This window comes from Streptomyces sp. NPDC001903, from assembly GCF_042891345.1.
In the GTDB taxonomy this organism is placed as follows: domain Bacteria; phylum Actinomycetota; class Actinomycetes; order Streptomycetales; family Streptomycetaceae; genus Streptomyces.
On the sequence record NZ_JBIASZ010000001.1, the window covers coordinates 1 to 111,883 of the forward strand.

The 111,883-nt window shown below is 71.9% G+C and carries 108 protein-coding genes (1 of these 108 cut by a window edge); 61 read left to right on the forward strand and 47 right to left on the reverse strand.

Annotated elements, in window-relative coordinates:
* Positions 1 to 260: 260 nt before the first annotated feature.
* A complete protein-coding gene (locus ACFYZS_RS00005) occupies positions 261 to 971 on the reverse strand; it encodes a SigE family RNA polymerase sigma factor (RefSeq protein ID WP_099889800.1) in 711 nt (236 codons plus the stop codon).
* Between the two features lie 189 nt (positions 972 to 1,160).
* Between ACFYZS_RS00005 and afsQ1 the strand changes: the two genes are divergently transcribed.
* Genes afsQ1 through ACFYZS_RS00020 form a run of 3 tightly spaced genes read left to right on the forward strand, consistent with a single transcriptional unit; the run spans position 1,161 to position 3,914 of the window.
* Positions 1,161 to 1,838, forward strand: coding sequence for a two-component system response regulator AfsQ1 (afsQ1, locus tag ACFYZS_RS00010; protein ID WP_180291024.1), 678 nt, complete (start codon positions 1,161 to 1,163; stop codon positions 1,836 to 1,838).
* Positions 1,839 to 1,891: 53 nt separating this feature from the next.
* Positions 1,892 to 3,322 (forward strand): ATP-binding protein, encoded by a 1,431-nt coding sequence (locus tag ACFYZS_RS00015; RefSeq protein ID WP_389006243.1) that lies wholly within the window; start codon positions 1,892 to 1,894, stop codon positions 3,320 to 3,322.
* Complete coding sequence (locus tag ACFYZS_RS00020) at positions 3,306 to 3,914, forward strand: hypothetical protein (RefSeq protein ID WP_389005151.1); 609 nt, start codon at positions 3,306 to 3,308, stop codon at positions 3,912 to 3,914. Before ACFYZS_RS00015 ends, ACFYZS_RS00020 begins: the two co-directional genes overlap by 17 nt.
* A gap of 651 nt (positions 3,915 to 4,565) precedes the next feature.
* Here the strand turns inward: ACFYZS_RS00020 and ACFYZS_RS00025 are convergent.
* The 3 genes from ACFYZS_RS00025 to ACFYZS_RS00035 form a co-directional block, all read right to left on the reverse strand.
* On the reverse strand, positions 4,566 to 6,218 hold the full coding sequence (locus ACFYZS_RS00025; protein WP_389005153.1) for a phospho-sugar mutase: 1,653 nt from the start codon (positions 6,216 to 6,218) through the stop codon (positions 4,566 to 4,568).
* A 56-nt stretch (positions 6,219 to 6,274) separates the two neighbouring features.
* Positions 6,275 to 7,081: a purine-nucleoside phosphorylase gene (locus tag ACFYZS_RS00030; protein ID WP_030865390.1), complete on the reverse strand. Its 807-nt coding sequence runs from the start codon at positions 7,079 to 7,081 to the stop codon at positions 6,275 to 6,277.
* A gap of 110 nt (positions 7,082 to 7,191) precedes the next feature.
* A complete protein-coding gene (locus ACFYZS_RS00035) occupies positions 7,192 to 7,629 on the reverse strand; it encodes a gamma-glutamylcyclotransferase (RefSeq protein ID WP_389005155.1) in 438 nt (145 codons plus the stop codon).
* 185 nt (positions 7,630 to 7,814) lie between these two features.
* Here ACFYZS_RS00035 and ACFYZS_RS00040 point away from each other — a divergent pair, with 185 nt between their 5' ends.
* Both ACFYZS_RS00040 and ACFYZS_RS00045 read left to right on the forward strand, forming a co-directional pair.
* Entirely contained in the window at positions 7,815 to 9,254 is a 1,440-nt protein-coding gene (locus ACFYZS_RS00040) for an NAD(P)H-quinone dehydrogenase (protein WP_053690030.1), read from the forward strand.
* 210 nt (positions 9,255 to 9,464) lie between these two features.
* Entirely contained in the window at positions 9,465 to 10,382 is a 918-nt protein-coding gene (locus tag ACFYZS_RS00045; RefSeq protein ID WP_389006245.1) for a DeoR/GlpR family DNA-binding transcription regulator, read from the forward strand.
* Between the two features lie 96 nt (positions 10,383 to 10,478).
* Here the strand turns inward: ACFYZS_RS00045 and ACFYZS_RS00050 are convergent, their stop codons facing one another.
* The gene (locus tag ACFYZS_RS00050) at positions 10,479 to 12,242 is read right to left on the reverse strand and encodes an acetyl/propionyl/methylcrotonyl-CoA carboxylase subunit alpha (RefSeq protein ID WP_389005157.1); all 1,764 of its coding nucleotides are present in this window, start codon (positions 12,240 to 12,242) and stop codon (positions 10,479 to 10,481) included.
* A 389-nt stretch (positions 12,243 to 12,631) separates the two neighbouring features.
* Here ACFYZS_RS00050 and ACFYZS_RS00055 point away from each other — a divergent pair, with 389 nt between their 5' ends.
* Positions 12,632 to 13,129: a hypothetical protein gene (locus ACFYZS_RS00055; RefSeq protein WP_389005159.1), complete on the forward strand. Its 498-nt coding sequence runs from the start codon at positions 12,632 to 12,634 to the stop codon at positions 13,127 to 13,129.
* Here ACFYZS_RS00055 and ACFYZS_RS00060 read toward each other — a convergent pair.
* The 4 genes from ACFYZS_RS00060 to ACFYZS_RS00075 form a co-directional block, all read right to left on the reverse strand.
* On the reverse strand, positions 13,110 to 13,724 hold the full coding sequence (locus ACFYZS_RS00060) for a Maf family protein (protein ID WP_389005161.1): 615 nt from the start codon (positions 13,722 to 13,724) through the stop codon (positions 13,110 to 13,112). The genes ACFYZS_RS00055 and ACFYZS_RS00060 overlap by 20 nt on opposite strands.
* A gap of 41 nt (positions 13,725 to 13,765) precedes the next feature.
* Positions 13,766 to 13,897: a morphogenic membrane protein MmpB gene (gene mmpB, locus ACFYZS_RS00065; protein WP_099889787.1), complete on the reverse strand. Its 132-nt coding sequence runs from the start codon at positions 13,895 to 13,897 to the stop codon at positions 13,766 to 13,768.
* A 110-nt stretch (positions 13,898 to 14,007) separates the two neighbouring features.
* Positions 14,008 to 14,214, reverse strand: a complete 207-nt coding sequence (locus tag ACFYZS_RS00070; protein WP_134074421.1) for an acyl-CoA carboxylase epsilon subunit — start codon at positions 14,212 to 14,214, stop codon at positions 14,008 to 14,010.
* 30 nt (positions 14,215 to 14,244) lie between these two features.
* Positions 14,245 to 15,840, reverse strand: a complete 1,596-nt coding sequence (locus ACFYZS_RS00075; protein WP_389005164.1) for an acyl-CoA carboxylase subunit beta — start codon at positions 15,838 to 15,840, stop codon at positions 14,245 to 14,247.
* A 131-nt stretch (positions 15,841 to 15,971) separates the two neighbouring features.
* Here ACFYZS_RS00075 and ACFYZS_RS00080 point away from each other — a divergent pair, with 131 nt between their 5' ends.
* The 5 genes from ACFYZS_RS00080 (at position 15,972) to hutH (ending at position 21,844) form a co-directional block, all read left to right on the forward strand.
* Positions 15,972 to 16,838, forward strand: a complete 867-nt coding sequence (locus ACFYZS_RS00080; protein WP_389005166.1) for a biotin--[acetyl-CoA-carboxylase] ligase — start codon at positions 15,972 to 15,974, stop codon at positions 16,836 to 16,838.
* Positions 16,839 to 16,980: 142 nt separating this feature from the next.
* Positions 16,981 to 18,165, forward strand: coding sequence for an adenylate/guanylate cyclase domain-containing protein (locus tag ACFYZS_RS00085; RefSeq protein ID WP_389005168.1), 1,185 nt, complete (start codon positions 16,981 to 16,983; stop codon positions 18,163 to 18,165).
* 25 nt (positions 18,166 to 18,190) lie between these two features.
* Positions 18,191 to 18,973 carry an enoyl-CoA hydratase/isomerase family protein gene (locus ACFYZS_RS00090; RefSeq protein WP_389005170.1) on the forward strand — a complete coding sequence of 261 codons (783 nt, stop codon included), beginning with the start codon at positions 18,191 to 18,193 and terminating at the stop codon, positions 18,971 to 18,973.
* Between the two features lie 129 nt (positions 18,974 to 19,102).
* Positions 19,103 to 20,218, forward strand: a complete 1,116-nt coding sequence (locus ACFYZS_RS00095) for a diguanylate cyclase domain-containing protein (protein ID WP_389005172.1) — start codon at positions 19,103 to 19,105, stop codon at positions 20,216 to 20,218.
* Between the two features lie 84 nt (positions 20,219 to 20,302).
* Complete coding sequence (gene hutH / locus ACFYZS_RS00100) at positions 20,303 to 21,844, forward strand: histidine ammonia-lyase (protein ID WP_389006247.1); 1,542 nt, start codon at positions 20,303 to 20,305, stop codon at positions 21,842 to 21,844.
* Between the two features lie 104 nt (positions 21,845 to 21,948).
* Here hutH and ACFYZS_RS00105 read toward each other — a convergent pair whose 3' ends face one another.
* The gene (locus tag ACFYZS_RS00105; RefSeq protein ID WP_389005174.1) at positions 21,949 to 22,323 is read right to left on the reverse strand and encodes a hypothetical protein; all 375 of its coding nucleotides are present in this window, start codon (positions 22,321 to 22,323) and stop codon (positions 21,949 to 21,951) included.
* A gap of 155 nt (positions 22,324 to 22,478) precedes the next feature.
* Between ACFYZS_RS00105 and ACFYZS_RS00110 the strand changes: the two genes are divergently transcribed.
* On the forward strand, positions 22,479 to 22,775 hold the full coding sequence (locus ACFYZS_RS00110) for a hypothetical protein (RefSeq protein ID WP_389005176.1): 297 nt from the start codon (positions 22,479 to 22,481) through the stop codon (positions 22,773 to 22,775).
* Between the two features lie 147 nt (positions 22,776 to 22,922).
* A complete protein-coding gene (locus ACFYZS_RS00115) occupies positions 22,923 to 24,197 on the forward strand; it encodes an Ig-like domain-containing protein (protein ID WP_389005178.1) in 1,275 nt (424 codons plus the stop codon).
* A gap of 94 nt (positions 24,198 to 24,291) precedes the next feature.
* On the opposite strand, the gene ACFYZS_RS00120 is transcribed toward ACFYZS_RS00115, so the two are convergent.
* Positions 24,292 to 25,236 carry a helix-turn-helix transcriptional regulator gene (locus ACFYZS_RS00120; RefSeq protein WP_389005180.1) on the reverse strand — a complete coding sequence of 315 codons (945 nt, stop codon included), beginning with the start codon at positions 25,234 to 25,236 and terminating at the stop codon, positions 24,292 to 24,294.
* A gap of 166 nt (positions 25,237 to 25,402) precedes the next feature.
* On the opposite strand from ACFYZS_RS00120, the gene ACFYZS_RS00125 reads away from it, so the two are divergent.
* On the forward strand, positions 25,403 to 26,476 hold the full coding sequence (locus ACFYZS_RS00125) for an NAD(P)-dependent alcohol dehydrogenase (protein WP_389005182.1): 1,074 nt from the start codon (positions 25,403 to 25,405) through the stop codon (positions 26,474 to 26,476).
* A 35-nt stretch (positions 26,477 to 26,511) separates the two neighbouring features.
* Here the strand turns inward: ACFYZS_RS00125 and ACFYZS_RS00130 are convergent, their stop codons facing one another.
* The gene (locus tag ACFYZS_RS00130; RefSeq protein WP_389005184.1) at positions 26,512 to 29,700 is read right to left on the reverse strand and encodes a tetratricopeptide repeat protein; all 3,189 of its coding nucleotides are present in this window, start codon (positions 29,698 to 29,700) and stop codon (positions 26,512 to 26,514) included.
* A 124-nt stretch (positions 29,701 to 29,824) separates the two neighbouring features.
* Here ACFYZS_RS00130 and ACFYZS_RS00135 point away from each other — a divergent pair, with 124 nt between their 5' ends.
* The gene (locus ACFYZS_RS00135; RefSeq protein WP_389005186.1) at positions 29,825 to 30,217 is read left to right on the forward strand and encodes a hypothetical protein; all 393 of its coding nucleotides are present in this window, start codon (positions 29,825 to 29,827) and stop codon (positions 30,215 to 30,217) included.
* Between the two features lie 92 nt (positions 30,218 to 30,309).
* Here the strand turns inward: ACFYZS_RS00135 and msrA are convergent, their stop codons facing one another.
* Positions 30,310 to 30,975 (reverse strand): peptide-methionine (S)-S-oxide reductase MsrA, encoded by a 666-nt coding sequence (gene msrA, locus ACFYZS_RS00140; protein WP_389005188.1) that lies wholly within the window; start codon positions 30,973 to 30,975, stop codon positions 30,310 to 30,312.
* Between the two features lie 103 nt (positions 30,976 to 31,078).
* Positions 31,079 to 32,185, reverse strand: a complete 1,107-nt coding sequence (locus tag ACFYZS_RS00145; protein WP_389005190.1) for a hypothetical protein — start codon at positions 32,183 to 32,185, stop codon at positions 31,079 to 31,081.
* 82 nt (positions 32,186 to 32,267) lie between these two features.
* Between ACFYZS_RS00145 and ACFYZS_RS00150 the strand changes: the two genes are divergently transcribed.
* Positions 32,268 to 33,425: a cystathionine gamma-synthase gene (locus tag ACFYZS_RS00150; protein WP_389005192.1), complete on the forward strand. Its 1,158-nt coding sequence runs from the start codon at positions 32,268 to 32,270 to the stop codon at positions 33,423 to 33,425.
* Between the two features lie 43 nt (positions 33,426 to 33,468).
* Here the strand turns inward: ACFYZS_RS00150 and ACFYZS_RS00155 are convergent, their stop codons facing one another.
* From ACFYZS_RS00155 to ACFYZS_RS00165, 3 genes are all read right to left on the reverse strand, one after another.
* On the reverse strand, positions 33,469 to 33,720 hold the full coding sequence (locus tag ACFYZS_RS00155) for a hypothetical protein (RefSeq protein WP_389005194.1): 252 nt from the start codon (positions 33,718 to 33,720) through the stop codon (positions 33,469 to 33,471).
* Positions 33,717 to 34,145, reverse strand: coding sequence for a sigma factor-like helix-turn-helix DNA-binding protein (locus tag ACFYZS_RS00160; protein WP_389005196.1), 429 nt, complete (start codon positions 34,143 to 34,145; stop codon positions 33,717 to 33,719). The genes ACFYZS_RS00155 and ACFYZS_RS00160 overlap by 4 nt, the downstream gene beginning before the upstream one ends.
* Positions 34,146 to 34,227: 82 nt before the next feature.
* On the reverse strand, positions 34,228 to 34,749 hold the full coding sequence (locus tag ACFYZS_RS00165; RefSeq protein ID WP_389005198.1) for a MarR family winged helix-turn-helix transcriptional regulator: 522 nt from the start codon (positions 34,747 to 34,749) through the stop codon (positions 34,228 to 34,230).
* Between the two features lie 262 nt (positions 34,750 to 35,011).
* Here ACFYZS_RS00165 and ilvA point away from each other — a divergent pair, with 262 nt between their 5' ends.
* From ilvA to ACFYZS_RS00185, 4 genes are all read left to right on the forward strand, one after another.
* A complete protein-coding gene (gene ilvA / locus ACFYZS_RS00170; RefSeq protein WP_389005200.1) occupies positions 35,012 to 36,247 on the forward strand; it encodes a threonine ammonia-lyase in 1,236 nt (411 codons plus the stop codon).
* A gap of 92 nt (positions 36,248 to 36,339) precedes the next feature.
* Entirely contained in the window at positions 36,340 to 36,849 is a 510-nt protein-coding gene (locus ACFYZS_RS00175) for a hypothetical protein (protein WP_389005202.1), read from the forward strand.
* Between the two features lie 121 nt (positions 36,850 to 36,970).
* Positions 36,971 to 37,936, forward strand: coding sequence for an ATP-binding cassette domain-containing protein (locus ACFYZS_RS00180; RefSeq protein WP_389005204.1), 966 nt, complete (start codon positions 36,971 to 36,973; stop codon positions 37,934 to 37,936).
* Positions 37,933 to 38,790, forward strand: coding sequence for an ABC transporter permease (locus ACFYZS_RS00185; protein WP_389005206.1), 858 nt, complete (start codon positions 37,933 to 37,935; stop codon positions 38,788 to 38,790). The genes ACFYZS_RS00180 and ACFYZS_RS00185 overlap by 4 nt, the downstream gene beginning before the upstream one ends.
* An 89-nt stretch (positions 38,791 to 38,879) precedes the next feature.
* Here the strand turns inward: ACFYZS_RS00185 and greA are convergent, their stop codons facing one another.
* A complete protein-coding gene (greA, locus tag ACFYZS_RS00190) occupies positions 38,880 to 39,377 on the reverse strand; it encodes a transcription elongation factor GreA (RefSeq protein ID WP_389005208.1) in 498 nt (165 codons plus the stop codon).
* Between the two features lie 136 nt (positions 39,378 to 39,513).
* Positions 39,514 to 39,942, reverse strand: coding sequence for a DUF4307 domain-containing protein (locus ACFYZS_RS00195; RefSeq protein WP_389005210.1), 429 nt, complete (start codon positions 39,940 to 39,942; stop codon positions 39,514 to 39,516).
* Positions 39,943 to 40,063: 121 nt separating this feature from the next.
* Between ACFYZS_RS00195 and mca the strand changes: the two genes are divergently transcribed.
* On the forward strand, positions 40,064 to 40,945 hold the full coding sequence (gene mca / locus ACFYZS_RS00200) for a mycothiol conjugate amidase Mca (protein ID WP_389005212.1): 882 nt from the start codon (positions 40,064 to 40,066) through the stop codon (positions 40,943 to 40,945).
* Between the two features lie 2 nt (positions 40,946 to 40,947).
* Complete coding sequence (locus ACFYZS_RS00205) at positions 40,948 to 41,181, forward strand: hypothetical protein (RefSeq protein WP_366100094.1); 234 nt, start codon at positions 40,948 to 40,950, stop codon at positions 41,179 to 41,181.
* 73 nt (positions 41,182 to 41,254) lie between these two features.
* Here ACFYZS_RS00205 and ACFYZS_RS00210 read toward each other — a convergent pair whose 3' ends face one another.
* Positions 41,255 to 44,539 (reverse strand): tetratricopeptide repeat protein, encoded by a 3,285-nt coding sequence (locus tag ACFYZS_RS00210; protein WP_389005214.1) that lies wholly within the window; start codon positions 44,537 to 44,539, stop codon positions 41,255 to 41,257.
* Positions 44,540 to 44,804: 265 nt separating this feature from the next.
* Here ACFYZS_RS00210 and ACFYZS_RS00215 point away from each other — a divergent pair, with 265 nt between their 5' ends.
* From ACFYZS_RS00215 to ACFYZS_RS00235, 5 genes are all read left to right on the forward strand, one after another.
* A complete protein-coding gene (locus ACFYZS_RS00215; protein WP_389005216.1) occupies positions 44,805 to 46,859 on the forward strand; it encodes a thioredoxin domain-containing protein in 2,055 nt (684 codons plus the stop codon).
* 255 nt (positions 46,860 to 47,114) lie between these two features.
* The gene (locus ACFYZS_RS00220; protein ID WP_389005218.1) at positions 47,115 to 48,440 is read left to right on the forward strand and encodes a glycosyltransferase; all 1,326 of its coding nucleotides are present in this window, start codon (positions 47,115 to 47,117) and stop codon (positions 48,438 to 48,440) included.
* The gene (locus ACFYZS_RS00225) at positions 48,437 to 50,146 is read left to right on the forward strand and encodes an ArnT family glycosyltransferase (protein WP_389005220.1); all 1,710 of its coding nucleotides are present in this window, start codon (positions 48,437 to 48,439) and stop codon (positions 50,144 to 50,146) included. The genes ACFYZS_RS00220 and ACFYZS_RS00225 overlap by 4 nt, the downstream gene beginning before the upstream one ends.
* Positions 50,147 to 50,152: 6 nt before the next feature.
* Positions 50,153 to 51,355 carry a glycosyltransferase gene (locus ACFYZS_RS00230; RefSeq protein ID WP_389005222.1) on the forward strand — a complete coding sequence of 401 codons (1,203 nt, stop codon included), beginning with the start codon at positions 50,153 to 50,155 and terminating at the stop codon, positions 51,353 to 51,355.
* A 39-nt stretch (positions 51,356 to 51,394) separates the two neighbouring features.
* A complete protein-coding gene (locus tag ACFYZS_RS00235) occupies positions 51,395 to 53,818 on the forward strand; it encodes a galactose oxidase-like domain-containing protein (RefSeq protein WP_389005224.1) in 2,424 nt (807 codons plus the stop codon).
* A 66-nt stretch (positions 53,819 to 53,884) separates the two neighbouring features.
* Here the strand turns inward: ACFYZS_RS00235 and ACFYZS_RS00240 are convergent, their stop codons facing one another.
* Positions 53,885 to 54,562: a hemolysin III family protein gene (locus ACFYZS_RS00240; protein ID WP_351770162.1), complete on the reverse strand. Its 678-nt coding sequence runs from the start codon at positions 54,560 to 54,562 to the stop codon at positions 53,885 to 53,887.
* Positions 54,563 to 54,772: 210 nt separating this feature from the next.
* On the opposite strand from ACFYZS_RS00240, the gene ACFYZS_RS00245 reads away from it, so the two are divergent.
* Entirely contained in the window at positions 54,773 to 56,617 is a 1,845-nt protein-coding gene (locus ACFYZS_RS00245) for a phosphoenolpyruvate carboxykinase (GTP) (RefSeq protein WP_389005226.1), read from the forward strand.
* Between the two features lie 86 nt (positions 56,618 to 56,703).
* Here the strand turns inward: ACFYZS_RS00245 and ACFYZS_RS00250 are convergent, their stop codons facing one another.
* From ACFYZS_RS00250 to ACFYZS_RS00265, 4 genes are read right to left on the reverse strand one after another with little or no spacing between them, the layout of a single operon-like run.
* Entirely contained in the window at positions 56,704 to 57,324 is a 621-nt protein-coding gene (locus tag ACFYZS_RS00250) for a hypothetical protein (protein WP_389005228.1), read from the reverse strand.
* On the reverse strand, positions 57,311 to 58,927 hold the full coding sequence (locus ACFYZS_RS00255; protein WP_389005230.1) for a substrate-binding domain-containing protein: 1,617 nt from the start codon (positions 58,925 to 58,927) through the stop codon (positions 57,311 to 57,313). The genes ACFYZS_RS00250 and ACFYZS_RS00255 overlap by 14 nt, the downstream gene beginning before the upstream one ends.
* Positions 58,924 to 60,111 carry a toxic anion resistance protein gene (locus ACFYZS_RS00260; RefSeq protein ID WP_389005232.1) on the reverse strand — a complete coding sequence of 396 codons (1,188 nt, stop codon included), beginning with the start codon at positions 60,109 to 60,111 and terminating at the stop codon, positions 58,924 to 58,926. Before ACFYZS_RS00260 ends, ACFYZS_RS00255 begins: the two co-directional genes overlap by 4 nt.
* 14 nt (positions 60,112 to 60,125) lie before the next feature.
* On the reverse strand, positions 60,126 to 61,211 hold the full coding sequence (locus tag ACFYZS_RS00265) for a hypothetical protein (protein WP_389005234.1): 1,086 nt from the start codon (positions 61,209 to 61,211) through the stop codon (positions 60,126 to 60,128).
* Positions 61,212 to 61,354: 143 nt separating this feature from the next.
* On the opposite strand from ACFYZS_RS00265, the gene ACFYZS_RS00270 reads away from it, so the two are divergent.
* Positions 61,355 to 61,798 carry a hypothetical protein gene (locus ACFYZS_RS00270; RefSeq protein WP_389005236.1) on the forward strand — a complete coding sequence of 148 codons (444 nt, stop codon included), beginning with the start codon at positions 61,355 to 61,357 and terminating at the stop codon, positions 61,796 to 61,798.
* A gap of 46 nt (positions 61,799 to 61,844) precedes the next feature.
* Here the strand turns inward: ACFYZS_RS00270 and ACFYZS_RS00275 are convergent, their stop codons facing one another.
* Together ACFYZS_RS00275 and ACFYZS_RS00280 are read right to left on the reverse strand one after the other, a co-directional pair.
* A complete protein-coding gene (locus ACFYZS_RS00275; protein ID WP_389005238.1) occupies positions 61,845 to 62,258 on the reverse strand; it encodes a hypothetical protein in 414 nt (137 codons plus the stop codon).
* A 90-nt stretch (positions 62,259 to 62,348) separates the two neighbouring features.
* Entirely contained in the window at positions 62,349 to 63,560 is a 1,212-nt protein-coding gene (locus ACFYZS_RS00280) for a pyridoxal phosphate-dependent aminotransferase (protein ID WP_389005240.1), read from the reverse strand.
* A gap of 317 nt (positions 63,561 to 63,877) precedes the next feature.
* On the opposite strand from ACFYZS_RS00280, the gene ACFYZS_RS00285 reads away from it, so the two are divergent.
* Complete coding sequence (locus ACFYZS_RS00285) at positions 63,878 to 64,159, forward strand: hypothetical protein (RefSeq protein ID WP_389005242.1); 282 nt, start codon at positions 63,878 to 63,880, stop codon at positions 64,157 to 64,159.
* Between the two features lie 71 nt (positions 64,160 to 64,230).
* Entirely contained in the window at positions 64,231 to 64,707 is a 477-nt protein-coding gene (locus ACFYZS_RS00290) for a macro domain-containing protein (RefSeq protein WP_389005244.1), read from the forward strand.
* Between the two features lie 18 nt (positions 64,708 to 64,725).
* On the opposite strand, the gene ACFYZS_RS00295 is transcribed toward ACFYZS_RS00290, so the two are convergent.
* The 5 genes from ACFYZS_RS00295 to ACFYZS_RS00315 form a co-directional block, all read right to left on the reverse strand.
* Positions 64,726 to 65,172 carry a nitroreductase family deazaflavin-dependent oxidoreductase gene (locus ACFYZS_RS00295; RefSeq protein WP_389005246.1) on the reverse strand — a complete coding sequence of 149 codons (447 nt, stop codon included), beginning with the start codon at positions 65,170 to 65,172 and terminating at the stop codon, positions 64,726 to 64,728.
* A gap of 174 nt (positions 65,173 to 65,346) precedes the next feature.
* Entirely contained in the window at positions 65,347 to 65,532 is a 186-nt protein-coding gene (locus ACFYZS_RS00300; RefSeq protein ID WP_030159484.1) for a hypothetical protein, read from the reverse strand.
* 201 nt (positions 65,533 to 65,733) lie between these two features.
* Positions 65,734 to 66,744, reverse strand: coding sequence for a YdcF family protein (locus ACFYZS_RS00305; RefSeq protein WP_389005248.1), 1,011 nt, complete (start codon positions 66,742 to 66,744; stop codon positions 65,734 to 65,736).
* Positions 66,745 to 66,768: 24 nt separating this feature from the next.
* Positions 66,769 to 68,340 (reverse strand): amidohydrolase family protein, encoded by a 1,572-nt coding sequence (locus tag ACFYZS_RS00310; RefSeq protein ID WP_389005250.1) that lies wholly within the window; start codon positions 68,338 to 68,340, stop codon positions 66,769 to 66,771.
* 13 nt (positions 68,341 to 68,353) lie between these two features.
* Complete coding sequence (locus ACFYZS_RS00315; protein ID WP_389005252.1) at positions 68,354 to 69,634, reverse strand: amino acid deaminase; 1,281 nt, start codon at positions 69,632 to 69,634, stop codon at positions 68,354 to 68,356.
* 157 nt (positions 69,635 to 69,791) lie between these two features.
* On the opposite strand from ACFYZS_RS00315, the gene ACFYZS_RS00320 reads away from it, so the two are divergent.
* Together ACFYZS_RS00320 and ACFYZS_RS00325 are read left to right on the forward strand one after the other, a co-directional pair.
* Positions 69,792 to 70,583, forward strand: a complete 792-nt coding sequence (locus ACFYZS_RS00320; RefSeq protein WP_389005254.1) for an IclR family transcriptional regulator — start codon at positions 69,792 to 69,794, stop codon at positions 70,581 to 70,583.
* Positions 70,580 to 70,990: a RidA family protein gene (locus ACFYZS_RS00325; RefSeq protein ID WP_229336741.1), complete on the forward strand. Its 411-nt coding sequence runs from the start codon at positions 70,580 to 70,582 to the stop codon at positions 70,988 to 70,990. Before ACFYZS_RS00320 ends, ACFYZS_RS00325 begins: the two co-directional genes overlap by 4 nt.
* 60 nt (positions 70,991 to 71,050) lie before the next feature.
* Here the strand turns inward: ACFYZS_RS00325 and ACFYZS_RS00330 are convergent, their stop codons facing one another.
* Positions 71,051 to 72,388: a M14 family metallopeptidase gene (locus ACFYZS_RS00330; protein ID WP_389005257.1), complete on the reverse strand. Its 1,338-nt coding sequence runs from the start codon at positions 72,386 to 72,388 to the stop codon at positions 71,051 to 71,053.
* 154 nt (positions 72,389 to 72,542) lie between these two features.
* Entirely contained in the window at positions 72,543 to 74,237 is a 1,695-nt protein-coding gene (locus ACFYZS_RS00335) for a chitinase (RefSeq protein ID WP_389005259.1), read from the reverse strand.
* Between the two features lie 382 nt (positions 74,238 to 74,619).
* Between ACFYZS_RS00335 and ACFYZS_RS00340 the strand changes: the two genes are divergently transcribed.
* From ACFYZS_RS00340 to ACFYZS_RS00405, 14 genes are all read left to right on the forward strand, one after another.
* A complete protein-coding gene (locus tag ACFYZS_RS00340; RefSeq protein ID WP_389005261.1) occupies positions 74,620 to 75,540 on the forward strand; it encodes a hypothetical protein in 921 nt (306 codons plus the stop codon).
* Between the two features lie 39 nt (positions 75,541 to 75,579).
* Complete coding sequence (gene cpaB, locus ACFYZS_RS00345; RefSeq protein WP_389005263.1) at positions 75,580 to 76,281, forward strand: Flp pilus assembly protein CpaB; 702 nt, start codon at positions 75,580 to 75,582, stop codon at positions 76,279 to 76,281.
* Between the two features lie 7 nt (positions 76,282 to 76,288).
* Positions 76,289 to 77,566, forward strand: coding sequence for a CpaE family protein (locus ACFYZS_RS00350; protein WP_389005265.1), 1,278 nt, complete (start codon positions 76,289 to 76,291; stop codon positions 77,564 to 77,566).
* Between the two features lie 3 nt (positions 77,567 to 77,569).
* Positions 77,570 to 77,947 carry a TadE/TadG family type IV pilus assembly protein gene (locus ACFYZS_RS00355; RefSeq protein ID WP_389005267.1) on the forward strand — a complete coding sequence of 126 codons (378 nt, stop codon included), beginning with the start codon at positions 77,570 to 77,572 and terminating at the stop codon, positions 77,945 to 77,947.
* Position 77,948: 1 nt separating this feature from the next.
* Positions 77,949 to 78,308 carry a TadE/TadG family type IV pilus assembly protein gene (locus tag ACFYZS_RS00360; protein WP_389005269.1) on the forward strand — a complete coding sequence of 120 codons (360 nt, stop codon included), beginning with the start codon at positions 77,949 to 77,951 and terminating at the stop codon, positions 78,306 to 78,308.
* Positions 78,309 to 78,315: 7 nt separating this feature from the next.
* Positions 78,316 to 79,662, forward strand: coding sequence for a CpaF family protein (locus tag ACFYZS_RS00365; RefSeq protein WP_389005271.1), 1,347 nt, complete (start codon positions 78,316 to 78,318; stop codon positions 79,660 to 79,662).
* A complete protein-coding gene (locus tag ACFYZS_RS00370) occupies positions 79,659 to 80,597 on the forward strand; it encodes a type II secretion system F family protein (protein WP_389005273.1) in 939 nt (312 codons plus the stop codon). Before ACFYZS_RS00365 ends, ACFYZS_RS00370 begins: the two co-directional genes overlap by 4 nt.
* A 13-nt stretch (positions 80,598 to 80,610) precedes the next feature.
* Positions 80,611 to 81,504, forward strand: a complete 894-nt coding sequence (locus ACFYZS_RS00375; protein WP_389005275.1) for a DUF5936 domain-containing protein — start codon at positions 80,611 to 80,613, stop codon at positions 81,502 to 81,504.
* A gap of 3 nt (positions 81,505 to 81,507) precedes the next feature.
* Entirely contained in the window at positions 81,508 to 82,710 is a 1,203-nt protein-coding gene (locus ACFYZS_RS00380) for a sensor histidine kinase (RefSeq protein ID WP_389005277.1), read from the forward strand.
* Positions 82,707 to 83,393, forward strand: a complete 687-nt coding sequence (locus ACFYZS_RS00385; RefSeq protein WP_389005279.1) for a response regulator — start codon at positions 82,707 to 82,709, stop codon at positions 83,391 to 83,393. Before ACFYZS_RS00380 ends, ACFYZS_RS00385 begins: the two co-directional genes overlap by 4 nt.
* A gap of 110 nt (positions 83,394 to 83,503) precedes the next feature.
* The gene (locus ACFYZS_RS00390) at positions 83,504 to 83,704 is read left to right on the forward strand and encodes a hypothetical protein (RefSeq protein ID WP_389005281.1); all 201 of its coding nucleotides are present in this window, start codon (positions 83,504 to 83,506) and stop codon (positions 83,702 to 83,704) included.
* Complete coding sequence (locus ACFYZS_RS00395; RefSeq protein ID WP_389005283.1) at positions 83,701 to 84,336, forward strand: pilus assembly protein TadG-related protein; 636 nt, start codon at positions 83,701 to 83,703, stop codon at positions 84,334 to 84,336. The genes ACFYZS_RS00390 and ACFYZS_RS00395 overlap by 4 nt, the downstream gene beginning before the upstream one ends.
* Before the next feature lie 30 nt (positions 84,337 to 84,366).
* A complete protein-coding gene (locus ACFYZS_RS00400) occupies positions 84,367 to 84,951 on the forward strand; it encodes a hypothetical protein (protein ID WP_389005285.1) in 585 nt (194 codons plus the stop codon).
* Between the two features lie 5 nt (positions 84,952 to 84,956).
* Positions 84,957 to 85,604, forward strand: a complete 648-nt coding sequence (locus ACFYZS_RS00405; protein WP_389006249.1) for an OmpA family protein — start codon at positions 84,957 to 84,959, stop codon at positions 85,602 to 85,604.
* 73 nt (positions 85,605 to 85,677) lie between these two features.
* On the opposite strand, the gene ACFYZS_RS00410 is transcribed toward ACFYZS_RS00405, so the two are convergent.
* The gene (locus tag ACFYZS_RS00410) at positions 85,678 to 86,238 is read right to left on the reverse strand and encodes a TetR/AcrR family transcriptional regulator (RefSeq protein WP_389005287.1); all 561 of its coding nucleotides are present in this window, start codon (positions 86,236 to 86,238) and stop codon (positions 85,678 to 85,680) included.
* A gap of 100 nt (positions 86,239 to 86,338) precedes the next feature.
* Here ACFYZS_RS00410 and ACFYZS_RS00415 point away from each other — a divergent pair, with 100 nt between their 5' ends.
* On the forward strand, positions 86,339 to 86,764 hold the full coding sequence (locus ACFYZS_RS00415) for a nuclear transport factor 2 family protein (protein ID WP_389005289.1): 426 nt from the start codon (positions 86,339 to 86,341) through the stop codon (positions 86,762 to 86,764).
* Between the two features lie 115 nt (positions 86,765 to 86,879).
* Positions 86,880 to 87,701, forward strand: coding sequence for an alpha/beta fold hydrolase (locus ACFYZS_RS00420; protein WP_389005291.1), 822 nt, complete (start codon positions 86,880 to 86,882; stop codon positions 87,699 to 87,701).
* Between the two features lie 97 nt (positions 87,702 to 87,798).
* On the opposite strand, the gene ACFYZS_RS00425 is transcribed toward ACFYZS_RS00420, so the two are convergent.
* Positions 87,799 to 88,377, reverse strand: a complete 579-nt coding sequence (locus ACFYZS_RS00425) for a TetR/AcrR family transcriptional regulator (protein WP_389005293.1) — start codon at positions 88,375 to 88,377, stop codon at positions 87,799 to 87,801.
* A 118-nt stretch (positions 88,378 to 88,495) separates the two neighbouring features.
* Here ACFYZS_RS00425 and ACFYZS_RS00430 point away from each other — a divergent pair, with 118 nt between their 5' ends.
* A complete protein-coding gene (locus ACFYZS_RS00430) occupies positions 88,496 to 90,085 on the forward strand; it encodes an MDR family MFS transporter (protein WP_389005295.1) in 1,590 nt (529 codons plus the stop codon).
* 151 nt (positions 90,086 to 90,236) lie between these two features.
* On the opposite strand, the gene pip is transcribed toward ACFYZS_RS00430, so the two are convergent.
* Positions 90,237 to 91,199 (reverse strand): prolyl aminopeptidase, encoded by a 963-nt coding sequence (gene pip / locus ACFYZS_RS00435; RefSeq protein ID WP_389005297.1) that lies wholly within the window; start codon positions 91,197 to 91,199, stop codon positions 90,237 to 90,239.
* A gap of 286 nt (positions 91,200 to 91,485) precedes the next feature.
* Between pip and ACFYZS_RS00440 the strand changes: the two genes are divergently transcribed.
* Positions 91,486 to 92,340 carry a polysaccharide deacetylase family protein gene (locus ACFYZS_RS00440; RefSeq protein ID WP_389005299.1) on the forward strand — a complete coding sequence of 285 codons (855 nt, stop codon included), beginning with the start codon at positions 91,486 to 91,488 and terminating at the stop codon, positions 92,338 to 92,340.
* 102 nt (positions 92,341 to 92,442) lie between these two features.
* The gene (locus tag ACFYZS_RS00445; protein WP_389005301.1) at positions 92,443 to 92,763 is read left to right on the forward strand and encodes a nuclear transport factor 2 family protein; all 321 of its coding nucleotides are present in this window, start codon (positions 92,443 to 92,445) and stop codon (positions 92,761 to 92,763) included.
* On the opposite strand, the gene ACFYZS_RS00450 is transcribed toward ACFYZS_RS00445, so the two are convergent.
* Positions 92,754 to 93,767, reverse strand: coding sequence for a serine hydrolase domain-containing protein (locus ACFYZS_RS00450; RefSeq protein ID WP_389005303.1), 1,014 nt, complete (start codon positions 93,765 to 93,767; stop codon positions 92,754 to 92,756). The two genes, ACFYZS_RS00445 and ACFYZS_RS00450, sit on opposite strands and share 10 nt — an antisense overlap.
* Between ACFYZS_RS00450 and ACFYZS_RS00455 the strand changes: the two genes are divergently transcribed.
* Positions 93,766 to 94,392: a hypothetical protein gene (locus ACFYZS_RS00455; protein WP_389005305.1), complete on the forward strand. Its 627-nt coding sequence runs from the start codon at positions 93,766 to 93,768 to the stop codon at positions 94,390 to 94,392. The genes ACFYZS_RS00450 and ACFYZS_RS00455 overlap by 2 nt on opposite strands.
* A gap of 206 nt (positions 94,393 to 94,598) precedes the next feature.
* Here the strand turns inward: ACFYZS_RS00455 and ACFYZS_RS00460 are convergent, their stop codons facing one another.
* From ACFYZS_RS00460 to ACFYZS_RS00470, 3 genes are all read right to left on the reverse strand, one after another.
* Positions 94,599 to 95,885, reverse strand: a complete 1,287-nt coding sequence (locus ACFYZS_RS00460; protein ID WP_389005307.1) for an ABC transporter substrate-binding protein — start codon at positions 95,883 to 95,885, stop codon at positions 94,599 to 94,601.
* 295 nt (positions 95,886 to 96,180) lie between these two features.
* Positions 96,181 to 96,798, reverse strand: a complete 618-nt coding sequence (locus tag ACFYZS_RS00465; RefSeq protein WP_389005309.1) for an SMI1/KNR4 family protein — start codon at positions 96,796 to 96,798, stop codon at positions 96,181 to 96,183.
* A gap of 113 nt (positions 96,799 to 96,911) precedes the next feature.
* A complete protein-coding gene (locus ACFYZS_RS00470; RefSeq protein ID WP_389005311.1) occupies positions 96,912 to 97,289 on the reverse strand; it encodes a DUF192 domain-containing protein in 378 nt (125 codons plus the stop codon).
* Between the two features lie 70 nt (positions 97,290 to 97,359).
* Here ACFYZS_RS00470 and ACFYZS_RS00475 point away from each other — a divergent pair, with 70 nt between their 5' ends.
* The gene (locus ACFYZS_RS00475) at positions 97,360 to 98,088 is read left to right on the forward strand and encodes a prepilin peptidase (protein ID WP_389005313.1); all 729 of its coding nucleotides are present in this window, start codon (positions 97,360 to 97,362) and stop codon (positions 98,086 to 98,088) included.
* A 131-nt stretch (positions 98,089 to 98,219) separates the two neighbouring features.
* Here the strand turns inward: ACFYZS_RS00475 and mgrA are convergent, their stop codons facing one another.
* The gene (mgrA, locus tag ACFYZS_RS00480; RefSeq protein WP_389005315.1) at positions 98,220 to 99,257 is read right to left on the reverse strand and encodes an L-glyceraldehyde 3-phosphate reductase; all 1,038 of its coding nucleotides are present in this window, start codon (positions 99,255 to 99,257) and stop codon (positions 98,220 to 98,222) included.
* Positions 99,258 to 99,386: 129 nt separating this feature from the next.
* On the opposite strand from mgrA, the gene ACFYZS_RS00485 reads away from it, so the two are divergent.
* From ACFYZS_RS00485 to ACFYZS_RS00505, 5 genes are all read left to right on the forward strand, one after another.
* The gene (locus ACFYZS_RS00485) at positions 99,387 to 100,148 is read left to right on the forward strand and encodes an isoprenyl transferase (protein ID WP_030159549.1); all 762 of its coding nucleotides are present in this window, start codon (positions 99,387 to 99,389) and stop codon (positions 100,146 to 100,148) included.
* Positions 100,149 to 100,466: 318 nt separating this feature from the next.
* Entirely contained in the window at positions 100,467 to 101,783 is a 1,317-nt protein-coding gene (locus tag ACFYZS_RS00490; protein ID WP_376018851.1) for a PhoH family protein, read from the forward strand.
* Between the two features lie 408 nt (positions 101,784 to 102,191).
* Positions 102,192 to 102,908 (forward strand): transglycosylase SLT domain-containing protein, encoded by a 717-nt coding sequence (locus tag ACFYZS_RS00495; RefSeq protein WP_389006251.1) that lies wholly within the window; start codon positions 102,192 to 102,194, stop codon positions 102,906 to 102,908.
* Between the two features lie 107 nt (positions 102,909 to 103,015).
* Positions 103,016 to 104,434: an AI-2E family transporter gene (locus ACFYZS_RS00500; RefSeq protein ID WP_389005318.1), complete on the forward strand. Its 1,419-nt coding sequence runs from the start codon at positions 103,016 to 103,018 to the stop codon at positions 104,432 to 104,434.
* Entirely contained in the window at positions 104,418 to 105,101 is a 684-nt protein-coding gene (locus ACFYZS_RS00505; protein WP_389005320.1) for a hypothetical protein, read from the forward strand. The genes ACFYZS_RS00500 and ACFYZS_RS00505 overlap by 17 nt, the downstream gene beginning before the upstream one ends.
* A 92-nt stretch (positions 105,102 to 105,193) precedes the next feature.
* On the opposite strand, the gene ACFYZS_RS00510 is transcribed toward ACFYZS_RS00505, so the two are convergent.
* The 3 genes from ACFYZS_RS00510 to ACFYZS_RS00520 form a co-directional block, all read right to left on the reverse strand.
* A complete protein-coding gene (locus tag ACFYZS_RS00510; protein WP_389005322.1) occupies positions 105,194 to 105,733 on the reverse strand; it encodes an alkyl hydroperoxide reductase in 540 nt (179 codons plus the stop codon).
* A 3-nt stretch (positions 105,734 to 105,736) separates the two neighbouring features.
* Positions 105,737 to 106,291 (reverse strand): peroxiredoxin, encoded by a 555-nt coding sequence (locus tag ACFYZS_RS00515; RefSeq protein ID WP_030159560.1) that lies wholly within the window; start codon positions 106,289 to 106,291, stop codon positions 105,737 to 105,739.
* 197 nt (positions 106,292 to 106,488) lie between these two features.
* Positions 106,489 to 107,187 carry a hypothetical protein gene (locus ACFYZS_RS00520; RefSeq protein ID WP_389005324.1) on the reverse strand — a complete coding sequence of 233 codons (699 nt, stop codon included), beginning with the start codon at positions 107,185 to 107,187 and terminating at the stop codon, positions 106,489 to 106,491.
* Positions 107,188 to 107,329: 142 nt separating this feature from the next.
* On the opposite strand from ACFYZS_RS00520, the gene ACFYZS_RS00525 reads away from it, so the two are divergent.
* Positions 107,330 to 108,277 carry a hydrogen peroxide-inducible genes activator gene (locus tag ACFYZS_RS00525; RefSeq protein WP_389005326.1) on the forward strand — a complete coding sequence of 316 codons (948 nt, stop codon included), beginning with the start codon at positions 107,330 to 107,332 and terminating at the stop codon, positions 108,275 to 108,277.
* Positions 108,278 to 108,299: 22 nt separating this feature from the next.
* Here ACFYZS_RS00525 and ACFYZS_RS00530 read toward each other — a convergent pair whose 3' ends face one another.
* A complete protein-coding gene (locus tag ACFYZS_RS00530) occupies positions 108,300 to 108,575 on the reverse strand; it encodes a hypothetical protein (protein WP_389005328.1) in 276 nt (91 codons plus the stop codon).
* On the reverse strand, positions 108,572 to 109,480 hold the full coding sequence (locus ACFYZS_RS00535) for an SPFH domain-containing protein (RefSeq protein WP_389005330.1): 909 nt from the start codon (positions 109,478 to 109,480) through the stop codon (positions 108,572 to 108,574). Before ACFYZS_RS00535 ends, ACFYZS_RS00530 begins: the two co-directional genes overlap by 4 nt.
* A 233-nt stretch (positions 109,481 to 109,713) precedes the next feature.
* Between ACFYZS_RS00535 and ACFYZS_RS00540 the strand changes: the two genes are divergently transcribed.
* Positions 109,714 to 111,883, forward strand: the 5' portion of a protein-coding gene (locus tag ACFYZS_RS00540; protein WP_389005332.1) for a transglycosylase domain-containing protein. The gene runs 68 nt beyond the window's last position; 2,170 of the gene's 2,238 nt are visible here — the first part of the coding sequence; its start codon is at positions 109,714 to 109,716; its stop codon lies beyond the right edge, outside the window.

The window sequence follows — 111,883 nt, forward strand, 5'->3', positions numbered from 1 at the left end:
TCCAGTACACGGGCTTCCGCCCGGCACACCGAGAGCACGCACCGGACGCCGCGGGAGCGCCCTGCGGGCGCACGGCGCTACTTTGCGGACACCCCGTAGCACCGGACACCCCGTGGCACCGGACACCCCGTAGCGCCGGACGTACGAGAAGGCGGGACCACGCGGACCCCCGGCCGCCTGATCCCGCCTTCTCCCCCCGCAGGCCCCCGTCCCACCCCCGTAGGACGGGCCCCCTGGCCCATGGTCTGTGGTGTGCCGCGTTACGCGACGAGCTCCTCGAAGGACTCCGCCTCGTCGCGGCCGAAGCTCAGCGCCTCGTCGTCCCGCAGCCGTCGCAGCGACCGCCAGATGCTCGACTTCACGGTGCCGACGCTGATGCCGAGGATCTCCGCGATCTCCGGGTCCGTACGGCCCTCGTAGTAGCGCAGCACCAGCATCGTGCGCTGCGGCTCCGGGATCCGGGCCAGTGCCTGCCACAGCACCGCGCGCAGCTCCGTACCCCGCATCGCGTCGGTGTCGGAGGCCGTCTCCGGCAGCTCCTCCGTCGGGTACTCGTTCAGCTTCCGCCGGCGCCAGGCGCTGATGTGCAGGTTCGTCATCGTGCGCCGCAGGTATCCGCCGACCGCGGCCTTGTCGCTGATGCGGTCCCAGGCGCGGTAGGTGGAGAACAGGGCGCTCTGGAGCAGGTCCTCGGCCTCGTAACGGTCACCGGTCAGGTGGAAGGCCGTCGCGTAGAGGGCGGCCCGCCGCTCCTGGACGTACGCCGTGAACTCGGCCTCCGAGGTGGCGGAGAGTTCGGGCGTGCGCTGCACCGGGAGGGCGGAGGCGGTCTGGTACGTGTTCGCGTCGATGGCCACCGTGTGCGCCGGCCGCGGACGGGCGACCGTCACCGAACGGGCACCTGCCCGGCGGTTCACATCGTGCAGCCGCGTGACAACCGCGCTGGTGGTGGTGCTGTGCAGCGTGTTCATCTCGCGCCCCCCGTCGTGGAGTCTGCTTCGGATCCTGCTCGGTTTCGTTGGTAGAAGACTGCCCGGCCGACTTAACCGGGGTGTCCGCCGACTGTCACAGGCCTGTCACAGCGACTCCGGCGGGCCCCCCGCGCGATCCCCCGCGCCCGACGGTCGAACTCCGAACGGTCGATGGGACAGAATGAGCCCGTGCCTTTCCTGTTGCTGATCGAGGACGACGACGCCATCCGCACGGCCCTCGAACTCTCCCTGTCTCGCCAGGGCCACCGTGTGGCCACCGCGGCGACGGGCGAGGACGGCCTGAAGCTGCTGCGCGAGCAGCGGCCGGACCTGATCGTGCTCGACGTCATGCTGCCCGGGATCGACGGCTTCGAGGTGTGCCGGCGGATCCGCCGCACCGATCAGCTGCCGATCATCCTGCTGACCGCCCGAAGCGACGACATCGATGTCGTCGTGGGCCTGGAGTCGGGAGCCGACGACTACGTCGTCAAGCCCGTCCAGGGCCGGGTGCTCGACGCCCGGATCCGGGCCGTCCTGCGCCGCGGGGAACGGGAGGCCAGCGACTCCGCGGTGTTCGGTTCCCTGGTCATCGACCGGGCCGCGATGACGGTCACCAAGAACGGCGAGGACCTCCAGCTCACGCCCACCGAGCTGCGGCTGCTCCTTGAGCTCAGCCGCCGGCCCGGGCAGGCGCTCTCCCGCCAGCAGCTGCTGCGCCTGGTCTGGGAGCACGACTACCTCGGCGACTCCCGCCTCGTGGACGCCTGCGTGCAGCGGCTGCGCGCCAAGGTCGAGGAAGTGCCCTCCTCGCCCACCCTCATCCGGACCGTCCGGGGAGTCGGCTACAGGCTGGACTCGCCACAGTGATCAAAGCCCTGTTCGCGGGCCGGCGCTGGACCAGCCTGCGGCTGCGGCTCCTGATGGTGTTCTCCCTGGTCGCGCTGGTGGCCGCGGTCTCCGCGTCCGGGATCGCGTACTGGCTCAACCGCGAGGCCGTGCTCACCCGTACCCAGGACGCGGCCCTCGGCGACTTCCGCCAGGAGATGCAGAACCGGGCCGCGGCGCTGCCCGCCGACCCGACGCCCGAGGAGATGCAGCGCACCGCCGAGCTGATGGCGGGCAGCAGTCCCGGCTACAGCGTGCTGCTCGTCGACGAGCGCAAGGACGGCCGCAAGGTGTTCGGCGCGGCGGGTCCCGACTCCTTCGGGCTGGACGACGTACCGGGCTCGCTGCAGCGCGCGGTGAACGACCGGCAGAAGGCGACGGCCGCGAACGACGCCGAGTACCACGTGTACTGGCAGCGGACGAAGCCGCGCGGCAATCCGTACCTGGTCGGCGGGACGCGGATCGTGGGCGGCGGGCCGACCGGCTACATGTACAAGTCCCTGGCGCAGGAGCGGGACGACCTGAACGCGCTCGGCTGGTCGCTGACCATCGCGACGGGACTCGCGCTGCTCGGGTCCGCGCTGCTGGCGCAGGCGGCCGCCCGCACCGTGCTCAAGCCCGTACAGCGGCTGGGGGACGCGGCGCGGCGGCTCGGCGAGGGAGAGCTGGACCACCGGCTCGACGTGTCGGGGACGGACGAACTCGCCGACCTCTCGCACACGTTCAACAAGACGGCGGAGGCGCTGGAGAAGAAGGTCGCCGACATGAGCGCCCGCGAGGAGGCCAGCCGGCGCTTCGTCGCGGACATGTCGCACGAACTGCGCACTCCGCTGACGGCGTTGACGGCGGTCGCCGAGGTGCTGGAGGAGGAGGTCGAAGACCTCGATCCGATGATCGCACCGGCGGTGGCGCTGGTGGTCAGCGAGACACGGCGGCTGAACGTCCTGGTGGAGAACCTGATGGAGGTCACCCGCTTCGACGCGGGGACGGCCAAGCTGGTCCTGGACGACGTGGACGTCGCCGACCAGGTCACGGCCTGCATCGACGCGCGGGCATGGCTCGACGCGGTCGAACTCGACGCGGAGCGGGGCATCGTGGCGCGGCTCGACCCGCGCCGGCTCGACGTGATCCTCGCCAACCTGATCGGCAACGCGCTCAAGCACGGCGGCTCGCCGGTGCGGGTGTCGGTGGTCGTGGAGGGCGAGTGGCTGGTGATCGCGGTCCAGGACAACGGGCCGGGCATCCCGGAGGAGGTGCTGCCGCACGTCTTCGACCGGTTCTACAAGGCCAGCGCCTCGCGGCCGAAGTCGGACGGCAGCGGGCTGGGCCTGTCGATCGCCGTGGAGAACGCGCACATCCACGGCGGTGACATCACCGCGGCCAACGGGCCGCGGGGCGGTGCGCTGTTCACGCTGCGGCTGCCGGTGGACGTGGGAAAGGTGATCGCCGGTGAAGCGGACGCGTAGGGCCGGGGCGGTACTCCTCGTACTGCTGACCTCGGCCTGCGGGATCAGGGCGACGACGGTGCCGGTGGACGTCGGCGCGGCGCCTTCGCGGGTGTCCTGCGACACGCCGCAGCCGCAGACGGGGGTGCAGGGCTTCCGGGCCACGGTGGAGCTGGTCTGCGGATCGCAGCTGGTCGGCGTGGAGCGGGTGGTGCCGGTACCGGAGAAGAAGCCGGTACGGGATCCCGTGGTGCTGGTCGCCGAAGCGCTGCTGGAGGCGCTGGAGCGGGAGCCGTCGGAGCAGGAGCGGGACGCGGGGTTCACGACCGGGGTCCCGGGCGGGCTGACGGTCGCGCCGTCGCGTGCGGGCGATCCGGCGGGGACGATACGCATCAGCCGGAAGCCCGAGGACCTGCCGCCGGTGGCGCTGTCGCAGGTGGTGTGCACCCTGGCGGGCAGCGAGGCCGTCTCGGCGGGCCCGGGCCCGGTGGTCCTGGGCGGCCCGGACGCGGACCCGCCGCGGACCTGGGAGTGCACGGACGCCGTCCGCTCCCGCCCCGAGTCCGTCCCGACCCTGGGCGAACTGGTCCGCCCGACCCCCACTCCTTCCTGACGCGCCGCCCGCACGGCTCGGCCCTGGCGGGCCTCCCCGGCTTCGCGCCGCCGCGCCGGCCCCCGACCCGGCGGCAGTCCGGGGGGCAGGCTTCCAGGGCTGCTCTGGTCGTCATCGGCTACGGGTATCGGCTCCGGACGGCCGTCGGACGCCGAGACGACAGGAGCGCGTGGCGGTCCGGCGCGCCCGGCGACTCCCGGGCCGATCCGGTAGTCATCGGGTGCGGGCCGGAGCCCGGGCCCTCGCCTGCTCTCCGACGCGGCCGCCGCTCTGGCTCCGGACCGTGCCGTTCCTTCGGGGGCTTCCCGGCAGTCCTTTGTCTTTCCGGGGCGGGCCGGGCGGTCAAGGGCGGCCGAAGGCCGTCGCGCAGCGACGCGACGAAGGAGCGCCCTTGACGGCCCGACCCGCCCCGGAAGGACGATGGGACTGACGGGAAACCCCCGGACCGCTCTGAGACGGGCCCGCGGAACACGGCCCGCCGCCCGCCCCCCGGAAGGCCCCCCGGAACGCCGACGGCCCCCTCGGGGGGAGCCGAGGGGGCCGGGTCGGGGGCGAAGCCCTGGTTCGGGCATCCGCCGGACGGAGTCCCGCGCAGCGGCGCGAAGCCGGGAAGTCCGCCAGGGCCGCGCCGTGCGAGCGGGGCGTCGGACGTCAGAGCCCCATCGCCGCCGACAGGTCCTTCTTGATCGCGTCCAGGACTTCCTGGCCGCGGACGCGGGCGGCCGCCAGGTCGGAGGCCTCGGCCACCGGGACCACGACCTCCAGGTAGCACTTGAGCTTGGGCTCGGTGCCGGACGGGCGGCAGATCACCCGGGCCTTGTAGTCGCCGTCCAGGTGGTAGCGCAGGCCGTCCGTCGGGGGCAGCGTCGCCGTGCCCCGCGAGAGGTCCTCCGCCGAGGAGACCCGCAGGCCCGCCAGCGAAACCGGCGGCTCGGCCCGCAGCGCGGCCATCGCCGAGGCGATGATCGACAGGTCCTCCACGCGGACCGACAGCTGGTCGGTGTGGTGCAGGCCGTGGGCCATCGCCAGGTCGTCCAGCAGGTCGGTCAGCGTGCGGCCCTGCTCCTTGAGCACCGAGGCCAGCTCCGCCACCAGCAGGGCGGCCGTGATGCCGTCCTTGTCGCGGACGCCCTCGGGGTCCACGCAGTAGCCGAGCGCCTCCTCGTAGCCGTACCGCAGGCCCTCGACGCGGGCGATCCACTTGAAGCCCGTCAGGGTCTCCTCGTAGCCGACGCCCGCCGCCTCCGCGATCCGCCCCAGGAGGGAGGAGGAGACGATGGACTCCGCGAAGACGCCCTGGGCGCCCTTGTGGACCAGGTGGGCGGCCAGCAGTGCGCCGACCTCGTCGCCGCGGAGCATCCGCCAGCCGTCCGCGGTGGGGACGGCCACCGCGCAGCGGTCCGCGTCCGGGTCGTTCGCGATGACGATGTCCGGGTTGACCCGGGCGGCCGTCGCGAAGGCCAGGTCCATGGCGCCCGGCTCCTCCGGGTTCGGGAAGGCGACCGTCGGGAAGGCCGGGTCGGGCTCGGCCTGCTCGGCGACCAGCACCGGCTCCGGGAAGCCGGCCCGGGCGAAGGCCGCCAGCACGACGTCCTTGCCGACGCCGTGCATGGCCGTGTAGACGGTCCGCACGCCCCGGGGGGAGCCGGGGGTCAGGACGGCGTCCGTACGGGCCAGGTAGGCCTCCAGGACCTCGTCGCCGAGGTCCTCCCAGCCGGACTCCGGACGGGGGACCGAGGCGAGGGTCTCCACGCGCCCGATCTCCGCCGCGATCTCGACGTCCGCGGGGGACACGATCTGCGAGCCGTCGCCGAGGTAGACCTTGTAGCCGTTGTCCCGGGGCGGGTTGTGGCTCGCGGTCACCTCGACGCCGGCGACGGCACCCAGGTGCCGTATGGCGTACGCGAGGACGGGCGTCGGCAGCGGGCGGGGCAGGACGGCCGCGCGCAGGCCGGCGCCGGTCATCACGGCGGCGGTGTCGCGGGCGAAGTCCGCGGACTTGTACCGCGCGTCGTAGCCGACGACGACCAGGCCGCCGGCGTGGCCCTGGGCCTTGAGGTAGGCCGCGAGGCCCGCCGCGGCCCGGATGACCACGGAGCGGTTCATCCGCATCGGGCCCGCGCCGATCTCGCCGCGCAGTCCGGCCGTGCCGAACTGCAGGGTGCCGGAGAACCGGTCCGCGAGATCGGCGGTGTCCCCGGCCTCGATGATCTTGGCGAGCTCCGCCGCCGTCTCCGGGTCCGGGTCCTCCGCCAGCCAGGCCCGCGCCCGGGTGATCAGCTCGTCCTGTTCCTGTACTGCCACTGCTTCCGCCTTGTCTCTCGTACGGCTTCTTCTCGTACGGTGCCGGTGCCCGTGCCTCAGATGCGGGCGAGGACCTGGGTCAGCAGCTTGCCCATGCGCGAGGCCGAGTCGCGGCCGGCCTGGAGCACCTCTTCGTGGTTCAGCGGCTCGCCGGAGATGCCCGCCGCCAGGTTGGTGACCAGGGAGATGCCGAGCACCTCGGCGCCGGCCTCGCGGGCCGCGATGGCCTCGAGCACGGTGGACATGCCGACCAGGTCGGCGCCCATGACGCGGATCATGTTGATCTCGGCCGGGGTCTCGTAGTGCGGGCCGGGGAACTGGACGTAGACGCCCTCTTCGAGGGTCTCGTCGATCTCCTTGCACATCGCGCGCAGGCGCGGCGAGTACAGGTCGGTCAGGTCCACGAAGTTCGCCCCGACGATCGGCGAGGTGGCCGTCAGGTTCAGGTGGTCGCTGATCAGGACGGGCTGGCCGGGCTTCATGCCCTCGCGCAGGCCGCCGCAGCCGTTGGTCAGGACGACGGTCTTGCAGCCGGCGGCGACGGCGGTGCGCACGCCGTGGGCGACGGCGGCGACGCCGCGGCCCTCGTAGTAGTGGGTCCGGCCGAGGAAGACCAGGGCGCGCTTGTCGCCGATCTTGTACGAGCGGATCTTGCCGCCGTGGCCCTCGACGGCGGCGGGCGGGAAGCCCGGCAGCTCGGTGACGGGGAACTCGGCCTCGGGCGCGCCCAGCGCCTCTGCGGCGGGGGCCCAGCCGGAGCCCATGACGAGGGCGACATCGTGGGATTCGGCGCCGGTCAGCTCACGCAGGCGGGCGGCTGCGGCGGTGGCGTCGGCGAAGGGGTCGGTAACAGATGCGTTCACGCAGACGAGCGTAGCCGAGCATTGCCTACGCGCGTAGATGGCACAGCTCACGGTGTTCGGATCGTTGCCTTGTCGTTTCCGCCGAAATGCCCCCGGCGCTTCACCTCTGCCTAGCAGGGGCGCTTGCGCAGCTCCATCACGTAGTCGTGCGGGGCCCCCGCCGATTCGGCGGCGTCGGCGAGCTCGCCGAGGTAGCGCGCCGAGGGCAGGCCGCCCTCGTACCCGTTCAGCACGTAGCACCACGCCGGCTCCTCGCCGTCCAGCGTGTGGACGCGGATCCGCATCCGGCGGTAGATGTCGAGCCCGACGCCCTCCCACCGGTCCATGGAGTCCTCGTCCAGCGGCGCGATGTCGTACAGGGCGACGAACACCTGGTGGCGCGGGGCCTCGACGATCGTGGCCAGGGCGCCCTCCCACCCCATCTGCTCACCGCCGAAGGTCAGCCGCCAGTCGTTGATCCAGCCCGTGCCGCGCAGCGGCGAATGCGGAGCGCGGCGCGTCATCAGCCGCGGGTCGAGGTTGCCGGCGTACGCGGCGTAGAGCGACATGAGGTCGAGGGTACGGGAGGGGCGGGGCGGGGCGCGTGCCCGGCCGTCCTCACGGATGGCCGGACCGGGGGAGAAGCACCTTGAAGCGTGCGGGACAATGGGGCACGGAATGCATCCCCCGGGGAGACCCCCGGAAGCCCCGGCCGGGGCGGCAGCCGGCCGGGTAGACGTGAGGCGGAGTTTTCGTGACCCGGATCGTGATCATCGGCGGCGGACCCGGCGGGTATGAGGCGGCCCTCGTGGGGGCCCAGCTCGGCGCGGAGGTGACCGTCGTGGACTGCGACGGCCTCGGTGGCGCGTCCGTCCTCACCGACTGCGTACCTTCCAAGACCCTCATCGCGACCGCCGAGGTCATGACGACCTTCGACTCGTCGTACGAGGAGCTCGGCATCGTCGTCGCCGACGACACCCCGCACATCGAGCAGGCCGCGCGCGTCGTCGGCGTCGACCTCGGCAAGGTGAACCGGCGCGTCAAGCGCCTCGCCCTCGCCCAGTCGCACGACATCACCGCGTCCGTCACCCGGGCCGGCGCCCGCGTCGTACGCGGCCGCGGCAAGCTCGGCGGCCCGCAGGGCATCGACGGCACGCGCGACGTCATCGTCACCGCCGCCGACGGCACCGAGACGATCCTGACGGCCGACGCCGTGCTGATCGCGACCGGCGGGCACCCCCGCGAGATCCCGGACGCCATGCCCGACGGCGAGCGGATCCTGAACTGGACCCAGGTCTACGACCTCGACGAGCTCCCCGAGGAGCTCATCGTGGTCGGCTCCGGCGTCACCGGCGCCGAGTTCGCCGGCGCGTACCAGGCCCTCGGCTCCCGGGTGACGCTGATCTCCTCGCGCGACCGCGTGCTGCCCGGCGAGGACCCGGACGCGGCGGCCGTGCTGGAGGACGTCTTCCGGCGCCGCGGCATGAACGTGGTCGGCCGCTCGCGCGCCGAGTCCGCCAAGCGCGTCGGCGACCGCGTCGAGGTCACCCTCTCCGACGGCCGCGTCATCACCGGCACGCACTGCCTGATGGCGGTCGGCGCGATCCCGAACACCAAGGACATGAACCTGGAGGAGTCCGGGGTCCGGCTCAAGGAGTCCGGCCACATCTGGACCGACAAGGTCTCCCGCACCTCCGCGCCCGGCGTGTACGCGGCCGGCGACGTGACCGGGATCTTCGCGCTGGCCTCCGTCGCCGCCATGCAGGGCCGCATCGCGATGTACCACTTCCTCGGCGACGCCGTGGCCCCGCTGAACCTCAAGACGGTCTCGTCGAACGTGTTCACCGACCCGGAGATCGCCACTGTCGGTTACACCCAGGCCGATGTGGACTCCGGCAAGATCGACGCCCGTGTCGTGAAGTTGCCCCTGCTGCGCAACGCGCGCGCCAAGATGCAGGGCATCCGGGACGGGTTCGTGAAGCTCTTCTGCCGCCCGGGCACCGGAATCGTGGTCGGCGGCGTCGTGGTCTCCCCGCGGGCGAGCGAGCTGATCCACCCGATCTCGATCGCGGTCGACAACAACCTGACCGTCGAGCAGATCGCAAACGCGTTCACGGTGTACCCCTCGCTGTCCGGTTCGATCGCCGAGGTGGCGCGCCAGCTGCACACGCGCAAGGCCGCCGGCGAGGCCTGAGGAAGGCAACCGCCCCACGTCAGAGGCGACTTGGGGCGGGCTCCCGGAGGGTGGAGTGACGTTCACTCAACCGCCCCGCCGCGTATACCACTAGTCACCCGGTTTTATGGACAACTTCGGTATTCCGGCGCAAGGAGCTGAAACAAGACGGTCGTTGGGGTTACTGTCAGTTTCGTGTTCGCTGCAGAACGTCGCCAATTGATTCTCGAAATGGTGCGGGCCAACGGAGCTGTTTCGCTCCGGGAGCTCGCCCGCGTCGTCCAGACCTCCGAAGTGACCGTACGGCGGGACGTGCGGGCACTGGAGGCCGAAGGACTCCTCGACCGCCGACACGGCGGTGCGGTTTTGCCGGGCGGTTTCACGCGGGAGTCCGGCTTTCCGCAAAAGTCCCATCTCGCGACGGCGGAGAAGACCGCCATCGCCGATGTCGCGGCCTCCCTCGTCGAAGAGGGCGAGGCCGTCGTCGTCGGCGCGGGCACCACGACCCAGGAGCTGGCCCGCCGGCTCGCCAGGGTGCCCGGCCTCACCGTCGTGACCAACTCGCTGCTCGTCGCCCAGGCGCTGGCGCACGCCAACCGGGTGGAGGTCGTCATGACCGGCGGCACCCTGCGCGGCTCCAACTACGCGCTGGTCGGCAGCGGGGCGGAGCAGTCCCTCCAGGGGCTGCGGGTCTCCCGGGCCTTCCTGTCCGGCAGCGGCCTGACCGCGGAACGCGGCCTGTCCACGTCCAACATGCTGTCGGCGAGCGTGGACCGGGCCCTGGTCCAGGCGGCGGCGGAGGTGGTGGTCCTCGCGGACCACACCAAGCTGGGCACCGACACCATGTTCCAGACGGTGCCCACCGATGTGATGACCCGTCTGGTCACGGACGAGCCCCCACCGCACGACGACCGCGCGGCCACGGAGCTCCAGGCGCTGGCCGACCAGGGCGTCCAGATCACGATCGCCGGGGCCGTGGCCTCCGGCGGTACGGGTGACGGCATGGCGGGCCGCCGGCCGCGCCGGGAGTCCCCGCTGCCGGTGCAGCGGCGCGGGGGGCCGTCCGCGCAGCTGCGCAGCGCCCCCGCGTCGATGCTGGAGCAGTCCGCGGGGGACCGGCCCCGGGTCGCGGACATGCGGCGGCGGTAGGGGCGCGCAGGCGCCCGGAAACGCATGAGGCCCGGAAACCCCCGCAGGGGTTCCGGGCCTCAGCCGTTCGAGGACGCCGGTCCGCGAACGCGGACGTCAGTCCTTGATCTCGCAGATGGTGGCGCCGGAGGTCAGGCTGGCGCCGACTTCGGCGGTGAGGCCGACGATCGTGCCGGAGCGGTGCGCGTTCAGCGGCTGCTCCATCTTCATGGCCTCGAGCACGACGACCAGGTCGCCCTCGTTGACCTGCTGGCCCTCCTCGACCGCGACCTTGACGATCGTGCCCTGCATCGGGGACGCGAGCGTGTCGCCCGAGGCGGCCGGACCGGACTTCTTCGCCGCGCGGCGCTTCGGCTTCGCGCCGCCCGCCGCGGCCGTACGGGCCAGGGTCATGCCCAGCGAGGACGGGAGGGAGACCTCCAGGCGCTTGCCGCCGACCTCGACGACGACCGTCTCGCGGCCCGGCTCGTCCTCCGCGTCCTCGGCCGCCGGGGCGGCGAAGGCGGGGATGTCGTTGACGAACTCGGTCTCGATCCACCGGGTGTAGACGGTGAACGGGCTGCCGTCGGCGGGGGCGAACGCGGGGTCGACGACGACGGCGCGGTGGAAGGGGATGGCCGTGGCCATGCCCTCGACCTCGAACTCGGCCAGGGCGCGCGCCGCGCGCTGGAGGGCCTGCTCGCGGGTGGCGCCGGTGACGATCAGCTTGGCCAGCAGGGAGTCCCAGGCCGGGCCGATGACCGAGCCGGACTCGACGCCGGTGTCGAGGCGGACGCCCGGGCCGGTGGGCGGGGCGAACTTGGTGACGGTGCCGGGGGCGGGCAGGAAGCCGCGGCCCGGGTCCTCGCCGTTGATGCGGAACTCGATGGAGTGCCCGCGCAGGACCGGGTCGCCGTACCCGAGCTCCTCGCCGTCGGCGATGCGGAACATCTCGCGGACCAGGTCGATGCCGGAGACCTCCTCGGTGACCGGGTGCTCGACCTGGAGGCGGGTGTTGACCTCCAGGAAGGAGATCAGGCCGTCGGCGGAGACCAGGAACTCGACCGTGCCGGCGCCGACGTAGCCGGCCTCCTTCAGGATCGCCTTCGACGCCGCGTACAGCTCGGCGTTCTGAGCCTCCGACAGGAACGGCGCGGGGGCTTCCTCGACCAGCTTCTGGTGGCGGCGCTGGAGCGAGCAGTCGCGGGTGGAGACGACGACCACGTTGCCGTGGGAGTCGGCCAGGCACTGCGTCTCGACGTGGCGCGGCTTGTCGAGGTAGCGCTCGACGAAGCACTCGCCGCGGCCGAAGGCGGCGACGGCCTCGCGGACGGCCGAGTCGTACAGCTCGGGGACCTCTTCGAGCGTGCGGGCGACCTTCAGGCCGCGGCCGCCGCCGCCGAAGGCGGCCTTGATCGCGATCGGCAGGCCGTGCTGCTTGGCGAACTCGACGACCTCGTCGGCGCCGGAGACCGGGTCCGGGGTGCCCGCGACGAGCGGGGCGCCGGCACGCTGGGCGATGTGGCGGGCGGCCACCTTGTCGCCGAGGTCGCGGATGGCCTGCGGGGGCGGGCCGATCCAGGTCAGGCCCGCGTCGATGACGGCCTGCGCGAATTCGGCGTTCTCGGAGAGGAAGCCGTATCCGGGATGGATGGCGTCCGCGCCGGAATCGGCTGCGGCCTGCAGGACCTTGGAGATGTCCAGGTAGCTCGCGGCCGGGGTGTCACCGCCCAACGCGAAAGCTTCGTCGGCCGCGCGGACATGCAGAGCGTCCCGGTCCGGATCGGCGTAGACGGCTACGCTTGCGATTCCGGCATCCCGGCAGGCCCGAGCAACGCGGACAGCGATTTCGCCACGGTTGGCGATGAGCACCTTGCGCACGATGGCTCCCTCCTTGAAACAAGCTGAGTTTAGGGACAGCCCACACGGCGTTTCGACCCTTCCCTAGAGGTGACCTTGCCCACACGGAGTGTGATTCGAGTCCGCCTCGAGTGAGGAAAGCCCTTGTGGCGCCCCAGGTCAGGGGGATCCCCGACTGCACAGTAACCCCGTCACCCGTCCGAGGTCTCTGTTCGCCCGGTCAGCGGGCCCCGGTGATTCTTTGTCGAGTCCCTACGAACGGCCCACGCATTCTTTGCGTGATCGCCGGTGAGGGCACCCCGCGTAACGAAGCTGCCCGGACCCCTTGTCCGTACGTTTACCCGTTAGTAGCCTCCAGGGCGTCGAACAGGCTTGTGGTCGCTGTGGGGGGTGGGTTCGCCGTGGGCGTCGTGCTGCGCAGAATCGTGGCCGGACTGGCCTCGATCGTGCTCGTCGCCGAAGCGGCGGTGCTGGTCCTCGTCCACATCGTGCTGGGCAGGACCACCCACAACCAGTCGATGTCCATCGCGGGCATGGATCCGGACGTCATGTCGACGGCGACCTACGCGATGGGGGCGGGCATCGGCGCGTTCCTGCTGCTGTGCGCCGTACTCCTCGCCGTGGCGGCCGTCCGCGACCGCGCGCCCGGCACCTTCGCCCGCGTCGTCCTCGTCACCGCCGCGGTCACCCACGGGGTGCTGGGCGCCCTCGCCGTCGGGCTGGTCGGCTGGGGCGCCTTCGCGGCCCTGATGGCGATCCTGTGCCTGCTGGTGCTGACCCTGATGCTCTACGCGGCCCAGGAGGCGGCCCAGGGTCCCCCCGGGGCCCTCGGGGGCGCCCCGGGGGCCCGGAACGACCAGGACGCCCCGCCGCCGCCGTTCGGGGAGCTCAAGCCCACAAATCCGTGATCGACACGCCCAGTTCGGCCAGCAGGGAGCGCAGCAGCGGCATCGACAGCCCGATGACGTTCCCGTGGTCCCCGTCGATGCCCTCGATGAACGGCGCCGACAGCCCGTCCAGGGTGAAGGCCCCGGCCACGTGCAGCGGCTCCCCGCTCGCCACGTACGCGGCCACCTCGGCGTCCGTCGGCTCCCCGAACCGGACCGTCGTGGAGGCCGTGGCCGAGACCCGGCGCCCGGTCGCCGTGTCGATCACGCAGTGCCCGGTGCGCAGCACGCCGGCCCGCCCGCGCATCGACTTCCAGCGGGCCGTGGCCTCCTCGGCGTCCGCCGGCTTGCCGAGCGCCTCGCCGTCCAGCTCCAGCACCGAGTCGCAGCCGATCACCAGGGCGCCCGCCGCCTCGTCCAGGGCCGCCACGACGCCCGCCTTGGCCTCGGCCAGCGCCAGGGCCAGTTCGGCCGGGGTGTCCGCGCTGAGCGCGTCCTCGTCGAAGTGGCTGACGATCACGTGCGGGGCCAGCCCGGCCTGCCGCAGCAGGTTGAGCCGGGCGGGCGAGGCGGAGGCGAGGACGAGGGCGTGGGCCGGGGCCTGGGCAGCAGTCATGCCCGCCATCGTAGGCGCGGCCCTCCTGCCCCGGGCACGCCCTAGAAACCCACTCCCAGCACGTACACGACCACCAGCATCGCGAGGACGACCACCACGGTCATCCGCCGGACCATCGCCTGCGCGTCGCGCATGTCCTTGGGCGGCTCGTTCTTCGGGTCTGACCAGAGCATGCCCCGATCCTGGCCCCGCGGACGGGTGTGGCGCCTGAGTACGGGTACTCAGGCGCCACAGTCCGTTCACGTCATCTTCACGACCGGACGGGGGTCCGTCCGGGCCCCGCCTATCCGGGCCAGTACGTACGGGCCCACGCGCGCGGCCCCGGCTGCGGCAGCGTCCGCCGCGCCACCCGGGCCGGCGCCGACCACTCGTCCGCCACCCGCGCCGCGCCCGACGGTGCCGAGGCCAGCACCGCCGCGCGCGCTTGGACCACCGCCAGTGCGGCGGCCAGCTCCTCGGGCGTCGGGTTCCCCTTGACGACCTTGATCACCACGGGACTGCCTCCTAGCGTCCTAGCGTCCTAGAGGGGGATGTTGCCGTGCTTCTTCGGGGGCAGGGACTCCCGCTTGGTGCGCAGCTGCCGCAGCCCCTTGACCACGTGGGCCCGGGTCTCCGACGGCATGGCCACCGCGTCGATGTAACCGCGCTCGGCGGCCGTGTACGGGTTCAGCAGCGCGTCCTCGTACTCGGCGATGAGCCGCGCCCGCGTCTCCTCGGCGTTGCCGGCCTCCTCCGCCTCGGCGATGGCGCGCCGGTGCAGGATGTTGACCGCGCCCTGCGCGCCCATGACGGCGATCTGCGCGGTCGGCCAGGCCAGGTTCAGGTCCGCGCCGAGGTGCTTGGAGCCCATGACGTCGTACGCGCCGCCGAAGGCCTTGCGGGTGATGACGGTGATCAGGGGGACGGTGGCCTCGGCGTAGGCGTAGATCAGCTTCGCGCCGCGCCGGATGATTCCGTTGTACTCCTGGTCCGTGCCCGGCAGGAAGCCCGGGACGTCCACGAAGGTCAGCACCGGGATGTTGAAGGCGTCGCAGGTCCGCACGAAGCGGGCGGCCTTCTCGGAGGCGTCGATGTCCAGGCAGCCGGCGAACTGCATCGGCTGGTTGGCGACGATGCCCACCGGGTGGCCCTCGACCCGGCCGAAGCCGGTGAGGATGTTCGGCGCGAAGAGCGACTGCGTCTCCAGGAACTCCGCGTCGTCGAGCACGTGCTCGATCACGGTGTGCATGTCGTACGGCTGGTTCGCGCTGTCCGGGATCAGTACGTCGAGCTCGCGGTCGGTGTCGCTGACCTCGGTGTCCGCCTCCTCGGGGAAGGCGGGCGGCTCGGAGAGGTTGTTCGACGGCAGGTACGCCAGCAGGGACTTGACGTACTCGATGGCGTCCTTCTCGTCGCCGGCCATGTGGTGGGCCACGCCGGAGGTCGAGTTGTGGGTGCGCGCGCCGCCGAGCTCCTCGAAGCCCACGTCCTCGCCGGTGACCGTCTTGATGACGTCCGGGCCGGTGATGAACATGTGCGAGGTCTGGTCGACCATCACGGTGAAGTCGGTGATGGCGGGGGAGTACACGGCGCCGCCGGCGCAGGGGCCCACGATCAGGCTGATCTGCGGGATGACGCCGGACGCGTGGACGTTGCGGCGGAAGATCTCGCCGTACATGCCCAGCGCGCTGACGCCCTCCTGGATGCGGGCGCCACCGGAGTCGTTGATGCCGACGAGCGGGCAGCCGGTCTTCAGGGCGAAGTCCATGACCTTCATGATCTTCTGGCCGTATACCTCGCCGAGGGCCCCGCCGAAGACCGTGAAGTCCTGGGAGAACACGGCCACCGGGCGGCCGTCCACCGTGCCGTAGCCGGTGACGACGCCGTCGCCGTAGGGGCGGGTCTTCTCCAGCCCGAAGTTGGTGGAGCGGTGCCGGGCGAACTCGTCGAGCTCGACGAAGGACCCCTCGTCCAGCAGCAGGGCGACCCGCTCACGCGCCGTCAGCTTCCCCTTGGCGTGCTGCTTCTCCACCGCGCGCGCGGACCCGGCGTGAGTGGCTTCGTCGATGCGGCGCTGCAGGTCCGCGATCTTGCCCGCGGTCGTGTGCATGTCGATCGGCTCTGAGGGTTGTGACATCGGGGTCGCGGCTCCCTGTGTGGTCTCAACTGCCTGGTCAATTGATTGACTACTGCTGGCTACTGGTGCGTAGCGTATCGGCGGGCATGGCGCTCGGCAGTGCGGCGTTTGACACACCTAATCTGGCTTGCATGACGCCATCAGATGCATCAGGTGCGGCTTCCACCGGCCGCTGGTCGAGTCTCGAGCGGCCGCCTTTGAGCGCCGCCGCGCTGGAGCGGGCCCTCGTCACGGACGGGGGGCTGTGGAGCTCGGTCGAGGTGGTCGCCGCCACCGGGTCCACCAACACCGATCTCGCCGCCCGGGCCGGGAGGCTGCCCGAGGGGGCCGTCCTCGTCGCCGAGGAGCAGACCGCCGGGCGCGGGCGGCTCGACCGGAGCTGGGTCGCACCACCGCGGTCCGGGCTGTTCTTCTCCGTCCTGCTCAAGCCGGGCGATTCCGTGCCGCAGGAGCGGTGGGGGTGGCTGACCCTGCTGGCCGGGGTGGCCGCCGCGAGCGGGCTGTCCCGGGCCGCCGGCGTGGACGCGGCCCTCAAGTGGCCCAACGACCTGCTCGTCACCGTGAACGGGGAGGAGCGCAAGACCGGCGGCATCCTCGCCGAGCGGGTCGGCGACGGGGTCGTGATCGGGATCGGGCTCAACGTCACCCTGACCGAGGAAGAGCTGCCGGTGCCGGAAGCCGGTTCGCTGATCCTGGCCAAGGCCGCCGTGACGGACCGGGAACCCCTGCTGAAGGCCGTGCTGCGCTCGCTGGAGCAGTGGTACGGGGACTGGCGCGCGGCGGGCGGGGACCCGGCCGCCAGCGGGCTCCAGGAGGCGTACGCGGCGGACTGCGTGACCCTCGGCCGGCACGTACGGGCGGACCTGCCCGGCGGCCGCACGCTCACCGGGACGGCCGAAGCGGTCGACGCGGACGGGCGGCTCGTGATCCGCACGGCCGAGGAGCAGCACGAGGCCGTGGGGGCCGGGGACGTCGTCCACCTGCGGTCGGTGCGGTAGCCGGCCCGGCGCCGGCGCCACGGCTGCGGGGAGTGGGGAGTGAGCTACGGCACACCTGCCGTATGGTTTAGGCGATCCCGGTCCTCCCGGTGATCACCCGGTTCGGCAGGGCAGTGCGCACGGAATGGACAGGAGGCGGCCCTTGACCGTCGACGACTCTACGTCCGGCGCGTCCGCCTCCCGGACGGGCGGCGCGGGGCCGGCCGGCTCGGGATCCACCGGTCCGGGCACCCCGATCGGACGCGACCAGCACACTCCCCACCACGAGGTCGACCACACGGCGCAGCCGACGGCCGACCCGCTCGCCATCCGCCTGGAGCAGCTGATCCTGGGCGCGGAGCGCCGGTACACCCCGTTCCAGGCGGCCCGCAGCGCCGGGGTCTCGATGGAGCTCGCCTCCCGCTTCTGGCGGGCCATGGGCTTCGCGGACATCGGCCAGGCCAAGGCGCTGACGGAGGCCGACGTACTGGCGCTGCGCCGGCTCGCGGGCCTCGTCGAGGCCGGGCTGCTGAGCGAGCCGATGGCCGTGCAGGTGGCGCGGTCCACCGGGCAGACCACCGCCCGGCTGGCCGAATGGCAGATCGATTCCTTCCTGGAGGGTCTGACGGAGCCGCCGGAGCCGGGAATGACCCGTACGGAGGTCACGTACCCGCTGGTCGAGCTGCTGCTGCCGGAGCTGGAGGAGTTCCTCGTCTACGTGTGGCGCCGCCAGCTGGCGGCGGCCACCGGCCGCGTGGTGCAGGTCGCGGACGACGAGGAGATGGTCGACCGGCGGCTCGCGGTGGGCTTCGCGGACCTGGTCGGCTTCACGCGCCTGACGCGGCGGCTGGAGGAGGAGGAGCTCGGCGAGCTCGTCGAGTCCTTCGAGACGACCTCGGCGGACCTGGTGGCCGCCCACGGCGGCCGGCTGATCAAGACCCTGGGCGACGAGGTGCTGTACTGCGCCGACGACGCGGCGACGGCGGCGGAGATCGCGCTGCGGCTGATCGAGACGATGGAAGCGGACGCCCAGATGCCGGAGCTGCGCGTCGGCATGGCGTTCGGGACGGTGACGACCCGGATGGGCGACGTCTTCGGCACCACCGTGAACCTGGCCTCGCGGCTGACGTCGATAGCGCCGAAGGACGCGGTCCTCGTCGACGGCGCGATGGCGGAGGAGCTGGGCCGGACGGGCGCCGCGCCGGTCTCCGAGAAGGAGGCCGAGGCGGAGGAGGGCGGCGGCACGTACCGCTTCGCGCTCCAGCCGATGTGGCAGCGGCCGGTGCGCGGACTGGGGGTCGTGGAGCCCTGGTCGCTGACCCGGCGGAAGCCTAAGATCCCCGGGTAACGTTCGTTAACCGGGAGGGTCTTTCGTGTCTGAGTTCGTGGCTGTGCGCCGTCATGAGGACGGGGTCGCGGAGCTGGTCCTGGACCGGCCGAAGGCGATGAACGCCGTCTCGACGGAGATGGCGCGGGCCATCGGCGACGCGTGCGCGGAGCTCGCGGCGGACGCCTCGGTACGGGTGGTCGTGCTGTCGTCGGCGGTGGAGCGGGCGTTCTGCGTCGGGGCCGACCTCAAGGAGCGCAACTCGCTCTCGGACGCGGAGCTGGTGCGCCAGCGGCCGACCACGCGGGGCGCGTACGGGGGCGTGCTGGAGCTGCCGATGCCCACGATCGCGGCGGTGCACGGCTTCGCGCTGGGCGGCGGCTTCGAGCTGGCGCTGGCCTGCGACGTGATCGTGGCGGACGAGAGCGCGGTGGTCGGGCTGCCGGAGGTCTCGGTGGGCGTGATTCCCGGTGGCGGCGGTACGCAGCTGCTGCCGCGGCGGGTGGGCGCGGCGCGGGCGGCGGAGCTGATCTTCACGGCGCGGCGGGTGGAGGCGGCGGAGGCGCTGTCGCTGGGCCTGGTCGACTCGGTGGTCCCGGCGGGCACGGACCGCGACGAGGCGCTCGCGCTGGCGGCCCGGATGGCGGCGAACTCCCCGGTGGGCCTGCGGGCGGCGAAGCGCGCCCTGCGCCTGGGCCACGGGATGGACCTGGCGGCCGGGCTGGAGATCGAGGACGCGGCCTGGCGGACGGTGGCCTTCTCGGGGGACCGGGCGGAGGGCGTGGCGGCGTTCAACGAGAAGCGCCGCCCGAACTGGCCGGGCCACTGACCGGAGGCCGAAGGCCCTGGAGGCCGAAGACCTCGGGCGCCGAAGGCCCCGGCCGCCGAAGGCACCGGTCGCGGGTTCAAGATCGCGGCGTTTGTCGGCAAATCTGACGAAACTCCCTAACCTGGGGTGATGGGAGTCGACGGACGGCTGCGAGCCGTCGTGGGGCTGGCGCAGGCCATGGCCGCCGCATGCGCACCGCGGGACAGCGTGCGGGCCGCCGCCCGCGGGGCCCGGCTCGCGATGGACGGCTCCTTCGCCGCGATCTCCGCCTGGGAGCGCGAGCGCGGCCGGCTCCGCGTCCTGGTGAACGAGGGCGGGCTGCGGCACGGGGAGGAGGAGTTTCCCGAGGACGAGTCCTATCCCGTCCACGACTTCCCCGAGATCACCGAGTTCCTGCACGAGCGGTGGGTCGGGGGCGGCGGCCCGCACGCCTGGGTGGAGGCGGCCGGCGGCGGGCGCCCGGGGCGGCGCGGCGAGGCCCTGCGCCGCCGCGGCCGCGGGACCTGCGTCGTCGCGCCCATCGTGCTCAGCGGCCGCGCCTGGGGCGAGCTGTACGTAGCCCGCGACGCGGGCCTGGCGGACTTCGACGAGGACGACGCCGAGTTCGCGACCGTCCTGGCCGCCGTCGTGGCGGCCGGCCTCGCGCAGAACGAGCGGCTGGAAGAGGCCCGCCGCCTCGCCTTCACCGATCCGCTGACCGGTCTCGCCAACCGCCGCGCCGTCGACATGCGGCTCGACGAGGCCTTGGAGAAGCACCGGCGCGCCGCCGCCGTGGTCAGCCTCGTCGTCTGCGACCTGAACGGGCTCAAGAAGGTCAACGACACCCACGGCCACGCCATGGGCGACCGGCTGCTGGAGCGGTTCGGGTCCGTGCTCAGCCTCTGCGGGGCGATGCTGCCCGGCGCGCTCGTGGCCCGGCTCGGCGGTGACGAGTTCTGCCTGGTCAGTGTCGGCCCCCCGGCCGACGAGGTGGTGCGGGTCACCGAGGAGCTGTGCCTGCGCGCCGCGGAGCTGGAGCTGGGCGAGGGCGTGGCCTGCGGGGTCGCGTCCACCGGGGACCCCATCGGGCCCGTGAAGTCCTCCCGGCGGCTGTTCCGGCTGGCCGACGCCGCCCAGTACAAGGCCAAGGCCGCCCGCTCCGCGAAGCCCGTCGTCGCCGGCCGCGACACCGCCGTCGTCCGCCTGGCCGACGCCGCCGGGCAGGAGGCGGCCGGCGAACGCCGCCGCTTCCGCGGCCGCGCGTGACCGCCGCCGTGACGGCGTAAGGGTCCCTCCCGAAAGTCGCTAGTGACATGAAGCGATTCAGTCCGTAGGGTGCTGAATATGGATATGCACACTGTCGTGGTGGGGACGTCCGGGACCACCGCCGAGGACGTCATCGCCGTCGCCCGCGGCAACGCGCGGATCGAGCTGTCCGGCGAGGCGCTCGACGCCCTCGCCCGCGCCCGCGAGATCGTCGACGCCCTCGCCGCCAAGCCCGAACCCGTCTACGGGGTGTCCACCGGCTTCGGCGCCCTCGCCTCCCGGCACATCAGCCCCGAGCTGCGCGCCCAGCTCCAGCGCAACATCGTCCGCTCGCACGCCGCCGGCATGGGCCCGCGCGTCGAGCGGGAGGTCGTGCGCGCCCTGATGTTCCTGCGCCTGAAGACCGTCGCCTCCGGCCACACCGGCGTCCGGCCGTCCGTCGCGCAGACGATGGTCGACGTACTCAACGCGGGCATCACGCCCGTCGTCCACGAGTACGGCTCGCTCGGCTGCTCCGGCGACCTCGCGCCGCTCTCGCACTGCGCGCTCACCCTGATGGGCGAAGGCGACGCCGAGGGTCCGGACGGGGTCGTGCGCCCCGCCGGCGAGCTGCTCGCCGAGGCCGGGATCCGGCCCGTCGAGCTCAAGGAGAAGGAGGGCCTCGCCCTCCTCAACGGCACCGACGGCATGCTCGGCATGCTGGTCATGGCCCTCGCCGACCTCGACAAGCTCTACAAGTCCGCGGACATCACCGCCGCGCTGACCCTCGAGGCGCTGCTCGGCACCGAGAAGGTGCTCGCGCCCGAGCTGCACGCCATCCGCCCGCACCCGGGCCAGGGCGCCTCCGCCGCGAACATGGCCGCCGTCCTGAAGGACTCCGGGCTCACCGGGCACTTCCAGGAGGAGTCCGCCCCGCGCGTGCAGGACGCGTACTCCGTGCGTTGCGCCCCGCAGGTCGCCGGCGCCGGCCGCGACACCATGGCGCACGCCGCCCTCGTCGCCTCGCGGGAGCTGGCCTCCGCCGTCGACAACCCGGTGGTGCTGCCCGACGGGCGCGTGGAGTCCAACGGCAACTTCCACGGCGCGCCGGTCGCGTACGTCCTGGACTTCCTGGCGATCGCGGCGGCCGACCTCGGCTCCATCGCGGAGCGCCGCACCGACCGGCTGCTCGACAAGAACCGCTCGCACGGACTGCCGCCGTTCCTCGCGGACGACGCCGGTGTGGACTCCGGTCTGATGATCGCCCAGTACACGCAGGCCGCCCTGGTCAGCGAGATGAAGCGGCTGGCCGTACCGGCCTCCGCCGACTCGATCCCCTCCTCCGCCATGCAGGAGGACCACGTCTCGATGGGCTGGTCGGCCGCGCGCAAGCTCCGTACCGCCGTCGACAACCTGACCCGGATCATCGCGATCGAGATGTACGCGGCCACCCGCGCCATCGAGCTGCGGCACGGGCTCACCCCGGCCCCGGCGAGCCGGGCGGCCATCGCGGCCGCCCGCGCGGCCGGTGTGGAGGGTCCCGGGCCGGACCGCTTCCTCGCCCCCGACCTGGCCGCGGCCGACGCGTTCGTCCGCAGCGGCGGTCTCGTCGCTGCGGTGGAGCCGGTGACGGGCCCGCTCGCCTAGGCGTACCGCCGCCGCGCGGCGCGGCCGCCGCGTCGTGCGCGTGCCGAAGGGCCGCTCCCGGGAGGATTCCGGGAGCGGCCCTTCGGCGTGTGCCGGTACGGGCGCTACGCGCGCGAGCGGCGGACGGAGTACGTGACGAACCCGGCCCCGAGGCCCAGGCAGAGCGTGCCGCCCAGCAGGTACGGGGTGGTGTCGACCCCGCCGGTGTCGGCGAGCCCCAGCGGGACCTGGCCGGCGCTCTGCGCGGTGTCGCCGGAGGCGTCCGAGGAATCCGGCGCCACCGTGGTCACCGACCCCGTACCCGCCGTGTTGGCGGACTCCGGCGCGGCGGAACCGGAACCGGAACCGGAACCGGAGGACGTGGAGGATTCCGCCCCCGCGGACCCCGGTGCGGTGGCGTTCGCCGAGGGCACGAACCAGAGGGCGGCGAGGAGGCTGGTCGCCCCGAGAGCGGTGAGCAGCGGTCGACGTGCGGACACGGTGCGATCCCCCTTGCGGACGCAGCGAATTGGCCGTGTGCGGTGATGCTACGGACAAGGGCGGGTCGTGGGAAAGTCGGGGCTGTCGCGGGCTTACGCTCCGTCGTATGAACCCTTCTGACACATCACGATACGTCCGTCTTCGAGTGGATTTGGTGCTGGAAGTGCCCGACGTCGAGGCGCTCACCGGCGCCGCGCTCGCGCACATCGAGGCCGACGAGTTCATGCCGGACGAGGAGCGCGGCCACGCGGAATCGGCGGTACGGGAGGACGAATCGGAGGCGCTCGCGTACCTCGTCGACCCCACTGACCTGGTCGCGGACATCCCCGGGGTGGAGCTGGCGCAGGCCTCCTGGAGCAGCGAGCCCGTCGAATACGACCCCGAGTCCCTGGAGTGGGACCTGGGCGAGGAAGATGGGGAGTACGACGAAGAGACGACCGACAACGCCTGACCGTGTGGTTGCCCACATTCAAACGGGATGTGGAACCGATCCGGGCCTTCAACGCGTTGACTGGTGCGAGGCAGGGGGCGTGTCTCCCTGCCTTGATCGGGGCACCACCCGGCGGTGACCGGGGGAAGCTCGGGGGTTCTGGCAACGATGGAGTGGCGTGTGAGGACGGACAAGAAGCGGCGGAGAAGGTCCCTGGTGGCCATATCCGCCGTACTCGGTGGCGTGCTGGTGCTCTCGGCCTGCGGCGGTGGCGACGAAGGCAAGGCCAAGGGCGGGGACTCGAGCAGCGGCAAGTCGCAGTCGGACGTGGACGCCGCCGCGGCCAAGGACGCCTCCAAGGCCAAGATAACGATCACGCCGAAGGACGGCGCGACCAATGTCGGCCTGAACGACGCGGCCAACGTCGCCGTCGCCGACGGCACCCTCACGGCGGTCGAGCTGAAGACCTCCGAGGGCGCGGCCGTGGCCGGCAAGATAGCCGCCGACGGCAAGAGCTGGAAGCCGGACGCCGCGCTGAAGCGCTCCACGAAGTACGCCCTGTCGGCCACCGCCAAGGACGAGGCCGGCAAGGAGGCGCACGAGAACGCGTCCTTCACCACCGTCTCCCCGGAGAACAGCTTCGTCGGCTCGTTCATACCGGACGACGGCCAGACCGTCGGCGTGGGCATGCCGGTCTCGATCACCTTCAACAAGGCGATCAAGGACCAGAAGGCGGTCCAGGCGGCGATCACCGTCACCTCCAGCAGCGGCCAGGAGGTCGTCGGGCACTGGTTCAGCGCCCAGCGCCTGGACTTCCGCCCGGAGCAGTACTGGCAGGCCGGCTCCACCGTCACGCTGAAGCTGGCGCTGGAAGGGGTGCAGGGCGCCCCCGGCGTCCAGGGCGTGCAGAACCGGACCGCCACCTTCAAGATCGGCCGCAGCCAGGTCTCGACGGTCGACGCGAAGACGAAGAAGATGACCGTCACCCGGGACGGCGCGGTCCTCAAGACCATCCCGATCTCGGCGGGCTCCCCGGAGAACCCGACGTACAACGGCCAGATGGTGATCTCCGAGAAGTTCAAGGAGACCCGGATGGACGGCTCCACCGTCGGCTTCAAGAACAGCGAGGGCAAGGGCGAGTACGACATCAAGGACGTCCCGCACGCGATGCGGCTGTCCCAGTCGGGCACGTTCATCCACGGCAACTACTGGGGACCGGACTCGGTCTTCGGCAGCGCGAACACGAGCCACGGCTGTGTCGGTCTGAACGACACGCAGGGCGCGAACGACCCGAACCAGCCCGCGGCCTGGTTCTACGACAACTCGCTCATCGGTGACGTGGTCACGGTGGTCAACTCGCCGGACAAGACCATCAAGCCGGAGAACGGCCTCAACGGCTGGAACATGAGCTGGGCGGACTGGAAGGCCGGCGCGGCCGCCTGACCCCGGTCCCGACCGAACCCCGCGGATGGCGGGGAGCCCCCCCGGAAACGGTGGAGGCTCCCCGCCATCCGCCGTTGCGGGGACCGGGACGGGCTCAGGCCGTGGCCCCGTCGGAGGACGGAGCAGACGGAGCAGACGGAGCAGACGGAGCCGACGGGGCGGAAGGGGCCGAGGGGGTCGACGGCGCGGTGGGCGCCGACCAGGAGGCCAGCATCCGCAATGCGTCCTGCGAGGGGGAACCCGGCGCCGCGTGGTAGGTGACCAGCACCTGTGCCGAGTCGCCCGGCAGGGCCAGCGTCTCGAAGGACAGGGACAGTTCGCCGACCAGGGGGTGCCGCAGCTTCTTCACCCCGTGCGTCTTGTTGTCCGCCAGCGTGTGCGCCGCCCACAGCCGGCGGAATTCCTCGTTCTTCACCGACAGCTCACCGACCAGCGCCGACAGCTGTTCGTCGTCCGGGTGCTCGCCCGCGTACATGCGCAGACCGCTCACGACCCGGCAGGCCAGGCAGTCCCACTCCGCGTAGAGCTCGGCCGCCGCCGGGTCCAGGAACACCAGCCGCACCAGGTTGCGCTCCTGGGGCGGCAGCAGGCCGAAGTCCCCGAACACCGCCGCGGCCAGCCGGTTCCACCCGATGACGTCCTGCCGCCGCCCCAGGAGGTACGCCGGCACCCCGTCCATCGCGTCCATCAGCGTCCGCAGCTCCGGGCGCACGTGCTCCGCCCGGTACTGCCTCGCGCGCTGCCTGCGGGGCCGGGGGCGGGCCAGGTGGGTCAGGTGGGCCGTCTCCGTACCGTCCAGGCGCAGCGCGCGGGCGATCGCGTCGAGCACCTCCGCGGACACGTTCTGCCCGTGCCCCTGTTCGAGCCGGGTGTAGTACGCCACCGATACGCCCGCCAGCTGGGCCAGTTCCTCGCGGCGCAGCCCGGGTACGCGGCGGTGGCGCCCGTAGTCCGGCAGGCCGACGTCCGAGGGGCGCAGCCGCGCACGGCGGGAGCGGAGGAACTCGCCCAGTTCGGCACGCTGATCAAGCTGGTCCATGACGCCAGTATCGCCGGGCGGCCGCGGCGCCGGGGCCGTGTTCCTGACCCCGCCAGGGGTAGGACCGCCGGTCCTAGGCAGGACAGGGGCGTGGCTGCCGGCGGCCCGTCCGGGGATCGTTCGGTGCACGCAGACCGTCAGCAGCACCGTTCGAGGAGTCCTCACCATGTCCGACCACCAGGTCGCCCACGTCGCCCGGGTCGCTCAGGTCGCCGCCTACGCGGCCCCCGCCGCGAAGGCCCCGCTGGAGCGCACCACCGTGCCGCGCCGCCCCGTAGGCGAGCACGACGTCCTGATCGAGGTCAAGTACGCCGGCATCTGCCACTCCGACATCCACCAGGTCCGCGACGGCTGGGGCGAGGGCATCTACCCGATGGTCCCGGGGCACGAGATCGCCGGTGTCGTCGCCGAAGTCGGGCCGGGCGTCACCAAGTTCACGGTCGGCGACCACGTCGGAGTGGGCTGCTTCGTCGACTCGTGCCGGGAGTGCGAGTACTGCCTGCGCGGGCAGGAGCAGTACTGCGTCAAGGGCATGACCGGCACGTACAACGCCCTCGACCGGCAGGGCGAGCCCACGTACGGCGGCTACTCCACGCACCTCGTCGTCGACGAGAACTACACGGTCCGCATCCCCGACGGCCTGTCCCTGGACGTGGCGGCCCCGCTGCTGTGCGCCGGGATCACGCTGTACTCCCCGCTGAAGCACTGGCAGGCGGGTCCCGGCAAGAAGGTCGCGATCGTCGGCCTCGGCGGGCTCGGGCACATGGGCGTGAAGATCGCCGCGGCCCTCGGGGCGGAGGTCACCGTCCTGTCGCAGTCGCTGCGCAAGCGGGAGGACGGCCTGCGGCTGGGCGCCTCCCACTACTACGCCACGAGCGACCGGTCCACCTTCGAGGAGCTGGCCGGCAGCTTCGACCTGGTCGTCTCGACGGTCTCGGCCCCGCTCGGCCTCGACGCGTACCTCGGCCTGCTGAAGGTCGACGGCGCGCTGGTGAACGTGGGCGCGCCGGAGGAGCCGGTCGAGCTGAACCTGTTCTCGGTCATCCAGGGCCGCAAGACCCTGGCCGGCTCGATGATCGGCGGCATCGCCGAGACCCAGGAGATGCTGGACTTCTGCGCCGAGCACGGCCTGGGCTCGGAGATCGAGCTCATCCCCGCGTCCGAGATCAACGCCGCCTACGACCGGGTCCTGTCCAGCGACGTCCGCTACCGCTTCGTGATCGACGCCTCGACGATCTGACGGCGCCCGGGGCGGACCCGCGGCCGGCCGCCGCGCTAGCCGGGTGACCGCAGGACGGCGATCAGCACGCGCAGGCGTTGGCGCAGTCCCCGCTGCCAGCCGTTGTACAGCTGGGTGTAAGAGGCGTGCGCCAGGGCGTTCGGCGCCGAACGCAGAGCGCCGATGCCCAGCATGTTCCGTGCGACCGCGCCCTTGATCCGGACGATGGGCGCAGAGTACTTCCTCGCGATGAGAACCATGACGCGTTCCAGGATCTCGCGTGCCTCCGCCTCCCGGTCACCGCTCCAGGCGCCCAGGGCGGCGAGGCTCGTCCATGCCAGGAGTCCGCAGTCTTCGTCGCCGACCTCCAGGGCGATGGCGAGACTCCGTTCGAAGAGCCGGATCGCCTCCTGCTGATTCGACTCCTCGTGCACGCCCCTGCGCAGCGTGAGGATGGCCAGGTCCCTGAGGGCATGGACCTCGGGGAGGCCGCCGGCGCTGCCCCCGAGCAGGTTCACGGCTTTCTCGTAGCGGGCCGCCGCTTCCTTCTCGCCCTTGGTGTGCAGTGCGGCATCACCGAGGAGGACCAGAACGGTCGCCCGGCCCTCGCGGTTCCCCCGTTCCTCCTGGATGCGCAGGGCCTTCACGAAATACGACTCCGCGTCCGCGAACCGGCGCTCCCTCATGGCGAGGTGGCCGAGGCACTTCAGGGTGCCGGCCTCGCCGCCGCGATCGCCCAGGCTCTCCATGATGCCGAGCTCCTCGTGGAACAGGGCGTCCGCCTCCTCGGGCAGGTGCCTGCGCGACGCGAAATGGGCACGCGCGTGCAGGACCTGGGAGCGGACCACGGGATCCTCGTGGGCGTCGGCCAGATCGGCGGCCTGCGCCAGCAGCCGCTCCTCCGCGTCGGACCCGCCGTCGGACCGGGCGAGCTGGGCGAGCGAGATGAGGCTGCCCGCCTCGTTCCCCGGATGTCCCAGGGACCGGTTGATCTCGACCGACCGCCACAGGAGGGGCTCGGCCTCCTGCGGGCGGTCCGCATCGATGAGCAGGGTGGCCAGGTTGTGCAGGATCACCGCCTCCCCGTGGCGTTCGCCCTCCTCACGGTGCTCCGCCAGGAGGGTGCGGTAGTAAGCCTCCGCCTCCTCGGCCCGGCCGGTCCCGCGCAGGAGCGTGCACAGGCGGTTGAGCGTGTCGTTCGCGGCGTAGGAGTTCCCGGCCTCCTTGAAGAGCCCGGCCGCCTCCCGATAGAGCGATTCGGCTTCCTCTTCGTGTCCGTGTGACTCCGCGAGCATGATCGCCAGCGATTTCATCGTCCTGGCCCGGCCGATCCCGTCCCCGATCGCCCGCTGCTCCTCCAGCGCCTTGCGGTAGGCGCCTTCCGCCCACTGCGAGGCCCCGCCCGTCCTGCGGCGCAGATCCGCCCTGCGCCGCAGCGCGTCCGCGGCGCAGATGTGGTCGCCCGCCGCGAGCAGGAGCGCACGGGCTTCCTTGAACATGCGCGCCGCCGCATCGGGGTCGGACGGCGTCCGGAGCCGGGCCAGTGTCCGCAGCAGGTGGCCGGCGGGCTTCTTCCTGCCCAGCGACCGGTCGATCCGCAGCGCCCGCTCGTACAGGTCCACCGCCTCGTCGGACCCGCCCCTCTCGGCGACCTGTCCCAGCAGTTTCAGTGCTTCCGCCTGACCCTTCTTGTTGCCCGCACCCCGAAAGCTGTCGCAGGCCTGGCGCAGCAGCGATTCGGCGTCGTCGTCGCGATCCTGGTCGAGCGCGATGCGTCCGCCCGTGAGGGCCGCCGCGGCGGCCACGGCCGGGAAGTGGCGGAAGGTGTGCGGTGCCTGCTCCGGAGCGGTGACGATCTCGACGAGCCGCACCACTTCGTCCGTGTCACCGACGCGTGCCAGTTCGCGCCGCCGCTCCAGCCAAGCGTTCACGCAGGTGGCGTCGCCCGTGGCGAAGCGGTGGTAGGCCTCGTCCATGAAGCTGTCGCGTACGGCGAAGTACGCCGCCGCGCGCTCGTGCAACGCCTGCCGGTAGGACGGCTCTTCGCGGTCGAGGTAGGTGAGGACGGCCAGCCGCACCAGCTCGTGCATGCGCCGCTCCGGCCGGCCCTGGGGCTCCTGGACCACGCGCATGAAGGAGTAGCCGCACAGCGTTTCGTACCACTCCGGCGACAGCGGCGTCCCTTCGAGGAGCATGGCCACCGCCTCTTTCGACACGCTGCGCAGGGTGGCCGAGGCCATCACCACGCGGCGCTGCTCCCGTGGCAGGCGTCGCATGAACTGGTTGGGCAGCCATTCGTGGGCCGCCCGCCCGGCGGCGGACTCGGCCAGCCACTGAGGTGTGACGGCCTCGTCGGCGTCGCGGCCGTGCCGGGCGAGCTCGGCCACGAGGGCGGTCCAGACCGGCACCCCCCGGCACACCGTGTGCACGGGACGGCTCAGCTTCCGGGCGTCGAGGCCGCAGGAATCGAGGTACTGGGACGTGTGCTCCAGCGTCCACTCGGTCAGCTCGACCCGTTCCGCGACGATGTGTGCGGGCAGGTGCTCCACCGGCTCGCGTCCGGCCAGCACCACCCTCAGCCCGCGCGCCTCCTCGAGGAGCCTGGGCAGCAGCACGCCGCCGAACCACTGGCCGACACCCTCCTGGCGGTCGCCGTGCTCGGAGGATCCGGGCGTGGCGTCGGTGAGCAGGCGCAGGCGCTCGCTCGTGTCCAGCATCAGCACGCAGCGGCGGCGGCGCAGGCCGCGGGCCAGCCGGCACAACTCGTCGGTGAGGACGTCGCGGTCGACGGCCCCCCTGGCCTGTCTGGCGTCCACGTGGACGGAGGTCCCGGAGACGGAGCTGTTCTCGGTCGCCTGTACGTGCGTGTTGACGTAGGTCGGGGCCGCGCTCGCCGCGGCGCGCACGCGGGACCGGAATCTGGCGTAGCGGCGGCGTGCGAGAAAGGGACGCGCGGACCAGTTCGCGATGACGCGGGCGATGCTGTCCACCAGCACCGTCGCCAGGTCCCGCCCCAGCTCACCGGAGTGCGCGTCCACGGCCAGCAGTTGATCCAGATCGATCAGTTCGCAGCGCCGCGATGCGGCCCGGCCCTCGCGGATGTGCCGCAGCAGGGAGGACTTCCCCTGTCCCGAAACGCCCCAGTACACCAGGGTCCTGGCCGGTGAAGCACCGGCGGACATCAGGCGGTCGAAGGCCGCCAGCGGTTCCTCGCGGTCGGTGAACAGTCCTGCATCGGAGTGCATCCGTCCTCCCCAGATCAAGGAACCTGCATCACGGTACGGAGGATCGGCGCCACGTTGGCGAGAAGTAGCATCATAGTCAGGCGACTTGTCGGACTGTCCGCGAAATCATGACTCGGAGGGCTCCATGGCAGGGATCAAGCCCGGTGTGGGCGCTGCACTTTCGGTGACGCTCAGCGTTGCCACCGGTTACGTCACCAACGTCATCACCGACCGGTGGAGCTGGTCGCTGGCCATCGCCCTGGGAGTGCTCGTGGCGGCCGCCGCCGCACTCGCATGGTGGGACCGGGCCCATGCCGACACGCCGCCCCGGCGCACCACCGTCCGGCAGACGGCCGCGGGGGGCTCCACGATCACCGGAGGAGCCATCACCGCTCGGAGCGGGTCCGAGGTCACGGAGAGCGCCGAGAACAGGAGCACGATCCGGAATTCCACCATCGAGGCGGGCGAAGCGGCCCTGGTGGAGCGCAAGGCGGAGGACGACGGCCGGATCGAGGACAACCGGATCGTCACGGACTGACCCGGCCGGCACCGGCGCGTGCCCGGGGCGGTGGATCCCCCCGGGCACGGCCGACCCGGGGGGAGCCGTCCGGCGCACGCGACGCGCTGTCGTCAGTCGCCGGCGGGCGCGACGCCGATCGGGCAGCTGACCCCCGTGCCGCCGATGCCGCAGTAGCCGTCCGGGTTCTTGTCGAGGTACTGCTGGTGGTAGGGCTCCGCCGGCCAGAAGGGGCGCTCCGCGGCGGGGAGGACCGCCGTCGTGATCTCGCCGTAGCCGGAGGACGCCAGGACCTGCTGGTAGGCGGTGCGGGAGGCCTCGGCCTCCGCCTGCTGGGCCTCGGAGTGGGTGTAGATCGCCGAGCGGTACTGGGTGCCGACGTCGTTGCCCTGGCGGAAGCCCTGGGTCGGGTCGTGCGACTCCCAGAACAGCTTCAGGAGGGCGGCGTACGAGACCTGCGCCGGGTCGAAGACCACGCGGACGACCTCGGTGTGGCCGGTCCGGCCCGAGCACACCTCGTCGTACGTCGGGTTCTCGGTGAACCCGCCCTGGTAGCCGGCCAGCGTGGTCCACACCCCCGGGGTCTGCCAGAACTTGCGCTCCGCGCCCCAGAAGCAGCCCAGGCCGAAGTCCGCGACCTGGAGCCCGGCCGGGTAGGGCCCCGCGAGCGGGTTGCCCAGGACCGTGTGCCGGTCCGGGAGCGAGAACTGCGGGGTCGCGCGGCCCTGGACGGCCTCCTCGCGGGTGGGGAGCTCGGGCGTGCGGCGGTACGAGAACATGATTCCCTCCTAGTGGTGCTCCCTTCAACGGGCGAGGGCGGACCGGGATTCCCCCCGGCCCGCCCCGCGGCTGCCACGTCACACTTCCGTCATCACTCCGGGGTCAGTGGGGGAGCGTCGCCGGGGAGCCGCCGTCGGCCTCGTAGCCGGCCACCGCCAGGGCGCGGAAGACCGCGTACTGCGCCGCCGGGTCCGGGGAGGCCGACCACGGGAGGGCGCCCACGCAGCCGTCGATGTGGCGGATCTGCTCCATCGCCTCCGCCCAGCGCTCCATCGGCACCAGGAACGACAGCAGCATGTGCCGTACGTGCGCCAGCATCGGGTCGTCCTGGCGGGCGGTGTGCACCGCGTACAGCGCGCCCTCCACGGCCCGGGTCACCACCGCGCCCTGCCAGTAGTTCGTCAGGACCACGTCCGGCACGTGCTCGTACACGGCGAACAGCGGCAGCGCCGCCAGCAGCGAGCCCTTCGGGGCGCGGGCGGCGGCCGCGTGCGCGAAGGCGTCAGCCTTCTCCCGCGAGCCGTGCCACTTCTCGCACCAGTAGTGCAGCGCCGCCAGGTGCGCGCCCATGTGCGCGGGCGCGACGTCGATGACCTTCGCCCACAGCGCGTCGAACTCCGCCTCCGAGTACCCCAGCGCCCGCGCCACCGCCAGCTCCGTGATGTGCGGGACGGGGTCGCCCGGCGCCAGCAGCGCCGCCCTGCGGCAGGCCTCCCGGGCCTCCTCCAGGATGATCCGGTGGTCCGTGGAGCCCACGCCGCCCGAATGCCGCCAGGCCTGCTGCACCAGCAGCTCCGCGTGCACCTGCGCGCCGCCCGCGTCCTTCTCCGCCTCCAGCCGCCACGCCTTCAGCCAGCGGGCGCCGACCCCGGGCTCCGCGACCAGCTCCAGCGCCGCGGCCCCGCCGAAGGCCTGGACCCGCTGCCAGCGCAGCTCGCCCTCCTTCGGGGTGCCGGCCAGCAGCTGCGAGGCCGCCTGCCACTGCCCGGTGCGCTGCACGGCCTCCAGGGCGTCCATCAGGTCCTCGTCGGGCCCGGGCACCCGGATGTCCAGGTGCTCCTGGCGGGCGAAACCGTAGTTCTCGGGGTCGGCCGCGTCGGGGCTGCCCGGCGCGACCAGGCGCAGGCTGCCGCCCCGCCTGCGCCGAATGTACGGGCTGAAGGCGGCCACGAGCAGGCCGAGCGCGATCAGGAACCACAGAATCTCCATGCCCCCCAGCGAACCAGACGCACCCGCGCGAAGGCCAATGCCCCACCCCGCCGTCCGGCCCGGCCTCCCATAAGCTCTGCCCATGAGCGACGACAGCCACGAGCACCAGAGCTTCGAGACCCGCGCGATCCACGCGGGCAACACGGCGGACCCGCAGACCGGCGCGGTCGTGCCCCCGATCTACCAGGTGTCCACGTACAAGCAGGACGGCGTCGGCGGCCTGCGCGGCGGCTACGAGTACAGCCGCAGCGGCAACCCGACCCGGACCGCGCTGGAGGAGAACCTCGCGGCGCTGGAGGGCGGGGCCCGCGGCCTGGCCTTCGCGTCCGGGCTCGCCGCCGAGGACTGCCTCCTGCGTACGCTGCTCTCCCCGGGCGATCACGTGGTCATCCCGAACGACGCGTACGGCGGCACCTTCCGCCTCTTCGCGAAGGTCGTCTCCCGCTGGGGCGTGGAGTGGTCGGTGGCCGACACCTCCGACGCGGAGTCCGTACGGGCCGCCCTGACCCCGAAGACCAAGGTCATCTGGGTCGAGACCCCCTCCAACCCGCTCCTCGGCATCACCGACATCGCCGTCGTCGCCGACATCGCGCGGTCGGCCGGCGCCAAGCTGGTCGTGGACAACACCTTCGCCTCGCCCTACCTGCAGCAGCCCCTCGCGCTCGGCGCGGACGTGGTCGTGCACTCGCTGACCAAGTACATGGGCGGCCACTCCGACGTGGTCGGCGGCGCACTGGTGGCCGCGGACGCGGCGCTCGGCGAGGAGCTCGCCTACCACCAGAACGCGATGGGCGCCGTGGCCGGCCCCTTCGACTCCTGGGTCGTGCTGCGCGGCATCAAGACCCTCGCGGTGCGCATGGACCGGCACGCGGAGAACGCCGAGAAGATCGTGGAGGTGCTCAAGCGCCACCCGAAGGTCACCAAGGTCCTCTACCCGGGCCTGCCCGAGCACCCGGGCCACGAGATCGCCGCCAAGCAGATGCGCAACTTCGGCGGAATGATCTCCTTCCAGGTCGCCGGCGGCGAGGAGGAGGCGGTCGCGGTCTGCGGCCGCACCAAGGTCTTCACCCTGGCCGAGTCCCTCGGCGGCGTCGAGTCCCTCATCGAGCACCCGGGTCGCATGACCCACGCCTCGGTGGCCGGCTCGGCCCTGGAGGTCCCGGCGGACCTGATCCGCGTCTCGGTGGGCATCGAGAACGCCGACGACCTGATCGCGGACCTGACCCGGGCCCTCGGCTAGTACCCGGTCGGCATCCGGTGTGAGGAGCGCCGCCGGGCGGTGGCTACCAGCCCTCCAGGGGCGGGGAGACACCGCTCGGCGGCACCTCCCACGGGCGGGTCAGCGAGGCCCACACCGCGAAGGCCACCGCCGCCGCGGCGAGCAGCGTCCAGCCGAGCCGCCGCAGCGCCCGTCGGCGCCGCAGCAGCCGGTCCCCGCGGGCCGCGGCACTCGCCGCCAGCCCGGCCGGGACCACCGGGCGGGGGCCTTCCAGCAGCCGCCTGACCTGGTCCTCCTTGCGGTCGGGGGGACTCACGCCGCCTCCTGGGAGCGCACGGCCGCCACCGCCCGGGTGCACAGCGCCCGCACCCGCTCGACCGGCAGCCCCAGCTGGGCGGCCGTGACCTCCTCCGCGACGCCCTCGTACACGCGCAGCACCAGTACGAGCCGCTCCAGCGGGCCGAGCGGCGCGAGCGGGCCCGTGCCGCCGTGGTGGCGCCAGCCGGTGCGGGCGAAGGCGGCGCACAGCTCCTGGCGGGTGTGGTCGTAGGGGTCGTCGCGGCGGACCCGGCGCCACTGGGCGTACGTACGCGCGAGCGCGCCCGCGAGCAGCCGGCGGGCGGCGTCGGGCTCGGCCTCCGGCTCGGCGGTCAGCAGGACGGCGACGTGCAGGAGCCGCCCCGCCGCACCTGCGACGAAGGCCTCGAACTCCGCGTAGGTGCGCGGCCCGTGGTCGTCCACAGGCCACATAGTGCGGGCAGCGGGACCGCCCGGCCAAGAGGTCGGACGGACTCCGGATCGGGCCGGCGGACCGCCCCGGCCCTCAGGAGGCGGGGCCCGCCTCCGACGCGGCGCCCATCAGCTCCGACAGCGAGCCGTTGAACCGGGTCAGCAGCCCGGTGAACGACTCGCGCTCCTCCTCGGACCAGTCCTCGGTCACCCGGGCCATCAGCTCGCGCCGCGAGGAGCGGACCTCCTCCAGGCGCGAGAGCCCGCGCGGGGAGAGCGCGAGGACCACGGCCCGCCCGTCCTCCGGGTGCGAGGTGCGCTTGACCAGGCCGCTGTCGACGAGCGGCGCGACCTGGCGGGTGACGGTGGACGAGTCGATGCCCATGCCGCCCGCGAGCGCCTTGACGCCCATCGGGCCTTCCAGGTCGAGCCGGTTCAGCAGCAGGTACGCGGCGCGGTCCATCGAGTTGCGGGCCTGGCCGACCCCGCCCAGGCGGGTCTGCTCCGCGCGCCGGGCGAAGACGGCCACCTGGTGCTGGAGCGCGTCGAGGAGCCCGGCTTCGGCGGACGCCTCGGCCGCCGTGGGCAGGTCGGAATTGGCCGGGTTGGAGGGCATGGCCGTGAGCTCTCTTCGCGTGGGGCCGACAAGGTTGGGGGACAGAGTACGCGGCCGTGGGGCGGCCCGTACGCCTCGTACGAGAACTGATACGGGCGGTACGAACCAAGGCGGCGGCCCCGTCCCGGATGGCGTGATTTCGCCCCCTGTGCGCCCCGGACCCCTGCCCTGCGGCACCGGTCCGCCCGGGCACCCGCCCGGTCCGCGAGACCCGTGTCGGCTGCCCGGAGCCGTGACCCGTGGGGGCTGCGAGACTGGCGGCATGAACTACCGCGTGCCCGTGCCCGTTCCGCAGGTCATCCTCGACGACGTCCGGGGGGCCCAGAAGATGCTCTCCGGCGTCGCCCGGGTCACGCCGATGGAGAACAGCCGGCACCTGAGCGCCCTCACCGGCTCCCCGGTCCACTTCAAGTGCGAGAACCTCCAGCGGACCGGCTCCTTCAAGCTCCGCGGCGCGTACGTGCGCATCGCGGGCCTGCGCCCCGAGCAGCGGGCCGCGGGGGTGGTCGCGGCCAGCGCCGGCAACCACGCGCAGGGCGTGGCCCTGGCCTCCTCCCTCCTCGGCGTCCGCTCGACGGTGTTCATGCCGGTCGGGGCGCCGCTGCCGAAGGTGGCGGCGACGCAGGAGTACGGGGCCGAGGTGCGCATGCACGGGCAGGTCGTCGACGAGACCCTGGCGGCGGCACAGGAGTACGCGGACCGCACGGGGGCGGTGTTCATCCACCCCTTCGACCACCGCGACATCATCGCGGGCCAGGGCACGGTGGGCCTGGAGATCCTGGAGCAGTGCCCCGAGGTGCGGACGATCCTCGTCGGCATCGGGGGCGGCGGCCTCGCCGCGGGCATCGCGGTCGCCGTCAAGGCGCTGCGGCCGGACGTGAAGGTGATCGGCGTGCAGGCCGAGGGCGCGGCCGCCTACCCGCCCTCGCTGCGGGTCGGGCACCCGGTCTCGATCGACAACCCGGTCACGATGGCCGACGGCATCAAGGTCGGCCGCCCCGGCGACATCCCCTTCCACATCATCGGGGACCTCCTCGACGGCGTCCGCACGGTCTCCGAGGACGCCCTCTCCAGCGCCCTGCTGCTCTGCCTGGAGCGCGCCAAGCTCGTCGTCGAGCCGGCCGGCTGCAGCCCCGTGGCCGCCCTGCTGAGCCGGCCCGAGCTGTACGGGGGCGGCGGCCCGGTGGTGGCGGTGCTGTCCGGCGGGAACATCGACCCGCTGCTGCTCCAGCGGATCCTGCGGCACGGCATGGCGGCGGCGGGCCGCTACCTGTCGCTGCGGCTGCGCGTGGCGGACCGGCCGGGGGCGCTGGCGGGGCTGCTGGCGGTGCTGTCGACGGTGGACGCGAACGTGCTGGACGTGAGCCACGTACGGACCGACCCGCGGCTGGGGCTCACGGAGGTGGAGGTGGAACTGCACCTGGAGACCAAGGGCCCGGAGCACTGCGCCGAGGTCGCGCGCTCCCTCCACGGTGCCGGATACACGGTGATGAGCTAGGTCTTGTCCCCTTCGGTCGTGACACAGGGGTGCGGAATCCGGCCGTTTGTGTGAGACTCCCGGCCACGTTCACATGGGGTGGGAGTCTCTCGGTGCACATTCGCGTCAGACCGCAATCGGCGGCCGTCATCGCTCTGGCCGCCTCGGCGGCCCTCGCCCTCGCGGGCTGCTCGTCCTCCGACGGATCCGGCGCGGCGGGGCCGCAGAAGCCGGCGGCGGGTGCGACCCAGTCGGCCAAACCCTCCGCGAAGCCCACCGGAGCGCCGCTCGGCCGCGACGCCGTGGACGACGAGGTCAAGTCCTCGCTGCGCGCCGCGGGTCTGGACCCCGAGAAGGGGAAGGGCTCGGGCGACGCGAACGCGACGAAGAACGCGAGCGTGGTCGACTGGACCGCGGTCACGACCACGCAGCAGGCGGAGTGGGCCCTGCCGCGGCTCGGGGAGCAGCTCAAGCACCTCGGCTGGCGGGAGACGGCGCCGCAGAGCTACGAGAAGACGGACTGGGTGCTGCTGATCGGCAGCACGAAGCAGTCGCCCGGGGTGACGCTGAAGAGCAACGAGAGCCTGCTCACCGTGAACGTCACGTACCTCGGCGCGGGCTGACGCTCGGGCCGGCGCACGGGCCGGCGTACGGCCGACGCACGGGCAGGGCTTGACCCGCGCCCATAAGATTTGCCTGGGAAAGTACCGGTTTTCTGGCCCGATACCCACAGGGGGAATCCCTATGCCAGGCGCCATCTACGCCGAAGGCCTGGTCAAGACCTTCGGCGAGGTACGGGCATTGGACGGCGTGGACCTCGACGTCCCCGAAGGCACCGTGCTGGGGCTGCTCGGCCCCAACGGTGCCGGCAAGACCACGGCCGTGCGCGTACTGACCACCCTGCTCCGGCCCGACAGCGGCAAGGCCGTCGTCGCCGGCATCGACGTCCTCAAGCACCCCAACGAAGTCCGCCGCGCCATCGGCCTCTCCGGCCAGTTCGCGGCCGTCGACGAGTACCTGACCGGCCGTGAGAACCTCCAGATGGTCGGCCGGCTCTACCAGATGACGGGCAAGGCGGCGAAGGCCCGGGCCGGTCAACTGCTGGAGCGGTTCAACCTCGCCGACGCCGCCGACCGCACCGCGAAGACGTACTCCGGCGGCATGCGCCGGCGCCTGGACCTCGCGGCCGCACTCGTCGTCCGCCCGCCCGTGATGTTCATGGACGAGCCGACCACGGGTCTCGACCCCCGCAACCGCCAGCAGCTCTGGGACGTCATCCAGGAGCTCGTGGCCGGCGGCACCACCCTGCTGCTCACCACCCAGTACCTGGAGGAGGCCGACCACCTCGCGCACGACATCTGCGTGGTCGACCAGGGCAAGGTCATCGCCCGCGGCACCTCCGACCAGCTCAAGGCCCGCACCGGCGGCGAGCGCGTCGAGGTGGTCGTCCACGAGCGCGAACACATCGCCGACGCCCGCGCCGTGCTCGCCGGCTTCGGCAAGGGCGAGACCACCGTCGAGCAGCACACCCGCAAGCTGACCGTCCCGGTCAGCGGCGGCGCCAAGCTGCTCGCCGAGGTCATCCGCGAGCTGGACTCCCGCGGCATCGAGATCGACGACATCGCGCTGCGCCGGCCGACGCTCGACGACGTGTTCATCTCCCTCACCGGCCACGCGGCCGCCCTGAACGACGAGGAGGAGCAGAAATGAGCACCGCCTCCCCGACCCCGGAGCTCGCGGCGCCCCGCCCCCGCGGCGGCGTCGTCCAGGGCGTCAACGACTCCCTGGTCATCGCCAAGCGGAACCTGATCCGGATGTCCCGGATCCCCGAGGTGATCATCTTCGGGGTCATCCAGCCGGTCATGTTCGTCGTGCTCTTCAGCTACGTCTTCGGCGGCTCGATCAGCGTCGACGGCAACACCTCGCCCGCCGCCTACCGCGAGTTCCTGATGGCCGGCATCTTCGCCCAGACCGTGACCTTCGCCACGGCCGGAGCGGGCGCGGGCATCGCGGACGACATGCACAAGGGCCTGATCGACCGCTTCCGCTCGCTGCCCATGGCCCGCGGGGCCGTCCTGACCGGCCGCACGCTGGCGGACCTCGTCCAGACCACCCTCACCCTGGTCGTCCTGGCCGTCGTCGCCCTGCTCGTCGGCTGGCGCACCCACACGAGCGCCGTCGAGGTGCTCGGCGGCTTCGCCCTGCTGCTCCTGCTCGGCTACGCCTTCTCCTGGATCGGCGCGCTGATCGGCCTGTCGGTGAGCACCCCGGAGGCGGCCACCTCGGGCGGGCTGATCTGGCTCTTCCCGCTGACGTTCATCTCGAACGCCTTCGTCCCCTCCGAGAACATGCCGACGTTCCTGCGGCACATCGCGGAGTGGAACCCGTTCAGCGCCACCGTCCAGGCGGCCCGGCTGCTGTTCGGCAACTTCCCGCCGGGGTACGAGGCCCCCGCCGCCTGGCCGATGCAGCACCCGGTGGTGGCCTCGGTCCTGTGGTCCGTGCTGATCATCGCGGCCTTCCGGACGCTGTCGGTGCGCAAGTACCGCTCGGCGACGGCGTAGGCCGTACGCGGAGGAGCGCGAGGGACGCGGGCACGGGAAAGCCCCCGCCGGACGGATCCGGCGGGGGCTTCCTCGTACGGGTGGGGTGATCAGCCCTGGAAGGGCTTGACGTCCAGGATCTTGACCGTGGCCTTCTTGCCGTTCGGCAGCTCGTACTCGGCGTTCTCGCCGACCTTCTTGCCCATCACACCGGAGCCCAGCGGGGACTGCGGGGAGTAGGTCTCGAAGTCGCCGGACGCGTACTCGCGCGAGGCGAGCAGGAAGGACATGGTGTCGTCCTCGTCGCCGTCGAAGGCGATGGTGACGACCGTGCCGGGCGCGACCTCGCCGTCGGAGGCGGGGGCGGTGCCGACCTTGGCGTTCTCCAGGAGCTGCGTCAGCTGGCGGACGCGGAGCTCCTGCTTGCCCTGCTCCTCCTTGGCCGCGTGGTAACCGCCGTTCTCACGCAGGTCGCCCTCCTCGCGGGCGGCTGCGATCTTGGTGGCGATCTCCGTGCGTGCGGGACCAGAGAGGTAGTCCAGCTCGGCCTTCAGCTGGTCGTACGCCGCCTGGGTCAGCCAGGTGACGCTCTCGCTCGTCTGGGTCACGGGTGCTCCTCGTCGGTACAGGGGACTACTTGGCCGCCAGCGGCGGGCGAAACCACGAGCCTAACAATTCGGGAAGAAAAGGGGGAGGACACCATGTGTATGAAGTGTGTCATCGGGCCCGTGAGCAGGAAAGAGGTCAGCCTGCCGTCGGCGTGGTGCCCTTGCCCGCGGCCTTGCAGCCGACCAGTTCGATCATCGTGGCCCGACCGGTGGTCTTCAGCGAGAGCATCTCGTCCACGCGCGTGTCCTTCTGGCCGAAGGTGAAGTCCGCGCGGCCCACCTCGGCGTGCGCCTCGTTCTGGGAGCTCAGGGTGCACACCCCGGTGACCCCGGCGTCCTTGCGCACCTCCAGCTGCACCTTCACCTCGGTGTCGGAGACCACCTGGAACTTGATCACCTGGGCGCTGACGCTCTGGCCTGCGACGTAGTCCCAGCCGATCCACCCGACCAGGCCCAGCAGCCCGACGCCGAGCACCGAGCCGACGATCTTGAGCTTGCGGTCCGCACGCTCGTCCGCCGATCGGCCGTAGCGACCCTCGGGCAGCCCCTCGCGTACCGCGCTCATTGATCGTTCCTTTCGGGAGGGCAAGGCTCCGGATTCCCGGGGGCAGCCCCGGAATTTTTCCACCCCCCGATTCGGTCACTATAGGAGGCGAACGCCCTGACGACTCAAAGAGGATCCTGTCTTGACCGAGCAGCTTCGACTGATGGCCGTCCATGCCCACCCCGACGACGAGTCGAGCAAGGGCGCGGCCACCATGGCCAAGTACGTGTCCGAAGGGGTTCCCGTGATGGTGGTGACCTGCACGGGGGGCGAGCGCGGCTCGATCCTCAACCCCAAGCTCCAGGGTGACAAGTACATCGAGGAGAACATCCACGAGGTCCGCGCCAAGGAGATGGACGAGGCGCGCCAGATCCTCGGCATCGAGCAGGAGTGGCTGGGCTACGTCGACTCCGGCCTGCCGGAGGGCGACCCGCTGCCCCCGCTGCCCGAGGGCTGCTTCGCCCTCGCGGACGTGGAGGAGGCCGCCGGCGAGCTGGTGAAGAAGATCCGCGCCTTCAAGCCGCAGGTCATCACCACCTACGACGAGAACGGCGGCTACCCGCACCCCGACCACATCATGACCCACAAGATCTCGATGGTGGCCTTCGACGGCGCCGCGGACACCGAGAAGTTCCCGGAGGCCGAGTTCGGCCCGGCGTACCAGCCGCGGAAGCTCTACTACAACCAGGGCTTCAACAAGCCGCGCACCATCGCCCTGCACGAGGCACTGCTCTCCCGCGGCATGGAATCCCCCTACGGGGAGTGGCTCGAGCGCTGGAAGGAGTTCGAGCGCAAGGAGCGGACCCTGACCACGCACGTGCCCTGCGCCGACTTCTTCGAGATCCGCGACAAGGCGCTCATCGCGCACGCCACGCAGATCGACCCGGACGGCGGCTGGTTCCGTGTCCCGATGGAGATCCAGAAGGAGGTCTGGCCCACGGAGGAGTACGAGCTCGCGAAGTCGCTCGTCGACACTTCCCTCCCCGAGTCCGACCTCTTCGCGGGCATCCGGGAGAATGCGTAGCCATGAGCGCTACGCAGGCAGCACTGACCGAGCTCCTTCCGCTGGCGGGGGACACCTTCGACAAGAACAAGGTGACCCCCGGAGTCCTGGGCTTCATCGTGTTCGCGGCCCTCGCCCTGGCGGTGTGGGGCCTGATGAAGTCGATGAGCCGGCACATGGGCCGGGTCGACTTCAAGGAGGCCCCGGAGGCCGGAGCGGCGTCCGCCGCCGCCCCGGCGGCGGACCGGGCCCCGTAGGGACCCCGGGCGGTGCACCGCCGCCCTCCCGTCCGGCGGGAGGGGCGGCGACGGCGCATGCCCGGCTCCGTGGTCACACGGCCGGCGGGGCCGGCGGCATCGGGACTCCCATGATCTCCCGCGAGTGCAGGTTCGGGACCAGCCCGAGCCGCCACGCCTGCCAGCCCTCCGCCGGGTCCACCCCGCGCCCCAGCACCACCGCGTAGGCGTCCAGGCCGTCCTCCAGCCGCCCGTCCCGCATCGCGTGCGGGGCCGCGGCCAGCCGGGCCAGCTCGGCCCGGGCCTCCTCCACGCCCGCGCCCGGCAGCGCGTACGGCAGCAGCGTGCAGCGCAGGAAGCGGGCCCAGTCCTCCCCGCGCCGGTCCCCGTACGAGATGAACAGCCGGGCCGCCTCCTCGCACAGGCCCAGCGCCTGCGACACCCGGCCGTTGCCCGCGTCGATCACCGCCAGCTCCAGGCAGGTCCACGCCTCCCCGTGCGCCAGCCCGATCCGCCGGAAGTCCGCCCGCGCGTCCATCAGCAGTTGCCGTGCGAACCCGGAGTTGCGCAGGTTCCCCGTCTGCGCCGCCCGCTGGTCGCGCGTGACCCGGCCCGAGTGGTGGCGGGCGTGGGCCAGCCCGTACACGTCCCGCATCCGCGAGAACATCGTGCGGGCCCGCTCCAGCTCCCGCACCGCCTGGTCGCGCTCGCCGCCCTCCTCCAGCGCCTGCCCGAGGTAGTAGAGCGTCCAGGCCTCGCCGCGCGCGTCCTCCTGCTCCCGGTGCCTGGCCAGCGCCTCGCGCAGCCGCTCCACCGCCGGGCCCGGGTCCCCGTCGACCACCCGGGCCCGGCCCAGCTGGGTCAGCGCCCAGGCCTGGCCGCGCTCGTCGCGGGTACGCCCGTACAGGTCCAGGGCCGGCTTGAGCTCCGCCTCCGCCCCCGGGACGTCGCCGAGCCGCAGGTACACCTGCCCCAGCTGGAAGTGCGCCCAGGCCTCCCCGTGCACGCTCTCGCTCTCCCGGTGCAGGGCGAGGGACTGCTCCAGCAGCTGCATCGCCTCCGCCAGGTGCGCCCGGTCCCGCTCCACCGCCGCGAGGGCGTGCAGGGCCCACGCGCGGTCGCCGGCCAGCTCCTGCGGCTCCTGGAGCACCAGCGCCTCGCGGATGCGGGCCGCGGCCTCCGGGAGCTGGCCCTGGTGGTGCAGGGTGATGCCGAGCGAGATGAGGGCCATGCCCGCGCCGGCGTCCTGGTGGGCCTCGCGGTACTGGTCGACCACCGAGGTCAGCGTGGTGCGGGCCTTGTCCAGCTCACCGAGCTGGCGGGCGGCGATGCCGGTACGCCACTGCACGGAGCGGACCAGACGGCCCTGGCCGGGCTCGCCCCGGCGCGCGGCCTCGACCGCCTGCGTCAGCTCGTTGATCTCGCCGAGCCGGTACAGGTCCCCGCGCAGCAGGCAGAAGTCGCAGAGCGCGCCGAGCAGGTCCAGTACCGCCTGCTGGTCCACGTCCTGCGAGTGCCGCAGCGCGGCCGTGATGAAGCTCGACTCCTCGTCCAGCCAGCGCAGCGCCGCGTCGAGCGAGGGGAAGCCGTGGCCCCCGAAGTGGTTGGCGCGCGTCGACATCTTGCCGTCGACCATCCGGATCACCGAGTCGGCGAGCTGCGCGTAGTTGCGGATCAGCCGGCCGTGCGCCGCCGAGGACTCGGCGCGGTCCTCGTCCGCCGCCAGCCGCTCCTGCGCGTACGAGCGCACCGCGTCGTGCATCCGGTACCGCTCCCCGCGCACGTGGTCCAGCAGGCCCGCCTGCGCCAGCTCGCGCATCAGCAGCCCGGCCGCCGCCCGGTCCGCGTCGATCAGGGCCGCGGCGGCCGAGGGCCCGAGCGAGGCCCGCCCGGCGAGCGTGAGGCGCCGCAGCAGCCGCCGCCGCTCCTCGGGCAGGCGTGCGTAGGCCAGCGCGAGGGCGCCCTCCAGCGTGTCGGTGCCGCCCGGGGCTTCCGCTTCGGCCGGACCGAGCGGGGCCAGGGGGGCCAGTACGCGCAGGGCCAGCGGGAGGCCGGCGCCGAGGGCGAGCAGGCCCCGCAGGTCCCCCTCTCCCTCCCCTTCCCCTTCCCCTTCCTTGTACGGGGCCTGGGGCTGGGTCGGGGCCGGGGACGTGCCGGCCGCCTCGGCTCCGGCGCGCACCAGCTCCGCGCCCTCCGCCCGGGCCAGCCGCTCCACCGGGAGCTGGTGCACCCAGGCCGACAGGCCGGGCAGCTCCAGCGGCTCCCGGGCGGTGACCAGCACCAGGCTCTCCGACCGCTCCGGCACCAGCATCCGCACCTGCTCCGCGTCCACCGCGTCGTCCAGCAGCACCGTGACCGGCAGCCCCTGGAGGTGCTGGTGGTACAGCTCGCCGAGGCGCCGTACCTGCTGCTCCGCCGAGGACCCCTCGCGGAACAGCAGCTGCTCGCGCGGGGCGCCGAGCCGGTTCAGCAGGTGCAGCAGCGCCTCCCGGATCGGCAGGGGCGCCTCCCCGCCGAGCGAGCCGCCCCGCAGGTCCACCACGCAGGCCCCGCGGAACTGGTCGCGCAGCGCGTCCGCCGCGCGCAGCGCCAGGGCCGTGCGCCCCACGCCCGGCTCCCCGTGCAGCACCACGACCACCGGGCGGGTCTCCGTACTGGCCCGGGCCGCCTGCACCCACTGGGCGATCCGGGTCAGCTCGGCCCGCCTCCCAGCGAACGAGGCCGCGGGCTGCGGGAGTTGGGCGAAGGACTGCTCCAGTACGCTGCGCCGCCGGGCCTCCGCGCTGCGGTCGGCCCCGCGCAGCTGGGGAGCCGTGGGACGGGAGGTCTGCCGGGGCGCCCGCGCCGCGGCGGCCACCGCGCGCTGCTGCTCCAGGAACGGGCGTATCCCGCGCACCTCCAGCGCCGTCAGCCACTGCAGCCTCAGCTGCTCCGGCCCGCCGGGGCGGCCGCGCACCCCGGCCCGGCGGTTCGCGGCGGGCAGGTGCAGGGCGGTCACCTTGGCGACGGTGGCCACCGCCCCGGCGATGCCGGTGACGGCGCCGGCGGCCAGCGCCGTGCCCGCCCCCACGCCGAGCGACAGGTCCGCCCCGACGGCCGCGGCCGCCGCAACCGCCGTCACGAGCAGCGCCGTCGAGGTGTTGCCGCGCCGGAAGGCCTCGCCGAGGGACTCGTCCCCCGCCGCCGCCTCGTCCAGGGCCCGTACGTACGCCTCGTACTCCTCGGCGGCGCTCGCCGCGAGCGCGTCCAGCGCTTCCAGGCCGCGCGCCATCAGCGCCGCCCTGTCGACCGGCGTGCCGGCCCCGGCCCCCCGCCGGGCCTCCTCGTCCGCGGCCCGCTCCAACAGTCGCTCGGCCTCGCCGCGATGGCTGTCCCGCATCGGCATCCCCCTCAAGAGAGCTCCGGCAACGTGGCCCCAAGTGTCCGCCGGGACTGTCGCGAGCGCGAGTGAATCTGAGCTAGATCAGAGGGAGTTGGCCCAACTCCCCCCGCCCCCGCGCATATATGTACGTTCCACCCCGCGGATGCGCCCTCCGGTCGACGCGGGGAGGCCGGACCGGCGGGCCCGGACCCCCGCCGACGTGGGGTGGCACGCCGCCCTCCGGTCCCGGCGGCGTCCCACCAGGTGCGGCAGGATTGGGGGCATGTCGAACCGCCTTGCTCATGAGACCTCGCCGTATCTGCTGCAGCATGCGGACAATCCCGTCGACTGGTGGCCCTGGTCGCCGGAGGCGTTCGCGCAGGCGCGGGAGCGGGGGGTGCCCGTCCTGCTCAGCGTCGGGTACAGCAGCTGCCACTGGTGCCATGTCATGGCGCACGAGTCCTTCGAGGACGAGCTGGCCGCCGCCTACATGAACGAGCACTTCGTCAACATCAAGGTGGACCGCGAGGAGCGGCCCGATGTCGACGCCGTCTACATGGAAGCCGTGCAGGCAGCCACCGGGCAGGGCGGCTGGCCCATGACCGTGTTCCTCACCCCCGACGCCGAGCCCTTCTACTTCGGGACCTACTTCCCGCCCGAGCCCCGGCACGGGATGCCCTCCTTCATGGAGGTCCTCGAAGGCGTGCGGACCGCGTGGGTGGGGCGGCCCGAGGAGGTGGCCGAGGTCGCGCAGCGGATCGTACGGGACCTCGCCGGGCGGAAGCTGGACTACGGCAAGGCCGGTACGCCCGGTCCCGAGGAGCTCGCGGGGGCGCTGCTCGGACTGACCCGCGAGTACGACGCGGTGCGCGGCGGATTCGGCGGGGCGCCGAAGTTCCCGCCCTCCATGGTGCTGGAGTTCCTGCTGCGCCATCACGCGCGCACCGGGGCGGAGGGGGCCCTGCAGATGGCCGCCGACACCTGCGAGGCGATGGCCCGCGGCGGGATCTACGACCAGCTCGGGGGCGGGTTCGCGCGGTACTCCGTGGACCGGGAGTGGATCGTCCCCCACTTCGAGAAGATGCTCTACGACAACGCGCTGCTGTGCCGCGTGTACGCGCACCTGTGGCGGGCCACCGGGTCCGACCTCGCGCGTCGCGTCGCCCTGGAGACCGCCGACTTCATGGTGCGCGAGCTGCGCACCGCCGAGGGCGGCTTCGCCTCCGCGCTCGACGCCGACAGCGAGGACCCGCAGACCGGTGCGCACGTCGAGGGGGCGTACTACGCCTGGACCCCGGCCCAGCTGGCCGAGGTGCTCGGGGCGGACGACGCGGCGCTGGCCGCCGCCTACTTCGGGGTGACCGACGAGGGCACCTTCGAGCACGGCACGTCCGTCCTCCGGCTGCCGCAGGACGGGCCCGTCGTGGACGCCGCGGCCGTCGCCGGCATCCGGCAGCGGCTGCTCGCGGCGCGCGCCGAGCGGCCCGCGCCCGGCCGGGACGACAAGGTCGTCGCCGCCTGGAACGGCCTGGCGATCGCGGCGCTGGCCGAGTGCGGGGCGTACTTCGACCGGCCGGACCTGGTCGAACGGGCAACGGAGGCCGCCGACCTGCTCGTTCGCGTGCACATGGACGGGCGGGCGCGGCTGGCCCGGACCAGCAAGGGGGGCCGCGTCGGAGCCAACGCCGGGGTCCTGGAGGACTACGGCGACGTCGCCGAGGGCTTCCTCGCGCTGGCGGCCGTGACCGGCGAGGGCGTCTGGCTGGAGTTCGCCGGTTTCCTCGTCGACCTCGTCCTGGACCGGTTCACCGCCGAGGACGGCTCCCTCTACGACACCGCGCACGACGCCGAGCGGCTCATCCGCCGCCCCCAGGACCCGACCGACACCGCCACCCCCTCCGGCTGGACGGCCGCGGCCGGCGCGCTCCTCTCGTACGCCGCCCACACCGGCTCCGAGGCGCACCGCACGGCCGCCGAGCGGGCCCTCGGCGTCGTGCACGCCCTGGGTCCGCGCGTGCCGCGCTTCATCGGGCACGGGCTCTCGGTCGCCGAGGCGCTGCTCGACGGTCCGCGCGAGGTGGCCGTGGTGGGGCATCCGGAGGATCCGGCGCTGGCCGGGCTTCACCGGACGGCGTTGCTGGGGACGGCTCCCGGGGCGGTTGTGGCGGTCGGGCTGCCACGCGCGGCCGACGGCAGCGGGGGCGAGTTCCCCCTCCTGGCCGAGCGCACACTCGTACACGACCTTCCGACGGCGTATGTGTGTCGACATTTCGTCTGCGCGCGGCCTACGACAGACCCGGTCGAGCTTGCCGATCAGTTGGGTGCGGTTCATCCGTAAATCCGCCGGAGTACCGTCAATTCCGGTTGCTCGTCCCACAATTCGGAAACCTGGTTTTTATCCCCGCGGCTCCTGAGTTTCATTTTCGCTGCCTACTCTCATGTCTGCGGACGTCACTGGGGAGCCGCTGAGCGGGCGCACCGGGGGGTGTGCCCGAGGGGGAGCAGGGGGAGCTGGGGGAAGCAGGGGCGGGCGGGCCGGGGGGCCCGCCTCGATCCCCTGGGGGGTTTGCCGATCGCCGCCTGGTGTCGCGGCATGTCTGTGGGGGACGTTTTGTACACCTCTGTCGTCATATCCGTGATTTCGTTTGCGCTTTTCTGGATGGCCGCCTTCACGCTGTGGTGGCAGATGCACGCGTGGCGCACGCCCGAGACGCTCGCCTCGACGCGCTTCGACCGCCCCGACGGCGAGGGCCGGCTGGCCTTCTCGCTGCTCCTGCCGGCCCGGCACGAGCAGGCGGTCCTGCGCCACACGATCGAGCGGCTGCTCGAATCGAGCCACGGCGACTACGAGATCATCGTCATCGTCGGCCACGACGACCCGCAGACCGCCGCCGTCGCCGAGGCCGCCGCCGCGCGGGCGCCCGAGCGGGTACGGGTCGTCGTCGACCACCACGAGGCCAAGAACAAGCCGAAGGCCCTCAACACCGCCCTCCCGCACTGCCGGGGCGACATCGTCGGGGTCTTCGACGCCGAGGACCAGGTCCACCCCGAGCTGCTCGCCCACGTCGACCACGCCTTCCGCTCCACCGCGGCCGACGTGGTCCAGGGCGGGGTCCAGCTCATCAACTTCCACTCCTCCTGGTACAGCCTGCGCAACTGCCTGGAGTACTTCTTCTGGTTCCGCTCCCGGCTGCACCTGCACGCCGAGAAGGGGTTCATCCCGCTCGGCGGCAACACCGTCTTCGTGCGCACCGAGGTGCTCCGCGAGGCCGGCGGCTGGGACCAGAACTGCCTCGCCGAGGACTGCGACCTGGGCGTAAGGCTCTCCTCGGTCGGCAAGAAGGTCGTCGTCGCCTACGACTCCGACATGGTCACCCGCGAGGAGACGCCCGGCTCGCTGATGAGCCTGCTGAAGCAGCGCACCCGCTGGAACCAGGGCTTCCTCCAGGTCTACCGGAAGAAGGACTGGCAGCAGCTGCCCGGCCGCGGCCAGCGCTGGCTGGCCCGCTACACGCTGATGACCCCGTTCATGCAGGCCGCCTCCGGGGTGATCATCCCGCTCAACTTCGCCGTCGCGGTCCTGCTCGACGTACCCGTCGGCATCGCGATCATCACCTTCCTCCCCATGATCACGGCGATGGTGACGTTCGTCTTCGAGATCGTCGGCCTGCACGACTTCGGCCGCCAGTACGGGCTGCGCGTCCGCTTCGTGCACTACCTCAAGCTCGTCGTCGGGGGCCCGTTCTACCAGGTGATGCTGGCGGGCGCCGCGATCCGGGCCGTCTGGCGCGAGCAGCGCGGCCGCAACGAGTGGGAGCTGACCAGCCACACCGGCGCCCACCTCGCTCCGATCAGCGCCACCGCCGGGGTGTCCACCGCCGGCGCGTCCACCGCGATCCGAGAGGACGGAAACCAGTGACCGCCACCCTGCCCACGGCCACTGATCCCCAGCCCGGCACCGTCACGGCCGACGCAACCGGCGCCGCCACCGCCACGGCCACCGCACCTCTGATCCCGCAGCAGCGGACCCGCCCCGGCGGCCTCGGGGTCCGGCCGCCCGCTCCGGCCCACCCCCTCGTCCGCTTCCGCTCCTCCCGCCCCGACCTGCTGCTCTGCGGGGCCGTCCTGCTCGCGATCGTCCTCGTCCAGGGCTGGAACATCACGCACTTCCCGACCCTGAGCGACGACGAGGGCACGTACCTCGCCCAGGCGTGGGCCGTCCAGCAGGGCGACGGCCTCGCGCACTACACGTACTGGTACGACCACCCGCCGCTCGGCTGGATCCAGATCGCCGGCCTGACCTACCTGCCCTCGCTCCTCGTGCCCGACTGGATGACCGTCGCGCCGATGCGCTTCTCGATGCTCGCCGTCTCGGCCGCGAGCTCGGTGCTGATCTACGTGCTCGCCCGCAGGCTCTGGCTGCCGCGCTGGGCCGCGGGGCTCGCGATGGCCCTCTTCGGGCTCTCCCCGCTCTCCGTGGTGCTGCAGCGGGAGATCTTCCTCGACAACCTCGCCGTGATGTGGATGCTGCTGGCCTTCTGCCTGGCCGCGTCCCCCAGCCGCCACCTGTGGCACCACTTCGGCTCGGGACTCGCGGCCGCCACCGCCGTCCTGACCAAGGAGACGATGCTGGTGGTGCTCCCGGCGCTGCTGGTGACCATGTGGCGTCACAGCCACCGCGACACCCGCAAGTTCGCCGTCACCGGAGCCGTCACCGCCTGCGCGCTCATCGGGCTCTCGTACCCCCTGTACGCGCTGCTCAACAGCGAACTGCTGCCCGGCGCCGGCCACGTCTCGCTGATCGACGGCATCACGTACCAGATGAGCCGCCCGGGCTCGGGCTTCATCCTCACCCCCGGCTCCGGTTCGAACGGCGTGTTCCGGTCCTGGCTGTACTACGACACCGTCCTGCCGCTCGGCGGGCTGGCCGGGGCGCTCCTGCTGCTCGCCACCCTCAAGTGGTCGGTCACCGCCCGGGCGCTGGCCGGACCGGCGCTCGCCGCCGTGATCCTGGCGGCCGTCGCGATGCGGCCCTCCGGCTACCTGCCCGCGATGTACGTGATCCAGGCGCTGCCCTTCCTCGCCCTGGTACTCGCCGGGGGCGCGGCCAGCATCACGCACGCCGTGCTGCGCCGCCGCCGCGCCCCGGGGGAGCGCCGGGCGCTCACCCGCGGCCGCCGCGTGCTGATCGGCGTACTCGCCGCGGCCGCCGCGGCGTACGTCCTGCCGCGCTGGTACGAGGGCGACCGCACCGCGCTCACGGCCGACGCGAACGCCCCGTACCGGGCCGCCGCCGCCTGGCTCGGCCGGGAGGTCCCCGACCCCGGGCACACCCGGGTCCTGGTCGACGACGCGCTCTGGCTGGACGCCGTGCACCGCGGCTTCGAGCCCGGGCTCGGCGCCATCTGGTTCTACAAGGCCGACCTCGACCCCGCCGTCACCGAGACCCTGCCGCGCGGCTGGCGCGACATCGACTACGTGGTCTCCTCGCCCACCGTCCGCCGGGACGCGGTGGACCTGCCCAACGTGAAGGCCGCGCTGGAGCATTCGACGGCGGTGGCCGTCTTCGGCTCCGGCGAGGACCGCATCGAGATCCGCAGGACCGACCGAGCCGACGGGAGCTGATCCGCCATGAGCGAGGACCTGTGGACCCCGCACGCCCCGAGCGATCCGGAAGTCTCCATTCCGGGGGAGGGGGCGGACGTCGGGGAGGTGTCGCCGGGAAGCGTCACCCTCATCATCCCGACCTTCAACGAGGCGGGGAACATCGACGAGTTGCTGAGCCGGCTCGCCGACTCGCTCCCCGCCCGCCTGCCCTGCCGGGTGCTGTTCGTGGACGACTCCACGGACGACACCCCGGCGGTCATCGAGAAGGCCGCCCTCGACCTGCCCTTCCCGGTCTCCGTCCTGCACCGCGAGCAGGGGCTCGGAGGCCTCGGCGGAGCCGTCGTCGAAGGCGTGAAGCGGGCCGACACCGACTGGATCGTCGTCATGGACGCCGACCTCCAGCACCCGCCCCACCTGGTGCCCGAGCTCGTCGGCGAGGGCGAGCGCACCGGCGCCGACCTCGTCGTCGCCTCCCGCTACATCCCCGGCGGCAGCCGGGCCGGTCTCGCCGGGAGCTACCGCATCGCCGTCTCGCGCGGCGCCACCTGGCTCACCAAGGGGCTCTTCCCGCGGGCCCTGCGGGGGATCAGCGACCCGATGAGCGGCTTCTTCGCCATGCGCCGCCCGGTGGTCACCGCGGACGCCCTCAAACCCCTCGGCTACAAGATCCTGCTGGAGCTGGTCGTGCGCTGCCGGCCCGCCAGGGTCGCCGAGGTGCCGTTCGTCTTCCAGGACCGCTACTCCGGCGAGTCCAAGTCCGGCGCCCGCGAGGGGATGCGGTTCCTGGCCCACCTCGCCGCGCTGCGCTCCGCGACCCCGCTGGCGCGGATGATCGGCTTCGGACTGATCGGGCTCTCCGGCTTCGTCCCGAACCTGTTCGCGCTGTGGCTGCTCACGCACGCCGGGGTGCACTACCTGCCGGCCGAGATCGCCGCCAACCAGGCCGGAGTGCTCTGGAACTTCGTCCTCATCGAGGCCCTGCTCTTCCGCGACCGCCGCCGCCACCGCCACTGGGCGGACCGCATCGGCCGCTTCGCCCTGCTGGCCAACGCCGACCTGCTGCTGCGCATCCCGCTGATCGCCCTGTTCGTCGCCAGGTTCGGCATGGAGGTGCTGCCCGCCACGGCCCTGGCCCTGGTCACCACCTTCGTCCTGCGGTTCGCCGCCACCGAGGCCCTCGTCTACCTGCCGCGCACGACCCGTACCGCCCGCACCACCAGGAGTTGAGCCGCACAGAGCCGCCGCACAGACAGAAGGGAACCGTCCATGCCAGCGAACATCCGGCGGAAGGCCGGGCGGCGCGCCGCCCTGGCCGCCGTCGGGGCGATGACCGCGGGCCTGCTGCTCACCGCACCGCAGCAGGCCACGGCCGGACCGCCCAATCTGCTCACCAATTCCGGTTTCGAGACCGCCGGCGCACCCGGCGCGGACATGCCGTCCTGCTGGGAGAAGTCCGGCTGGGGCGACAACGACTTCACCTACGCGACCGTCGCCGACGCGCACAGCGGCACCAAGGCGATGAAGGTCTCCCTCACCCGCCGCCTCAGCGGCGACCGCAAGGCGCTCGTCACCGAGAACACCACCTGCGCGCCCACCGTCGTACCGGGCCGGCAGTACGACCTGTCCGCCTGGTACAAGTCGAACACCCCGGACGTGTCGGTGACGGTGTTCCGCCACGACACCACCGCGGGCTGGCAGTACTGGACCGACCTGCAGAATCCTCCGGTCAGCGCCGGCTGGGCGCGCACGGAGGTCCGTACGCCCGCCGTCCCGCCCGGCACCGACAAGATCACGTGGGGGCTCTCGGTCTACGGCGTGGGCACGCTCACCACCGACGACTACGCGCTGGAGGAGGTGGGCGCGGCCCCGCCGCAGCCGGGGTGCACGGGCACGGCCGAGCAGTGCGCCAAGGGCAAGTGGGAGGTCATCCCGGCCAAGAATCCGGTGCGCTCGATGCACGCCGTGGTCTTGAAGAACGGGAAGGTGCTGCTGATCGCGGGCTCGGGCAACGACATCGCCCAGTTCAACGCGGGCACGTTCACCTCGGCCGTGTACGACCCGGCGAACGGGTCCTTCAAGACGATCCCGACGCCCGTGGACATGTTCTGCTCGGGGCACGTGCAGCTGTCGGACGGCCGGGTGCTCGTCATGAGCGGCAACAAGGGGTACCCGTCCGCCGACGGCAAGATCGGCTACCAGGGACTGAAGGACAGTTACGTCTTCGACCCGGCGACCGAGGCGTACACGAAGACCAACGACCTGAACGGCGGGCACTGGTACCCGTCGGCGACGATCCTCGGCAACGGCGACGTGATCTCCTTCGGCGGCCTGAAGGAGGACTCGACGGGCAACGTCACCGCGGAGAGGTTCTCGGCGGCGCAGAACAAGTGGCTGCCGATGAACGAGGTCAACCAGACCTGGTCCTACTGGGGCCTGTACCCCTCCATGATCCTCATGCAGGACGGGCGGCTCTTCTACTCCGGCAGCCACACCTTCGGCAACGGCACGCAGGGCAGCGGCGCGTCGATCTACGACTACAACGCCAACACGATCACGGACGTGCCCGGGCTGCGCAAGAAGGACGAGCGCGACGAGTCGGCGAGCGTGCTGCTGCCGCCCGCGCAGGACCAGCGGGTCCTGACGATCGGCGGCGGCAACAACGAGTCGAACCCGGCGGCCAACCGGCTCACCGAGCTCATCGACCTCAAGGCGCCGAGCCCCGCGTACACCGCCGGGCCCGACCTGCCGCAGGGCATCGTCGACGTGGGCGGGGCCAAGCGGGCGCAGACGGGGGCCGAGGGCAAGATGTACGTGTCGGCCGTCCTGCTGCCGGACGGCAAGGTGCTGGAGACCGGCGGCGGGCTGCACGACCGGGCCGACCCCGTCTACGAGGCCTCGTTCTTCGACCCGGTGACCAACACCTACAAGGCCGGGCTGCCGGCCGACCCGATCCCGCGGACGTACCACTCGGGCGCCTTCCTGCTGCCCGACGGGCGCGTCATGACGGTCGGCGACAATCCCGGCAACGGCACGTACAACAACAACGTGTCGATCTACACCCCGCCGTACCTCTTCAAGGGCGCGCGCCCGAAGCTCACCTCGGTGATCGACACGCAGTGGGTGTACGGGGACACGCAGCGGATCACCGTCGACCGGCCGATCGCCAAGGCGGAGCTGATCCGTCCGGCGGCGGTCACGCACTCCTCGGACCCGAACCAGCGGTACGTGGACCTGCCGTTGTCGGTGGTGAACAACACGACCGTCGACCTGAACGTCACCAGCAACCCGAACCTGGCCCCGCCCGGCTGGTACATGCTCTTCGGCGTCGACGCGAACGGGATCCCGTCGGTGGCGACCTGGGTGCACCTGGGCGGCGCGTCGGCGCTCGCGGCCACGGACGAGGCCCCGTCCCCGCACGTCCACGACTTCGCGGACGCCCCGCAGGCGGCCCCCCGGCAGAACCCCGGGAAGCGGGACTCGGCGCCCGTCGCCCCGACCGTGGCCGGCTGCGACCGCCACTACGGGACGGCGAGCCAGTGCGTGCCGACGAAGTTCCCGGCGGAGGTGAAGGAGACCACGAAGGCCCGCTGCGACTGGCTGGCCTCCCACCAGTACCCGAAGCGCATGAAGGTCAACGGCAGCGACCCGCTGCGGCTGGACCCGGACGGCGATGGCTACGCCTGCACGTAGCCGCCCGCGACCGAAGGAGCCCCGGCGCCGATGGGCGCCGGGGCTCCGCCGGGGTCGCGGCCCGGCTCAGTGCTGGTACGCGGCGAGGGAGATGCCGACGTAGTGGGCCACGAAGGCGGCCAGGGTCAGCGAGTGGAAGACCTCGTGGAACCCGAAGAAGCGGGGGGAGGGGTTCGGGCGCTTGATCCCGTAGATCACGCCGCCCGCGCTGTAGAGGAGCCCCCCGACGATCACCAGGACCAGGACGGCGATGCCGCCGGTGCGCAGGAAGTCGGGCAGGAAGAAGACCGCGGCCCAGCCCATCGCTATGTAGCAGGGGGTGTAGAGCCAGCGCGGGGCGCCGACCCAGAAGACCCGGAAGGCGATGCCGGCCGCCGCCGCGATCCACACCGCCCACAGGAGCGTCCGTCCGGTGGAGGGCGGGAGGAGGAGCACCGTCAGCGGGGTATAGGTCCCCGCGATGATCAGAAAAATGTTGGCGTGGTCGAGACGCCGCAGGATGGCCTCGCCCCGCGGACCCCAGGTGCCGCGGTGGTACACGGCGCTGACGCCGAACAGCAGGCAGGCCGTGAGGATGTACACCCCGCACGCCACCCGTGCCCGCGTCGACTCGGTGAAGGCCATCAGCACCAGGCCCGCGACGACCACGGCGGGGAACATCCCGGTGTGCAGCCAGCCGCGCATGAGCGGCTTGGCCTCCGGTGCGGCCGGAGCGGCGGCGGCGTCAGAAGTCATGGCCGCCATGCTACCTACGGGTCCGTAGGTTTCCGTTAGTGCGCTTTACGGAAGATTGACGGGAGTGGCGATGCTCACGTGAGAGGCCCCCTGGACATATGCGCACACGCACCGGATGATCAGATGAGTGCGGTCGGCACCGGATGAGCGGAGCGCGAAGCATCCGGGTCGCAGCCCCCACGGGGCAAACACCAAACAACCCCTCTTCAAGGAGCAATCGTGGCGCGCGAGAACGCGGCTCCCCTTTCCGTCCCGACGACCCACCAGGAGCTGATCTCCTGGGTGGACGAGATCGCAGCGATCACCCAGCCGGACCGGGTCGTCTGGTGCGACGGCTCCGAGGCCGAGTACGAGCGCCTGTGCGCGGAGCTCGTCGCCAAGGGCACGTTCAAGAAGCTGGACGAGGGCAAGCGACCCAACTCGTACTACGCCGCCTCCGACCCGTCCGACGTCGCGCGCGTCGAGGACCGGACCTTCATCTGCTCCGAGAAGGAGGAGGACGCGGGCCCGACCAACCACTGGAAGGCTCCTTCCGAGATGAAGGCCCTTTTCACCGGTGAGGGGGGCATTGCCGGGCAGGAAGGTATCTTCCGCGGCTCCATGAAGGGCCGGACGATGTACGTCGTCCCCTTCTGCATGGGCCCCCTCGGCTCCGAGCTCTCCGCGATCGGCGTCGAGATCACCGACTCCGCCTACGTCGCCGTCGCCATGCGCACCATGACCCGCATGGGCAAGCCCGTCCTCGACGAGCTCGGCACCGACGGGTTCTTCGTCAAGGCCGTCCACACCCTCGGCGCTCCGCTCGCCGAGGGCCAGGCGGACGTGCCGTGGCCCTGCAACACCACCAAGTACATCTCGCACTTCCCCGAGACCCGCGAGATCTGGTCGTACGGATCGGGCTACGGCGGCAACGCCCTGCTCGGCAAGAAGTGCTACGCCCTGCGCATCGCGTCCGTCATGGCCCGCGACGAGGGCTGGCTCGCCGAGCACATGCTGATCCTCAAGCTCACCCCGCCGCAGGGTGAGGCGAAGTACGTCGCCGCCGCGTTCCCGAGCGCCTGCGGCAAGACGAACCTGGCCATGCTGGAGCCCACGATCCCCGGCTGGACGGTCGAGACCATCGGCGACGACATCGCCTGGATGCGCTTCGGCGAGGACGGTCGCCTGTACGCGATCAACCCCGAGGCCGGCTTCTTCGGCGTCGCCCCCGGCACCGGCGAGCACACCAACGCCAACGCCATGAAGACGATGTACGCGAACACCGTCTTCACCAACGTCGCGCTCACCCCGGACGGCTCCGACGTCTGGTGGGAGGGCATGACCGAAGAGGCGCCCGCGCACCTCATCGACTGGAAGGGCAACGCCTGGACCCCGGAGAGCGAGACCCCGGCGGCCCACCCCAACGCCCGCTTCGCCGTCCCGGCCTCCCAGTGCCCGACGATCGCCCCCGAGTGGGAGGACCCCAAGGGCGTCCCGATCTCCGCGATCCTCTTCGGCGGCCGCCGCGCCTCCGCCGTCCCGCTGGTCACTGAGTCCTTCGACTGGAACCACGGCGTCTTCATCGGCTCGAACATCGCCTCCGAGAAGACCGCCGCCGCCGAGGGCAAGGTCGGCGAGCTGCGCCGCGACCCGTTCGCCATGCTGCCGTTCTGCGGCTACAACATGGGCGACTACATGGGCCACTGGGTCGACGTGGCCAAGGGCAAGGACCAGTCCAAGCTCCCGAAGATCTACTACGTGAACTGGTTCCGCAAGAACGACGCGGGCAAGTTCGTGTGGCCCGGCTTCGGCGAGAACAGCCGCGTCCTGAAGTGGATCGTCGAGCGGCTCGACGGCAAGGCCGCCGGCGTGGAGACCCCCATCGGCATCCTGCCGACCAAGGACTCCCTCGACCTGGACGGTCTGGACCTCCCCGAGGCCGACCTCGACTTCCTGCTCACCGTCGACAAGGAGGTCTGGCGCGACGAGGCCTCCCTGGTCCCCGAGCACCTGAACACCTACGGCGACCACACTCCCAAGGAGCTGTGGGACCAGTACCACGCGCTCGTCGAGCGCCTGGGCTGAAAGACCTGTCCGGAGGCGACTCCGGGCACCTGGGTGTGGGAGCCCCCGACCAAGCGGTTCCCACCGCAGCACCGGCCCCATACCTGTCAGGAGTGTTGTCCGCGCTCCTCCAGGTAGGTCGTGTGCGTCTGCTGACGGCGGGCCTCTGCTTCGCGGAGGTCCGCCGTCAGGCGTTCCGCCTCCTCGTGCAGCAGCGACAGCTGCCGCTCCAGGTGCCGTTCCGGCGACTCCCCGCCCGGGGTGAGCCGGGTCCACCAGCGCGTCCGGTTGTACGTGTCCACGCACTCCGGCACGTCCAGCTCGATCGCCCGCGACAGCGCGTGCACCGACTCCGGGTCGGCGGCCAGCACATCGGCCACCCACCCCGGCTCCAGCAGCGCCCCGTACAGCTCCATCAGCTCCGCGAGGCGGCCCTCGGCCGGATCCGGCAGGTCCACCTCGGCCACGTACTCCCGCAGCCGGCCGAACCGCTCCCGTATGTCGTCCAGCTGCTGCGAGGGACCCCGGGGCCCGGGCGGCGCCGGCCGCTCCGGCGGGGCGATCAGCGCGCCCGCGCCGTACAGCCCCGCCACGACCACCGGCCAGTAGGTGCCCGCCGCCCCGGTGACGGCAAGGCCCAGCCCGGCCACCCCGCAGGCGCAGCCCACCAGGTTCTTCTTCGACTCCAGGTAGCGGAGCGCCCCCGCGGCGGATCTACTGGTAGCCACGGATCTCCTCGAAGGCTCCGTCCAGCGAACCGTTGCCGTCGGTGGCGTCGAAGAGCCGCCCGCCGGTCAGTTCGGTGATGTGGGCCAGCTCCTTGCGGTCCGAGTCCCCGAAGAGCACCGCGAAGACCGGCGTGTGCTTCTGCGCTTCCGGCAGCCCGGCGTAGAAGGCGTCGAAGTCCTTCGCCTTGTCGCCGCTCTGCCCGTCCGTCATCAGCACGATCGAGGTGAACGCGTCCGCGTTGCCCTTGCCCAGGTGTTCGTACGCGGCCTTCAGACTGCCGTACACCGCCGTACCCCCCTCCGGCTGGAGCGATTTCACATCGCCCCGGATCGCATCCAGCGCGGGCCCCGGATTGCCCGGCTCGACGACGTGCGTCAGCACCTTCTTCACCTTGTCGCCGAACGGCAGGAGCGTCACCTCCTCGCGGTCCCGGAACCGCTGTCCGGTTCCCGAATCACCCGTCCCCGTCAGCTCGGTGAGCGCCGACCGCAGCCGACCGATGCGGTCCTGCTCGGCCATCGAACCCGAGGTGTCCAGCACGTACACCGTCCGCGAGGGCCGGCGCAGCTCGTTCTCGTAGGAGGCCAGCAGACCGTCCGCGACCGAGCGGGTACCCGGGAACGGCAGCTCGCGCCGCTTGTCCGCGTTCAGCCCGGGCGCCGGCTGCACCCCGGCCGCGACCGGCCGGCGGAAGGTCTTCTCGGTGATCGCCTTCTGCGCCTCGGCGCCGCTGAGCCAGTCGGTCAGCGCCCGCCCCGACTCGCGGGCCCCGGCCGGGGCCGAGGTCAACAGGGTCAGCGGGTAGTGGGCGGTGACCACCCCGTCGCGCGGCCGGATCACCGTCAGGCCCGCCTGCGCGTCCCGGTTCATGGACAGCAGCACGGACTCGTAGTTCACCAGCGCGTCCACGTCCCCGCGCTTGGCGTACGCGGTGGCCAGCCAGCCGGAGGAGCCGGAGGTCAGCTTCTGCCCGCCGAAGAACTCCTTCAGCCTGGGCTGCGCCGTCTTCACGTCCGCGTCGGTCAGCGCCGCCTGCGCGCCCGACAGCCCGGAGGCCACCGAGATCAGCGCGGAGAAACCGGAGTTCGAGCGCACCGGGTCGGTCATCCCGTACGTCAGCTTCCCGGCGGCGACCGCCTCGTGCACCGCCGACCAGGTCACCTCCTCCGGCTTCCAGCCGAGCCGGGCCAGCGCCTGCGCCCGTACGCCCAGCGCCACCGGCGAGGACATCACCGGAGTCTCGCTGCTGAGCTTCCCGGCGGCCTCGGGGCGCAGCCGCAGGTAGTCGTTGGAGGACAGCCAGATCGCGTCGTACTTGCCGTCGGCCTTCCCGGAGGCCACCTGCTCGGCCGCGTCCAGCGTGCCGGACCAGGTGAGCTCGACGGAAACCCCGGTGGCGGCCTTCGCGGCCTTCAGCACCGGCTCCATGTCGGCCAGTTCGCTGGAGGCCAGCACCCGCAGCTTGCCCTCCTGGTACTTCGACTGGGTCGGCTTCGCCGGATCCGGAGAGCCGGAGTCGCAGGCCGAGGCCCCGAGCCAGGTCGCGGCGAGCGCGACCGCCGCGGCCAGCCGTCTGCGCACCGATGCGCCGTGAACGCTCATCGCTCCCCGCCCTCCAGCACACCGGAGGTGCGCGTACGGGCCAGGTAGGCCGAGGCGGTCTGCAGCTCCCCGGTCAGGGACTCGACGGTGGCGGCCATGTTCTCGGTCGCCTGCGCCTTGTACGTGTCGATCGCGTCCAGCGTCTTGTAGATCTGCGCGAAGGCCGTACGGAGCGTCTCGGCCCCCACCGCCGGGTCGGCGGCGATCCGCTGGATCTCGCCGCTCTGCGTGGACAGCATGTCGGCGTTGCCCCGGATGAGGTCCTCCGTGGTGCCCTTCAAGGCGTTGACCTGCTCGATCACCTTGCGCTGGCTGTCGAGGGCCGAGGCCAGCATCACGGCGATCCGCAGCGCGGACACGGTGGTGGTGGCGGCCCGGTCCACGCCCTTGATCAGCTCGTCGTTGTTGCGCCGGACCACGTCCATCGCCAGGTATCCCTGCGCGCACACCGCCAGCTGCGTCAGCAGGTCCTGGTGCTTCTGCCGGACCGGGAAGAGCAGGTCGGCGCGCATCACGTCGGCCGCCGCCGGGTCGCGGTGCCCGGTCTCGGCGATCCGCTCCTCCACGGCCGCGTCCAGGGCCTCGGTGAGGACCGCGTACTCCTGGAGCTTGCCCATGGTCTCCCACAGGCGGGCCCGCTCGGTGTGCAGGGCCGCGTTGTCGCGGCGCAGCTCGTCCTGGCCGCCGCGCAGCGAGCCCACGATGTGGTTGAGGGTGGCCTGCGAGGAGGCGTACTTGGCCACGTGGTCGCGGAACCTGTTGCCGCCCGGCAGCTTCGCGAGCAGCCTGCGGGCCCCCTTGGCGGGCGTGTCCCGCGGGTCGAGGTCCTCGACGGTGCGGCGCAGCTCGACCAGGGAGCCCGCGACGCGGGCCTGGGCGTCGCCGCCCCCGTCGGTGCCCAGCGACCGTACGGCCCGCTCCAGCATCCGGTTGGACTGCTGGGCGGCGTTGCGGATGTCGCCGGCGCCGAGTGCGGATATCTCCCCGACGCGGCTCGCGAACTCGGGGGAGCGGGTGTCGATCCCGGCGAGCGAGCCGACGTACTCCCCGGCCCGGCGGGCCATCTCCTCGCGCACCCCGTCCTGGAGCGGGACGAGGCCCGAGGCCTGCTCCCGCTTGACGGGGGCGACGGGCTCGGGGGCGGTGAGGACGAGCGGGCTCTCCTCGGGTGGTGTCAAAGTCATGTGCGGTGTCCCCCCTAGCCCTTGGCGCGCGCGGCAAGCGCCATGAGGATCTTGACGGTCGGTGCGCTGACCTGGCGGATGCCGGCCAGCTCCGGGTTGAGGTACGCGGCGTGCGAGGCGGTGGCCGCGGTGAACTCGGGCACGCCGTTCTGCGGCCGGAACCCGTGCCGGACGGCCAGCGCGCGCAGCTTCGGGTCGTTGGCGAGGAGGGAGCCGAGCTCCTTGGCGTTCTCGCTGATCGGCACGAAGGTGTGCGGGGAGTTGACGGTGGTGTCCGGGTAGAGCACGACCATGTTGTCGGCGGCCCCCGTTTCCGGCTTCTGCTGGAGCAAGGAGGCCACCTGGGACTCGTACGCCAGGATGAGCGGCTCGCCGCTGCCGGAGATGAAGGCCCGGAACGGGTCGTCGGTGCTCGGCTCCAGGGCGCCCTGGACGCGGATCAGCTTCTGCATCAGGGGCGCGGTGCGGTCGATCCCCGCGTCGTCGGAGACCACCGTCTTGTCGTTGGCGACGTTCGAGGTGGCGGCCAGGAACAGCGCCCCGGAGTTGGACGTCGTCGGATCGGTGGTCTTGATGAACACCGTGCCGGTCAGCTCGGCGAATTCGGCGGAGCCGGAGAGCTGCTGCCATTTGCGGTCCTCGGCGGCCGCCTTGAGGTAGGGGCCCATGAGGAGGGTCCCCGAGTTCTTGCCGGTCATCTTGACGAGGCCGTTGTCGGCGAGCACCTTGGCGGCGTTGGCGCGGGCGATGACCACCAGCGGGGAGAAGAACGGCTTGGTGGTCTGGGCGCCCTTGACGCCGGCCGCGGCCTCGATCTCCGGGGCGGGCTCGCTGCTGCTGGGGAAGGCGAAGTCGAAGTCCTTGAGGGCGAGTTGGTCCATCGCCCAGGAGCCGGACGTTTCGGTCTTCACGGTGTAGCCCTTGTCGGCCAGGGCTTTGACGACGTCAGGGTCCCGGAAGTATTCGGACTTCTCGGATCCGACGACGCCCCTCACGGTCTTCGTTGCCGTGGATGGGGTCTTTTCTCCTCCGGCGAGCGCGACGGCGATCACGCCGCCGAGGAGGAGGACCGCCAGGGCGATGCCTAGGATGCGTCTCACGGGTGCAGCGTGCTCGCGGAAACCCACATTCCGCGTCAAGTTGAATGAACGTCAGGTGTCCAGGCGGTCCCACTTCGAAATGCTGTGTGGATCGGCCGGTGCTGGCAGGCGGGGCGGTGGGCCGGGAGGATCGTCCCATGGGCGTGAGCGCGTTGAAGTGGCAGGGCTGGGCGGTCGGCCTGACGGTCCTGGCCGGCCTGCTGGTGTTCGCCCCGCTGGGCCTGTACGTGTGGGCCAGCGGCGAGCCGGGCGCGGCGGCGCCGCGACCGGCGGTGGAGGACGTACGGGTCACCGGCTGCCGGATCGACCCCGGCAGCCACCGCGTGGTGGCGACGGTGGAGGTGGCGGGCCGGCCCGAGGGCACGGGCGCGTACGTGGTCACGGTCGAGTTCCGCGAGCGGGCCACCCCGGACCCGGACCCGGCCGCGGCCCGGCCGCCGCAGGCCCTGGTGAAGCTCCCGGGAGTGGCCCCGGCCGCGACGGAGCACGCGGAAGCCCTGGGCCCGATCTGGCCGGCCTCGGCGACGCCTTGGTGCGGGGTCGCGGCGGCGGAGTTCACGCCGGCCGGAGCCGGCACCGCCGGATGAAGGTGGCACCCGGTCCGGAGCCTCCGCGGCCCCGGACCGGGGCCGATCAGTGGCTGCCGGCCAGGTCCCGCGAGGCCAGGGCAGCGGCATGGGCGTCCATGCGCTCGGCGGCGAGGATCGCCACGGTGGTGTCGGCACGCGACGCGGCGACGACCAGCGCCCGCCCGGCGAGGTCGTGGGCGCGCCGGTGCAGGGCGAGGAGATCGGCGGTACCCGCGATGTCGGCGCGCGCCGCCCGCGCCGGCTCGGCGCCGCGCAGCCGCGCCACCTGCGCGGCGATCCGCGCGGCGGCGCCGTCGAGGCCGAGCTCGTCCGTGACGGCGAGCAGGGCCGCGAGGTGCCCGGCGAGCTGGGTGTCCAGCGCCTCCGCGCGGCTGCTGTGCGGGTACCCGGAGTGGCTGTCGGAGTGGTGGCCGCCCACGCGGTGGACGACCGACTTCGTGCGGATCGGCTCGTACATGAGGAGGCCTCCTGCGTGGTCAGGAGGCCATCCTACATTGGATCCGTTCTAAAGTTGTGCTCGATCCGGCAATGAGTGCCGGCGGACCCGTTACGGCTGGCCGTACCCGTCCAGGAACTTCCCGATCCGGGTGACCGCGTCCGCCAGGTCCTTGGCGTTGGGCAGCGTCACGATCCGGAAGTGGTCGGGCTCGGACCAGTTGAAGCCCGTACCGTGCACCACCATGATCTTCTCGGCCCGCAGCAGGTCGAGGACCATCTGTCGGTCGTCCTTGATCTTGTAGACGGCCGGGTCCAGCTTCGGGAACAGGTACAGCGCGCCCTTCGGCTTCACGCAGGTGATGCCGGGGATCTGCGTCAGCAGGTCGTAGGCCGTGTCGCGCTGCTCCAGCAGCCGCCCGCCCGGAAGGACCAGGTCGTTGATGGACTGCCGGCCGCCGAGGGCCGTCGCGACGGCGTGCTGCGAGGGCATGTTGGCGCACAGCCGCATGTTGGCCAGGATCGTCAGGCCCTCGATGTACGAGGAGGCGTGCTTCTTGGGGCCGCAGACCGCCATCCAGCCGGCCCGGTAGCCGGCGACGCGGTAGTTCTTGGACAGCCCGTTGAACGTGAGCGTCAGCAGGTCGGGCGCGATGGCGGCGGTGTTGGTGTGCGTGGCGCCGTCGTAGAGGATCCGGTCGTAGATCTCGTCGGAGCAGACGACCAGGCTGTGGCGGCGCGCGATGTCCGTGAGCCCGCGCAGCATCTCGTCGTCGTAGACGGCGCCGGTCGGGTTGTTCGGGTTGATGATCACGATCGCGCGGGTGCGGTCGGTGACCTTGCGCTCGATGTCGGCGAGGTCCGGCATCCAGTCGGACTGCTCGTCGCAGCGGTAGTGCACGGCGGTGCCGCCCGCGAGGCTGACGGAGGCGGTCCAGAGGGGGTAGTCCGGCGCCGGGACCAGCACCTCGTCGCCGTCGTCGAGCAGCGCCTGCATCGACATCTGGATCAGCTCGGAGACGCCGTTGCCGAGGTAGATGTCCTCGACGTCCAGCTCGATGCCCTTGGTCTGGTAGTGCTGCATGACCGCGCGGCGCGCGGAGAGCAGCCCCTTCGCGTCCCCGTACCCGTGGGCGTTGCCCAGGTTGCGGAGCATGTCCTCGAGGATCTCCGGCGGGCACTCGAAGCCGAAGGCCGCGGGGTTGCCGGTGTTCAGCTTGAGGATGCGATGACCTGCTGCTTCGAGCCGCATGGCCTCTTCGAGCACGGGCCCGCGGATCTCGTAGCAGACGTTGGCGAGTTTCGTTGACTGGATCACCTGCATGACGGGAGCTTACGGGCCGCGCGGCCGCTCCGCCGAGGTATTCGGAACGGGGATGGGGGAGGGATATGTCCCGTTTCGCATGATGGGACGGTGACGGCCCGGTCCGCCCTTGGAAACGGCGGCCACCGCCCGCCGCGACCTGCGGAATGGGTGGGTCCCGGGTGGCGCCGGATCCGCGGTGTTGCACTCGTCACGTCGGGGGCGCGTACGGGGGCTGAGTACGGGCATGAGTACGCGCACTCATGCGTCGCGGAACCGCCGCGGCGCAGGCTTGTCTCGGACGGCGGTCGGAGGCGTGAGAGGGCGGGGGCGCGGCGGTGGAATTCGTGGTCGGCGACATGGCGATCAGCACGGTGGGCACGGACGGCGACGACCGGGCGATCGAGTTCCTGGTCGCACCGCGGAGCGGGGAGGGCGGCGGGGGCGGTGACGGCGGCGACGGCGGAGCCGCCCAGGACGCCGAACCGGCGCACTTCGCGATCCACCGCGAGCACGACCAGGGCTGGGAGGCCGCCCGCCTGACCATCGACCCCCTGTCGGGCAGCGTCCCGATCGCGGCGGTGGAATGGGCGATGGAATTCGCCCGCGAGTACCTGTGACCCCGCGGCCCCGGCCGCGCGCCGTTGTCGGTGCCCGCCCCTAGTCTCGTCAGTGGGGGAAGGGGCGGGACATGGAGGAGCTTCGGATCATCGCGGGGGACGCGACCAGTCCGCAGGCCAAGGGGCCGAAGATCATCGCGCACGTCTGCAACGACATCGGCGGCTGGGGCAAGGGCTTCGTGCTGGCCCTCTCCAAGCGCTGGCCCGAGCCGGAGCGGGAGTTCCGGGCCTGGCACCGGCTGCGCAGCGGCAACGACTTCGGCCTCGGCGCGGTCCGGCTGGTCCAGGTGCGGCCGGACACCTGGGTGGCCAACATGGTCGCCCAGCGGGGCATACGCACGGGCAGCGGCGGCCCGCCGATCCGCTACGACGCGCTGGAGCGCAGCCTGACGGCGCTCGGCGGGCACGCGCTCGCGCTCGGGGCCTCGGTCCACATGCCCCGGATCGGCTGCGGGCTGGCCGGGGGCAAGTGGTCCCGCGTCGAGCCGCTGATCACCGGGGCCCTGTGCGCCCGGGGCGTGGCCGTGACCGTCTACGACCACGCCTGAGTGCGGGCGCCGCCGGGGCTACGGGGTGATGATCACCAGGGGGATCTCGCGGGGGGAGGCGGCCGCCTGGTAGTCGTCGAAGAGGGGCCACAGGGCCGTCATCGCCGGCCAGTAGACCTCGCGCTCCACCGGGCGGGCCGTGCGCGCCGTGGCCTGGAAGACGGCCGCGCCGACCTGGAGGCGGACCTCCGGGTGGGCGGTCAGGTTCCGGTACCAGGCCGGGTGCTCCGGGGCGCCCCAGTCGGCCGCCAGCACGATGTGGCGGCCCCCGTCCTCGACGTAGATCAGCGGGGTCCGGGAGGTCCGGCCCGTGGCGCGGTCGAGCGTGGTGAGCAGGAGGGTGGGGACCCCGTGCCACAGGTGGCCGTCGAGTCCGCCGGTGCTCACGTAGTCCCGTACGTGCTCCCGTTCGCGGCTCTGGCGCGGCTCGGTGGGGTGGTCCCAGTCGATGGTGATCGTCTGCATGGCGGTGCCTCCGAAATCAGACCCCCCGCGCGCCTTAACGATCCTTCACCGATTCTGGATGCGGTCGGGTCGGCCGGATGCGCGCAGCCCTTCGCGGCGGTGCGCGTGCGGCCCCGGCCCGGGAACGCCGCCCCGGTCGGGGCCACCAGCAGCTTCGTACGTGCCACCGCCCCACTACGGCAGGTAGCGCTCGATGACCTGCGGACCCTCCTTCTCGATCAGCTGGCGCGCCTTCTCGAGCCGCTCCGGAGTCGGCTCCATGCCTTGCACCATCACGAGGTCCTCAGGGTCGTACGGCCGTTCCCCGCCGCTGAAGAGCTTGGCCGGCCGATTGGGCTGCTGGCCCGATTCACTGTCCATCGGGATACCTCCTCGGAATGCCCCGGGGCTTCCATGCCCCCGGTTCCCTCATCCTCCGGCGACATCGCCATGAACGCACTTCGGCCCCGTACCTCCTCCCCATGGACAAGATCGGCCTGCGGCTCGGGGCCGCCGCACGCCGACCGCCCCCGCCGACCGCCCCGGCCCTCCGGCCCGCCCGCCGCGGCGCCCGGGTCGCGTCTATGCCGTGGCGATGGCCGCCAGTGCCGTCACGGCCGCTATCCCCGCGCAGATGCTCAGGTTCACCGTCCGGTGCCCCCAGAACACCGCGACGAACTCGCGGAGGGTGGCGCTCGGCCAGAAGTACGTGGCCGTCGGGGAGCCGAGCACCTGGCCGTTGACCCCGGCCGTGCGGGCCGTCATCGCGGCCCGGAAGGCGTGGAAGTTGTTGGTGACGACCACGCAGCGGTAGCCGGGGTCCGCGTCGGCCATGATCGTGCGGCTGAAGGCGAGGTTCTCCTGCGTCGTGGTCGAGCGGTCCTCCAGCCGTATCCGCTCCTCCGGGACACCCCGCGCGATCAGCCAGTCGGCCATCGCCCGCGCCTCCGAGAGCTTCTCGTCCGACCCCTGCCCGCCCGAGACCAGCAGCAGCGGAGTCCGGCCGCCGCGGGCCGCCTGGGCGTCGTGGATCTGCCGGCCCTTCTCCAGCCGGGACGCCAGCAGCGGGGACACCCGCTCGCCGCAGATGAGCCCGGAGCCCAGCACCACCACGTAGTCGACGTCGCCGCGCACGGTGATCCGCCCGTACAGGAAGGCGTACGCGAGGAAGCAGAGGAAGAGGAAGGAGACGTAGCCGACGAGCATGACCAGGCCCGCCACCACCGTGTCCACGGTCCGGGAGCCCCGCCCCGCCACCCCGAGGACCAGCGCGATCAGCGCGAAGATGCCCAGCCCCGCCGCCATGGACAGCATGTTGGTCGGACTGCGGCCCTCCTTGCGGAGCATCGTCAGGCCGTTGCGGATCAGGTAGCCGCCGAGGACGAGCGTGCCGAGCGTCGGCACGACCAGCACCAGCAGGACCGCGATCGCGTCCAGCGGTGACGGCAGTTGGGGTATCTGGAACAGCAGGCCGATCGACCCGAACATGAGGGTGAGGCCCAGGAGGACCGCGTTCCGGAAGCGTCGGCGGTCCTCCCGCACGCTCACGCAGAAGAGGACGAAAAACAGCGCGGCGGGGACAAAGGCGAGCATGCCGCCCATCGTAGGCGGAACCCTTCAACGGCCCCTGTACGGAGCCCTGCGGACCGACCGCCCCGCCAGGACGTCCGTCCTGCGCCCGTCCCGCATCACGAACCGCCCGTCGATCAGCACGTGCGGGATGCCGGCCGGCAGCACGCGCGGGTTCTCGTACGTCGACCCGGCCGCGACCGTGTCCGGATCGAAGAGCACGAGGTCGGCCCGGTACCCCGTGCGCACCAACCCCCGGTCGGCCAGCCGCAGTCGGGCCGCCGGACGGCCCGCCAGACGGGCCACGCACTCCTCCAGCGAGAGCACGCCGAGCTCGCGCACGTAGTGGCCCAGGTAGTGCGGGAAGGTCCCGTACGCCCGCGGATGCGGCTTCGCGCCCTGGAGGATGCCGTCGGAGCCGCCGGTGTGGACCCGGTGGCGCATGATGGCCCGGACGTTCTCCTCGTGGCCCACGTGCTGCAGGATCGTCGGCCCCAGCCGGTCCGCCAGCAGCAGCCGCCGGGCGCCCTCCCAGTCCCGCAGGCGCGTGCCCACGTACGCCCCGTGCGCCGGGTCCGCCGTTCCCGCGATCTCGATGGTCGCCCAGTCGACGGGGACGCCGTGGCAGCCGTCCGACCCGGTCACCTCCAGCGCGTACCGGATCCGCTCGGCCTCGGCGTCGTCGCGCAGCCGCGCGAGCACGGCCCGCGGCCCGCCCTCGCTCGCCCAACCGGGCAGCAGCGCCACGAGGGTGGTGCAGCCGGGGGTGTACGGGTACGAGTCGAGGCTGATGTCGGCCCCGGCGGCCAGGGCCCCGTCGAGGAGGGCGAGCAGCTCGCCCGCCCGGCCCTCGTTCTCCGCGAAGTTCATGGTGGCGTGCGCGAGGTGCAGCGCGCAGCCGGCCTCCCGGGCCAGCGCGACCATCTCGGCGTACGCGGCCAGGGCGCCGCGCCCGTACGAGCGGTGGTGCGGGCAGTAGTAGCCGCCGTACGAGGCCACCACCCGGCACAGCTGCGCCAGTTCGGCGCCGGACGCGTACATGCCGGGGGTGTACGTGAGCCCCGAGGACATGCCGACCGCGCCCTGCGCGAGGCCCTCGGCGACGAGCGTGCGCATCCGGTCGAGCTCGGCGGGGGAGGCGGGGCGGTCGCCCCAGCCGAGGGCGTACGCGCGGACGGTGCCCTGGGGGACGAGGTACGCGGCGTTGACGGCGATGCCGGTGCGGTCGAGCCGGTCCAGGTACCCGCCCACGTCCCGCCAGTCGAAGTCGACGTCCTCGCCCGAGCCGTTCCAGCCGGTGATGGCCGCCCGCACCTCGGCGAGCGTGCGGTCGTCGACGGGGGCGTACGAGAGCCCGTCCTGGCCGAGGACTTCGAGGGTCACGCCCTGCGCCGCCTTGGCGCTGTGGTCCGGGTCGCGGAGCAGGGCGAGGTCGCTGTGCGCGTGCATGTCGACGAAGCCGGGCGCCAGGGCGAGCCCGTGGGCGTCGACGGTGTGCCGGCCGCCGGAGCGGATCCGGCCGACCTCGGCGATCCGGCCCTCGTGGACGCCCACGTCGGCGGTGTACGAGGGCCCGCCCGTGCCGTCGACGACGCGGGCCCCGCGGATGACCAGGTCCACCGGCGCGGCTCGGCTAGAAGAAGGTGCGGACGTAGTCGGTGACCGTGCCGTCGGCCTCGACGACCGGGATCAGCGGCCACTTCTCGAAGATCGTGCAGGGGTGGGACATCCCCAGCGCGACCCAGTCGCCGACCTGGACGTCCTCTTCCGCCCCGGTCTCCAGCCAGGCGTGCTGGTCGGACAGCTTGACCACGCGGACCCCGGCGGCCGGGCGCTCCTCGCCGGTCAGCGCGTCGCGCACCAGCTCGGCCTCGGGCAGGCCGAGGTCGTAGGCGATGTCCCGCTTGCCGGCGTTGACGAAGGCCTGCGTGGGCGAGGGGCGGGAGACGACCTGCGTCCAGAGCCGGAAGGCGGGGCGCAGGCCACCCTCCTCCGGGACGCGGTTGAAGGGGGTCAGACGGGTGTACCAGCCGTGGTCGTGCGAGACGTAGGCGCCGGAGCGCAGCAGCTTGAGCACCGGCCGGGACAGCTCCGGGAGCTCGGCGAACACGTCGGCGACGGCGTCGAACCAGGCGGAGCCGCCGGCGCTGACGACGATCTCGTCGAGGTCGGCGGCGAACCGCCCGGCCCGGTCGAACTCGACGGCGAGCGCGGTCATCCGGCGCAGGTAGGCGTGGACGGATTCCGGGTCGGCGCCGGGGACCTCGGCCTCGTACCCGGCGATGCCGACCAGGCGCAGGGTGGCGGCCTCGGCGACGGCGTCGGCGACGGCCCGGCAGTCCTCGTCGGTCCGCGCGCCGGTACGGGCGCCCTCGCCGGCCCCGAGCTCGACGACGACGTCGATGACCTGGGACCGTCCCTGCAGGGCCCGGTCCATCAGCCGGACCCCGCGGACGGAGTCGACGTAGCAGACGAAGCGGAAGCCGGGGTCGGCGGCGAGCTCGTCGGCCACCCAGCGCAGCGCCGCCGGGTCGACGAGCTCGTTGGCGAGGAAGATCCGCTCGATCCCGAAGGCGCGGTAGACGCGGGCCTGGTGGGGGACGGCCGCGGTGATGCCCCAGGCGCCGTGGTCGAGCTGGCGCCGGAAGAGCTGCGGTGCCATGCAGGTCTTGCCGTGCGGGGCGAAGGCGAGGCCGTGGCGGGCGGCGTAGGTGCCGAGGGCGGTGAGGTTGTGCTCCAGCGCCTCGGCGTCGAGGGTCAGGACGGGGGTGGTGAACCCGCCGGTGTGGAGGTCCCGCTTCTCGGCGGCCAGCTGCCCGACGGTGAGGCCCGCCCGCTCGGCGTCGGGCGGCAGCCCCTTGAACCGGTGGTCGAGCGGTTCGTCGGCGAGCCGTCGGACTGCGTCGCTGCCCATGCGGATTCCTCCTTGCGTTGCATATGCTGCAACGTGCGTTGCGTGTTGTGCTGCTTGCTGTCTAGCATCCTGCGTACGAGGGGTCAACGGCCGGTCGCGTGTACGGGTTCCGTACGGCGGTGGCGCCGGTGACGGCGGCAGCAGGGAAGGGCGCGGCGTGAGCCAGTCGGTGGAGAGGGCACTCGGCATCCTGCCGCTGCTCGCCAAGGGCGCGGCGGGGCTCGGCGAGGTGGCCGAGGAGCTCGGCGTCCACAAGAGCACCGCGCTGCGCCTCCTGCGCACCCTGCACGAGCACGGGTTCGTCTACCGCCAGCCCGACGGCCGCTACCGCCTCGGGGCCCAGCTCTTCGCGCTCGCCGCGGAGGCCGTGGAGAGCCTCGACGTCCGCACCGTCGCCCACCCCCACCTCGTCGAGCTCAACCGCCTCACCGGCCACACCGTGCACCTCGCCATCCACCAGGACGACGAGGTCGTGTACATCGACAAGGTCGAGAGCCGCTATCCCGTCCGCATGTACTCCCGCATCGGCCGGCCCGTCCCCCTCACCGTCGCCGCCGTCGCGAAGCTGCTCCTCGCCGACCTCCCCGAGACCGAGCGGCGGGCCCTCGCCGAGCGCATCGACTACCCCCGCCACACCGCCCGCTCCACCCCCGACGCACAGGCCTTCCTGCGCGAGCTGGACCGCGTACGGGAGCAGGGCTGGGCCACCGATCTCGGCGGGCACGAGGAGTCCGTCAACTGCCTCGGCGCGCCCGTGCGCGGGCCCGACGGGCGGGCCGTCGCCGCGCTGTCCGTCTCCGCGCCCAGCGTGGTCGTCACCGCCGAGGGGCTGCTCGAACTGCTGCCCCTGGTCCTGCGCACCGCCGACACCATCAGCCGGGAGTACTCCGGCTCCCCGCACGCCCCGCACGCCCCGCACTCCCCGCACGACGACGAGGACACCCCGTGACCGAGAAGACCGCCATCACCCCCGACACCCACACCACCCCGCCGGCCCGCTTCTCGCACGGCGTGCGCAAGGGGAACATCCTCCAGGTCGCCGGCCAGGTCGGCTTCCTCCCGCACGTGGACGGCCAGGCACCCACCCCCGCCGGCCCGACCCTGCGCGAGCAGACCCTCCAGACGCTGGAGAACGTCCGCTCGGTACTGGAGGCCGGCGGCGCGGGCTGGGACGACGTGATGATGATCCGCGTCTACCTGACCGACACGGACCACTTCGCCGAGATGAACGCCCTCTACAACGCCTACTTCGAGGAGCAGGGCCTGAAGGAGGCCCCGGCCGCCCGCACCACGGTCTACGTGGGCCTCCCCGCCGGCCTCCTCATCGAGATCGACGCCCTCGCCGTCCTCGGATGAGGCCGTAGGCACGGCGAGGGGCGCCCCCCTGGCGGTGGGGCGCCCCGATCCGGTCCCGGATCACGTGCAGTACTGCGACTGCTTCCCGATCGAGCGGTACATGCAGTCCGCGTTCTCCAGCAGCTGCAGCACCGCGTCGCGGTTGCGTGCCGTCTCGCGGTCGATCACCTCGTCCGGCGGGTAGAAGCCGCCCCCGCCGCCCGACTCGGACGGGTACATCTCGAAGGTGTAGGCGAAGATCTTCTGGTTGCCCCACAGCCAGTCGTCGATCGTCCCGTCCGTGATGTACAGGTCGCTCGACTGCTCGGGCGTGTAGCCGTTGCTGTTGGCCATGCTCGTGCCGATGGTCTTGTACACGGCGAGGTCGTCGGCCGTCAGGCCCGGCGCGGTGTCGTTGTACGTCCAGCCGAACGGCCACAGCACCAGCTCGCTGTACGTGTGGAAGTCGATGGCGGCGGTGATCTGCTGCTTGCCGCCGACCACGCGGCTGCGGACGAAGTCCGCGACCACCTTCACCTCGGGGCCCGACTCGGCGGCCGCGCCGCGGTAGGTCTCGGAGCTCTTGCTGCTGCTGGAGCCGCCGCAGCAGCCCCACTTGTAGTTCCAGTTCCGGTTCAGGTCGGTGCCGACGTACGAGGAGCCGGAGTTCGGCTGCCGGTTCTTGCGCCAGGAGCGGTACGAGCCGGTCGCGATGTCGTACTCGCCGCCGTCCGGGTTGAGGTCCGGCACGATCCAGATCTCGCGGCCGTTGACCATGTTGGTGATCCGCGAGTCGGTGCCGTACTTGGAGCCGAACTCCTTGAGCAGGTAGAGCGCCATCTCGACGGTCAGGTGCTCACGGGCGTGCTGGTGGTGCGTGAAGAGCACCTCGGGCTCGTTCTCGTCGGTCGCGACGTTGTCGCTGATCTTGATGGCGACGATGTCCCGGCCCTGGTACGACTTCCCGATCACCTTCTTGCTCATGATCGAGGGGTACTGGGCGATGCGCTGGTCGATCTCCGTGTTGGCCTCGGCGTAGTTGTGGTACATCGAGTCCTTGGACGGGAAGTCCATCGGGCTCGCCGCGACACCCCGCTCGGAGCGGTCCGGCGGGCCGGGCAGGGCGGTCAGCTTGTAGCCGAGCGCCCGCAGCTCCTTGGCCTGCATGGGGTCGGCGCTGACGACGACCGAGCGGGCGTCGACCTCGTCGATCGAGACGCCCGTACGGAGCAGGGCCGTTCGCTCGGCCGCCGTGGCCGGGCCCTTGACCTCGTACTGGACGATCGCCTCGTCCTGGGTGGCCGTCGAGGGGGTGGGGGGCGGGGCCGCCGTCGCGCTCATGCCGTAGGCGGGCGCGCCGAGCGCGAGAGCGAGCAGGGCCGCCGTGACGGCGGCCCTGCGTCGTGTGTGGAGCCGCATGCGTTCTCCTGGGTGGGAGTGTGGGGGTAGCCGTGCGGACGCGCACAGCGTGCTCTTCTGGCATGTCCCGGTCAAGGACTCCATTCCGGCCAGATCCGCCGGGGTGGCGGCCCGCCGGGCCACCCGCCGGGACGGCCACCCCCACACGTACCGCCTAGGGCAGGGCGTGAACCTTCGGACCCACCGAGTTGGACCAAGCGCCACCCGCCTTGGCGTCCCAGTTGGTCGACCAGGTCATCGCGCCGCGCAGCCCCGGATAGGTCTTCGACGGCTTGAAGGAACCGCAGTTCGTGCCCCTGGCCAGGCAGTCCAGGGCGTTGTTCACGATGGTCGGGGAGACGTAGCCGCTGCCCGCCCCGCTGGGTGAGGCCGGCACGCCGATGCCCACCTGCGAGGGGTCGAGCCCGCCCTCCAGCTGGATGCAGGCCAGCGCGGTGAGGAAGTCCACCGAGCCCTGCGCGTAGACCTTGCCGTCGCAGCCGTTCATCGAGCCGCTGTTGTAGTACTGCATGTTGACGACGGTCAGGATGTCCTTGATGTTCAGCGCCGTCTTGAAGTAGCCGCCCGTCGTCGACTGCATGTCGATGGTCTGCGGGGCCATCGTGATCACGAGCGAGGATCCGGCCTTGGCGGACAGCGAGCGCAGCGCCTGCGTCATGTAGGTCGGGTTGAGGCCGTTCTCCAGGTCGATGTCGATCCCGCTGAAGCCGTACTCCTGCATCAGCGCGTACGCGGAGTTCGCCAGGTTGTTCGCGGAGGCCGAGTCGTTGACCGAGATGGTGCCCTTCTCGCCGCCGATCGAGAGGATGACGGACTTGCCGGCAGCCTTCTTCGCGGCGATGTCGGACTTGAACTGCGCGACGGTGTATCCGCCGAGGCCCGCCGAGTCGAGGTTGAAGGTGATGGCCCCGGGCGTGGTCGTGGCGTCGGCGAAGGAGACCGCGATGATGTCGTACTGGGCCGGGACGTCGGAGATCTTCTGGACGGTCGCGCCGTTGTTGAAGTTCTGCCAGTAGCCCGTCAGGGCGTGCTTGGGGACCGAGGGGTTCGGGTTCGGGTTGCCGCCGCCGGTCGTCGTGCCGGTCACCGCCGCCGACTTCGGGCCCTCGCCCGCCGCGTTGTACGCGCTCACCTGGAAGGAGTACGAGGTGGCGGCGGCGAGCCCGGTGATCTGGGCGGGGGAGCCGGACACGGTCTTGACGCGGACTCCGTCCTGATAGACGTAATAGCCGCTCGCCCCGCTGACCGCGTTCCACGAAAGGGTGAGCCCGTTCGCGCTCTGGCCGGAAACGGCGGTCCCGCCCGGGGCGCCGGGGACGGACGGGCCGGGGTCGGTGCCGCCGCCCCCGTCCGGCCCGAAGACGCTGAAGTCGTCGACGACGTACGCGGGCTGCCCGTACCAGCCGTGCGTCCACACCGTGACCTGCGTGGTGCTCGCGCCCGTGGTGAAGGTGGTGGAGAGCTGTTGCCAGCCGCCGCCCGATCCGGGGGTCCAGGTGGACACGTCCTGCGTGCCGGTCCCGGTCACGCCGAGGTATACGTACGAGCCCTGCACCTGCTCGCTGAGCGTGTACGTCGAGTTCGGCTTGACCGTGACGGTCTGACTGCACTGTGCGCTGTCCTGGCCCGCCGGGGTGGCCTTGAGGGCGGCGGCCCCGCCGTGGACGGGCGAGGAGACGACGGCCCCGCTCCCGGAGGTGCAGGTCCAGCCGGCGAGACCGGACTCGAAGCCTCCGTTGCGGACGACGTTGATGTCGGCGGCCTGGGCGGAGCCGGCGGCGAGGGCGGTCAGGCCGCCTGCGGTCAGGGTGGCGGCGCCCAGCAGGGCGAGCGAGCGTATGCGGTTCACGTGGTCTCCGTGGGGGGAGAAGGGGATGTGAAGGGGGAAGTGGAACTGGTGAACGAACGCACCCGGGGCGGTGGGTGGGGGGAACCCCGTCGGCGCGTCGCCGCGTGGGCCCCAAGTTGGTCCAGACCAATCCCGCTGTCAAGACTCTTTGCAATGTGGCTTGAATTCATCGGCCGTCCGATCCTGGATGTCCGGGTTTCCCGCCACCTGTGACCGGGGCCGCCGGTACGGGAATTACCAAGGCCCTGCCCTGCCAGGGACGACGCGGATATGGTGCTGGGGCAAGGGGGAAGGGCGCCGATCGTTTGCGGTCGCGCAGGGGTGCGCGTACGCGACGGCGGCGCCGACGTATGGGGCGTACGGGGTGAACAGGGGGATTCGCGTGCCGACCGCCATTGCCGTCACCAGCGCCGATCTGGTGCTGCCGGCCCCCGACCGGCACACACCGCCGGCCGTCGTCCTGCACCCGCCCGGACAGCTCGACCTCGCGGGCGCCCTCGCCGAGACGAGCGCCCTGCTGGAGCGCCACGGCCACCTCGTGGCCGTCGTACCGCCCTGGCTGCCGACCGCGACCGTCCAGCGGCTGCACACCGTACGGGGCATCCTGGAGACCGACCGGATCGCCCTCCTCGACATCGATCTGCCGCCGCTGGCCACCGCCCTGCTGGTACGTCAGCTGCGCCAGCTCAGCGTCTGCGACTTCAGCCCCGGAGTCATCGCCTCCGCGGCCCGGCTGCTGTCCCACTACATCCACGCCGGGGCCCTGCTCGGCTCGGTCGCCAAACTGGACCGGGTCCCGGTCGGCCTCAAGGCGCACGCCCGCTCCTGGTCGCCGAGCGCGCAGTTCGCCGTACTGGCCCACCCCGCCCCGCACCTGGTCAAGCTGACCGGCTCCGGTGGGCGCGGCGGCGCGCACGCCGGGGGCGGCGCCCTGCCGCCCGGCCCGGCGTACGCCACCCACCTCACCTTCGCGCGCGGCCAGCTCGCCTCCGACTGGGTGGCGGCCGAACTCGCCCCCGCCTGGCGGGTCCAGGGCGTCATGGAGAACCCGCTCCCGGCCGACTCGCCGGTCTGGTGGGCCACGGCGAAGCTGGTCGAGTTCGCCGCCGCCATCCCGGACCCGTCCGTGCTCTACCAGTTGGTCGCCTCCGTACGCCGCGAGGAGTGCCACTGGTGCGGCCTCGAACTCATCGGCGACCGCTGTGGCTTCTGCGCCGCCCCCCTGGCCGCCCCGCCACCGGCCGAGACCGGCGGGCGGACGGCGCCGTCGGCCTTCGCCGGCGTCCCCAGACCAAGACACTGACCGGCTGAACGATCGAAGAACGGCGAGGTAGTACGGCCCATGAACTCACGCCAGCGCCGCGGCGTCATCCTGCTGCTCCTGTCGGTCCTGTGCGCCCTCGCGGCGTTCGGCGGGGTCCTCGTGGTGATCGGCGACGTCAATTCCAAGGTCGGGGCCGAGGTCACCGCCTATCGCGCCAAGGGCGACATCCCGCCGTACAGCCCGCTGTCGGCGGGCCAGTTCGAGGAGGTCTCCATCCCCAAGCGCTGGCTGTCCGACACCGCCGTCACCGACCTCGGCCGGCTCAAGGACAAGATCGCGCTCACCACCCTGCGCAAGGGCTCGCTGCTCCAGTCGGACATGTTCGTCGACAAGCCGCAGCTCCAGCCGGGGGAGCAGGAGATCGCCATCATGATCGACGCGGCGACCGGCGTGGCGGGAAAGATCTACTCCGGCGCCAAGGTCAACATCATCGCCACCTTCAAGGGGGCCAAGGACACCGAGCCCTCCCGCTCGGTGATCATCGTCGCCAACGCCCGCGTCCTGAACGTCGGCAAGCTCACCGCCCTCGACAAGGACGGCGACAAGAAGGGCCCAGCCGAGGCGGTCCCGATCACCTTCGCCCTGAACACCAAGGACACCCAGCGCGTCGCGTACGCCGAGTCCTTCGCGGAGCACGTACGCCTGGCCCTGGTGGCGCCCGGCACCGACTCCGCGCCCGGCCCGGGCGACCGTACGTACACCCTCGACGGGGACAAGTGAGGCCCGGATGACCACCCGAATCCTCCCCGCGGCCGGCGACCCGGACGCCGCCCGCGCCATCTCCACCCTCCTCAGCCAGCTCCCGGCCGCCGAGCCGGGCGCCCCGGTCCCCGACTCCACCACGCTGCTCGACACCCTGGGGCGGCTGGCCGCCGAATCCATCGACGAACTGCCCGAGGTGGTCCTGGTCCACGAGCGGATCGGCCCGGTGCCCGCGCTCGACCTCATCCGAGAGGTCGCGCTCCGCTTCCCGGCGGTGGGCGTGGTGCTGGTGTCCTCGGACGCCGGACCGGCCGTCTTCTCCGCCGCCATGGACTCGGGCGCGCGGGGCCTGATCGGGCTGCCGCTCGCCTACGAGGAACTGGCCGCCCGCGTCCAGGCCGCCGCCCAGTGGTCGGTCGGCGTACGCCGCCACCTGGGCCGCGGAGCCGACGTGTTCACCGGCCCCGGCGGCAAGGTGGTCACGGTCACCGGGGCCAAGGGCGGCGTCGGCACCACCTTCACCGCCGTGCAGTTCGCGCTGGCCGCTGCCGCCTCGGGGCGGCGTACGGCCCTGGTCGACATGGACCTCCAGGCCGGGGACGTCGGCTCGTACCTCGACGTGCAGTTCCGGCGCTCGATCGCCGACCTCGCCGGGATCCACGACATCTCCCCGCGCGTGCTCCAGGACGCGGTGTACGAGGACCGCACCGGGCTCGCGCTGCTGCTGGCCCCGGCGGAGGGCGAGCGGGGCGAGGAGGTCGACGAACGCGCAGCCCGGCACATCGTCGGCGCCCTGCGCAGCCGCTACGAGCTCGTCGTCATCGACTGCGGCACCCAGGTGACCGGCGCGAACGCCGCCGCGGTGGAGATGGCGGACGTGGCGGTCCTGGTCACCACGCCCGACGTGGTCTGCGTACGGGCCGCCAAGCGGCTGGTCCGGATGTGGGAGCGGCTCCAGGTCCGCAAGGCGGAGGACACCGCGATGGTGGTCAACCGCTGGAGCAAGCACACGGAGATCCAGCCCGCGCTGATCGAGAAGATCACGAAGACCCGGGCCACCCGGACCCCGGTCCCGGCCGCCTTCAAGGAGCTCCAGGCGGTGGTGGACGCGGGCCGGGTGCAGGACCTCGACAACCGCTCCAGCGTGAAGCAGGCGCTGTGGACGCTGGCCGGCGAACTCGGCCTGCTGACACCCCCGTCCGCGGGGGAGCCCGAAGCCGCCGCCGCGGGGACCCCGGGCGCGGCCCTCGCCATACGGGCCGCGGGCCCGGTGGCGCGGCTGCGCCGCGGCCGGGAGGGCTGACGGATGTCCGCGCGCAGACCCGTCGGGCGCGGCCGGGGCGATCGCGGCCAGGTGGCGGTCGAGTTCGTCGGCATGGTGCCGCTGATCCTGCTGCTCGTGGCGGCGGTGTGGGAGTGCGTACTGATCGGGTACGCGTTCTCCCTGGCGGGCAACGCGGCGGACGAGGCGGCGCGGGTGGGCGCGGTGCACGGCGGCGGGGCGTGTGACGCCGCAGCCCGGCGTCACGTCGGGGGCGCCTGGAACATGGGCGTGGAGTGCGGTGAGGCGGGCGACGTCTACAAGGCGACCGTGAAGCTCAACCTCCCGGTCTTCTTCCCGGGCCTCGACATCGGCATCCCGATCACGGGCGAGGGCGGCTCCGCGAAGGAAGAGGAGGACTGAGGTGAAACGAGACCGGGACCGGGGCCAAGTCGCCCTGGAGTACATCGGCTTCATCCCGATCCTGCTGTTCGTCGCGCTCTGCGGGATCCAGCTCGGCTGGGTCGCGTACGTGGAGCAGCAGGCGGACACCGCCGCCCGTACCGCGGCCCGCGTGGAGGCCCGCAGGGGCGAGGGCGGGGAGGCGGCCGGCAAGGCGGCGATCCGGCCGAGCCTCGCCTCGCTCGCGGTCATCGACATCGACCGGTCGACCGACGCCGTCACGGCGACGGCCCACATCACGGTCAGGTCCATCGTGCCCGGCCTGGACTCCATCACGGCCGAGCGCACGGCCGTCATGCCCAACGACGATCCGAAGGGGTGAGCGCACCATGAGCCTGCGTTCCCGCGTCAACACCCCCGACGACCGGCACAGTCCCCGCGAGGACGGCCGGCTGGTCTCCGCGTACCGGGCCAAGCTGCTGGAGGAGATCGACCTCGCCGAGATGTCGGCCCTCGCGCCCGCCGAGCGCCGCGCCCGGCTGGAGCGGGTACTCGGGCACATCATCAGCCGCGAGGGCCCGGTCCTGTCCACCGTCGAGCGGGCGCAGCTGATCCGCCGGGTCGTGGACGAGGCGCTCGGCCTCGGCGTGCTCGAACCGCTCCTCGAAGACGCCTCGATCTCCGAGATCATGGTCAACGGGCCGGACCAGATCTTCGTCGAGCGGGCCGGCCGCGTCGAGCAGCTGCCCCTGCGCTTCGCCTCGAACGAGCAGCTGATGCAGACCATCGAGCGCATCGTCTCCACCGTCAACCGGCGGGTGGACGAGGCCAATCCGATGGTCGACGCCCGCCTGCCCAGCGGCGAGCGCGTCAACGTGATCATCCCGCCGCTGTCCCTGACCGGCGCCACCCTCACGATCCGCCGCTTCCCGCGCGCGTTCACCCTGCACGAGATGATCGGCCTGGGCTCGCTGGACGAGCAGATGCTCCTGCTGCTGTCCGGGCTGGTCCAGGCGAAGATGAACCTCATCGTGTCCGGGGCCACCGGCACCGGGAAGACCACGCTCCTCAACGCCCTCTCCGGCCTGATCCCGGAGGGCGAGCGGATCATCACCATCGAGGACTCGGCCGAGCTCCAGCTCCAGCAGGCGCACGTCATCCGCCTCGAATCCCGCCCGGCGAACGTGGAGGGCAAGGGCCGGATCACCATCCGCGACCTCGTACGCAACTCCCTGCGCATGCGCCCCGACCGCATCATCGTCGGCGAGGTCCGCGGCGGCGAGACCCTCGACATGCTCCAGGCGATGTCCACCGGCCACGACGGCTCCCTGGCCACCGTCCACGCGAACAGCGCCGAGGACGCGCTGATGCGCCTGCAGACACTCGCCTCGATGTCCGAGGTGGAGGTCCCCTTCGAGGCCCTCCAGGACCAGATCAACAGCGCGGTGAACGTGGTCGTCCAGCTGACCCGCTTCGGCGACGGCTCGCGCCGACTCACCGAGATCGCCATCCTCGACTCCCACGGCCGCGAGCCCTTCCGCATCACCACCGTCTGCCGGTTCGCCGCCCAGCCGATGGGCGCCGACGGCCGCGTCCACGGCTACTTCGAGTACTACCCCCTGCCGCGCCGGATCGCGGACCGCCTCTACATGAACAACCAGCCGATCCCACAGGCCTTCGGGGTCGCCATGTCCGACGACCAGCTCGCCACCCGCATCACCCGGACCGTCCTGTGAACCCACTGATCCTCCTCACCCTCGGCGTCACGCTGCTGGCCTGCGTCCTCGTGGTCGCGGGCGTCCAGGCGTACGCCGCCGGCCGCGCCCAGCGCGCCGCCCTCATCGACCGCCTCGCCGCCGACGGCGCGCCGGAGCCGCCGGGCCGCCGGCGCCGCTTCGCCGGGGTGGACCGGCGCCTGCGCCGGACCGCGCTCGGCAAGCGGATCGAGCGGAAGCTGGCCGTGACCGGCCTGGACCTCACCCCCGGCGAGTTCTTCGTCTACGTGCTGACGTCGGTCGCCGGGACCTGGCTGGTCGCGGCGAGCTTCCTGGCCCCGTTCTTCGGCCCGGTGGCCGCCCTGATCGGCCTGTGGGCGGCCGACGCCTTCCTCAACTGGCAGCGGGCGCGCCGCAACGAGCGCTTCATCAACCAGCTGCCCGAGCTCGCCCGCATCCTCGCCAACGCCACCCAGGCCGGGCTGGCCCTCCGTACGGCCATCGCGATGGCGGCCGAGGAACTGGAGGCGCCCGCGGGCGAGGAGCTCTCGCGCGTCGCCGACCGTCTCGCCGTCGGCCACTCCATCGAGGAGGCGCTGGGCGAGATCGCCGAACGGCTGCCCTCGCGGGAACTGGTCGTACTGGTGTCGACGCTCGTGCTCTCCGCGCGGGCGGGCGGCGCGATCGTCGGCAGCCTGCGCAACCTCACCGTCACGCTGGAGCAGCGCAAGGAGACACGGCGCGAGGTCCGCACCCAGCTCTCCCAGGTGACCGTGACGGCCTATCTGGTACCGGCGATCGGACTCGGCTCGCTGCTGCTGGTCAACGCGATGATGCCCGGCGCGCTGGACCGGATGACCGGCGCCTTCATCGGCCAGACGGCGGTGCTGGTGGCGATCGGACTCTTCACGCTGGGCTTCGTCCTGATCCGCCGGCTCTCGAAGATCGACGTGTGAGGGGGCGACGGACATGACGGCTCTGCTGCTGGCGCTGCTGCTGGGGGTGTCGGTCTTCGGCGTCTTCCACGGCATCCGCCTCTACCGCGCCGACGTGAAGCTGCCGAGCGACCTCGCGCTCGCCCTGGAGGTCGGCGCCACCCGTACGACGGCCGTCGGCTCGGCCGTCGACCGGCTGGGCATCCGCTGGGCGCCGCTCGTCCTGCGCCTGATGGGACCCAACCGGGTCGCCCGCAAGCGACGCCAGATCGACCTGGCGGGCAATCCGGCCGGCCTGACCATGGACCGGTACGCGGCGCGCCGCGCGGTCTACGGGTTCCTGGGCGCGCTCGGCGCCTTCTCGATGCTGATCAACGGGCAGCTCGTACCGGCCCTGCTGATGATCGCGTTCGGCCTGTTCTGGATCGAGGTCGGCCTGTGGTCGGCGATCCGGGTCCGCCGCGACCACATCGAGCGGACGCTGCCGGACTTCCTGGACGTGCTCGCGGTCGTGGTGAGCGCGGGGCTCGGCTTCCGGCAGGCGCTGGAGCGGGTCGCGGCCAAGTACGAGGGCCCCTGGTCGGACGAGGTCCGGATCACCCTCCAGCAGATGGACATGGGCGTCAGCCGCCGCCAGGCCTTCGACGAGCTGCGGCGGCGCAACGACTCCGAGCAGGTCGCGCAGTTCGTGACCGCGCTGCTGCAGGGCGAGGAACTGGGCTCGCCGATCGTGGACACGCTGATCGCGATCGCCGAGGACATGCGCCGCACGGACGCCCAGAACGCCCGCCGCCGGGCGGCCCGGGCCGTTCCGAAGGCCACCTTCGCGGTGACCATGTTCATGCTGCCCGGAACGCTGATCCTGCTGGTCTGCGGCTTCGTGTACGGCGCGGACGTCGACTTCGGCGCGCTGCTCGGGGGCGGGTGAGCCATGGCGGTCCTCCACATCCCCCTGGCGGGGCCGGCCGTACGGGCGGGGACGGCGGGGGAGCCCTCCCCGGCACTGCGCTCCCGTGCGCTGCAGGCACTCTCCCGCCGCGTCTTCGCGTTCCGGATGGTGATGATCGGCCTGGGCGCGCCGCTGGCGCTGGGCCGCACGGCCGGCGGCGGGCCGACGTACCTCGTGGGCGGCGCGATCCTGCTCACCTTCATGCTCTCGTACGTGCTCTTCCGCGACTGGGAGCGCTTCGGCCCGCTGCTGCTGCGCCACCGGTGGCTCCTGGCCCCCGACCTGGCGTGCTGCGGACTGCTGCTGGTCACGGCGCGGCCCGCCTCGCCCCTCGGCCTCGTCGTGCTCTGCACGCCGCTGCTGGCCGGGCTGGTCCACGGATGGCGCGGCTCGGCGCTCTACGCGGCGATGGCGGCGGTGGCCGTGGCCGCCGTGGCCGGCGGGCTGACGCTGCCGGTGCTGTGCCTGCTGGCGGGCGCGGCCGGAGCCTCGCTGCGGGACCTCCTCTTCCGCTTCGGCGCGGCGAGCCAGGCCCTGACGGAGACGCGGGCCCGGCTGGCGGTGGCCGAGGCGGTGCGCGCCGAACGGGACCACCTGGCGCGCGAGATGCACGATTCGGTGGCGAAGACCCTGCACGGCCTGGCCCTGACGGCGGACGCCCTCGCCCGCACCACGGACCCGCAGGCCCTGCGCCGCCAGGCCGTCTCCCTCTCCGGCGCGGCCCGCGCGGCGGCGGCGCAGTCGCGGGCGCTGCTGACGGACCTGAGGCGGGAGACGGAGGCGCCGGGGGTCGCGCTGTCGGCCGAACTCCGCCGCCTGGTCGGCACGGAGGCGGAGCTGCGCACGCGGGGGGTCCTGCCGCTGTTCCCCTCCGCGGTCGCGCACCACGTCCTGTCCATCACCTCGGAGGCCCTGGAGAACGCCCGCCGCCACGCGGGAGCCGAGCACGTGCTGGTCTCGGTGGCCGCGGACGCGGGGGAGCTCACCCTGACCGTCGAGGACGACGGCCGCGGACTCCCGGCGGACGCCCTGAGCCGCGGGGGCCGCTACGGCCTGCTCGGCATGACGGAACGCGCGGCGGCGATCGGCGCCCGCCTGCGGATCGGCCCGCGCCCGTCCGGCCCCGGCACCGAGATCCGCCTGGGCCTCCCGCTCGCGGCCCTCACGGGGGAGGGGAGCCCATGACCGTGCTCCGCGTCCTGATCGCGGACGACAACCCGGTGGTGCGGGCGGGCCTGGCCGCACTGCTGGCGACGGCCGAGGACATGGAGGTCGCGGCCCAGGCGGCGGACGGCCGCGAGGCCCTGAGCCTGACCCGCAGGCACGCCCCGGACGTGATCCTGCTGGACGTGCGCATGCCGGGCGTCGACGGCATCTCGGCCCTGCCGCACCTCGTACAGCTGGCGCCCGTACTGATGCTGACGTACAGCCAGGAATCGGAGGTCGTCCGAGAAGCGCTCCTGCTGGGCGCGGGCGGCTACCTGGTCCACGGCGAGTTCACGCCCGACGACCTGCTCCGCGCGGTCCGCGACGTCCGCGAGGGCCGGCCCCATTTCACGCCAACGGCGGCGAGCGCGCTCCTCGCGGAACTCCGGACCTCTTCGCAACCGCAACGAAGTGTGGCACGCTCTCCTGAGCGACTGCACAACTCGGTTCTCTTCGGCCTGAGTTCGAGGGAGGTGGAGATCATGGATCTCATCGCGTCCGGGATGAGCAACCAGCAGATCGCGGCCACCTGCTTCATCAGCGAGAAGACGGTGAAGAACCACATCAACCGCATCTTCGCGAAGCTCCAGAGCACGAGCCGCAGCGAGGCGATAGCGCGCTGGCTGGGAACCGCCCGTCCAGGGGTGAGCGGCCATGGGTAGACGGAGTGCGCAGTGGGTCCGTAATTGGGCCCCGGGACCCTTGGTTATCACCGGTGACTCCCCGTACGGTCCGCAAACCAACAGCGCCACCGGCCCGGGAGGAAACCCCCATGTTGCAGAACACCCTGGCGAGGATGCGGAACCGGTACGGAACCAACCCCGCCCAGGACCGAGGCCAGACGGCCTTCGAATACCTGGGCATCATCCTGGTGGTCGTAGTGATCATCGGCGCAATCGTCGGCACGGGCATCGGCCAGAGCATCACCAACAAGATCAAGGACCAGATCACCGCCATCACGGCAGGCAAGTGACTGGCCATCGGCTTGGTGACCGAGGGCAGGCCTTCCCCATTTACATCGTGGCGGTCGCTGGACTGCTCTTCGCCGCCTTGGCGTTCGTCGCGGTGGGGATGGCCGGTGCGACGCGCAGCAACGCCCAGGGTGCAGCGGACGCCGGAGCGCTCGCAGCCGCGCGCGAAGCGAGGGACAACGTATTCATGGGCCTCGACCTGCTCAGCCTCACGCCCTCCGACTGGGAGAAAATCGTCAACGGCGATCTCCTCAACGGAGCGGGCGCATGCGCGAAGGCCGTCCATTTCGCCACCCTGAACAATGCCGACGCGACGTGCGAACCGGCCACCCCGAAGTTCACCGTGATGGTCACCACCAAAGACACGGTCGGAGACTCGGTCGTGCCCGGCGCCAGCGGCACGAAGGGCAAGGCCACAGCCACAGCCCTGATCGAACCGCGATGCACCCTGCGGTCGGCTCCGACCCCGGCTCCCACACCGACACCGTCGCCGACACCAAGCCCGTCGCCCTCACCGGCGCAGGGCAGTGTCACCTTCGTGTGCAGCGGGAAGACCGTCACCTTGGATCCCGCAAAACCGGGCTCGTTGTCACAAGTGGCGAGGGCACTCTTCAGCGTACGACTGGTCGACTGACAGCGAACGAGAGACAAGGAAACGGCGTAGATGAGCATGCGGCACAAGGTGAAGGTCCGCGGGGGAGCGGCCGTTGCGGTTGCGGCGGCCTTGGCCCTCACATTGGCCGGGTGTGGCGGGGACGACAAGCCGACGGCGGCGCAGAGCTCCTCCTCGGCTCCGAACGCGTCCGGGAATGGCCCGCAGGAGCCGTCGCCCGGGAAGCAGAGTTCAGCTCCACCGGCCGTGATTGCCACGGCGGCCGGGGAGGAGGGGGTTGTCCTCGAAGTCAATGAGGCGAAGCGCGACGGAGGCGGCTTCCTGACGGTGAGCGGCCAACTCAAGAACACCAGCGACAAGGACTTCAGCCACACAACGGCTTGGCGCGGCAACGAACTCACAAGCAGCGGCGAGTCGGTTGCGGGGGCCACTTTGGTCGACAAGGCAGGCAAGAAGCGCTACTACGTGCTGCGGGACACCGAAGGAAGGTGTCTGTGCACCACAGGCGTGAACTCGATCGCGGCCGGCAAATCGATGCCGTTCTTCGTTCAGTTCCCCGCGCCCCCGACGAACACTGCGGAGGTCGACTTCAGCCTCCCCACCTTCGCAACGGCCACCATCAAAATCTCCGGGTGACCCCCATGAATAAACGCCACCGCGTCTCCGCATCCACAGCCGTCGTCGGCCTCGTCATCGCCGGGGCCCACTTCATCGGCGCGACGAGCGCCCACGCCGACGGGGTCAAGCCCTCTGTGCCACCCGGCACCGAGCCCTCGGCCTCCGCGCCCGTGCCCATCGACTCGAACTCGCCCGGTCTGAAGATCCCGCAGGGTGGAACCCTGGCTCCGATCAAGGTGTTGGACATCGCCGAGGTCGTCGAGGACCTCGGGGGTGAGCAGCGGCGGCAGGAGACCAATCAGACCGTCATGATGGCCCTGCAGTCCGAGGTGCTCTTCCCCGAGAACAGCGCCGTCTTCAACGCCCAGGCCGCCGCCCGGATACAGGCCATCGCCAACGAGATCAACACGCAGAAGGCCACCCGCGTCAGGGTCTTCGGGTTCACCGACGACCAGGGCAGCTACGAGCACGGCAAGGAACTGTCCAAGCAGCGCGCCGACGCCGTCCAGGCCGAGTTGGCCAAGACCGTCACCAGCCCCGGCATCGTCTACGACGTGCGCGGCTACAGCGAGGACTACCCGATCGCCGACAACGGCACCGAGGAAGGCCGCAAGAAGAACCGCCGGGTCGAGATCACCTTCCCCCGCACCACCCCCGCCGGCGGCAACTAGGCACGGGCGCGGCCTAGGGGTGTCGTCAAAGTCCCTTCTGTCCAGCGGCGCCCGGCTACTTTGACGACACCCCCTAGCCCGGCCCGCCCCCGGCCCGCATCAGTGCCGACGCCGCCGCCCCGGCGCGGCGGGCCGGTTCAGGGCCGGGGTCCAGGGCGGCGACCGCCGTCGCGCCCTCGACCAGGATCAGCAGCTGGTCCGCCAGGACCCGGCGCCCGGGGCCGGCGGCCTCCGCCAGCAGCTCCCGCAGCTCCGCCTTGTGGCGGCGTACGACGTCCAGCACCCCGGCGGGGCCGGCGGTGCCCAGCTCCCCGTACGCGTTCAGGAACGCACAGCCCCGGAAGTCCGGCTCCGCGAACCACCGCGCCAGCCACTCGAAGACCGCCTCGACCGCCCCGGCCGGATCGGCTGCCTCCGCCACCGCCCCGCGCAGGCTCTCCGTCCAGCGCCGGTCGCGTCGGTCGAGGTAGGCCGTGACCAGGGCTTCCTTGGCCGGGAAGACCTTGTAGAGGCGCTTGAGCGGCACGCCCGACTCCGTGCGGATGCGGTCCATGCCGACGGCCTGGATGCCCTCGGCGTAGAACAGCGCCTCCGCCGCGTCCAGCAGCCGGGTCGTGGCCTCTTCGTCGTCCATGAAGGCAGCGTAGCCCAGGATCGCTTGCGCCGAGAACGGTCGTTCTCTAAGGTCGAGAACGACCGTTCTCAACTCTCCCGACCGACCCGAGGTGACCGACATGGCCGACCCCGCCGCCGTACGCCCGCCCCTGCCCCCCTTCACCGAGGAATCCGCCCGCGCCAAGGTCCAGGCCGCCGAGGACGCCTGGAACAGCCGCGACCCCGAGCGCGTCGCCCTCGCCTACACGGAGAACTCGTTCTGGCGAAACCGCGACCGCTTCCTCAGCGGCCGGGACGAGATCCGCGAGTTCCTCGCCGAGAAGTGGGAGCGCGAGCTCGACTACCGGCTCCGCAAGGAGCTGTGGGCCTACACCGGGAACCGGATCTCCGTCCGCTTCGAGTACGAGTGGCACGACGCCCGCGGCCAGTGGTGGCGCAGCCACGGCAACGAGCAGTGGGAGTTCGACGACAACGGGCTGATGCGCCGCCGCGAGGCCAGCATCAACGACATCCCGATCACCCCCGAGGACCGCCGCCTCACCTGATCCGCCCGCCGGGTGGGCCGTCCGCCGGGTGTGCTGCCCGCCGGGTGTGCCGTCCGCCGCCCCGCGGTATGCCTCTGCGGGGGCACCCACCTCCCCTCCCGTGAGGAGACTCGGCATGGCGGCACGGGCTCGCGTGAACGGCGTGGACCTCTACTACGAGGTCGTGGGCGAGGGTGAACCGCTGGTCCTCGTCCACGGCTCGTGGGTCGACCACGAGACCTGGCAGCGCATCCTCCCCCGCCTCGCGCGGTCGTTCCGCGTACTGGTCTACGACCGGCGCGGCCACAGCCGCAGCGAGCGCCCGCCGGGCCGGGGCAGCAGGCGCGAGGACGAGGACGACCTCGCCCGCCTCATCGAGGTCCTCGGCTCCCCGGCCCATGTGGCCGCGAACTCCTTCGGCGCCTCGGCCGCCCTCGGCCTCGCCGCCCGCCGCCCCGAGCTGCTGCGCAGCCTGGCCGCGCACGAGCCCCCGCTCATGGACATCGTGGGTGACGAGAGCCCGGAGCTCCGCCCGGTGCTCCAGGCCATGGAGAGGGCCCTCGACGGCGTCCTCACGGCCCTGAGCGCGGGCGAGGACCGGGCGGGGGCGCAGCGGTTCGTGGACGACGTGGTCATGGGCCCGGGTGCCTGGGAGCAGCTGCCGGACCGGGTGCGCGAGACGTTCACCGCGAACGCCCCCACCTTCGCGGACGAACAGGCAGACCCGGACTGGGCGGGGCTCGACCTCGCCCGCCTCTCCGGCTACACGGGCCCCGCGCTGCTCACCTTCGGCAGCGAGAGCCCGCCGTGGTTCCCGGTGATCGTCGGCAAGCTGGCGACCGCTCTCGGCGGCCGGGCACGGATGCGGACCCTGGTGGGGGACGGTCACGTCCCCCACCTCACCCACCCCGACCGGTACGCCGCCGACCTCGAGGCGTTCATCCGGTCCGCCGCGTGAAGCCGACCGACTGACTGACCGACTGACCGACTGACCGACTGACCGACCGGCCGGCCCGGCGGGCGAGTGAGCCGGGTGGTGGGCCGTCGGGTGGCCCTCAGGACGCCTGGTGGGCCTGGGTGATGAGGTCCGTCGCGACCTCCAGGGCCGCCAGCCGGGTCTCCTCCGGGTCGCCCTCCACGTGCTGGAGGAACATCATCCCCGCGTGCAGGGTGAACAGCGCGCTCACGCACCGCACCTGGTCGGTCAGCGGCCCGTCCTGCGTCCGCAACAGCTCCACCAGCGTGAACAGCCGGCGCTTCACCGTCTCGCCGATGCTCAGCTCCCGCATCGTCGCCTGGTTCTCCTGCATGAAGCGGTACAGCGGCGCGCCCGCCGCCATCGCCTCGCTGTAGCGCCGCAGCACCTCGCGCTTCATCTCCAGCGTCCGAGGCTGCTGCTTCGCCCAGTCGATCAGCTCGTCGATCGGCCTCGTCAGGTCCTCGAAGACGCTGATGATGATGTCTTCCTTGGTCTTGAAGTGGTAGTACAGCGCCGCCTTCGTGACCTCCAGCCGCTCCGCGATCTCGCGCAGCGACGTCTTCTCGTACCCCTGCTCGGCGAAGAGCTCCAGTGCGACGTCCTGGATGCGCTGGCGCGTATTGCCGCGGCGCGCCTGCGGACTGCTGCTGGACATGGCTCTCCCCAAACTACTTACTTGACGCCCGGCTAGTGACGGGTCTACCTTCCCCAGTGTAGTGAACTAGCCGGGCGGCAAGTAAGGGTCCGGAGCGCATGGGTAAACGGGGAGTGACATGGCTGAAAACATAAACGCGGCGGAGATCTCCGAGGAGGTGAAGCCGCGCAGCGTCCGTGTCGTCCTCATGGCTCTCATGATCGCAATGCTCCTCGCCATGCTCGACAACATGATCATCGGTACCGCGATGCCGACCATCGTCGGCGAGCTCGGCGGCTTGGAGCACCTGTCCTGGGTGGTCACGGCGTACACGCTGGCCACCGCCGCCTCCACCCCCATCTGGGGCAAGATCGGCGACATGTACGGGCGGAAGGGCTCCTTCCTCACCTCCATCGTGATCTTCCTGATCGGCTCCGCGCTCAGCGGCATGGCCCAGGACATGGCCCAGCTGATCGGCTTCCGTGCCGTCCAGGGCCTCGGCGCCGGCGGTCTGATGGTCGGCGTCATGGCGATCATCGGCGACCTGATCCCGCCCCGTGAGCGCGGCAAGTACCAGGGCATGATGGCCGGCGTGATGGCCCTCGCCATGATCGGCGGCCCGCTGGTCGGCGGCACCATCACCGACCACCTGGGCTGGCGCTGGTCCTTCTACATCAACCTGCCGCTCGGCGCCGTCGCGCTCGCCATGGTCACCGCCGTCCTGCACCTGCCGAAGAAGACCGGCGGGCAGCGCCCGAAGATCGACTACCTCGGTGCGGCGCTCCTCACCGTCGCCATCACCTCCACCGTGCTCGTCACGACCTGGGGCGGCACCGAGTACGCCTGGGGCTCCGGCCAGATCATCGGCCTGATCGTCGTCGGCATCGTGTCGATCGCCGCCTTCCTCTTCGCCGAGACCAAGGCCGCCGAGCCCGTCATGCCGCTGCACATCTTCCGCAGCCGCAACTTCACGCTCATGTCGGTCATCGGCTTCCTCGTCGGCTTCGCGATGTTCGGCGGCGTGCTCTACCTCCCGCTCTTCCAGCAGTCGGTCCAGGGCGCCTCCGCCACCAACTCCGGCCTGCTGCTCCTGCCGATGCTGCTCTCGATGATGGTCGTCTCGCTGATCGCGGGCCGGGTCACCACCAGCAGCGGCAAGTACAAGATCTTCCCGATCATCGGCGGCGCGCTGATGGTCGTGGGCCTCTTCCTGCTCGCGCAGATGGACACCGACACCACCCGCCTGATGTCCGGCGTCTACATGGCCGTCCTCGGCGCCGGCCTCGGCTTCCTGATGCAGATCACCATGCTGGTCGCGCAGAACAGCGTGGACATGAAGGACATGGGCGTCGCGTCCTCCTCGGCCACCCTCTTCCGTACGCTCGGCGGCTCCTTCGGCGTGGCCCTGATGGGTTCGCTGTTCACCAGCCAGGTCACCCAGACCATGACCGAGCGCCTGGGCCCGGGTGCCGCGACCGCCGCGGGCTCGGCCCAGCTCGACGCGGCCAGCCTGGCCAAGCTGAAGCCGGTCGTCCGCGAGGCATACCAGCACGCGGTCGCCGCCGGTACGCACTCGGCGTTCCTCCTCGGTGCGGGCGTCGCCGTACTGGGCTTCCTGGCGGCCTGGTTCGTCAAGGAGGTCCCGCTGCGGGGCGCGGGTCCGGCCAAGGCCGACGGCGCGGCCGACGGCAACGCGGCGCAGGCCCAGGCGGAGTCCCTCGCCCACTGACGAGGCGTACGTCCACCAGCCCGGCCCCGGCGGATCTCCGCCGGGGCCGTCGTGCTGGGCCGACCCGTGGCGGACCGGTGACCGACCCGGCGGCGACCCGTCGGCGACGGCCCGGACCGCCGGGCCGCCGCGTCTCGGCTCGGGCCGGGTCTCAGCTCGGGCGGGCGAACCGGTCGAGGGCCCCGAGCACGTGGGCGCGCGTCGCATCGCCGCCCAGGTGGCCGGCGTCGCCGACGACGGTCAGCTCCGCGCCGGGCCATGCGCGGGCGAGTTCCCACGCGGTGTCGAGCGGTCCGGCCATGTCGAGCCTGCCGTGGACCAGCACCCCCGGGATGCCGGCGAGGCGGTGCGCATCGCGCAGCAGTGCCCCTTCCTCCAGCCATGCGCCGTGCGAGAAGTAGTGCGCGCAGATGCGCACCAGGGCCAGCCGCGCGGCCGGCGGGCGGTCCCCGTACGGGCGGGAGGCGCCGTTCGTCTCCCCGGACAGGACCGCGTCCTCCCAGCGGCACCAGTCGGCGGTGGCCTTCTCGCGCACCGCGGCGTCCGGGTGTTCCGCGAGCCGGGCGTAGGCCGCGACGACGTCACCGTCGGGCGCCGTGCCCGGGGCCCCGGCCAGGAAGCGCTCCCACTCCTCGGGGAAGAACCGGCCGGCCCCCCGGTAGAGCCAGTCGATCTCTGAGCGCCGGGTGGTGGTCACGGCGGCGATGACGATCTCCGACACCCGCTCCGGGTGCGTCTGCGCGTAGGCCAGGATCAGCGTGGAGCCCCACGAGCCGCCGTGGAGCAGCCAGCGGTCGATGCCCAGGTGCTCCCGCAGCCGCTCCATGTCGGCGATCAGGTGCCGGGTGGTGTTGTGGCGCATGTCGGTCGCGGGGTCGCTCGCGTGCGGCGTGCTGCGGCCGCAGCCGCGCTGGTCGAACAGGACCACCCGGTACCGGTCCGGGTCGAAGTACCGGCGCGCCCCCTCCCCGCACCCGGATCCCGGACCGCCGTGGACGACGAGCGCCGGCTTGCCGTCCGGGTTGCCGCAGACCTCCCAGTGGACGAGGTTGCCGTCGCCGACGTCGAGCATCCCCTCCTCGTACGGCTCGATCGGCGGGTACAGCGCGCCCATTTCAGACCTCCCGGGAACCATGTGCGGCAGGAGCAAGGCCGTTCAGCGGACAAGTAGACAACACGGCGGCCGGAAGCGGGTACTGACGAGGTGGGTGAGTGCCCGTGATGCGGGGGAGATTGATCTGGTTCCGTCCTGTTTCGGGTGGGGTCCAAATCGGGAGGATCAAGGACCAAGGTCCTATTAGCTGGATTTTATGGGGGAATTGGCGGGAACCCGTGCGCTTCACCGGTCGTCCTGGAGAGGAGAGCGCACACACGAACAGCGGACGGGGAGGGGACGGTTCATGGGCTTCACGGCGCGCGCGAACAGGCAGGGGATCCGGGCCGGATCGATCGTCGTGGCGGCGGCCGCCGCGGTGGCCGGGACGGTGTGGGGCGTGGCGACCCTCGTCGGACCGGGGCACGGCACCGCGGCGCAGCCCCCGCACGAGAACGTGTCACGCCAAACCGGGACCCCCGAGGAGGGCGCCAAGGGCGGCGATGCCCAAGGCGCCGCCGGCGCACCGCAGTCGCGGATACCCGACGGCATAGCCCACGCCTCCGAAAGCGGAGGCAACGCCGTCAACATCACCATCGACGACGGCCCGGATCCCCAGTGGACCCCCAAGGTCCTCGACGTGCTGAAGAAGTACGACGTGAAGGCGACCTTCTGCATGATCGGACCGCAGGCCAAGGCCCACCCCGACCTCGTCAAGCGCGTCGTCGCGGCCGGCCACCGGCTCTGCGACCACACCATGGACCACGACACGGCCATGGCCAAGAAGCCCGTCGCCTACCAGGAGCAGCAGATCCTGGACGCGAAGAAGATGATCGAGGACGCGGCGGGCGGCGGCGCCCGGGTGGAGTACTACCGGGCGCCCGGCGGCGCGTTCACCCCCGACAGCCGCCGCATCGCCGCCGCGAACGGCATGCGCCCGCTCGGATGGAACGTCGACACCAAGGACTTCGGCAAGCCCGGCGTCGCCGCCATCGTCAAGGCGGTCAAGAGCGAGATCGGCAACGGCCCGACGGTCCTCTTCCACGACGGCGGCGGCAACCGCTCCCAGACCGTGGAAGCCCTCGACCAGGTGCTGGACTGGCTGAAGGACCAGGGCCGCCCGACCGGGTTCCCCGTCCGCACCGCCCCGGACGGCTCCTGACACGCCGTCCGGCGGCGAACGGGTGACGGTCGCGGCCCCGGCCCCGCCCGCGGTGTTCCCTGGTCGCGCGCACAGCCCGTACGACCGCCCCAGGAGGCCCCCGTGATTCCCGCGAACCAGCTGACCGACCCCACCGTCCGCGCCTTCGTCACCGCCGTCAACGCCGGTGACCAGAGCGCCTTCGAAGCCGTCCTCACCCCGGGCGCCACCATGTCCGACGACGGCTCGGACCGGGACGTCGCCCAGTGGGCCGAGAAGGAGATCTGGTCCTCCAACGGGCACATGGACGTCGTGAGCGAGTCCGACGGCGGCCTCGGCCTCGTCGTCGACTACCGCAACGACACGTGGGGCGAGATGCGCACCGCCTGGCGGTTCACCACCGACGGCGGCCACGTCAGCCGCTTCGAGACGGGTCAGGCCTGAGCCGCCGCCCGCAGTACCGCCGCCCCCAGGGGCCCGTTCTCCGGGGCGGCCCCGCCCGGGAAGCCGAACCGGCGGCGCGTGTACCCGTACGCGAGCCCCGTCGCCGGATCCGCCCAGCCCAGCCCGCCCGCCGCGCCGCAGTGCCCGAAGGCCCGCACCCCCACCGCGTGCATCTTCTCGAAGCCCAGCCCGAAGTGGTCCGCCTCACCGGTCACCCGGTCCTCGCCCGGGGTCTGCAGCCGCGCGAACTCGGCCGCCGTCTCCGGCTTCAGCAGCGCCGGCCGGCCGTCCAGAGCGCTGATCGACGCCGCGTACACGGCCGCGACGGCGCGCGCCGTGCCGACGCCGCCGACCGACGCCGGGCCCAGCGCCTTCACCTCGGGCTGGTTGGCGAACGCCACCAGGTCCGTCGGCGTCCGCCGGTGCGCGTTGAACGCGACCGGCAGCAGCTCCGGAAACACCGCCGCCGCCTGGGACGCCAGCTGCTCCGGCGTGGGTAGCATCTCCAGGACCGGCTTCCAGCGGCCCTCCAGCTCCTGCGGCAAGCCCAGGTACAGGTCCAGCCCGTACGGCGCCCGGATCCGATCCTCGAACACCTCCTGGAGGCTGCGGCCGGTGGCCCGCCGCACCACCTCGCCGACCAGCGCGCCGATCACGAGCGCGTGGTACCCGTACGCCGTCCCGGGCTCCCAGTACGGCTCCTGCCCGGCCAGCCGCGCCGCGATCACCGCGTCGTCCGCGAGGTCGGCGTAGTCGAAGCCCTCGGCGGTGTTGATCAGCCCGGACCGGTGCGAGAGCAGCCCCCGCAGCGTCAGCCGCTCCTTGCCGCCTCCGGTGAACTCCGGCCAGTACGCCGACACCGGACGCTCCAGGTCCAGTACGCCCTCCTGCACGAGCAGCGCGGCCACCAGGTGCGCGGCGCCTGTTCCGGCGCGGATCCCGTACGGGTGAAAGCGCGCCCGCTCTCGTTCCAGCCCGCCGCGGGTCCCCGTTGGACCGGGCATGAAGCGCACCCGTACCGCCGTCCTCGCCCTCGCCACCGCCGCCGCGGCCCTCGCCCCGGCCCTCGGACAGGCCGCCGCCACCGCCGCGGACGGCACGTACCTCCAGGACCCGGCCGGCGGCGAGAAGACGATGAAGTCGCAGTGGACCAAGGACGAGATGCACAAGGTGGAAGGGCAGTTCCGCTTCTACCCCGGGGTGCAGTACAAGACGGTCACCCGCCCCGGCCCCTCGGGCGCCCCCGACTACGAGCGGAAGGTCGCCGACCCCAAGACCCTCGCGTGGCAGCCGTCGTTCGACTTCGGGTGGGCGGTGTCGGACTCGACGCTGGTGAAGAAGGCCGTGACCACCAAGGACGGCAGGCACCCGATCGTCGTCCACGCCGTGCTGCGGCGCTCGTCGGACCGCGCCAAGGCGGTCGAGGTGCACCAGGAGCTGGCGGACCGGCCGGCGGCGGGGCGCGCCAGGGTCCCGGGCGGCAAGCGGATCGCCTGCGACACGGGTGAGTACACGGTGGAGTGGTCGCTCACGCGCTCGGGCTACGGGACGCTCACGGGCACGCTGCGCTGGGACTCCGGCTGCGAGCAGTATCGGACGGCGTTCTCCACGGAGAACGGCAAGGTCTGACCCGGAGGAAGGGGGAGGGGCGCAGGGGCGCGGAGGGAGAGGGCCGGCCGCCCCGCGCACCTTGTGGGTGGTCGGCGGCGACTGGTCCGCGGCCTTGGATCAAGAGCCGTAGCAGCCATTCTGTCGCACGGGGTGGGGTGCGACAGGGTCGAAAGTCCCGTGTCGGACGGGATGTTCACACATTCCGGCGGTCGGTGCCGCTCCGCTCAGTGCTTCTTCCTGGATTCCTCGCCGGCCTTGGCGGCGATCTCCTCCAACACGGCCTTCGCGTCGCCGTTCGGCTCCACGGCGCGGCCGATGTTGCGCTTGATGGTGTCGCTGACCGTCACCCACGAAGGGTCGTTCACCGGGTACAACTGCGCGCCGCGCAGGGCGGTCAGGAAGAACTGGTCGTTGCTGTCGAGGCCGCCGCCCGAAGGGTTGCGGGAGGCCGAGACGGTCGACGGCAGCAGGTGGTAGCGGCCCGCGAAGTCCGACAGGTTCTTGTCCTGGTAGATGAAGTCCAGGAACTTGCCGATCTCCACGCGCTTGCCGTGCTGCTTGAACGCCATCATCCAGTCGGCGACGCCCACGGCCGGCGGGCTCTCCCCGGAGCCGAGGTCGTCCGCGACCGGCATGGGCGCGGTGCGCACGTCGATGCCCTTGGCGCGCGCCTCGTGCAGGAGCTGCGGGTAGCCGTTCAGCATGCCGACCTCGCCGCGGGTGAAGGCGGCGAAGGCGTCGGCGCGGTTGAGCCGGGACGGCGGGACGGGCCCCGTCAGGCCGGGGCCGACCAGGTTGTCCTTGAGCCAGCGGAAGGTCTCGATGTTCTGGTCGGAGGCCAGGTTGTAGTTGCCGCTGCTGTCGGCGTAGCCGCCGCCGTTGCTGAGTTCCCAGATCATCGCCTCGGCGTGCGCCTCCTCCGGGCCCAGGGGGAGGGCGTACGGGTACTTCACGCCCTTCTCCTTGAGCGCCTTGGCGGCGGACTTCAGGTCGGACCAGGTCTTGGGCTCGCCGACGCCGGCCTGCTTGAAGAGGCCCTGGTTGTAGAAGAGGAGCCGGCTGCTGGCCACCCAGGGCAGGCCGTAGAGGGTGTTGCCGACCGAACCGGCCTCGGCCAGCGGCTGGAGGAAGTTCGCCTCGGCGGTGACCGAGAGGAGTTCGTCGGCGGAATAGAGCTTGTCCTGCGCCGCGAAGTCCGAGTACGAGCCCATGAGGGCCATGTCCGGCGCATTGCCGGCCTTGACCATGCGGGAGACTTCGCGGTCGATGTCGGCCCAGGGCAGGAGCTGGACCTCGACCTTGAGGCCGGGGTTGGCGCTGGTGAAATCCGCCGTCACCTTGTCCCAGAAGGCTTTGGAACTGGTGGCCTGATTGTCCCCGTATTCCGCGGCGACGAGGCGGAGTGTGCCGCTGTCACCTGCGCTGTTGTCTGAATCGCCGCATCCGGACAGTGGGATCAGCAGACCGAGCACCACTGCGGTCGCACTCGGGCCGAAGATTCTTCGTTGCACGGGTGTGTTCCCCTGAATTTCTTTTGAGTCCCGTTACTACTTATGAGTTGCTCCGGGCTGGGGTGTCCATCCGTGGCCCGTTGGCCGGAATTCTCTCCTGTGTGGGGGCGATTGATTCCATTGGGTCGGAACTTGTGGTCAATGCTCCAAGTTCGGCTTTTCCGGCTGGTGTTTTCCGATATGTGATCAACAAATCGGACGCGCGTAGACATGCCGAATGGCCCGATTCCGGCCCATTGGGGCGGCGGAACGGTTCGGGGGTCCGGATCAGGTCAGCGGGCCGTAGCCCGGGTCCTCAGTCGGCGAACTCGCCGGCGTACGGGTCGGGCTCGCCCGTCTCGGGATTGCGGCCCTCCTGCCAGCGGCGCTGGGCCTTGCGCCAGTGCACGAAGCTGAGATGGCCGCCGTCCCAGAAGGTGATGCTGACCGGGCTCACGTCGAACTCGTCGGAGCAGAGCCGGTACAGGAACTCCGCCATGCCGTACGGGTACACCGCGAAGGCGTCCGCGGTGTGCCGGCCGACCACCAGGACGGGCCAGCGGTCCGGATCGGGGTCGGTGGTGAGCCAGCAGAGGATGTCGGAGCCGCCGGTGACGCCCCACGCGATGATCGACTCGGGGTCGACGCCGAAGGCCGCCCGGCCGCCCTCCGCCTCCCAGAGCTGGCGGGCGTTGGCGGTCTCCTCGGCCATCTCGGCCGGGTCCCACTGCAGGCCGGGCTTGGGCAGGGGCAGGAGGATGCTGGCCTCGCCGTTGATGGAGCCCGCGCCGAAGCGGCCCATGAAGGCGATGAAATCCGCCGGGAACCGGGTGCGCCAGGTGGCTTCCGCCGCCGGCCAGTCGATGTCCTCGTCGGCGCCGTGCGTCGCCGGCATGATCTGCTCCAGCGCCTTGATCCGCGCGTTCTCCGTCATGCCGCTCCCCTGAGACCCCAGCTCAACCGCCCCAACCTACCGCCGTCCCCGCACAGCGCCTAGGCCGTGTCTTTCGGATCATGCCGGGCCCGGCATGATCCGAAAGACACGGCCTAGTTGCCGCCGAGACGGATCAGGCCGTCCGGGCCCTCGATGTGCAGCAGGGAGCCGACCCGCAGGCCCCAGGCGGCCATGGCGCCCGCCTCGGCCTCCAGGACGTGCCGGGAGCGGAGCCGGGGGAGGCCGAGGCGGTTCGGGGCCATGGTGGCCAGGGCGATGACGCGCAGGCGGCGGTCGAGGTACGCCACGTCGATCGCGAACCGCATCCGGAACGTGTGCACGCTCCCGGCCGGGGTGAGGAGCAGGGCGGCGCCCGGGATGCCGTCGCGGCCCAGGAGCCCCCGGGTGCGCGCGCGGTAGGAGGCCGCGATCTCCAGGGGCACCGCCGGCAGGCCGGGCCCGGGCCGCAGGAGGCCGTTGCTGGTGGTCATGGCGGCAGGGTAGGGGCGGTTGGGCCCCCGGGCCCATGCCGGTGCCGGAGTCTGCGCCTACGGTCGGCGGATGGGCCTGTTCGTGATCACCGCCGCCGCGGTCGCCTACGGAGCGGCCGCGGGGCTGCTGCTGCCGCGCGTCGCGTACCGCCTGTCGGTCGAGCCGGACGCCGCGTGGCGCGATTCCTGCCCGCGCGGCCACCCCCTCCCCGGCTGGCTGGGCCCGCCCCGCTGCCGCGCCGGGACGCCGCACCGGTACGGGGTTCCCCTCGCGTGGACCGCCGGCATCGCCGGCATGCTGTGCGGGGTGGTGGGCGCAGCCGTCGGGGGGCGGCCCGAAGGGGCCGTGTTCGTCGCCGTGGCGCCCGTACTGCTCCTGCTCGCGGTCGTGGACCTCGCGGTGCACCGGCTGCCCGACGTACTGACCCTGCCCCTGGCCGCAGTCCTCGCCGCCGGGCTGGGCGCCGCGGCCCTCGCACCCGGCGCCGCGGGGTCCTGGACCGGGGCGCTGGCGGGCGGGGGCGCGCTCGCGGGAACGTACCTCCTGCTCTTCCTCCTCAACCCCGCCGGCCTGGGCTTCGGCGACGTCAAGCTGGCGCTCGCGCTCGGGGTCACTCTTGGGTGGTACGGCTGGGGGGTATGGGCCGTCGGAGCCTTCCTCGGCTTCCTCTACGGCGCCCTGTACGGGCTCGCCCTTGTGCTGAGGGGCTCCGCGGGCCGCCGGACGGCGTTCCCGTTCGGCCCCTTCATGGCCGCCGGAGCCCTCACCGGAGTGCTGCTGGGTGGTTTCGGAGCGTAATCATCTTGCGCCGATGCACGCATCAGGCTTTACGAAGGGTTATGGTGGAACCCCCCCCTCGGGCCGGTCCGTATCCCCCCCACGGACCGGCCCGTTTTTTGTTTCCACCATCCCGCCCCCAAAAGCGCAGGTCAGCCGCGCTGGGCCCAGATGTTCGTGCCGGGGGTGGACACCGCGAAGGAGTCGATCTCCTTCAACTCCTCGTCCGACAGCGGCGCGCCGCCCAGTGCGGCCACGTTCTGCTCCAGCTGGGACACGCTCGAAGCGCCGATCAGCGCCGAGGTCATCCGCTCGTCCCGGAGCACCCAGTTCAGCGCCAGCTGCGCCAGCGACTGCCCGCGGCGCGCCGCGATCTCGTTCAGTCCGGCGAGGCGGCGGACCACGTCCTCGGACAGCAGGTCCGGGTTCAGGGACTTGCCCGCGGCCGCCCGGGAGTCCTCCGGGATGCCCTTCAGGTACTTGCCGGTCAGCAGCCCCTGCGCGAGCGGCGCGAAGGAGATGCAGCCCATGCCGGCCTCCTCCAGGGTGTCCAGCAGCCCGTCCTCCTCCGTCCAGCGGTTGATCATGGAGTACGAGGGCTGGTGGATGAGCGGGCGGACGCCCATCTCGCGCAGGATCCGCGCCGCCTCGGCCGTCTGCGCGGCCGTGTACGAGGACACGCCCACGTACAGCGCCTTGCCCTGCTGGACCGCGGACGCGAGCGCGCCCATGGTCTCCTCCAGCGGGGTCTCCGGATCGAAGCGGTGCGAGTAGAAGATGTCGACGTAGTCCACGCCCATGCGCTTCAGCGAGGCGTCGAGCGAGCTCATGAGGTACTTGCGGCTGCCCCACTCGCCGTACGGCCCCTCGTGCATGAAGTAGCCGGCCTTGGTGGAGAGGATCAGCTGGTCGCGGTAGGAGGCGAAGTCCTGCGCGAAGATCTTCCCGAAGTTGAGCTCGGCCGAGCCGGGGGGCGGGCCGTAGTTGTTCGCCAGGTCGAAGTGGGTGACCCCGAGGTCGAAGGCGCGGCGGAGGATCGCCCGCTGGGACTCCAGGGACTTGTCGTCGCCGAAGTTGTGCCAGAGGCCGAGGGAGATGGCGGGGAGCTTGAGGCCGCTGTGGCCGGTGCGCCGGTACTCCATGGAGTCGTAGCGCGAGGGCTCTGCCCGATAGGGATTGTTATCAGTCACGTTGTCCTCCCTATCACGGACTTGTGACAGACCGAGTTGGGTACCCGATCCCGCCGCGCAGTAATGTGGCGGACTCGGGGGAGGGACCGCAATTCGCACGGGGGCATTGCACGGAGGGGCTGGAAGATCGTGAAGCTGCGCGACCTGGTGTACAGGCTCTACGCACGCCGGGTGGAAGGCCGCCTCGACCATGACGCGTCGCCCAAGCACATCGGCGTGATCCTGGACGGGAACAGGCGCTGGGCGAAGGCGTCCGGGGGCACGACGGAGCAGGGCCACCAGGCGGGGGCCGACAAGATCTCCGAGATGCTGGGATGGTGCACCGAGACGGACGTCGAGGTCGTCACCCTGTGGATGCTGTCCACGGACAACCTGGACCGGCCGGAGGTCGAGCTCCGCCCGCTGCTCAACATCATCGAGAACACCGTCCGGGGCCTCGCCGCGGACGGCCGCTGGCGCGTCCACCACGTGGGCAACCTCGACATCCTGCCCGCGCAGACCCAGTCCGTGCTCAAGGAGGCCGAGCAGGCCACCCACGACGTGGACGGGATACTGGTCAACGTCGCCGTCGGCTACGGCGGCCGCCAGGAGATCGCCGACGCGGTCCGCTCGCTGCTGTTGGAGCACGCGGAGAAGGGCACCTCCTTCGAGGAGCTCGCCGAGATCCTCGACATCGACCACATCGCCGAGCACCTCTACACGCGCGGCCAGCCCGACCCGGACCTGGTGATCCGCACCAGCGGAGAGCAGCGGCTGTCCGGATTCATGCTGTGGCAGAGCGCGCATTCCGAGTACTACTTCTGCGAGGTGTTCTGGCCGGCCTTCCGCAAGGTCGACTTCCTCCGGGCCCTGCGCGATTACGCCGCCCGCCACCGGCGCTACGGGGCCTGACGCCCGGGCGGGCTGACGCCCCCTCGGCCCCGGCCGTCCCCCCTGCAAGGCCTTCACCAGGGATTCACCGAGCGTCCGTCATATGCCATGGCATGGCCGGGCCTGATCGGGGAATATCCCTTTCAGGTCGATGCCCGATCCACGGGTGTCGAGTCTCAGCGGGCGACATGGGGTCGTCCGCCCGGGAGGCCCTTTGCACCAGGACGCACGTGCGGTTCGCACGGACGGAGTGGGAGGGCCGGAAATCGGCCCCGCAGGGGTGCCGATGACCGGTCCGGTCTTCATGGCCCGACCTCTTCCGAGGGGGTACGTCCTTCCGTGGTGACCAGCACAAAGCGCCGCCTGCCCGACAGGCGGACCTACGTCCTCGACACCAGCGTCCTGCTGGCAGACCCCAACGCGATCACGCGCTTCGACGAGCACGAGGTCGTGCTCCCGATCGTGGTGATCACCGAGCTGGAGGCAAAGAGGCACCATCCCGAACTCGGCTACTTCGCCCGTCAGGCCCTGCGCCTGCTCGACGACTTCCGGGTTCGCTACGGTCGCCTCGACGCCCCCATCCCGTTGGGCGATCTCGGCGGCACCCTCCGTGTCGAGCTCAACCACTCCGACCCCGGTGTCCTGCCGGCCGGCTTCCGGTTGGGGGACAACGACTCGCGGATCCTCGCCGTCGCCCGCAACCTCCAGGCCGAGGGCTACGACGTCACGGTCGTCTCGAAGGATCTCCCGCTGCGCATCAAGGCCTCCTCCGTGGGGCTGCTCGCCGAGGAGTACCGGGCGGAGCTCGCGATCACCGATGCCGGCTGGACCGGCATGAGCGAGCTCGCGCTGTCCGGGGAGCAGATCGACCTGCTCTACTCCGAGGAGCGGCTGTACGTGCCGGAGGCCGCCGAACTGCCCGTTCACACGGGACTGGTCCTCCAGTCCGAACGCGGCAAGGCGCTGGGCCGGGTCACGCCGGACGGCAACGTGAGGCTCGTACGGGGCGACCGCGAGGCCTTCGGGCTGCACGGCCGCAGCGCCGAGCAGCGCATCGCCCTGGACCTGCTGCTCGACCCGGAGATCGGCATCATCTCCATGGGCGGCCGGGCCGGCACCGGAAAGTCGGCGCTGGCGCTGTGCGCGGGCCTGGAGGCGGTGCTGGAGCGCAGGCAGCACCAGAAGGTGATGGTCTTCCGGCCGCTGTACGCGGTGGGCGGCCAGGATCTCGGCTACCTGCCCGGGGACGCGTCCGAGAAGATGAGCCCCTGGGCGCAGGCGGTCTTCGACACCCTCTCGGCGGTGGCCGGGCGCGAGGTCATCGAGGAGGTGCTGAACCGGGGGATGCTGGAGGTCCTGCCGCTCACGCACATCCGCGGGCGCTCGCTGCACGACGCCTTCGTGATCGTGGACGAGGCGCAGTCGCTGGAGCGCAATGTCCTTCTGACCGTTCTGTCCCGGATCGGTGCGAATTCGCGGGTCGTTCTGACCCATGATGTCGCCCAGCGGGACAATCTGCGGGTCGGCCGGTACGACGGAGTGGTCGCCGTCGTTGAGAAGCTGAAGGGGCATCCGCTCTTCGCGCACGTCACGCTCAACCGCTCCGAGCGCTCCCCGATCGCCGCCCTGGTGACCGAGATGCTCGAGTCGCTGTAGCCGTACACGGGGGCAAAAACCCCATAGCGGGAAAGCGAGTTGGCGCCGCCCGGCAAAGGCCCGAGAGCCTAGCCGGGCGGCGTCGCGCTGCACAGCCCTTTGAGGAAACCAACGGCAACATGCCAGGTGTGACCTTTCACACGCAACGGAGAATTGCCTTGCGGTGTCGGGGTCCGGCAGAGTCTGTTTTCCGTCAGGCCCCGCATACGGCACACCTGTATCTCCCGTTACCGCAACGGGAGGTGCGCGCAGCACCACAACTCCAGAGCCGTTCGCCGTATGCCGCCCGAGTCTTCACGCGGCAGCCCCCGCAAGGGAGTTGCCCACGGGCCCGCGCCTCCAGTGATCACAGCACCACGGAGGCCAGTGTCGAGGGGCACTATTGCGCCCGCCCGGTCACTGCGGACGCTGCTGGAAGGACACCGTGTGAGCCGGATCTCGGTCCGGGGATTCGCAGTGGCTTCGGCCACCGCAGTCACCACCGTTGGCGCAGTCGTGGGCGTTGCCACTGGCGACCCCGCCTCGAACGATCTCGAGACCACCGCGTCCGGGGCGACCCTCCTCACCGACATCCCGGTCGGCGAGCAGGCGCAGGTCCAGAACGCGTCCCTGACGCAGCAGGCCGACGCCATCGCCCAGGGCGCCGACACCGACGCCAAGCGTGTCGCCGAGGAAGCCGCCCGCATCCAGGCCGCCGAGGACGCCAAGTCCAAGAAGGCCGAGGCGCAGAAGGCAGCCGACGAGAAGGCGAAGAAGGACCGCGAGGAGAAGGAGCAGATCGCCTCCCGCTCCGCAGCGCGCAGCGCCGGCGACTTCGCCGTCCAGAGCTCCTACACGGTGGCCCAGGTCAAGGACATCGCCCGGCAGATCGTCCCGGCCGGCCAGTTCCAGTGCTTCTCGAACATCATCAACGAGGAGTCCACCTGGAACTACAAGGCCGTGAACTCGTCCTCGGGCGCGTACGGTCTGGTCCAGGCGCTCCCGGGTTCGAAGATGTCCTCGGTCGCCGACGACTGGCGGACCAACCCGGCCACCCAGATCCAGTGGGGCCTCAACTACATGAACGAGCGGTACCACAGCCCGTGCGCAGCCTGGAGCTTCCACCAGGCCAACGGCTGGTACTAGAGCCCGACTCCGCTCAACTTCGAAGAGCCCCGCACCGTCCTACGGTGCGGGGCTCCTCGCGTGTACGGTCTTTCGAGGTGGTCCACGGGCGGGGGGAAGGGAAAGACATGGCGAAGAGGGCAGGCTGGCTCGGCCGGCTCGGGAACAGGCTGAGCCGCATGGAGGCGAGGCTCCAGGCACGGCGTGCCGAGGTCGAGGCGGAGACCATCGGCGCGGCCGCGGTCCCGCCCGGTGCCTCCGGCGCCGCCCCTTCGAGCGCGGGTACGGGCGCCGGCGCGGCCGCAGCCGCCCCGGCGGCTACGGCCCCCGCCCAGGAGCCCGGCACGCCCGCCGAGCACCCCGGCCACGTCCCGCACCCGCCCGCCCTGCGCGGCCGCCCCGACCCGGTGAGCGTCGTCCCGTGGGGCATGCGGGTCGCGGCCGAGGTCAGCTGGCGGCTGCTGCTGCTCGCCGGGATGCTCTGGGTCGTCATGAAGGTGATCAGCGAAGTCCGCCTGGTCGTCCTCGCCTTCGCCGCGGCCCTGCTCGTCACCGCCCTGCTCCAGCCCTTCGTGGTCCGGCTGCGCCGCCTCGGCCTGCCGCGCGGGCTCGCCACCGCCGTCACCGCGGTCCTCGGCTTCGTGGTCATCGGGCTCGTCGGCTGGTTCGTGGTCTGGCAGGTCATGGAGAACCTCGACGACCTCTCCAACCGGGTCCGCGAGGGCATCAACGAGCTCAAGACCTGGGCACTGGACAGTCCGTTCCACGTGACCGAGAAGCAGATCAACGACATCGCGAAGAACCTCAGCGAGACCATCGGCACCAACACCGAGCAGATCACCTCCGCCGGCCTGCAGGGCGTGACGGTGCTCGTCGAGGTGCTCACGGGCATCCTGCTCGCGATGTTCTCGACGCTCTTCCTGCTCTACGACGGCAAGCGCATCTGGACCTGGGTGCTCGGCCTGGTCCCGGCCACCGCCCGCCCCGGAGTCGCGGGCGCCGGACCGCGTGCCTGGCGCACGCTGACGGCGTACGTGCGCGGCACGGTGCTCGTCGCGCTCATCGACGCCATCTTCATCGGCCTCGGCATCTACTTCCTGAAGGTGCCGATGGCGGTGCCGCTGGCCGTCTTCATCTTCCTGTTCGCGTTCATCCCGCTCGTCGGCGCGGTGGTCTCCGGCGCCCTCGCGGTGGTCGTCGCCCTGGTGACCCAGGGGCCGTGGACCGCGCTGCTGGTGCTGGCCGTCGTACTGGCGGTGCAGCAGATCGAAGGGCACGTGCTGCAGCCCTTCATCCTGGGCCGGGCGGTACGGGTGCACCCGCTCGCGGTGGTGCTGTCGGTGGCCGCGGGCGGCATGGTCGCGGGCATCGGCGGAGCGGTGGTCGCGGTCCCGCTGGTCGCCGTCACCAACACGGTGGTCGTCTACCTGAGGGCCTACTCCCGGGACCAGCTCCTGCACGGCGCCGCGGCGATCGGTCCGGGCCCGCACGGCTCGACGGCGTTCGAGCAGGCGGCGCGGGAGGCCGGAAGTGATCAGCGAGCCTGAGCTCGACGGGGAGTGGGAGAGCGGCCGGTCGGCCGCGGCGGCCCAGGAGCCCGAGGGCCCGCGTGAGCGCGTACGGGGACCTCGCAGGGCCTGGTTGTGGGCGCTGGGCGGGGCCGTACTGGCCTCGGCCGTGTGGGCCGGTGCGCTGGCGGCGCAGGATCGTTTCGGCGACCGCGCGCCGCGGATCGCGTACCGGCACGCCGACGACCTGTGCAAGGTGAAGCTGACCGCGGTCTCCGCGTCCACCACGCAGCTCGCGGGGGGCTACGCGCGCCACGAGGAGCACCCCGCGCTCGACTGGGCGTACTGCTCGTACGGCGCACCTTACGTCGACGACCGCCTGTCGTACGAGGCCGAGGTGCTGGTCGAGCTGCACAAGAAGGCCGATCCCCGCGCGGAGTTCGGCGCCGGGCCCACCGACCTCGGCGGCCGAGGGGCCATGGCGAGTTCGGGCGGCGAGGTGGAGCAGGTACCCGGGCTCGGCGAGCGGGCGCTGCTCACCCGCAGGGTCGGCGGCTCACGGCTCGAAGTGCTCGACGGGGGCGCCGCCTTCAGCCTCACCGTCCAGTGGTACGGAGGACCCGACACCCCGGATCCGGACGAGGCCGCCGTCCAGGCGGCGATGATCGAGGACATGCGCACCCTGATGGCGGCCCTGCGCAGGTAACGGCAGGGCCCCCGCGGCCGGGGAGCGGCTGCGGGGGCCCTGGAGCCCGTACGGCGGTGCGCAGGGTGCGTACCGCGGCTACGAAGGGGCCACTACTCGGCGGCGAGGGCGGCCTCGGCGTCGAGGGTGACCGCGACGGCCTGGATCACCGAGGCGACCTTGAAGGCCTCCTGGACCGTCTCGCGGTCGACTCCGGCCTTGCGCAGGACCTGCTCGTGCGAGTCCAGGCACTGGCCGCAGCCGTTGATCGCGGAGACGGCGAGCGACCACAGCTCGAAGTCGACCTTCTCCACGCCCGGGTTGCCGATGACGTTCATCCGCAGGCCCGCGCGCAGCGTGCCGTACTCCGGGTCGGAGAGCAGGTGGCGGGTGCGGTAGAAGACGTTGTTCATCGCCATGATCGCGGCCGCGGACTTGGCGGCGGCGTACGCCTCCGGCGACAGGGCCGCCTTCGCCTCCGGCTCCAGCTCACGCAGGACGCGAGGGGAGCGGGCGGCGATCGCGCAGGACAGGACGGTGCCCCACAGCTGCTGCTGCGAGAGGGTGTCCTGGTTGCCGATGACCGAGCCGAGGTTCAGCTTCAGGTCCTTGGCGAAGTCCGGTATGGCGGACTTGAGGGAGTCGAGGGACATCCGTCACTCACCGGCCAGCAGCGCGCCGGCGTCCAGGGTGCCCTCGCCCTTGTTCCAGTTGCAGGGGCACAGCTCGTCGGTCTGCAGGGCGTCGAGGACCCGCAGGACCTCCTTGGGGTTACGGCCCACGGAGCCGGCGGTCACCATCGTGAACTGGATCTCGTTGTTCTGGTCGACGATGAACACGGCGCGCTGCGCGAAGCCGTCCTCGCCCTGCACGCCACAGGCCTGCATGAGCTCGTGCTTGGAGTCGGCCAGCATCGGGAAGGGCAGGTCACGCAGGTCGGCGTGGTCCTTGCGCCAGGCGTGGTGGACGAACTCGGAGTCGCCGGAGACGCCGAGGATCTGGGCGTCGCGGTCCTGGAACTCCTCGTTCAGCTTGCCGAAGGCGGCGATCTCGGTCGGGCAGACGAAGGTGAAGTCCTTCGGCCAGAAGAACACCACGCGCCACTTGCCCTCGTAGGTCTTGTGGTCGATCTGGGCGAACTCGCTGCCGGCTTCGAGCGAGACGCAGGCGGTCAGATCGTAGGTGGGGAACTTGTCACCGACAGTGAGCACGTGCTCTCCTTGCGAGATGGGAAAGTAGTCCCTTTTGGGGCTTTCCCTGAGGGGTTGGACGTGTCTCACATGCTGGCACAGGCAGCATTGATCGCGGAAATCGCAAAGGGTGGTCGTGCTGATCAGGCTTCCCTATCAATGTGTCCGTTCGGGCAAAGAGCGACGGAGGGTGATCTCTGTCGATCTTCGGGTGACACCTACTTGCAGAACTCGTCCAGAGCCTTCGCGGCGCCCTCGCCGTAGCCGCGGGTCCATTCGGGGTCGGGTGCCACGGCGGTCGCCGGCGGGGTGGTCTTGCAGGTGGCCTTGGTGGACTCGTAGCCGAGCTTGTAGCCCTTGTCGTGCTCGGAGGTGCCGGTCTGTCCGTCCGTCTTGTCGCCGCAGAACGACTTGGCGGCCAGTGCCGCGCCGTTGTCGTAGCCCTTCTGCCAGTTGGGGTCGACCTCGCCCAGGGTCTGCGGCGGTTTGGCGCTGCAGTTCCCCCTGATCGTCTGGAAGCCCTTCTGGTAGCCCTTGTCGTACTCGGCCTTCGCGTTCGCACCCGTGTCCGTACCCGTGCCCGTGCCTTCCTTGGCGGGGTCCTCCCCGCCCGTGCACGCGACGCCCCCGACGGTGTAGTGGCCCTGGGGCACGCTCCCCTCGCGCACGCTGCCGCCGGTGACCTTGGCGGAAGGGTTGCTGTAGCCGCTGTCACCCTTGACCTCGACGCTGGTCCCGGTGAATCCGCTGCCGTTGATCGCCCAGTTGTTCGGTGGTGGGGCGTACCCCTTCGTGACGCTGCAGGTGCCGGCCGCGGGTGCCGCCGCCGCGGGGTGGGCCAGCACCGTCGGCCCCAGGACCAGCGGCGAGGCCGCCAGTGCGGCCAGGACGCCGATGCGAACGCGCTTGATCATCATGGCTGCCTCCCGGGCGAAGGCGTGGCCGCGCCCTTCTCGCCCTACCTCCACTCTCACGCACCCACGGGCTGCGCGCAGCGCGCGGGACCGGGCGGAGGGGGCCGGAGCTAGTCTGGTGGCCGGTGATCGGAGGTACCTGTCAGTGGCCGTCGGCAACAGGGGAGCGAAGCAGGCGACGCTCGCGCAGCTGCGCGCGTTCGCCGCCGTCGCCGAACACCTGCACTTCCGGGACGCCGCCGCGGCGATCGGGATGAGCCAGCCGGCGCTCTCGGGCGCCGTCTCCGCACTGGAGGAGGCCCTCGGCGTCCAGCTGCTGGAGCGCACCACCCGCAAGGTGCTGCTCTCCCCGGCGGGCGAGCGGATCGCGGCCCGGGCCAAGGCGGTCCTCGACGCCATGGGCGGGCTGCTGGAGGAGGCCGAGGCCGTACGGGCCCCCTTCACCGGGATCCTGCGGCTCGGGGTGATCCCCACGGTGGCCCCGTACCTGCTGCCGACCGTGCTCGGACTCTTCCACCGCCGCTACCCGCGGATGGACCTCCAGGTCCACGAGGAGCAGACCTCCTCCCTGCTGGAGGGGCTGGCCGGCGGGCGGCTCGACCTGCTGCTGCTCGCCGTGCCGCTCGGCGTTCCCGGGGTCACCGAACTGCCCGTCTTCGACGAGGACTTCGTCCTCCTCGCGCCCCGGGAGCACCCGCTCGCCGGGCGCCGGGACATTCCGCGCGAGGAACTGCGGGACCTGCAGCTCCTGTTGCTCGACGAGGGGCACTGCCTGCGCGACCAGGCCCTGGACATCTGCCGCGAGGCGGGCCGACCCGACGGCGCGGCCGTCACCACGACCGCCGCCGGGCTCTCCACCCTCGTACAGCTGGTCGCCGGGGGACTGGGCGTGACCCTGCTGCCGCGCACCGCGCTGCGGCTGGAGACCGCCCGCAACGAGTACCTGGCCACCGGGTACTTCGCCGAGCCCGCGCCCTCGCGGCGGATCGCGCTGGCCATGCGGACGGGCACGGCCCGCCAGGAGGAGTTCCGGGCCATCGCGGGGGCCCTGCGCGAGGCCGTACGCCCGCTCCCGGTGTGGCCGGCCGAGTAGGACGGACCCCGCGGGGCGGGCGTCAGGCTTCGGGCGGGACGCGCGGGCGGCCGCGCGGGGGGATCGGGGCGGCGCCGCCCGGGAGGCGGCCCGCCTCGGACAGGGCCCGCCGCAGCAGGAACTCGATCTGCGCGTTGGCGCTGCGCAGCTCCTCGCCCGCCCAGCGGGCGAGGGCGTCGTACACCTGCGGGTCGAGCCGCAGCAGCACCTGCTTGCGTGCCTGCCGCCCCGTCCGCGCGGCCGGCCGTTCCCGGCCCTCGCCCGCCTCGGGCTCCTGCGGTTCGCCGGCGGGGCTCACTGGTAGAGCGTGCCCGTGTTGACGACCGGCTGGGCGGCCCGGTCGCCGCACAGGACCACCATCAGGTTCGACACCATGGCGGCCTTGCGCTCCGGGTCGAGGTCCACGATGTCCTGCTCCGCCAGTCGGGTCAGGGCCAGTTCGACCATGCCCACCGCCCCTTCCACGATCTGCTTGCGGGCCGCCACGACCGCGCCCGCCTGCTGGCGCTGCAGCATCGCGGAGGCGATCTCCGGAGCGTACGCGAGATGCGTGAAGCGGGACTCTATGATCCGCACGCCGGCCGCCTCCACCCGTGCGTGCAGTTCGAGCGCCAGCTTCTCGGTGATCTCCTCGGCGTTGCCGCGCAGCGAGAGCCCGCCCTCGTCGTGGGCGTCGTAGGGGTACTCGATCGCGATGTGCCGGACCGCCGCCTCGGTCTGGGTCTCGACGAACTGCGTGAAGTCCTCCACCTCGAACGTCGCCCGCGCGGTGTCCTCCACCCGCCACACCACGACGGCCGCCAGCTCGATCGGGTTGCCGTAGGCGTCGTTGACCTTCAGGACGGCCGTCTCGTGGTTGCGGACCCGGGTGGAGATCTTCTCCCGTGAGGTGAGCGGGTTGACCCAGCGCAGGCCGTCCGTGCGGATCGTCCCCCGGTAGCGGCCGAACAGCTGGACCACGCGGGCCTCGCCCGGAGCCACCATGTTCAGCCCGCCCATCGCGAAGGCCGAGGCGGCGATCAGGAGGATGCCGAGCACGATCAGGGACACGTGTGCCGTCGAGCCCTCGGCGGCAGCGCCGAGAGCGATCAGTCCGGCACCGGCCGCCACCCCCAACAGCCCCAGCAGCAAAGCCAGTCCACCGCCCAGGCTGCGCGCCGTGAACTCCCGTACGTCGCCGCCGACGGTCGCCGTGTTCGTCATCGTCTGCCCCCATTTGCTCGGTCGCGGCCAGTCGAGCCGCTTAGCAAAGTGATATCACTTTTTAGGGCCGCCGCAACCCTACGGGCTTGCCGCGCGTCGGTTCCCTTGATGTGGGTGCTGATTCTCACGTCCGAATTGACCGGTATTGGCCAAGGTTGGTCAACCTTTGTCACAACCTGCGGTGTTAGCTTTCTGAGCTGACGTCGGGGGGGTAATCGAGCGGAGCGGGAGCGATGGGCCGAGCAGAAGCGCGTAAGGCGCAGCAGCGCAGTGCGCGACGGGCGCCGCGCGGGCGCGCCACCGGGAAGGGGCGTGCCGGCAAGCGGACCGGCATACGTCGCTTCTTCACATGGAAGAAGATCCTCGGGGCCTTCTTCGGGATCATCCTGCTCGGCATGGGCGCACTCGTGGCCCTCTACTTCTACGTGGACGAGCCCGACCCGAACGCCGACGCCATCAAGCAGAGCAACGTCTACAAGTACGCGGACGGCTCGATCATGGCGCGCGACGGCAAGATGAACCGCGAGATCGTGCCGATCAGCCGGGTGCCCAAGGACGTCAAGACCGGCTTCATCGCCATCGAGAACAAGTCCTTCTACCAGGACCAGGGCGTCGACTTCCTCGGCATCGCCCGAGGCCTGTTCAACACGGCCACCGGCAAGGGCAAGGCCGGCGGTTCGACGATCACCCAGCAGTACGTCAAGAACTTCTACCTGAACCAGGACCAGACGGCGACGCGCAAGCTCAAGGAGCTCGTGATCTCCCTCAAGGTCGACCGGCGCATGAAGAAGGACGACATCCTCGAGGGGTACCTGAACACCAGTTACTTCGGGCGCGGCGCGTACGGCATCCAGGCCGCCGCCCAGGCCTACTACGGCGTCGACGTCGACAAGCTGACCCTGGAACAGGGCGCGTACCTCGCGGCCGTCCTCCAGGCCCCCAGCGACTACGACCTGGCGACCGCGGGCCCGAACGGCACGCGCCTGGTCAAGATCCGCTTCAACGGCGTGCTCGACAACATGGTCGAGATGAAGGCGCTCGACCCGGAGAAGCGCAAGCAGCTCCAGCTTCCGATGCCGATCAAGCCCAAGGCCGCCCCCGGCATGGAGGGCCAGAAGGGCTATCTGAAGCAGGCCGCCGACGCGGAGCTGCGCAAGCAGACCGGCATGACCGCGCAGATGCTGCAGGCCGGCGGCTGGGAGATCACCCTCAACATCGACCCCAAGAAGCAGGCCGCGCTGGAGAAGGCCGTCCAGGACGAGCTGGAGGCCAAGCTCGACCGCAAGGACCGGCCCGTCGACGCGAGCGTGCAGGCCGGCGCCACCTCCGTGGACCCGAAGACCGGCGCGGTCGTCGCGATGTACGGCGGCACCGGGCTCTCCGACCACTGGGCGAGCAACGCCCTGCGCCAGGACTTCCAGCCCGGCTCGACCTTCAAGCCGGTCGTGCTCGCCTCCGCCCTGGAGAACAAGTCCACGACGCAGGACGGCAAGCCGATCACGCCGAACGCGCTCTACGACGGCACCAGCAAGCGCCCGGTGGTGGGCAGCGACACCCCGTTCGCCCCGCAGAACCAGGACAACGCGAACTACGGCGACCCCTTCCTCACCGTCCAGGCGGCCACCAACTCCTCCGTCAACTCGGTGTACGCCCAGATGATCGTGGACGTGAAGCCGCCGAACGTGAAGAAGACGGCGCTGGAGCTCGGCATGAAGGACCGCGAAGGCTGGCCGGCCGACAAGCCGGCCATGTCGCTCGGCACCATGAGCGCCAACACCCTGGAGATGGCGGGCGTCTACGCCACCCTCGACAACCACGGCAAGAAGATCACCCCGACGATCGTCAAGAGCGCCAAGCACGCCACCCGCGAGTTCAAGCCGGTCGAGTCCGTGGGCTCGCAGGCCATCACCCGCGAGACCGCCGACACGGTGACCAAGGTGCTCACCGGCGTCGTCAACGACGGTTCCGGCAAGGCCGTGAAGAGCTCCGCGTACGAGGCCGCCGGCAAGACCGGTACCACCGAGTCCAACGTGGCCGCCTGGTTCACCGGGTACACCCCCGAGCTCGTCACCGTCGTCGCGATGTTCGGCGAGGAGCCCGGAACGGCCAAGCAGGTCACCCTGACCGGTACCGCGGGCGGTGGCCGAGCGGGTGGTTCCAGCTTCCCGGCCGAGATCTGGAAGGCGTACACGCTGGCCGCGCTCAAGGGCGTGGACACCGGCGAGTTCGACCTCTCCGAGGCCAAGATGGGCGCCTCGCAGGCGCCGAGCCGCAGCAGCTCGCCGTCCTCGTCGAGCTCCTCGTCCGCCAACACGCCGTCGGCGCCCGTCTCGCCGTCGAAGGGCACCCAGGACCCGACGAAGAGCCCGGACCCGACGAAGAGCCCGGACCCGACCAAGAGCC

Bases quoted from the DNA above. Each gene is read 5' to 3' on its own strand.
- ACFYZS_RS00005 (WP_099889800.1), bottom strand. From the start codon at position 971: ATGAACACGCTGCACAGCACCACCACCAGCGCGGTTGTCACGCGGCTG.
- ACFYZS_RS00015 (WP_389006243.1), top strand. From the start codon at position 1,892: ATGGTGTTCTCCCTGGTCGCGCTGGTGGCCGCGGTCTCCGCGTCCGGG.
- ACFYZS_RS00035 (WP_389005155.1), bottom strand. From the start codon at position 7,629: ATGTCGCTCTACGCCGCGTACGCCGGCAACCTCGACCCGCGGCTGATG.
- ACFYZS_RS00045 (WP_389006245.1), top strand. From the start codon at position 9,465: ATGGTGCGGGCCAACGGAGCTGTTTCGCTCCGGGAGCTCGCCCGCGTC.
- ACFYZS_RS00060 (WP_389005161.1), bottom strand. From the start codon at position 13,724: ATGACTGCTGCCCAGGCCCCGGCCCACGCCCTCGTCCTCGCCTCCGCC.
- mmpB (WP_099889787.1), bottom strand. From the start codon at position 13,897: ATGCTCTGGTCAGACCCGAAGAACGAGCCGCCCAAGGACATGCGCGAC.
- ACFYZS_RS00075 (WP_389005164.1), bottom strand. From the start codon at position 15,840: ATGTCACAACCCTCAGAGCCGATCGACATGCACACGACCGCGGGCAAG.
- ACFYZS_RS00080 (WP_389005166.1), top strand. From the start codon at position 15,972: ATGACGCCATCAGATGCATCAGGTGCGGCTTCCACCGGCCGCTGGTCG.
- ACFYZS_RS00095 (WP_389005172.1), top strand. From the start codon at position 19,103: ATGGGAGTCGACGGACGGCTGCGAGCCGTCGTGGGGCTGGCGCAGGCC.
- hutH (WP_389006247.1), top strand. From the start codon at position 20,303: ATGCACACTGTCGTGGTGGGGACGTCCGGGACCACCGCCGAGGACGTC.
- ACFYZS_RS00115 (WP_389005178.1), top strand. From the start codon at position 22,923: ATGGAGTGGCGTGTGAGGACGGACAAGAAGCGGCGGAGAAGGTCCCTG.
- ACFYZS_RS00120 (WP_389005180.1), bottom strand. From the start codon at position 25,236: ATGGACCAGCTTGATCAGCGTGCCGAACTGGGCGAGTTCCTCCGCTCC.
- ACFYZS_RS00125 (WP_389005182.1), top strand. From the start codon at position 25,403: ATGTCCGACCACCAGGTCGCCCACGTCGCCCGGGTCGCTCAGGTCGCC.
- ACFYZS_RS00130 (WP_389005184.1), bottom strand. From the start codon at position 29,700: ATGCACTCCGATGCAGGACTGTTCACCGACCGCGAGGAACCGCTGGCG.
- ACFYZS_RS00135 (WP_389005186.1), top strand. From the start codon at position 29,825: ATGGCAGGGATCAAGCCCGGTGTGGGCGCTGCACTTTCGGTGACGCTC.
- msrA (WP_389005188.1), bottom strand. From the start codon at position 30,975: ATGTTCTCGTACCGCCGCACGCCCGAGCTCCCCACCCGCGAGGAGGCC.
- ACFYZS_RS00145 (WP_389005190.1), bottom strand. From the start codon at position 32,185: ATGGAGATTCTGTGGTTCCTGATCGCGCTCGGCCTGCTCGTGGCCGCC.
- ACFYZS_RS00150 (WP_389005192.1), top strand. From the start codon at position 32,268: ATGAGCGACGACAGCCACGAGCACCAGAGCTTCGAGACCCGCGCGATC.
- ACFYZS_RS00165 (WP_389005198.1), bottom strand. From the start codon at position 34,749: ATGCCCTCCAACCCGGCCAATTCCGACCTGCCCACGGCGGCCGAGGCG.
- ilvA (WP_389005200.1), top strand. From the start codon at position 35,012: ATGAACTACCGCGTGCCCGTGCCCGTTCCGCAGGTCATCCTCGACGAC.
- ACFYZS_RS00180 (WP_389005204.1), top strand. From the start codon at position 36,971: ATGCCAGGCGCCATCTACGCCGAAGGCCTGGTCAAGACCTTCGGCGAG.
- ACFYZS_RS00185 (WP_389005206.1), top strand. From the start codon at position 37,933: ATGAGCACCGCCTCCCCGACCCCGGAGCTCGCGGCGCCCCGCCCCCGC.
- ACFYZS_RS00195 (WP_389005210.1), bottom strand. From the start codon at position 39,942: ATGAGCGCGGTACGCGAGGGGCTGCCCGAGGGTCGCTACGGCCGATCG.
- ACFYZS_RS00205 (WP_366100094.1), top strand. From the start codon at position 40,948: ATGAGCGCTACGCAGGCAGCACTGACCGAGCTCCTTCCGCTGGCGGGG.
- ACFYZS_RS00210 (WP_389005214.1), bottom strand. From the start codon at position 44,539: ATGCGGGACAGCCATCGCGGCGAGGCCGAGCGACTGTTGGAGCGGGCC.
- ACFYZS_RS00215 (WP_389005216.1), top strand. From the start codon at position 44,805: ATGTCGAACCGCCTTGCTCATGAGACCTCGCCGTATCTGCTGCAGCAT.
- ACFYZS_RS00220 (WP_389005218.1), top strand. From the start codon at position 47,115: ATGTCTGTGGGGGACGTTTTGTACACCTCTGTCGTCATATCCGTGATT.
- ACFYZS_RS00230 (WP_389005222.1), top strand. From the start codon at position 50,153: ATGAGCGAGGACCTGTGGACCCCGCACGCCCCGAGCGATCCGGAAGTC.
- ACFYZS_RS00235 (WP_389005224.1), top strand. From the start codon at position 51,395: ATGCCAGCGAACATCCGGCGGAAGGCCGGGCGGCGCGCCGCCCTGGCC.
- ACFYZS_RS00240 (WP_351770162.1), bottom strand. From the start codon at position 54,562: ATGGCGGCCATGACTTCTGACGCCGCCGCCGCTCCGGCCGCACCGGAG.
- ACFYZS_RS00255 (WP_389005230.1), bottom strand. From the start codon at position 58,927: ATGAGCGTTCACGGCGCATCGGTGCGCAGACGGCTGGCCGCGGCGGTC.
- ACFYZS_RS00260 (WP_389005232.1), bottom strand. From the start codon at position 60,111: ATGACTTTGACACCACCCGAGGAGAGCCCGCTCGTCCTCACCGCCCCC.
- ACFYZS_RS00275 (WP_389005238.1), bottom strand. From the start codon at position 62,258: ATGTACGAGCCGATCCGCACGAAGTCGGTCGTCCACCGCGTGGGCGGC.
- ACFYZS_RS00280 (WP_389005240.1), bottom strand. From the start codon at position 63,560: ATGCAGGTGATCCAGTCAACGAAACTCGCCAACGTCTGCTACGAGATC.
- ACFYZS_RS00290 (WP_389005244.1), top strand. From the start codon at position 64,231: ATGGAGGAGCTTCGGATCATCGCGGGGGACGCGACCAGTCCGCAGGCC.
- ACFYZS_RS00295 (WP_389005246.1), bottom strand. From the start codon at position 65,172: ATGCAGACGATCACCATCGACTGGGACCACCCCACCGAGCCGCGCCAG.
- ACFYZS_RS00300 (WP_030159484.1), bottom strand. From the start codon at position 65,532: ATGGACAGTGAATCGGGCCAGCAGCCCAATCGGCCGGCCAAGCTCTTC.
- ACFYZS_RS00305 (WP_389005248.1), bottom strand. From the start codon at position 66,744: ATGCTCGCCTTTGTCCCCGCCGCGCTGTTTTTCGTCCTCTTCTGCGTG.
- ACFYZS_RS00315 (WP_389005252.1), bottom strand. From the start codon at position 69,634: ATGGGCAGCGACGCAGTCCGACGGCTCGCCGACGAACCGCTCGACCAC.
- ACFYZS_RS00330 (WP_389005257.1), bottom strand. From the start codon at position 72,388: ATGCGGCTCCACACACGACGCAGGGCCGCCGTCACGGCGGCCCTGCTC.
- cpaB (WP_389005263.1), top strand. From the start codon at position 75,580: ATGAACTCACGCCAGCGCCGCGGCGTCATCCTGCTGCTCCTGTCGGTC.
- ACFYZS_RS00350 (WP_389005265.1), top strand. From the start codon at position 76,289: ATGACCACCCGAATCCTCCCCGCGGCCGGCGACCCGGACGCCGCCCGC.
- ACFYZS_RS00355 (WP_389005267.1), top strand. From the start codon at position 77,570: ATGTCCGCGCGCAGACCCGTCGGGCGCGGCCGGGGCGATCGCGGCCAG.
- ACFYZS_RS00365 (WP_389005271.1), top strand. From the start codon at position 78,316: ATGAGCCTGCGTTCCCGCGTCAACACCCCCGACGACCGGCACAGTCCC.
- ACFYZS_RS00375 (WP_389005275.1), top strand. From the start codon at position 80,611: ATGACGGCTCTGCTGCTGGCGCTGCTGCTGGGGGTGTCGGTCTTCGGC.
- ACFYZS_RS00380 (WP_389005277.1), top strand. From the start codon at position 81,508: ATGGCGGTCCTCCACATCCCCCTGGCGGGGCCGGCCGTACGGGCGGGG.
- ACFYZS_RS00385 (WP_389005279.1), top strand. From the start codon at position 82,707: ATGACCGTGCTCCGCGTCCTGATCGCGGACGACAACCCGGTGGTGCGG.
- ACFYZS_RS00390 (WP_389005281.1), top strand. From the start codon at position 83,504: ATGTTGCAGAACACCCTGGCGAGGATGCGGAACCGGTACGGAACCAAC.
- ACFYZS_RS00400 (WP_389005285.1), top strand. From the start codon at position 84,367: ATGAGCATGCGGCACAAGGTGAAGGTCCGCGGGGGAGCGGCCGTTGCG.
- ACFYZS_RS00405 (WP_389006249.1), top strand. From the start codon at position 84,957: ATGAATAAACGCCACCGCGTCTCCGCATCCACAGCCGTCGTCGGCCTC.
- ACFYZS_RS00410 (WP_389005287.1), bottom strand. From the start codon at position 86,238: ATGGACGACGAAGAGGCCACGACCCGGCTGCTGGACGCGGCGGAGGCG.
- ACFYZS_RS00415 (WP_389005289.1), top strand. From the start codon at position 86,339: ATGGCCGACCCCGCCGCCGTACGCCCGCCCCTGCCCCCCTTCACCGAG.
- ACFYZS_RS00420 (WP_389005291.1), top strand. From the start codon at position 86,880: ATGGCGGCACGGGCTCGCGTGAACGGCGTGGACCTCTACTACGAGGTC.
- ACFYZS_RS00425 (WP_389005293.1), bottom strand. From the start codon at position 88,377: ATGTCCAGCAGCAGTCCGCAGGCGCGCCGCGGCAATACGCGCCAGCGC.
- ACFYZS_RS00430 (WP_389005295.1), top strand. From the start codon at position 88,496: ATGGCTGAAAACATAAACGCGGCGGAGATCTCCGAGGAGGTGAAGCCG.
- pip (WP_389005297.1), bottom strand. From the start codon at position 91,199: ATGGGCGCGCTGTACCCGCCGATCGAGCCGTACGAGGAGGGGATGCTC.
- ACFYZS_RS00440 (WP_389005299.1), top strand. From the start codon at position 91,486: ATGGGCTTCACGGCGCGCGCGAACAGGCAGGGGATCCGGGCCGGATCG.
- ACFYZS_RS00455 (WP_389005305.1), top strand. From the start codon at position 93,766: ATGAAGCGCACCCGTACCGCCGTCCTCGCCCTCGCCACCGCCGCCGCG.
- ACFYZS_RS00450 (WP_389005303.1), bottom strand. From the start codon at position 93,767: ATGCCCGGTCCAACGGGGACCCGCGGCGGGCTGGAACGAGAGCGGGCG.
- ACFYZS_RS00465 (WP_389005309.1), bottom strand. From the start codon at position 96,798: ATGACGGAGAACGCGCGGATCAAGGCGCTGGAGCAGATCATGCCGGCG.
- ACFYZS_RS00470 (WP_389005311.1), bottom strand. From the start codon at position 97,289: ATGACCACCAGCAACGGCCTCCTGCGGCCCGGGCCCGGCCTGCCGGCG.
- ACFYZS_RS00475 (WP_389005313.1), top strand. From the start codon at position 97,360: ATGGGCCTGTTCGTGATCACCGCCGCCGCGGTCGCCTACGGAGCGGCC.
- ACFYZS_RS00500 (WP_389005318.1), top strand. From the start codon at position 103,016: ATGGCGAAGAGGGCAGGCTGGCTCGGCCGGCTCGGGAACAGGCTGAGC.
- ACFYZS_RS00510 (WP_389005322.1), bottom strand. From the start codon at position 105,733: ATGTCCCTCGACTCCCTCAAGTCCGCCATACCGGACTTCGCCAAGGAC.
- ACFYZS_RS00520 (WP_389005324.1), bottom strand. From the start codon at position 107,187: ATGATGATCAAGCGCGTTCGCATCGGCGTCCTGGCCGCACTGGCGGCC.
- ACFYZS_RS00535 (WP_389005330.1), bottom strand. From the start codon at position 109,480: ATGACGAACACGGCGACCGTCGGCGGCGACGTACGGGAGTTCACGGCG.